Source organism: Embleya sp. L77, assembly GCF_055557415.1.
The window spans coordinates 6,059,072-6,174,414 of sequence record NZ_CM145709.1 but is presented as its reverse complement, the minus strand read 5'-3'; the positions used below and the strand labels follow the sequence as shown (position 1 = coordinate 6,174,414).

69 protein-coding genes and 2 pseudogenes (2 of these 71 running past the window's edge) are annotated in these 115,343 nt (G+C 72.1%); 27 read left to right on the top strand and 44 right to left on the bottom strand.

Annotated elements, in window-relative coordinates; translation table 11 throughout:
• From ACZOOI_RS26210 to ACZOOI_RS26185, 6 genes and pseudogenes are all read right to left on the bottom strand, one after another.
• Positions 1–1,866, bottom strand: the 5' end (the start) of a protein-coding gene (locus tag ACZOOI_RS26210; protein WP_465278144.1) for an SDR family NAD(P)-dependent oxidoreductase. 4,758 nt of this gene lie to the left of the window's left edge; only the first 1,866 of its 6,624 coding nucleotides appear in the window; it begins with the start codon at positions 1,864–1,866; its stop codon lies off the left edge, out of view.
• A gap of 9 nt (positions 1,867–1,875) precedes the next feature.
• Positions 1,876–6,780: pseudogene (locus ACZOOI_RS26205) on the bottom strand (type I polyketide synthase); the annotation flags it as partial.
• Positions 6,781–6,852: 72 nt separating this feature from the next.
• Positions 6,853–9,951 carry a type I polyketide synthase gene (locus ACZOOI_RS26200; protein WP_465278143.1) on the bottom strand — a complete coding sequence of 1,033 codons (3,099 nt, stop codon included), beginning with the start codon at positions 9,949–9,951 and terminating at the stop codon, positions 6,853–6,855.
• Between the two features lie 52 nt (positions 9,952–10,003).
• Positions 10,004–10,741 carry a thioesterase II family protein gene (locus tag ACZOOI_RS26195; RefSeq protein WP_465278142.1) on the bottom strand — a complete coding sequence of 246 codons (738 nt, stop codon included), beginning with the start codon at positions 10,739–10,741 and terminating at the stop codon, positions 10,004–10,006.
• Positions 10,738–11,985: a cytochrome P450 gene (locus tag ACZOOI_RS26190; protein WP_465278141.1), complete on the bottom strand. Its 1,248-nt coding sequence runs from the start codon at positions 11,983–11,985 to the stop codon at positions 10,738–10,740. The genes ACZOOI_RS26195 and ACZOOI_RS26190 overlap by 4 nt, the downstream gene beginning before the upstream one ends.
• Complete coding sequence (locus tag ACZOOI_RS26185) at positions 11,982–12,188, bottom strand: phosphopantetheine-binding protein (RefSeq protein ID WP_465278140.1); 207 nt, start codon at positions 12,186–12,188, stop codon at positions 11,982–11,984. Before ACZOOI_RS26185 ends, ACZOOI_RS26190 begins: the two co-directional genes overlap by 4 nt.
• 871 nt (positions 12,189–13,059) lie before the next feature.
• Here ACZOOI_RS26185 and ACZOOI_RS26180 point away from each other — a divergent pair.
• A complete protein-coding gene (locus ACZOOI_RS26180) occupies positions 13,060–13,896 on the top strand; it encodes a putative nonproteinogenic amino acid hydroxylase (protein ID WP_465278139.1) in 837 nt (278 codons plus the stop codon).
• Positions 13,897–14,172: 276 nt separating this feature from the next.
• Here ACZOOI_RS26180 and ACZOOI_RS26175 read toward each other — a convergent pair whose 3' ends face one another.
• The 10 genes from ACZOOI_RS26175 to ACZOOI_RS26130 all read right to left on the bottom strand — a co-directional run bounded on the left by ACZOOI_RS26175 (position 14,173) and on the right by ACZOOI_RS26130 (position 41,656).
• A complete protein-coding gene (locus ACZOOI_RS26175; RefSeq protein ID WP_465278138.1) occupies positions 14,173–15,099 on the bottom strand; it encodes a phytanoyl-CoA dioxygenase family protein in 927 nt (308 codons plus the stop codon).
• A 906-nt stretch (positions 15,100–16,005) separates the two neighbouring features.
• Positions 16,006–16,740, bottom strand: a complete 735-nt coding sequence (locus ACZOOI_RS26170; protein WP_465278137.1) for a thioesterase II family protein — start codon at positions 16,738–16,740, stop codon at positions 16,006–16,008.
• Between the two features lie 58 nt (positions 16,741–16,798).
• The gene (locus ACZOOI_RS26165; protein WP_465278136.1) at positions 16,799–21,820 is read right to left on the bottom strand and encodes a non-ribosomal peptide synthetase; all 5,022 of its coding nucleotides are present in this window, start codon (positions 21,818–21,820) and stop codon (positions 16,799–16,801) included.
• A 4-nt stretch (positions 21,821–21,824) separates the two neighbouring features.
• The gene (locus ACZOOI_RS26160; protein WP_465278135.1) at positions 21,825–29,609 is read right to left on the bottom strand and encodes an amino acid adenylation domain-containing protein; all 7,785 of its coding nucleotides are present in this window, start codon (positions 29,607–29,609) and stop codon (positions 21,825–21,827) included.
• An 11-nt stretch (positions 29,610–29,620) separates the two neighbouring features.
• Positions 29,621–37,387, bottom strand: coding sequence for an amino acid adenylation domain-containing protein (locus ACZOOI_RS26155; protein WP_465278134.1), 7,767 nt, complete (start codon positions 37,385–37,387; stop codon positions 29,621–29,623).
• A 43-nt stretch (positions 37,388–37,430) separates the two neighbouring features.
• A complete protein-coding gene (locus ACZOOI_RS26150) occupies positions 37,431–38,618 on the bottom strand; it encodes an NAD(P)/FAD-dependent oxidoreductase (RefSeq protein WP_465278133.1) in 1,188 nt (395 codons plus the stop codon).
• Positions 38,619–38,746: 128 nt separating this feature from the next.
• Positions 38,747–38,977, bottom strand: a complete 231-nt coding sequence (locus ACZOOI_RS26145) for a phosphopantetheine-binding protein (protein WP_465278132.1) — start codon at positions 38,975–38,977, stop codon at positions 38,747–38,749.
• A 34-nt stretch (positions 38,978–39,011) separates the two neighbouring features.
• The gene (locus tag ACZOOI_RS26140) at positions 39,012–40,598 is read right to left on the bottom strand and encodes an amino acid adenylation domain-containing protein (RefSeq protein WP_465278131.1); all 1,587 of its coding nucleotides are present in this window, start codon (positions 40,596–40,598) and stop codon (positions 39,012–39,014) included.
• 147 nt (positions 40,599–40,745) lie between these two features.
• On the bottom strand, positions 40,746–41,405 hold the full coding sequence (locus ACZOOI_RS26135) for an FMN-binding negative transcriptional regulator (protein WP_465278130.1): 660 nt from the start codon (positions 41,403–41,405) through the stop codon (positions 40,746–40,748).
• A gap of 35 nt (positions 41,406–41,440) precedes the next feature.
• Complete coding sequence (locus ACZOOI_RS26130) at positions 41,441–41,656, bottom strand: MbtH family protein (protein WP_465278129.1); 216 nt, start codon at positions 41,654–41,656, stop codon at positions 41,441–41,443.
• Between the two features lie 743 nt (positions 41,657–42,399).
• Between ACZOOI_RS26130 and ACZOOI_RS26125 the strand changes: the two genes are divergently transcribed.
• From ACZOOI_RS26125 to ACZOOI_RS26095, 7 genes are all read left to right on the top strand, one after another.
• On the top strand, positions 42,400–43,239 hold the full coding sequence (locus tag ACZOOI_RS26125; RefSeq protein ID WP_465278128.1) for a thiamine pyrophosphate-dependent dehydrogenase E1 component subunit alpha: 840 nt from the start codon (positions 42,400–42,402) through the stop codon (positions 43,237–43,239).
• Entirely contained in the window at positions 43,239–44,219 is a 981-nt protein-coding gene (locus tag ACZOOI_RS26120; RefSeq protein WP_465278127.1) for an alpha-ketoacid dehydrogenase subunit beta, read from the top strand. The genes ACZOOI_RS26125 and ACZOOI_RS26120 overlap by 1 nt, the downstream gene beginning before the upstream one ends.
• Positions 44,216–44,464, top strand: coding sequence for a biotin/lipoyl-containing protein (locus ACZOOI_RS26115; protein ID WP_465278126.1), 249 nt, complete (start codon positions 44,216–44,218; stop codon positions 44,462–44,464). Before ACZOOI_RS26120 ends, ACZOOI_RS26115 begins: the two co-directional genes overlap by 4 nt.
• A 111-nt stretch (positions 44,465–44,575) precedes the next feature.
• Positions 44,576–44,824, top strand: a complete 249-nt coding sequence (locus tag ACZOOI_RS26110; protein ID WP_465278125.1) for a phosphopantetheine-binding protein — start codon at positions 44,576–44,578, stop codon at positions 44,822–44,824.
• Positions 44,821–45,759 (top strand): 3-oxoacyl-[acyl-carrier-protein] synthase III C-terminal domain-containing protein, encoded by a 939-nt coding sequence (locus ACZOOI_RS26105; protein WP_465278124.1) that lies wholly within the window; start codon positions 44,821–44,823, stop codon positions 45,757–45,759. The genes ACZOOI_RS26110 and ACZOOI_RS26105 overlap by 4 nt, the downstream gene beginning before the upstream one ends.
• Positions 45,760–45,857: 98 nt before the next feature.
• Complete coding sequence (locus ACZOOI_RS26100; RefSeq protein ID WP_465278123.1) at positions 45,858–46,991, top strand: zinc-binding alcohol dehydrogenase family protein; 1,134 nt, start codon at positions 45,858–45,860, stop codon at positions 46,989–46,991.
• A gap of 58 nt (positions 46,992–47,049) precedes the next feature.
• Entirely contained in the window at positions 47,050–48,567 is a 1,518-nt protein-coding gene (locus ACZOOI_RS26095) for an FAD-dependent monooxygenase (RefSeq protein ID WP_465278122.1), read from the top strand.
• Between the two features lie 133 nt (positions 48,568–48,700).
• Here ACZOOI_RS26095 and ACZOOI_RS26090 read toward each other — a convergent pair whose 3' ends face one another.
• The 8 genes from ACZOOI_RS26090 to ACZOOI_RS26055 are packed head-to-tail and all read right to left on the bottom strand — an operon-like array spanning position 48,701 to position 58,633.
• Positions 48,701–49,603: an ABC transporter permease gene (locus tag ACZOOI_RS26090; protein WP_465278121.1), complete on the bottom strand. Its 903-nt coding sequence runs from the start codon at positions 49,601–49,603 to the stop codon at positions 48,701–48,703.
• Complete coding sequence (locus ACZOOI_RS26085; protein WP_465278120.1) at positions 49,600–50,625, bottom strand: ATP-binding cassette domain-containing protein; 1,026 nt, start codon at positions 50,623–50,625, stop codon at positions 49,600–49,602. The genes ACZOOI_RS26090 and ACZOOI_RS26085 overlap by 4 nt, the downstream gene beginning before the upstream one ends.
• A 60-nt stretch (positions 50,626–50,685) precedes the next feature.
• Positions 50,686–51,459 carry a thioesterase II family protein gene (locus ACZOOI_RS26080; protein WP_465278119.1) on the bottom strand — a complete coding sequence of 258 codons (774 nt, stop codon included), beginning with the start codon at positions 51,457–51,459 and terminating at the stop codon, positions 50,686–50,688.
• Positions 51,456–53,120, bottom strand: coding sequence for a lyase family protein (locus ACZOOI_RS26075; protein ID WP_465278118.1), 1,665 nt, complete (start codon positions 53,118–53,120; stop codon positions 51,456–51,458). The genes ACZOOI_RS26080 and ACZOOI_RS26075 overlap by 4 nt, the downstream gene beginning before the upstream one ends.
• The gene (locus tag ACZOOI_RS26070) at positions 53,117–54,349 is read right to left on the bottom strand and encodes an ATP-grasp domain-containing protein (RefSeq protein WP_465278117.1); all 1,233 of its coding nucleotides are present in this window, start codon (positions 54,347–54,349) and stop codon (positions 53,117–53,119) included. Before ACZOOI_RS26070 ends, ACZOOI_RS26075 begins: the two co-directional genes overlap by 4 nt.
• The gene (locus ACZOOI_RS26065) at positions 54,346–55,551 is read right to left on the bottom strand and encodes a cysteine synthase family protein (RefSeq protein WP_465278116.1); all 1,206 of its coding nucleotides are present in this window, start codon (positions 55,549–55,551) and stop codon (positions 54,346–54,348) included. The genes ACZOOI_RS26070 and ACZOOI_RS26065 overlap by 4 nt, the downstream gene beginning before the upstream one ends.
• Positions 55,548–56,798, bottom strand: coding sequence for a cytochrome P450 (locus tag ACZOOI_RS26060; protein WP_465278115.1), 1,251 nt, complete (start codon positions 56,796–56,798; stop codon positions 55,548–55,550). The genes ACZOOI_RS26065 and ACZOOI_RS26060 overlap by 4 nt, the downstream gene beginning before the upstream one ends.
• Positions 56,798–58,633, bottom strand: a complete 1,836-nt coding sequence (locus ACZOOI_RS26055) for an amino acid adenylation domain-containing protein (RefSeq protein ID WP_465278114.1) — start codon at positions 58,631–58,633, stop codon at positions 56,798–56,800. The genes ACZOOI_RS26060 and ACZOOI_RS26055 overlap by 1 nt, the downstream gene beginning before the upstream one ends.
• A 311-nt stretch (positions 58,634–58,944) precedes the next feature.
• On the opposite strand from ACZOOI_RS26055, the gene ACZOOI_RS26050 reads away from it, so the two are divergent.
• The 4 genes from ACZOOI_RS26050 (at position 58,945) to ACZOOI_RS26035 (ending at position 63,039) form a co-directional block, all read left to right on the top strand.
• A complete protein-coding gene (locus ACZOOI_RS26050) occupies positions 58,945–59,745 on the top strand; it encodes an SDR family NAD(P)-dependent oxidoreductase (protein WP_465278113.1) in 801 nt (266 codons plus the stop codon).
• A 233-nt stretch (positions 59,746–59,978) separates the two neighbouring features.
• Entirely contained in the window at positions 59,979–60,860 is an 882-nt protein-coding gene (locus ACZOOI_RS26045; RefSeq protein ID WP_465278112.1) for a class I SAM-dependent methyltransferase, read from the top strand.
• 149 nt (positions 60,861–61,009) lie between these two features.
• Entirely contained in the window at positions 61,010–62,263 is a 1,254-nt protein-coding gene (locus ACZOOI_RS26040; protein ID WP_465278111.1) for a pyridoxal phosphate-dependent aminotransferase, read from the top strand.
• Positions 62,260–63,039: a tryptophan 2,3-dioxygenase family protein gene (locus ACZOOI_RS26035; protein ID WP_465278110.1), complete on the top strand. Its 780-nt coding sequence runs from the start codon at positions 62,260–62,262 to the stop codon at positions 63,037–63,039. The genes ACZOOI_RS26040 and ACZOOI_RS26035 overlap by 4 nt, the downstream gene beginning before the upstream one ends.
• On the opposite strand, the gene ACZOOI_RS26030 is transcribed toward ACZOOI_RS26035, so the two are convergent.
• The 3 genes from ACZOOI_RS26030 to ACZOOI_RS26020 all read right to left on the bottom strand — a co-directional run bounded on the left by ACZOOI_RS26030 (position 63,007) and on the right by ACZOOI_RS26020 (position 67,560).
• Positions 63,007–64,224, bottom strand: a complete 1,218-nt coding sequence (locus tag ACZOOI_RS26030) for a cytochrome P450 family protein (RefSeq protein WP_465278109.1) — start codon at positions 64,222–64,224, stop codon at positions 63,007–63,009. The genes ACZOOI_RS26035 and ACZOOI_RS26030 overlap by 33 nt on opposite strands.
• 274 nt (positions 64,225–64,498) lie before the next feature.
• Positions 64,499–66,040, bottom strand: a complete 1,542-nt coding sequence (locus tag ACZOOI_RS26025) for an alpha/beta hydrolase (protein WP_465278108.1) — start codon at positions 66,038–66,040, stop codon at positions 64,499–64,501.
• A gap of 350 nt (positions 66,041–66,390) precedes the next feature.
• Positions 66,391–67,560 (bottom strand): winged helix DNA-binding domain-containing protein, encoded by a 1,170-nt coding sequence (locus ACZOOI_RS26020; RefSeq protein WP_465278107.1) that lies wholly within the window; start codon positions 67,558–67,560, stop codon positions 66,391–66,393.
• A 215-nt stretch (positions 67,561–67,775) separates the two neighbouring features.
• Between ACZOOI_RS26020 and ACZOOI_RS26015 the strand changes: the two genes are divergently transcribed.
• The gene (locus tag ACZOOI_RS26015) at positions 67,776–70,865 is read left to right on the top strand and encodes an amino acid adenylation domain-containing protein (RefSeq protein ID WP_465278106.1); all 3,090 of its coding nucleotides are present in this window, start codon (positions 67,776–67,778) and stop codon (positions 70,863–70,865) included.
• A 100-nt stretch (positions 70,866–70,965) separates the two neighbouring features.
• On the opposite strand, the gene ACZOOI_RS26010 is transcribed toward ACZOOI_RS26015, so the two are convergent.
• From ACZOOI_RS26010 to ACZOOI_RS25985, 6 genes are read right to left on the bottom strand one after another with little or no spacing between them, the layout of a single operon-like run.
• The gene (locus ACZOOI_RS26010) at positions 70,966–71,703 is read right to left on the bottom strand and encodes a class I SAM-dependent DNA methyltransferase (RefSeq protein WP_465278105.1); all 738 of its coding nucleotides are present in this window, start codon (positions 71,701–71,703) and stop codon (positions 70,966–70,968) included.
• Between the two features lie 17 nt (positions 71,704–71,720).
• A complete protein-coding gene (locus tag ACZOOI_RS26005; protein ID WP_465278104.1) occupies positions 71,721–72,923 on the bottom strand; it encodes a thioester reductase domain-containing protein in 1,203 nt (400 codons plus the stop codon).
• The gene (locus ACZOOI_RS26000; protein ID WP_465278103.1) at positions 72,920–73,120 is read right to left on the bottom strand and encodes a hypothetical protein; all 201 of its coding nucleotides are present in this window, start codon (positions 73,118–73,120) and stop codon (positions 72,920–72,922) included. The genes ACZOOI_RS26005 and ACZOOI_RS26000 overlap by 4 nt, the downstream gene beginning before the upstream one ends.
• On the bottom strand, positions 73,117–74,130 hold the full coding sequence (locus ACZOOI_RS25995; protein ID WP_465278102.1) for a GHMP family kinase ATP-binding protein: 1,014 nt from the start codon (positions 74,128–74,130) through the stop codon (positions 73,117–73,119). Before ACZOOI_RS25995 ends, ACZOOI_RS26000 begins: the two co-directional genes overlap by 4 nt.
• Position 74,131: 1 nt before the next feature.
• The gene (locus ACZOOI_RS25990) at positions 74,132–77,512 is read right to left on the bottom strand and encodes a condensation domain-containing protein (RefSeq protein ID WP_465278101.1); all 3,381 of its coding nucleotides are present in this window, start codon (positions 77,510–77,512) and stop codon (positions 74,132–74,134) included.
• Positions 77,509–78,837, bottom strand: a complete 1,329-nt coding sequence (locus tag ACZOOI_RS25985) for a cytochrome P450 (RefSeq protein ID WP_465278100.1) — start codon at positions 78,835–78,837, stop codon at positions 77,509–77,511. Before ACZOOI_RS25985 ends, ACZOOI_RS25990 begins: the two co-directional genes overlap by 4 nt.
• A 155-nt stretch (positions 78,838–78,992) precedes the next feature.
• Between ACZOOI_RS25985 and ACZOOI_RS25980 the strand changes: the two genes are divergently transcribed.
• On the top strand, positions 78,993–79,757 hold the full coding sequence (locus ACZOOI_RS25980; RefSeq protein ID WP_465278099.1) for a thioesterase II family protein: 765 nt from the start codon (positions 78,993–78,995) through the stop codon (positions 79,755–79,757).
• Positions 79,758–80,059: 302 nt separating this feature from the next.
• Here ACZOOI_RS25980 and ACZOOI_RS25975 read toward each other — a convergent pair whose 3' ends face one another.
• The gene (locus tag ACZOOI_RS25975) at positions 80,060–82,753 is read right to left on the bottom strand and encodes an AMP-binding protein (protein WP_465278098.1); all 2,694 of its coding nucleotides are present in this window, start codon (positions 82,751–82,753) and stop codon (positions 80,060–80,062) included.
• The gene (locus tag ACZOOI_RS25970) at positions 82,753–82,959 is read right to left on the bottom strand and encodes an MbtH family protein (RefSeq protein ID WP_465278097.1); all 207 of its coding nucleotides are present in this window, start codon (positions 82,957–82,959) and stop codon (positions 82,753–82,755) included. Before ACZOOI_RS25970 ends, ACZOOI_RS25975 begins: the two co-directional genes overlap by 1 nt.
• Before the next feature lie 385 nt (positions 82,960–83,344).
• Between ACZOOI_RS25970 and ACZOOI_RS25965 the strand changes: the two genes are divergently transcribed.
• The 5 genes from ACZOOI_RS25965 to ACZOOI_RS25945 are packed head-to-tail and all read left to right on the top strand — an operon-like array spanning position 83,345 to position 93,617.
• Positions 83,345–84,400 (top strand): threonine aldolase family protein, encoded by a 1,056-nt coding sequence (locus tag ACZOOI_RS25965; RefSeq protein ID WP_465278096.1) that lies wholly within the window; start codon positions 83,345–83,347, stop codon positions 84,398–84,400.
• Positions 84,397–85,803 carry a condensation domain-containing protein gene (locus ACZOOI_RS25960; RefSeq protein WP_465278095.1) on the top strand — a complete coding sequence of 469 codons (1,407 nt, stop codon included), beginning with the start codon at positions 84,397–84,399 and terminating at the stop codon, positions 85,801–85,803. The genes ACZOOI_RS25965 and ACZOOI_RS25960 overlap by 4 nt, the downstream gene beginning before the upstream one ends.
• Entirely contained in the window at positions 85,800–89,138 is a 3,339-nt protein-coding gene (locus ACZOOI_RS25955; protein ID WP_465278094.1) for a phosphopantetheine-binding protein, read from the top strand. The genes ACZOOI_RS25960 and ACZOOI_RS25955 overlap by 4 nt, the downstream gene beginning before the upstream one ends.
• A gap of 52 nt (positions 89,139–89,190) precedes the next feature.
• Positions 89,191–92,250 carry a non-ribosomal peptide synthetase gene (locus ACZOOI_RS25950; protein WP_465278093.1) on the top strand — a complete coding sequence of 1,020 codons (3,060 nt, stop codon included), beginning with the start codon at positions 89,191–89,193 and terminating at the stop codon, positions 92,248–92,250.
• Positions 92,247–93,617 (top strand): condensation domain-containing protein, encoded by a 1,371-nt coding sequence (locus ACZOOI_RS25945; protein ID WP_465278092.1) that lies wholly within the window; start codon positions 92,247–92,249, stop codon positions 93,615–93,617. The genes ACZOOI_RS25950 and ACZOOI_RS25945 overlap by 4 nt, the downstream gene beginning before the upstream one ends.
• A gap of 110 nt (positions 93,618–93,727) precedes the next feature.
• Here ACZOOI_RS25945 and ACZOOI_RS25940 read toward each other — a convergent pair whose 3' ends face one another.
• On the bottom strand, positions 93,728–94,192 hold the full coding sequence (locus ACZOOI_RS25940; protein ID WP_465278091.1) for a winged helix-turn-helix domain-containing protein: 465 nt from the start codon (positions 94,190–94,192) through the stop codon (positions 93,728–93,730).
• A 1,069-nt stretch (positions 94,193–95,261) separates the two neighbouring features.
• Positions 95,262–96,662 carry a M1 family metallopeptidase gene (locus tag ACZOOI_RS25935; RefSeq protein ID WP_465278090.1) on the bottom strand — a complete coding sequence of 467 codons (1,401 nt, stop codon included), beginning with the start codon at positions 96,660–96,662 and terminating at the stop codon, positions 95,262–95,264.
• 649 nt (positions 96,663–97,311) lie between these two features.
• Here ACZOOI_RS25935 and ACZOOI_RS25930 point away from each other — a divergent pair.
• From ACZOOI_RS25930 to ACZOOI_RS25915, 4 genes are all read left to right on the top strand, one after another.
• Positions 97,312–98,412, top strand: a complete 1,101-nt coding sequence (locus ACZOOI_RS25930) for a saccharopine dehydrogenase family protein (protein WP_465278089.1) — start codon at positions 97,312–97,314, stop codon at positions 98,410–98,412.
• 478 nt (positions 98,413–98,890) lie between these two features.
• Positions 98,891–100,012 carry a glycerophosphodiester phosphodiesterase gene (locus tag ACZOOI_RS25925; protein ID WP_465278088.1) on the top strand — a complete coding sequence of 374 codons (1,122 nt, stop codon included), beginning with the start codon at positions 98,891–98,893 and terminating at the stop codon, positions 100,010–100,012.
• A gap of 238 nt (positions 100,013–100,250) precedes the next feature.
• A complete protein-coding gene (locus tag ACZOOI_RS25920) occupies positions 100,251–100,595 on the top strand; it encodes a hypothetical protein (RefSeq protein WP_465278087.1) in 345 nt (114 codons plus the stop codon).
• Positions 100,592–102,811, top strand: a complete 2,220-nt coding sequence (locus tag ACZOOI_RS25915) for an NADP-dependent isocitrate dehydrogenase (protein ID WP_465278086.1) — start codon at positions 100,592–100,594, stop codon at positions 102,809–102,811. The genes ACZOOI_RS25920 and ACZOOI_RS25915 overlap by 4 nt, the downstream gene beginning before the upstream one ends.
• 382 nt (positions 102,812–103,193) lie before the next feature.
• On the opposite strand, the gene thpR is transcribed toward ACZOOI_RS25915, so the two are convergent.
• A complete protein-coding gene (gene thpR, locus ACZOOI_RS25910) occupies positions 103,194–103,781 on the bottom strand; it encodes an RNA 2',3'-cyclic phosphodiesterase (RefSeq protein ID WP_391581826.1) in 588 nt (195 codons plus the stop codon).
• Between the two features lie 456 nt (positions 103,782–104,237).
• On the opposite strand from thpR, the gene ACZOOI_RS25905 reads away from it, so the two are divergent.
• Complete coding sequence (locus ACZOOI_RS25905) at positions 104,238–105,227, top strand: hypothetical protein (RefSeq protein WP_465278085.1); 990 nt, start codon at positions 104,238–104,240, stop codon at positions 105,225–105,227.
• A gap of 376 nt (positions 105,228–105,603) precedes the next feature.
• Here the strand turns inward: ACZOOI_RS25905 and ACZOOI_RS25900 are convergent, their stop codons facing one another.
• From ACZOOI_RS25900 to snpA, 3 genes are all read right to left on the bottom strand, one after another.
• Positions 105,604–106,059: a hypothetical protein gene (locus ACZOOI_RS25900; protein ID WP_465278084.1), complete on the bottom strand. Its 456-nt coding sequence runs from the start codon at positions 106,057–106,059 to the stop codon at positions 105,604–105,606.
• A 133-nt stretch (positions 106,060–106,192) separates the two neighbouring features.
• Complete coding sequence (locus ACZOOI_RS25895; RefSeq protein ID WP_465278083.1) at positions 106,193–106,612, bottom strand: PIN domain-containing protein; 420 nt, start codon at positions 106,610–106,612, stop codon at positions 106,193–106,195.
• A gap of 1,345 nt (positions 106,613–107,957) precedes the next feature.
• The gene (snpA, locus tag ACZOOI_RS25890; protein WP_465278082.1) at positions 107,958–108,629 is read right to left on the bottom strand and encodes a snapalysin; all 672 of its coding nucleotides are present in this window, start codon (positions 108,627–108,629) and stop codon (positions 107,958–107,960) included.
• A gap of 230 nt (positions 108,630–108,859) precedes the next feature.
• Between snpA and ACZOOI_RS25885 the strand changes: the two genes are divergently transcribed.
• Together ACZOOI_RS25885 and mtnB are read left to right on the top strand one after the other, a co-directional pair.
• A complete protein-coding gene (locus ACZOOI_RS25885; protein ID WP_465278081.1) occupies positions 108,860–109,843 on the top strand; it encodes a LysR family transcriptional regulator in 984 nt (327 codons plus the stop codon).
• Between the two features lie 986 nt (positions 109,844–110,829).
• Positions 110,830–111,477, top strand: coding sequence for a methylthioribulose 1-phosphate dehydratase (mtnB, locus tag ACZOOI_RS25880; protein ID WP_465278080.1), 648 nt, complete (start codon positions 110,830–110,832; stop codon positions 111,475–111,477).
• 343 nt (positions 111,478–111,820) lie between these two features.
• Here the strand turns inward: mtnB and ACZOOI_RS25875 are convergent.
• From ACZOOI_RS25875 to mtnA, 3 genes and pseudogenes are all read right to left on the bottom strand, one after another.
• Positions 111,821–111,918, bottom strand: a pseudogene (locus ACZOOI_RS25875) (IS982 family transposase); the annotation flags it as partial.
• 25 nt (positions 111,919–111,943) lie between these two features.
• A complete protein-coding gene (locus tag ACZOOI_RS25870) occupies positions 111,944–112,156 on the bottom strand; it encodes a hypothetical protein (RefSeq protein WP_465278079.1) in 213 nt (70 codons plus the stop codon).
• 794 nt (positions 112,157–112,950) lie between these two features.
• Complete coding sequence (gene mtnA / locus ACZOOI_RS25865) at positions 112,951–113,946, bottom strand: S-methyl-5-thioribose-1-phosphate isomerase (RefSeq protein ID WP_465278078.1); 996 nt, start codon at positions 113,944–113,946, stop codon at positions 112,951–112,953.
• Between the two features lie 777 nt (positions 113,947–114,723).
• On the opposite strand from mtnA, the gene ACZOOI_RS25860 reads away from it, so the two are divergent.
• A protein-coding gene (locus ACZOOI_RS25860) for a BMP family ABC transporter substrate-binding protein (RefSeq protein ID WP_465278077.1) crosses the window boundary here: on the top strand, positions 114,724–115,343 show its 5' portion. Its footprint extends 454 nt past the window's final position; the window shows 620 of its 1,074 coding nt (coding positions 1–620); its start codon is at positions 114,724–114,726; its stop codon lies beyond the right edge, outside the window.

Here is a 115,343-nt window from a genome sequence, read left to right as displayed (position 1 = left end):
GGGCGCGAGGGCGTAGGGCAGATGCGCGTCGAAGTGTGCGCAGATCTCGTCGAGGGTGCGCGCGAAGACGGGGAAGGTGTCGTACAGCTGCCGTGCCGTGCCGGCCCACTGCGTACCCTGCCCGGGGAACATGTAGGCAACGCCGCCGGGTTCCCCGGCGACGCCGCGTACGACCCCGCCGGACTGCCCGCCCTCGCCCAATGCCGCGAGGCCGCTCACCAACTCGTCCCGGTCGCGCCCGAGCACCACCGCGCGATGCTCGAACCGGGACCTGCTCGACACCAACGACCAGCCGACGTCGACGACATCCGGGCCCGCGTCGTCGGCGGCGAGATCGCGCAGCTTCTCCGCCTGCGCCCGCAGCGCCTGCTCCGACCGCGCCGACACGACCCACGGCACCAACACAGCGGTGCCGCCGGGTACTTGGTCGGTGGCGTCGGGAACGCGACCGGTGTCCTCGGACGCCGTCTGTTCCTCGGGCGCCTCTTCCAGGATCAGGTGCGCGTTGGTGCCGCTGGCTCCGAAGGCGGACACACCCGCCCGCCGGGGCCGTCCCGGGGTGCTCGGCCACGCTCTTGCCTCGGTCAGCAGTTCCACCGCTCCGGCCGACCAGTCCACGTGCGTCGTCGGGCGGTCCACGTGCAGCGTCCCGGGCAGCACCCGGTGGCGCATCGCCATGATCATCTTGATCATCCCGCCGACGCCCGCCGCCGCCTGGGTGTGGCCGATGTTCGACTTCAGCGAGCCCAGCCACAGCGGCCGGTCGGGATCCCGGTCCTGCCCGTAGGTGGCCAACAGCGCCTGCGCCTCGATCGGGTCGCCCAGCGTCGTACCGGTCCCGTGCGCCTCCACCGCGTCCACATCGCTCGCCTGCACCCGGGAGTTCGCCAACGCCGCCCGGATCACCCGCTGTTGGGCCGGACCGTTCGGCGCGGTCAGCCCGTTGGACGCGCCGTCCTGGTTGATCGCCGAGCCCCGGATCACCGCCAGGATCCGCCGCCCGTTGCGCCGCGCGTCGGACAACCGCTCCAGCACCAGCACACCCGCACCCTCGGCGAAGCCGGTGCCGTCCGCCGCGTCGGCGAACGCCTTGCACCGGCCGTCCACCGCCAGTCCCCGCTGCCGCGACATCTCCCGGAACACCTGCGTCGTCGCCACGACGGTGACGCCCCCGGCCAGGGCCAGTGTGCATTCGCCCTGCCGCAGCGACTGCACCGCCTGGTGCACCGCCACCAGCGACGACGAGCACGCGGTGTCGGTCGACACCGCCGGGCCCTCCAGGCCCAGCGCGTACGCCACGCGACCGGACGCCACGCTCAACAGCGAACCGGTCTGCGCGTAGCCCGAGATGATCTCGGGGGTGAAGTAGTGGTTCCCGTACCCGAAGTAGGCCAGGCCGGCGAAGACGCCGGTGTCGCTGCCGCGCAGGGTGTGCGGATCGATGCCGGCGCGTTCCAGGGACTCCCACGAGGTCTCCAGCAGCAGCCGCTGCTGCGGGTCGGCGGCCAGTGCCTCGCGCGGGTTGATCCCGAAGAACTCGGCGTCGAAGTCGCCCGCGTCGTGCAGGAACCCGCCGGAGCGGGTGTAACAGGTGCCCGGCCGATCCGGATCCGGGTCGTACAGGGCCTCCAGGTCCCAGTTGCGGTCGTCCGGGAAGTCCGACATCGCGTCCCGGCCCGCCTGCACCAGGTCCCACAACGCCTCCGGGGTCGTCACCCCGCCCGGGAAACGGCAGGCGACACCCACGACCGCGATCGGCTCGGCAGCGGCCTCCGTCAGCTCTTGCAGGCGCCGACGTGTTTCGATCAGCTCGATCGATGTCCGCTTGAGGTAGTCGAGAACATCGGCGTCGTTGTCGTTGGTCATCGCTCTCCCCTAGCCGAGCTCTTTGTCCAGCAGCGAGAGAAGCTCGCCCGCTGATGCCGAACTGATCCGGTCGACGATGCCGACCGGTGACGCATCGCTCACCATCGAACGGACTCGGCCCTGCAACTCGCCGAGCAGAGTGGAAATGGTGGCCTTGTCCTCGGCCGCGAGTTCGCCGAACGCGTCCTCAAGCCGAGCGCCCAGTCCTTCGATCTCCCTGGTCAGGCGATCGGCCGGAGATTGCCGATCGGCAGCCGAGTCGGGGTTGATGCCGGCGTTCAGGAACTGCGCGAGGGCGCTCGGGCTCGGGTAGTCGAACGCGAGCGTGGCGGGCAGCTTCATGCCGGTCACCGCCGCCAGCTTGTTCCGCAGCTCCAGCGCCGTGAGCGAATCGATGCCCAGGTCCCGGAAGGCCACGGCGGGGCCGACCCGGGCGGTGTCGACGTGACCGAGCACGATCGCGGTCTGCTCCCGAACGGCGTCGAGCAGCACCACTTCCGCGTCGGCCCGAGGCAACGACCGCACCTGCGTGGCGATTTCGGCGTCGGTGACCTCCCGACCGCCCGGGCCGCCGGGACCGGCGGGCGTCCCGAGCAGACCGCGCAGGAGCGGCGAACCCGCCCGACCGGCGTGCAGCGCGCCCGGTGCCGCGAGATCCAGCCGCGCGGGCACCAGCACCGGCTCGTTTCGCGCGATCGCCGCGTCGAAGAGCGCGAGCCCCTCGTGCGCGGACATCGGCTGCACGCCCTGGCGTTGCAGGCGCACGATGTCCACCTCGCCGAGGTCGGCGCCCATCTCGCTGCGTTCCGCCCACAGACCCCAGCACAGCGAGTTCGCGGGCAGCCCCTCGGCCCGACGGGCTTCCGCCAGACCGTTGAGGAACGCGTTGGCCGCCGCGTAGTTGGCCTGCCCCGCGGTCCCGAGCACGCTCGCGATCGAGGAGAACAGCACGAACGCGGACAGGTCCAGGTGCCTGGTCGCCTCGTGCAGGTGCCAGGCGCCGTGCACCTTCGGGGCCAGCACCGAGTCCACCCGGTCCTCGGTGAGCGCCTCGACGACCCCGTCGTCCAGCACGGCCGCGCAGTGGATCACCGCCGTCGGCGGGTAGTCGTCCGGCACCGCGGCGATCAGCTCGGCGACGGACTCGCGGCTGGTGACGTCGCAGGCGACGATCTCGACGTGCGCCCCCGCCGCGGTCAACTCCTCCCGCAGTCCCGCCGCCGCCGGAGCCGCCGGCCCTCGCCGGCCCGCCAGTACCAGCCGACGCACCCCGTGCCGCCGCACGAGGTGCCGGGCCAGCAGCGCCCCCAGGCCGCCGGTACCGCCGGTGATCAGCACCGTCCCGGACCCGAGACCGGGGCCCTCCTGCGCCCGGCCCGGGGAGCCGTGACCGGCGAACGCGTCGCGGACGTGGGCCAGTTGTGGGGTGGTCACGACGCCGGCTCGGATCTTGAGCTGGGGTTCCCCGGTTGCGGCCGCCGCCGGGACGGCCGCCCACGACTCGGGCCGGCCGTCCGTGTCCACGAGCGTGAACCGGCCCGGATTCTCGGTCTGCGCGGTGCGTACGAATCCCCAGATCGCGGCTGCCGCAGGGTCGGTGTGCGGAGCCCCGTCGTCGTGGATCGCCTCCCGCGTCACGACGACCAGGCGCGAGTCGGCGAACCGGTCGTCGGCGAGCCAGTCCTGCGTCCACCGCAACACCCGGTGCAGGTTCCGCGCGACGGTGGCGGTCGGGTCGCCGCCTTCGACTCCCACCCGGTCGATGGCGGCGATGACGACAGGGGGGATCTCCCGCCCGGAGGCGGCGAGTTCGGCGAGGTCGGCGAAGACCGCTTCGTCTCGTCCCAGGGAGGCGGTGACCGCCTCGGAGGGCGTTCCCAGTACCGCGTACCGGCCCGCGGCCGCCCCGGACGCGACCGGCCGGGGGACCCAGTCGATCCGGAACAGCGAGTCGTGGTGGGCGAGGCTCCGTTCGGTGAGCCGTCCGACGTCCCCGGGAGCGCCGGCCTCGTCGGGTGTGTTCAGCCAGTAGCGCTGCCGTTGGAAGGCGTACGTGGGCAACTCGACCCACCGGCCGGGCCGGGCCGGGAACGCCGCCTGCCACGACACCGCGACGCCCGCCACGAACGCCTCGGCCGCCGACCGGTACAACCGCGCCGGCCCGCCGTCGCCGCGGCGCAGCGAACCCACCACGACGCCGCCGGCGCCGGGGGTGGTGTCGAGCATCTCCTGGATGTTCACCGTGAGCAGCGGGTGCGGGCTGACCTCGATGAACGCACCGTGCTCGTGGTCGAGGAGGCGCTTGACCGCGGCTTCGAACCGGACCGGTTCGCGCAGGTTGCGGAACCAGTAGGCCGCGTCCAGCTTTGTGGTGTCGATCGGCCCGCCGGTCACGGTCGAGTAGAACGCCACCGGTGCGGACACGGCTGTGATCGGGCCGAGTTGGTCCCGGAGCGGGCCCTCGAACCGGTCCATCAGCGGCGAGTGCCCGGGAACGCTCGCCGGGATCCAACGGGCGCGAACGCGCCGGGATTCGCAGTGCGCGATCAGCTCCCGGACCGCCTGGGCCTCACCCGAGACGGTCGTCGAGTACGGTCCGTTGACCGCGGCGATCGCGACCCGGGACTCCCACGGCGCCAGCAGCTCCCGCACCCGGTCTTCGGGTGCCACGATCCCGGCCATGCCGCCGTCCGCGGTGGACGTGGCCAGCAGTCGGGAGCGCAGGGCCACGATTCTGGCCGCGTCGGGCAGGGTCAGGGCGCCCGCGGCGCAGGCCGCGGCGATCTCGCCCTGCGAGTGGCCGATCACCGCGTCGGGTGTCACCCCCAGCGAACGCCACACCCGCGCCAGCGACATCATCATCGCGAACAGCACCGGCTGGACGACGTCGATGCGTTCCAGATCCGCCGCTCCCGGTCCCCCGCACACGGTGTCGATCAACGACCAGGACAACCACGGCTCCAGCGCCTGTGCGCACGCACGCATCTGCTCGGCGAAGACCGGGCTCGATTCCCACAACTCGCGCCCCATCCCGACCCATTGCCAGCCCTGGCCCGGGAACACGAACACCGTCCTGCCCACCGGCTTCGCCACGCCGGAGACCACACCGGCGGGGGGCCTGCCCCCTTCGGCCACGGCGGTCAGGCCGGCGAGCAGTCCGTCCCGGTCCGCACCGATCACCACCTGGCGGTGCTCGAACAACGAGCGCGTGGCCACCAGCGAGGGGCCCACCGCCGCGATCGGCAGGTCCGGGTCCGCGGCCACGCGGTCCCGCAGCCGCAGCGCCTGGGCCCGCAGTGCCTGCTCGGACCGCGCCGACAACACCCACGGCACGGCCGCGGGGGCGGCGACGGACGCCCGGCTGCCGGCGGCGGCGCCCGCCGCCGGAACGGGCCTCAACGAACCGCCCATGGCCGGACCGGCCGCAGCCTCCTTCGCCTCGGGTACCGCAAATCCTTCGGGGGCCTGGAGTGCCTCGGGCGCCTCGGGCGCCTCGGATCCTTCGGGTGCCTCGGGTGCCTCGGGTGTCTCCGGCGCCTCCTCGAGGATGAGATGCGCGTTCGTCCCGCTGACCCCGAAGGACGACACACCCGCACGCCGGGGCCGCCCCGGTGCGCCGGCCCACTCCCGGGCCTCGGTCAGCAGTTCCACCGCTCCGGCCGACCAGTCCACGTGCGTCGTCGGGCGGTCCACGTGCAGCGTCCCGGGCAGCACCCGGTGGCGCATCGCCATGATCATCTTGATCATCCCGCCGACGCCCGCCGCCGCCTGGGTGTGGCCGATGTTCGACTTCAGCGAGCCCAGCCACAGCGGCCGGTCGGGGTCCCGGTCCTGCCCGTAGGTGGCCAGCAGCGCCTCGGCCTCGATCGGGTCGCCAAGCTTCGTGCCGGTCCCGTGCGCCTCCACCGCGTCCACGTCGCCGAGGGACAGCCCGGCGTCGGTCAGGGCTGCTCGGATGACCCGCTGCTGCGCCGATCCGTTCGGCGCGGTCAGCCCGTTGGACGCGCCGTCCTGGTTGATCGCCGAGCCCCGGATCACCGCCAGGATCCGCCGCCCGTTGCGCCGCGCGTCGGACAACCGCTCCAGCACCAGCACACCCGCACCCTCGCCCCAGCCGGTGCCGTCGGCCGCCTCCGCGAACGACTTGCACCGCCCGTCGGCCGACAGGCCCCGCTGCCGGGCGACCTCGACGAACAACCCCGGGGTCGGCAGCACCGAAACCCCGCCGGCCAGCGCCATCGTGCACTCCCCGGAGCGCAGGGACCGCACGGCCTGGTGGACGGCGACCAGGGACGACGAGCAGGCGGTGTCCACCGACACCGCCGGGCCCTCCAGGCCCAGCACGTAGGCCACCCGGCCCGAGGCCACGCTGGTGTACGTCCCCGCGATCGCGAAGCCCTCCACCTCGGCGGCCGCCCCGCCGCCCATCCGCGGGCCGTAGTCGACCGCGTAGATCCCGGTGAACACCCCGGTCGCCGAGCCGCGCAACCCGGCCGGGTCGATACCCGCCCTCTCCAGCGCCTCCCACGACGTCTCCAGCATCAACCGCTGCTGGGGGTCCATCGCGAGGGCCTCGCGCGGGCTGATCCCGAAGAACGGCGCGTCGAACTCCGCGAGGTCGGACAGGAATCCGCCCGAGCGCGTATAGGTCTTCCCGTGCGCCTCGGGGTCCGGGTCGTACAGCGCCTCCAGGTCCCACCCGCGATCCGAGGGGAAGTCGCCCATCGCGTCCACACCGCCGGCGACCACGTCCCACAGCCGTTCGGGGGAGGTCGCCCCGCCCGGGAAGCGGCACCCCGCGCCCACGATCGCGATCGGCTCGCGCGCGGACTCCTCCAGCTCGCGCACCCGCTCGCGCAGGGTCTGCGCATCGCCGACGGCGCGTCGCAGGTAGGACCGGAGCTTGTCGACGTCCTCCACCAGGGCCTCCCCCAACAGTTGCCTAGACGAACAGGTGGTGCTTGCGGGTGGTGCCACCGGGTGGTGCTACACGTATCCGCGGTCGATCAGGGCGTACAACTCGTCGTCGCTGCGGCCCTGCGCACTCGTTTCCTGCACCGTTTCCGGAGCCTCGGGCGGCTCCGGCGCGAGCAGGGCGAAGATGTGCCGACCGAGCGTTTGCGGAGTGGGATGGGTGAACGCGACGGTGGCCGAAAGCCGCACGCCGGTCGCCGCGGTGAGCCGGTTGCGCAACCGCACGGCCATCGAGGAGTCGAATCCCAGGTCCTTGAAGGTTTCAGTCGACCTTGCCGCGAGCTCGGCGCCCGTCGGACCGCCGTCGTTCGTGCTCAGCAGCACTGCCGTCTCGGCGCACACGAGATGCAGGACCGCCCGTTCCGAGGCCGGGTCCACCGTCCGGCCGCCCGCGCCCGGTCCGCTCGCGTGCGCGGGGGAATCCGGGTGCGTGCCGCCGGTCTCCTCGGGCGCCGTCAGCCAGTACCGCTGCCGCTGGAACGCGTAGGTCGGCAGGTCGATCCGGCGCGGCCGGTCCGCGGCGAAGACCGCCTCCCAGTCCACCGGCACACCGCGCACATGCAGTTCGGCCAGCGACGCCAGGATCCTGCCCGCACTCCCGTCGTCCTTGTGCAGGGTGCCCACCACCACGGGTGCGGCGGCCAGCGCATCCGCGGTCTCCTCCATCGCCACCTGGAGCACCGGATGCGGCCCGACCTCCACGAACACACCGCCGCGGTCCCGCATCAGGTGCTCGACGACCTCGCCGAAACGCACCGTCGAGCTCAGGTTCTCGTACCAGTACGCGCCGTCGAGCACGTGCGTGTCGAGCGGTCCGCCGGTGACCGTGGAGTGGAACTCCACCTGCGATGTCCTGGGCGACAGGCCCGAAGTGGCGGCGAGCAGACGATCACGGATGCGTTCGACGTGGTGGGAGTGCGACGCGTAGTCCACCTTGACCCGTCGCACCCGGACGCCGTCACCGGCCGCCATCGCGGCGAACCGGTCCAGCGCCTCGTCGTCCCCGGAGATCACCACCGACGTCGGCCCGTTGACCGCCGCCGTGGACAACCGCCCGGGCCACTGCCGCAGCCGGTCGCGAACCCATTCGGGCGACGCGGACACCGCGCTCATCCCGCCCGAGCCGGCCAGGTCGGTCAACGCCCGGCTGCGTACGGCGACAACGCGCGCCGCGTCCTCGAGCGAGAGCGCACCCGACACGTACGCGGCGGCGATCTCGCCCTGCGAGTGACCCACCACGGCGTCGGGGACCACGCCCAGCGACCGCCACACCTCGGCCAACGACACCATCACCGCGAACAACGCCGGCTGGACCACATCCACCCGGTCCAGCGATGCCGCCGACTCCGCGCCGGTGAGCACGTCCACCAGTGACCAGTCCACCCACGGCCGCAACGCCCGCGCACATGCGTCGATTCCGCGTGCGAAGACCTCCGACTCCGCGTACAGCCGGCTCCCCATGCCCACCCACTGCGACCCCTGGCCGGGGAAGACGAAGACGACCGGACCCACCGGCCCCGCGGCCACGCCGCGAACCGCCCGCGCCGCTTCCCCGCCCGCCGCCACCGCGGCCAGGTCGGCCAGCGCCTGCGCACGGCCACCGCTCAGCACCACTGCCCGGTGCTCGAACGACGACCGCGTAGACACCAGGGAGTACGCCACATCGGCCGCCGACAACGACGCGTCCGCGGCCACGAGATCCCGCAGTCGGGCCGCCTGTTGCCGCAGCGCCGGCTCCGACCGCGCGGACAACACCCACGGCCGGACCGCACCCACGTCCGTGGCGGCGGGGCCCGCATCCGCGGCCCGGGATTCGGCCTGCCCCTCGGGGGCCTGTTCCAGGATCACGTGCGCGTTCGTGCCGCCCATCCCGAACGCCGACACCCCGGCCCGCCGCGGCCGACCCGGCTCGCTCGGCCAGGGCCGCGCGGCCGTGAGGACCTCGAAGTCGTCGAGGAAGTCCGGGATGGCGGGGTTGGGTGATCGGAAGTTCAGACTCGGAACCAGCCGGGCGCGGTCCACACACAGCGCCGCCTTCACGAAGCCGACGATTCCCGCGGCCGGTTCCAGGTGCCCGACATTGGTCTTCACCGAGCCGATCACCAGGGGGCGGCTGCGGCCGGTCTCCCGGAACACCTCGCGCAGGCCGGCTATCTCGGCCGGATCGCCGAGTCGGGTACCGGTGCCGTGTGCCTCGACGTAGTCGACACCCTCGAACGGAACGGCCGCGCGTTCGAGAGCGGACAGCACGGTCGCCGCCTGCGCGCCCGGACTGGGGTCCGGCATCCGGGTAGAGGCGCCGGCGCTGCCGACGGCCCAGCCACGCACCACCGCGTAGCTGCGATCGCCGTCGGCGACGGCCCGGTCGAGCCGCTTGAGCAGGACGAACGCCCCGCCCTCTCCCCGGACGAAACCGCCGGCCCGTGCGTCGAAGGTGAAGCAGCGGCCGTCGGGCGACAGGGCGCCCAGGTTCGCCAGGCCGAGCCCCGTCTCCGGATCGGCGATCAGGTGCACGCCACCCACGAGGGACATCTCGACCGCACCGCTGCGGATCCGATCGCACGCCAGCGCCAGGGACACCAGGGAGGATGACTGGCCCGAGTCCGCGCAGAAGCTCATGCCGCGGACGTCGAACAGGCCGGAGATCCGGTTCGCGATCAGCGCACCGCTGGAGCCGAGCGCGGCGTAGTGGTCGTCCCGGTCGCTGCCGGACGACCTGCGCAGCACGTCGTACCCGGAGGGCGCGGCGCCGACCAGGACATCGATCTCGCGGCCCGCGAGCGCGGTCGCCGGGATCCGGGCGTCTTCGACGGCCTCCCAGGCGAGTTCCAACCCCAACCGCTGCACGGGGTCCATGGCGGTCGCCTCCGCCGAACCGGTGTCGAAGAACCGCGCGTCGAACCCGTCGATGGCGTCGAGGAACGAACCCGAGTTCAGGGTGTCGGCGTCCGGGTGGGACGGGTGCCTCGCGTCGGCCGCCCGCTGCTCGGGAAACGTTCCGACGGTCGACTTCCCGTCGAGCAGCAGGCGCCAGAATTCACCCGGGTTGTGCACGCCGGGGAAGCGGCACGACATCCCGATGACGGCGATGTCGGTGGCTGCGCCACTCATGTGAATCCCTTTCGGTTTCCTCGGCGTACGGTTCTGGCGGGCGGTGTTGCCTTCACCGCCAGGAGGTCAGCACCTTGCGCAGCTCGTCCGGCGCGTGCATGAAGTCGTAGTGCCCGCCGTCGACGACCCGGATGTCGACCGAATCCGAGTACCGACGCCACCCGTCCAGCTGGTCGAGGCTCACGTCGGGGTCGTCCCGCCAGTGCAGTACGACGATGGGGCATCGCACCGGGACCGGCTCCGTCCGCCGGTACGCGCGCGCGGCGGCGTGATCCCCGAGCAGCACGGCCAGGCCCATCTCGATCATGTCCGGCCGCGGCTCGATCCCCCGGCTGCGGACGAACGAGGCCACCTCGGCGCGCAGTTCGGACTCGGTCATGGTGAGCATGCGGTCGCGCGAGGCGTCGTGCGGTGCCGGCTGGCCGGACACGAACAGGCAGTCCGGCCCGGGCAGACCGCGCTCGGCGAGCCGGAGCACGGTCTCGAACGCGGGCAGCGCGCCCGCGCAGTGCCCGAAGAACGCGAACGGCCGGTCCAGTCGCGGCGCCAGTGGTTCGACCAGGTCCGCGGCGAGGTTGTCGTAGGTGCTGTAGTGGGGTTCGGCCAGCCGGTTCTCCCGGCCGGGGAACTGCACGGGGCAGACCTCGACGTCGTCGAGCGCGGCCGGCCAGGCGCTGAAGGCCGATGCCCCGGTCCCGGAGTAGGGGAAGCAGAAGATCCGGGCGGGGTGGTCGGTGGACAGGGGCCGGACGAACCAGGGCGACGTGGCGGTACCGGGGCCGGATGTCATGGCGTCTTCCGTTTCCGGGCGACGATGGGGAGGTGGGTCATGCCCGCGATGAAGTACGACCGCAGGTGTTGGGGTTCGCCGTCGAGTTCGATCGATGCGAACCGCTGGAGCAGTTCCTCGAAGAAGATGCGCAGGGTCATCCGGGCCAGCGGTGCCCCGATGCAGTAGTGCGGCCCGAACCCGAACGCGACCTGGCGGTTCTCGCTGCGCGTGAGGTCGAACCGGTGCGGATCGGCGAACTGGGACTCGTCCCGGTTGGCCGATCCGATCCACGCGACCACCGCGCCGCCGGCCGGGACCGTGCCCCCGCCGATCCGGGTCTCGGTCGTGGCGTAGCGCATGAAGTTGCACGCGGCCGAGGTCCAGCGCAGCCCCTCCTCGACCAGGGAGGGGACCAGCGACGGGTCGGCCTGTGCCTTCTCGAATTGCTCGGGTCGCTCGATGAGCGCGAGCACCGTGCCGGAGACGGTGTGCGGCGTCGTCACGTTGGCGCCCAGCAGGATGCTGTAGCCGTCGAGGGCGATCTCCTCGTCGGTCAGTGGCGCGTCTCCCGCGCGAACGCTCATCAGGTGGTCGAGCAGACTCCCGTCCTCGCCACCGGCCGCCCGTCGCTGTTTGACCCAGCCGGTGACGTAGGTGACGAGTTCGTGGTGGGAGATGGCCAGCGTCGCGGCTCGACTGCCGTGTTGGAAGTGCGGGTCCGAGGGAGCGGTCACCATCGCGGTCAGCTGCACGAGTTCGTCCCAGTCCCGCTCCGGGATCCCCAGCAGCGGGCCGGCGACGATCATCGGGAGGCGGTGTGCCTTCTCGGCCAGGTCGAAGGTGTCGCCGTCGAGCGCCGGTTCGAGGAAACGCACGATCGACTGCCGGATCCGGTCCTGCCAGGAGGCCACCGCCCGCGCGGTGAGCCTGGAGCCGATCGCTCTGCGGACCTGGGTGTGTCGTGGCGGGTCGGTGGACGTCATCAGCTTGCCCGCCGCGACGTCGTCCTCGCCGAGGTGGGTGACCACGGTGCCGCGCTCGGAGGTGAACTCCCGGTGGTCGCCGAGGACGCGGCAGACGTCGTCGTAGCGGGTCACCGACCAGAACTCCCGGCCGTCCGGGAGGACTTGATGGTGCAGGGGGGCCTTTGCCCGCATCACGTCCCAGATCCGGTGCGGATCGCCCGAGGTGTAGAGGTCCAGGTCGAACAGGTCGACGCGGTCGAGGTCGATGTCGCGGCCGGCACCCGGCGTCAACCTCACGTCCGTGCCCTCCCCTGCCCGATCAACTCGGCGACCCGCGTCGGGGTCTGCGCCAGGTAGAAATCGCGCACGGACAGCTCGACGCCGTAGTCCCGGGACACCCGGTCGATGATCTTGATCCCGATCAGCGAATTCCCGCCGACCGCGAAGAAGTCGTCGTCGGCCCCGACCCGGCGACCGCCGAGGTATTCCCCCCACAACACCGAGATTTCCTGGACTAGTGACGCCGGCGCATTCGAAGGCGCGGTTTGTCGCCCCGACGCCTCGTCCTGTCCATCTCGCCGGTGCACCTGTGGCGACGATTCCATGGCCAGCCTTTCCTTCCTCCGCCGAACGGGAGTTCCCGCGCGTGCCTCTGCCGACCCTTTCCCGGATCGTCATCGTCATCACGACCGCCGGGGCTCTTTTCCACCGGTCCGCGGGCGGGACGAATCCTTCGAATGCCCGCAACGAGTGTCTCGTGAATCTCTGCGATCGACCGCTCCGGGCACCGTTGGAAAGTATGCCGTCTCGGAAAGGACCGTCCGGGTGTCGGCGATGTTCGCCGGCCGGCTCCGTGCGGTACGAGACGAAGCTAAAGCTCGACTCCGGATAACGGAAGGCGGCCAGAGCGTTCGAGAGGCATACCCGCGTGGTCGCCGGGGGCAGCATATTGTGGCGCCGACCGAAGGCGGCCCGGTTGTCCCGCCGACAGGACAGTAACGAGTTGTTCCGCCCCTGCCCCGATCGGGTGAACGGCGACGGTCGGCCGCCGATGGGGCCGGGATTCCCCCCCGGCGAGGGGTGTGGCGCCGGTCGAGGAGGGCGTCGAGACGCCGCCGACCGCATCCGCCGCGAACACCCGTCGCCTGCCCGAGTGTGGCTCGGAAATACGCAATGCGGTCGACCGCACTCTCCGGCTATTACCCGCAATGTACGCCCCGCCTGCGACACTCCGGACCACGCGAGATCACCCGACCTCGTGCGCGGTCACGCCGTTGCCATCGCATCTGCGAAGAATTATGGTGACGACTGGGAGGAACCGCCCAGCAGCTTCCGGGTGCGTCAAACCATCATGTGTTGAAGGGGATTTCCTTGCTTAAGTCGCAACGGCTTGCGGTGCTGCCCATCGACTCGTACGACCTGGATTCCGAGTTGTCCATCGTGGACGGCCATGAATATGGCGGCGAATACGACGCCTTCACTTTCGGATCGTGGTCGGGCCATGTGCTGGCAAACGGCAGCGGCGCCGATTCCGACACCGCCTTCCGACCCCACGACGGCAGTCTGACGCTCACCGAACTGGGGAGGCAACTGCCGGGCATCATGTCCCTGGTCACCGAGCATTTCCCGCTGGACCGGTTGCAGTGGGTGCGTGTCTTCAGCCTCCGCGACGGAATCATCGCCACCCACGTGGACTTTCTCGAATTCGCCGAGACGGGCACCAGGTTGCAGATTCCGTTGCGCACCGGCGAGGAATCCCTCCATTCCGAGAACGACTCCGTCTATCACATCCGTCGGGGCGAGGTGTGGAAGATCCACTCGACCGACCCTCATGCCGCACGCAGCTCCGCCCAGACTGCCCGGCTCTCCCTGTGCCTCGACTTCTCGGACGTGGACGAGCCGGTTGCGATCCGCAACGACATTCCCGCGACCGAGCCGATCCGCATCATCGAACGGCCCGAGCCGACCGTGGCGGAGATCGAGGAACTCATCGACTCCGGCCGGGACTCGACCCCGGAGACCATGCGGTCGAACTTCCGTCGCTTCGCCGAGTTCCACTTCGAGCGGCGCGCGCATGCCACCGCGGCGTTCGACTGGTTCGTGGAGGCCATGCGGCGTACCGGGGATGCGGAGAGGGTCGCGAAGGCCAGGGCCTTCCGCACGTACTGCATCGAGAAGCGGGGCTACGGGGAGGCCTTCCACTGGTGAGGAGCCGCACCCCGGCCGCCGGATCGCGGGCCCGCGCAGGGTCCTGCGGTCCGGTTTGCCGTTGGCGGGGTGCGTCGGCACCGCGTGTGACTCCGTGCCGCCGTCGGCTGCTTCACCCCGGGACCGGGACGAGCAGGCACCTCCGCGCGATCGGCCGGGCGCCTGTTGTCTTTGTTGTCTTTCCGGCTCCGGGTCGACGACCGGGACCGGTACGCCGTGGGCCGGCCGACGGCCCGCCGCACGTGAGCGGCGCACCATCGGCCGGCGCGGATGCGATCAGCGCTTCGCGGTGCCTTCACGCAGACGTTCGATCATGTGCCGAGTCGTCTCGATCGGGCTCTCCTCGGGAAGGTCCCCCGACGGCGGCGGCAGTGCCTCGTTGAGTGCGGCCACCTTCTCGCTCCACTCGTCCTGCCCGGCGAACGCAATCGTCTCGCCCTCCCGGTAGGCAGGGAACGGACGGTAGTTGTTCAGGCCGGTGTCGTCGGCTCCACGCACGAGCAGCGGGTCGAGGTAGAGCCCGTCGCTGTGGATCCGCGTGGTCGTGGAGATGTAGCCGATGTCGAGCCCGCACCGTCGCTTGGCGGAGGTGTTCGCCTCCGAGCAGTGCAGCAGGTGGGGGTGGTGGATCGAGACGTCGCCCGGCTGGAGTTCGATGTCCACGATCCCGCGCTTGTCCACCCACTCCCGCACCACGGTCTCGTCGGAGGAGGAGAACAGCATGTTGGGCTTGTCCGTGCGGACCGACGGTTTGTGCAGCGGCAGTTCGTGACTGCCGGGGATCATCCGCAGGCAGCCGTTCTCCGTGGTGCTCTCGTCGACGGCCAGCCACACCGTCAACGCCTCCATGGGACTCAGCGTCCAGTACGCGCCGTCCTGGTGCCACAGCACGGGGTGTCCGTTGTGCGGTGGCTTGCAGATGTAGTGGGCGGTGAAGCAGGCCACGTTCGGGCCGAGGAAGAACTCCGCGATGTCCACCAGGCGGGAGTCCGAGACCAGGCGGGCCCAGAAGGCGTCGTTGCGGATCAGCGGGTGATGGAAGTGCTCGGGACGCAGATCCGGGTACTTGCGGGTGAGCCAGTCGACGTGGGCCCGCGCCTCTTCCACGACTTCCGGTGGCACGACGTTGCGGATGATGGAGAAGCCCTGTTCGGCGTATTCCGCCGCGGCCTTCTCCAGAACGCCATCGCCAAGTGTTTTCATGCGTCAGCTCCTACTCAGCTGTCAGGTATTGCTTGCCGTGCGGAACGAGTTCGCGGAGCCGCCGCGGGGTACCGTCGGCCGGCTCCTGGAGTTCGGCCCCGGACACGTAGGGGTGGTCGAACCGGGGTGTCGACGCGGCATCGCCCCTGACGGGCAGCCGCTGTTGGCCGACAGACGACCCGCGGCACGGTCCACCCGTGGTGGACACGGTTCCGATGGCTCGTCTGCGTGTACGGATCGGCGCTCACGCCCAACAGCGATCCGCCGGGCCGGGTCACGCCGGCCAGTCGCAGCAGCACGCCCCGGGCCTTTTCGCGGTTTCCCAGCAATTCAATACTCTGTCCGCCGGGCAGGGGGGTGTCAATCGTCCCAAGGCCGGTTCGAGGCGCTCCGGGAAGCGAATTCCGCGACGTCGATCATTTCGCCACGCGGCACAACGGCGGCCCGGGTTCCCGGCGTTACGCCGAAAGGTCGGGTTGCCCTGCCGCATGTCGAATCACTCTCGATGTTCCATTCGGTCTCCCCCATCGGTCTCTTTTCCGGCCGGCCGGCGCCGATTCGGACATCGACTCGCCCTGTCCCGCTGACGGGACAGGTACGGGTGCACTTCGAAGACCATCTCGGCCGGGAGACCCTCCCTTTCATGAATCGGGTGCGGCAACACGTTTTCCGGTATGGCCGCACGAAGGCTTTATCCACGAGTTCACAGCCGGCCGAGCCGCACGCGCCCGACGCGTGCCCGCCCGCGTTCGTGCCGCCGGGCGAGCAGGACGTCGGCCGAGCCGCGGCGGTGTACGGAGCGGGCCGGCTGCCCCGTTCCGGCGCCGTGGCCGCGCGGGTTCGCCGTAGCGTCGGCGCAACGCCGACGCGGCCCGGGCGAACCGGCGAACCCACACGGTCACGGCATCAGCGATTGCCCGCGGATTCCGCTTCGATCAGGTCCAGCACCTCCCGGGCACGATCGACCAGATACATGTGGTCTCCCGGAAACTCCGCGTGGCTGAATTCACCCGTGGTCGCCTTTTGCCACTCTCGCGCCTGTTCGGCGCTTACCAGGCCGTCGGAGCCGCCCCGAATCGAGCAGATCGGCACCGTCACCGGTTCATCGGTGCTCGGCACGTAGTTCTCGTGCATTTCGCAGTCGGCCTGGAGTACGGGGAGAATCAGTTCCCGCATCTCCGGGTGGTCGAGCGCCTCGTGCCTGAATCCGGCGAACTCCTCGACCCGGGCCAGGAACTCCTCGTCCGGAAGTCCGGTCGCCCGCCTTTCCCGCTGTGTCCACGGCCCCGGCGAACCACTGACCACCAGGCGCTCGACGTGTACATCGCGCTTGCTCAGCAGGTGCACCAGCTCGTAGGCGAGCACCGCGCCCAGGCTGTGCCCGAACAGCACGGTCCGTGTGCCTTCGCCGAGGTCGGCGACGATGTCGTCGATCGAGTTCTTGGCCGCTTCGACCACATTCCGGTACGGCGTCTCCAGAATCCGCCGCTCCCTGCCGGGCAGTTCGACCGTGACCACTCGCCACCGGTCGGCGGACAACTCCCGCCACGGGTGGAAGAACGACGGTCCCGCTCCCGCGAACGGCACGCACAACAGCGCGGGCCGCTCCCGCTCTTGTGCGGACTTGCCGGGTGTTGTCACCCCGACCAACCCCAATCATCCATTCGATGGTTCGTCGAACCGGTTCGGGAGATCGATGTCACGACACGGCCGGCGCGTGCCCGGCCGAGTCGGCGCTGTCCAACTCGGCCAGCTTGCGGACGATGACCTTCATGATCTGGCCTGCGGGCTTGGGCATGTGCAGGTCGTGGTGCGTGGCGTCCACGTCGTAGGACTCGATGGAACCGAGGACGTGCGGGCGCCAGTCCGGCCCGTACGACACCCCTTCCTCCTTGTCCAAAATCGCGTTGAAGTACAGCAGATCGCCGCGGTAGACCGGCGATTGGAAGACGCCCATCGTGCGCAGGTTGTTCGCCCCCACCCGCGACATGTTCTCCAGGAAGGTGTCCAGGTTGTCGGTGTTCATGAACTGGCCGAAGACTTCCTCGACATCGGCCCGGTACATCACCTTCCCCTTGTCGCGCACCTGCCTGAACCCGTTCCCCGGGGCGTCGTTCGCCGGTTGGGAGTCCAGGACGGCCACGAAGGCGATCCGGTGTCCGCGTCGGTCCAGCGCGTCCGCGACGGCGTGCGCGATCGGGCCGCCGAAGGACCAGCCGATCAGGTGGTAGGGCCCTTCCGGCTGGATCTCCAGGATTTGCGCGATGTAGTCCTCGACCATCTCCTCGATCGACCCGGCCACCGGCTCCGTGCCGTTGGAGCCGCGGGACTGCAACGAGTACGCCGGCCGGTCCAGGTAGGGGGCGAAGGTGAAGAACGCCCAGCCGACGCCGCCTCCTCCGTGGAAGAACCACACCGGCGGCTTCCCGGTACCGGGGTCCCGGTTCAACGGCAGTACGACGTCGAACGAGTCGGCCTGGTCGCCGGGAATGCCGCCGACGAGGACGAGCGCGCCCAACTCGGCCACCGTGGGGTACTGGACGATCGTCCTCAGCGGCATGTCGACCCCGAACTCCTTGCGGATGCGGGCACAGAGCCGGGTGGCCAGCAGCGAGTGCCCACCCATCCGGAAGAAGTCGTCGTCGATACCGACGCTGTCCAGGCCGAGCAGGTCGCAGAAGAAGGAGCACAGCTTTTCTTCATGGGAGTTGCGCGGTCCCCCACTGCTCACAGTGGTCGTGTGCTCCGACGGCAGCGCTTGCCGGTCGAGCTTGCCGCCCGCGGTCAACGGAAGCTCCGCGAGCGGCACCACCACGGCCGGGACCATGTAGTCGGGCAACCGCCCGCGCAGGTATTCGGGCAGCTCGGCCAGCAGCGGGCCGATCGCCGTGGCCAGAGCGGGGACGTTCGTGCGCTTGCGCCCGGACCCCGCGCCCGGCACGAACCCGCCGGAGACGGCCCGCGGTTCGGACAGCAACACGGCGTCGAAGCTGTGCACGGCCCGGCCCGACCAGGTGAGGACCGCCTCCCTGCCCTGCCGGCGTGCCCATGCGGCGAGGTCGTGCGGGTCGAGCGGCTTGCGGGCGGGGCCGGCCGTACCTCGTGCGCCGGCGGAGATCGCCGCGCCGGCCTCCGCCGCCAGGCGTGCGTTGGGTATCCCGGTCACGCGTACCGGTCCGCCCTCCGCCCGGTCGACAACGGCGCCCAGGCCGGCCAGGTCGGACACCTCCCGCCCCCACGGCACCGCGGGCACACCGGCCAGGTCGAGCACGTCGGCCGGCTCCTTGTGCAGGACCACCTCGTAGCGGTGTCGGGTCAGCTCGTTGTGCGCCTGCCCCGGCTTCAACCGGATGTCCACTCCACCGGCATGCTCGCGCGCCCACTCGGCGAACCACTCCGGGGCCACCACCAACTCCCGCTCGGCGAGCAGCGCCTGCTCCACCGCCGCCCGCACCTCCTCACGCGAGGCGTTCGGCTGCGCCGTACGTTGCACCGCGGTCAGCAGAAGCCGCAGCGTCGCGGCGTTGCGCACGTCGCCGACGATGATCCGGCCGCCCGGTTCGAGGAGTTCCATCGCCCCGCGCAGCACCCGGTCCAGGTATTCGGCGCTGGGGAAGTACTGCACCACGGAGTTGAGCACCACGGTGTCGAACCCGCCCCGGGGCAGCCCGGACACGTCGTCGGCGGGCTGCACGCTCAGCCGGACCCGGTCACCGAAGCCGGCCTGCTCGGCCTGTGCCCGCACCCGGTCCACCACCGTGGCCGAGATGTCGGTGCCCTGGTACTCCTCGACCTCCCCGACGATCTTCGCCAGGAGCAGGCCGGAACCGACACCGATCTCCAGCACCCGCCGCGGTGCGAACCGCAACACCTGCTCCACCGCCGCGTCCCGCCACTCGCGCATCTGCTCCGGCGGGATCGGTTCACCGTCGTACACCGACTTCCACAGCCGGAAGTCCTCGCCCCATGCCTCGTCGGCGGAGTCGGCGTACCCCGCGTCGGCGGCCCGGCGCCACTCGTCCACCTGCACGTCGGCAGCGGCCGGCACGGCGTCCGGATCGGGCATCACGTACGCCACGAGGCGCTTGTCGCCCTTCTGGTCCTCGCGCACCACGACCGCCGCCTGCGCGACGCCGGGGTGTCCGGTCAGCGCCTGCTCGATCTCCCCCGGCTCGATCCGGAAACCCCGGATCTTCGCCTGGAAGTCGGACCGCCCGATGTACTCGACCTGGCCTTCCTTGTTCCACCGCACCAGGTCTCCGGAGCGGTACATCCGCGCGCCGGGCGGACCGAACGGGCAGGCCACGAACCGGTTCGCGGTCAGCGCGCTCTGCCCGAGGTAGCCCCGCGCCAGCCCGACACCGGCCACGTACAACTCGCCGGCCACGCCGGGCGGAACCGGGCGCAGCGCGGCGTCCAGCACGTAGATCTGCGTGTTCCAGATCGGGGTGCCGATCGGCACCCGGTCCGCGCCCGGCACGTGCTGCCACGAGGTGACCTCGACCGTCGCCTCGGTGGGGCCGTACAGGTTGTGCACGCCGCGGCCGGGCAGGAGTTCGGCGGTCCTGTTGGCGAGCGCGGGCGGAAAGACCTCGGCCGCGATCTCGAGCCAGCGCAGGGTGTCGCACTCCTTCGCCGCGGGCTCGGCGAGGAATGCCGCCAGCAGGGAGGGCACGAAGAAGGCGCTGGTCACCCGCTCGCGCCGGATCAGCTCGGCCAGGTAGGCGGGGTCCCGGGGCCCGTCCGGACGGGTGATCACCACGGCCGCACCGACCTGGAGCGGCGCGAACAGCTCGGGCATCGAGGCATCGAAGCTCGCCGAGGAGCTCAGCAGCCCCCGGTCCTCGGCGGTGACGTCGAAGTGCGCCAGGCCCCACTTCAGCCGGTTCATGATCGAGCGGTGGGACACCTGTACGCCCTTGGGACCACCCGTGGACCCGGAGGTGAAGATCACGTACACGGCGTTGTCCGGCGACAGCGCACGTACCGGGTTCGTGTCCGGGTACCCGGACACGTCCGGAAGCGCCTCGTCGAGCACCAGCAGCGGCTTGGCGGTGTCGAGCATGTGCCGCACCCGGTCCTCGGGCAGTTCGGTGTCCACCGGCACGTAGCTCGCGCCCGCCTTGATCACCGCGTAGATCGCCACCATCAGGTCCACGGAGCGGGGGATGCGCACCGCGACCATCTGTTCGGGGCCCGCTCCCTGTTCGATCAGCCGGTGTGCCAGCCGATTGGCACGCCGGTTGAACTCCCCGTACGTCAGCGTCTCCTGCTCGCCGATCACCGCGACCCGGTTCGGCTCGCGCTCGACCTGGGCCTCGAACTCGTCCGGCAGGGTGCTCGCGACGACCGGATGCGCCGTGTCGTCGATCGCCCGCGCCAACCGCTCCCGCTCCTGCGCGGACAGCACCTCGACGGCACTGACCGGCGACTGCGGATCGGCGACCAGTTGCTCCACGACTCGGGCGAACCGGGCGGCGATGGCCTCGGCCGTGTCCCGGTCGAACAGCTGGGTCGCGTACTGGAGGTCGCCGCGCAGCGCCCCCGAGTCGTCCGTACCGAAGAAGAAGATCAGGTCGGCGAGCGAGGTCTGGGTGAGGTACTGCTCGAATTCCACCTGGAGCCCGGGGAGTTCGAAGTCCTGCTTCTCGAAGTTCTGCCAGGCGAGCATCACCTGGAACAGCGGCTGGTACGCCGTGGTCCGGTCCGGGTTGATCAACTCGACCAGCGTCTCGAACGGCACGTCCTGGTGCTCGTAGGCCGCCAGCGCCTTCTCCCGCACCCGCCCGAGCAGTTCGGCGAACGTCGGGTCACCGGAGAGGTTCACCCGCAGCACCTGGGTGTTCACGAAGAACCCGACCAGGTCGGCCAGCGCCTCGTCGGTCCGGCCGGCGATCGGGCCGCCGATCGCCACGTCCTCCCCGCCGCCCAGCTTGGCCAACAGCACCCCCAGCGCGGCCTGGAGGACCATCGACATGGTCATCCCGCGCTCGTCGGCGAGCTTCTGCAGCCCGGAGGCCACCTCCGGCTCCACCACGAGGTCGACCACGTCGCCCTGCAGATTCCGCTCCGCCGGCCGCGGGCGGTCCAGCGGCAGGTTCAACGGCTGCGGCACCTCGGCCAGCTCGGCGCGCCAGTACTCGGCCTGCGCCGCGGCCAGACTGCCCGGATCCGCCACGTCGCCCAGCAACTCGCGCTGCCACAGCGCGTAGTCCTTGTACTGCACGGGCAGCGGCTCCCATGCCGGGGCCCCACCCTTGAGGCGGGCGGTGTAGGCAGCGGTCAGATCCCGGGCCATCGGCGCACCCGAGGCGCCGTCCGTGGCGATGTGGTGGACGAGCAGGACCAGCACGTGTTCCTCGGGGGCGCAGCGAAACAGCCGGGCCCGCAGCGGGATCTCGGTCGCCAGGTTGAACCGGTGGGCGATGAACTCGTCGATCGCGCCAGAGAGTTCGTCCGGCGTCACCTCGACCACCGGGACCGGCACCGGCGCCTGCTCGGTCGGCAGGATCCGCGGATGGGGCTCGCCGTCGTCGTCCGTCACGTATGTGGTGCGCAGGATCTCGTGCCGGTCGACCACGTCGCGGATCGCCGCGACCAGGGCGGCCTGGTCCAGCGGGCCGGTCAGCCGGAACGCCGGAGAGATGTTGTAGGTCTCCGCCCCACCCTCCAGTTGGTGCGTAAGCCACATACGGCGCTGTGCGAACGAAAGCGGGATCACTCGTTTACTCCTCTACGATCATCTTGCGGAGAGCGGGGCGAAGGGGAACGGCCGATTCCTCCGACCACTCGGCGAGCGCCGACACCGTGGGCAGGTCGAAGAGTTGGCGGATGGGTATCTCCACGCCCATCTCGGCGCGGGCGCGGGTGATCAACCGGGTGGCGAGCAGCGAGTGCCCGCCGAGCGCGAAGAAGCCGTCGTCGATGCCGACCCTCTCCACGCCGAGCACCTCGGCGAACAGCTTGGCCAGCGCCTCCTCGCGCGCGGTGCGGGGCGCCCGGAAGGGTGTGGTGGGGGTGAGGTCGGGGGCGGGCAGGGCCTTGAGGTCGAGCTTGCCGTTGGGCGACAGCGGCAGCCGGTCGAGCGGTACGTAGGCGGCGGGGACCATGTAGTCGGGCAGCCGCTCGGCCAGGTGCTCGCGCAGTTCGTCCGGGTCCGGGGCGCTCGCGCCGGGGGCGGGGACGAGGTAGGCGGCCAGGTAGGGGGTGCTGTCGCCGCTCTGCCGGGTCACGACGGCGGCCTGGGCGATGTGCGGGTGGGCCGTCAGGGCGGCTTCGACCTCGCCGGGTTCGACCCGGTAGCCACGGATCTTGACCTGGGTGTCGATCCGGCCCAGGTGCTGCAGTTCGCCGTCGGGGGTGAGGCGGGCGAGGTCGCCGGTGCGGTACATGCGGGCGCCGGCAGGCCCGTAGGGGTCGGCGACGAAGCGCTCGGCGGTCATGCCGGGCCGGCGGTGGTAGCCGCGGCCGGCGCCGGCGAGATAGAGCTCGCCGGGTGTGTCCGGGGGCAGCAGGTCCAGACCGGGGCCGAGCACGTAGGCACGCACGCCGGGGAAGGGGCGGCCGATGGGCACACCGCCGGCGTACGGCTCGGCGGGGTCCAGGAGGTGGCCGGTGGCGTAGAAGGTCTCGCTGGGGCCGTAGCTGTTGATCACGCGGGCGCTCGGCCAGAGCGTGCGCACCCGCTCCGCCAGGGCCGGGGTCAGCACTTCCCCGGAGATGTTCAGGGCGGTGGGCCGGATCCGGTCGCCGAGTTGGTCGACGAGTTCGGCGAAGGCCGAGGGCACCGAGCAGATGACGTCCACGTCCCAGGTGTCGCGTTCGACCAGCGCCAGCACGTCGCGCACGATCTCGACGCTGCCGCCGGTGGTGAGCGCGGAGAACAGTTCGAAGGTGGCGACGTCGAAGCCGATCGAGGCGGCGAGCAGCACCCGCTGCCCGGAGGTCATGCCGGCGTGCGCGACCAGGGCGTCCACGGCGTTGACGACGGTGGCGTGGGTGACGCTCACGCCCTTGGGCACGCCGGTGGAGCCGGAGGTGTAGATGACGTAGGCGAGGTTTTCCGGGCCGGCCGCCGGCCGTGCCGCGACCTCGCCGTCGGCCGCCCTCGTGACCGTGCTCGTGGCCTGGGCGTCGATGTCGTCGAGGGCGAGGATGGGGATGTCCGTGGTGGGGATGACGTTGCGGGTCTCGGCGTCGACCAGGACCAGGTGCGGCCGGGTGCCGGGGAGGATGTGCGGGAGCCGGCTGCGGGCGAAGGCGGGGTCGACGGGCAGGTAGGCCCCGCCCGCCCTGAGCACGCCCAGGAGGGCCACGGCCGCGTTCGCGGTGCGCGGCAGGACCACGCTCACCACGCTCTCCGGACCCACCCCGCGCCGGACCAGTTCGACCGCGAGCCGCTCGGCGCGGGCGTGCAGTTCGGCGTAGCTGAGCGACTCGCCCTCGGCGACCACGGCGACCGCGTCCGGGGTCCGCGCCACCTGCGCCTCGACGAGTTCGGTGATCGTGCGGGCCGGGGTCCGCGCGGCGGTGTCGGCGAGCCCGGTGAGGAGTCGGTCGCGTTCGGCCGGCTCCAGCGTGTCGATCCGGGCGACCTTCAGTTGGGGGTCGGCCGCGAACTGCCGCAGGACGCGGACGAGGCGGGCCGCGTACGTCTGTACCGTGTCCCGGTCGAAGACGGCCGGCGCGTACTGGATGGTGAGCTGGAGGAGCGGGTCGGCCGCCGCCAGCAGGCACAGGGGGTAGTGGTTGCCCGCGGACGGGCGGAAGTCGGTGAAGGCGATCCCGTCCGCGGCATCGGTGGCGGCGCTGAGCCCTTCCCGGTCGATGGGGTAGGACTCGAAGACGAACAGCGTGTCGAACAGGGGCTGCATGCCGACGGACTGCTGGATCTCCGCAAGCCCGTGGTAGTGGTGCTCCACCAGGGCCGCCTGCCGGCGCTGCAGCCGGGTGAGGACCTCGGCGAGGGTGTCGCCGGGTGCGTACTCGACGCGGACGGGGACGGTGTTGATGAACATCCCGACCATCGATTCGACGTCCGCCACGGCGGGTGGGCGCCCGGAGACGGTGGTGCCGAAGACCACGTCCCGGCGGCCGGTGAGCCGACCGAGCAGCAGCGCCCAGGCGCCCTGCACCAGCGTGTTGGCGGTGATGCCCAACTCGGCGGCCCGGCGGTTGAGTTCGCGCGCATCCTCGATGGCGAGCGGGATGTCCACCTGGCCGCGGACGCCGTCGTCGGCACCGGCGGAGTCGGGAGCGAGCAGGGTCGGCCCCTCGATCCCCTCGAGTTCGCCGGCCCACGCCCGGGCCGCCTCCGCCTGGTCCTGCCGGGTGAGCCAGGCCAGGAAGTCGCCGTAGTCGCGGGTCGCGGGCAGGCCGGTCGGGTCGCCGTCGGAGGCGTAGAGCAGCAACAGGTCCTGCATCAGCAAGGGGGTGGACCAGCCGTCGAAGAGCACGTGGTGGACGGTCAGCACGAATTCGGGCCGTTCGGGGTCGAGGACGGCGAGTGCCAGCCGGAACAGCGGTGGGGCGTCCGCGTCGAAGTGGGCGGCCCGGTCCTGGGCGAGGAACCGCTCGAACGCCTCGGTTCGCTCCGCCTCGCCGACCGCGGTCAGGTCGAGGTGGCGCCACGGCAGGGTCGCCGTCTCCGGTACCACCTGCACGACGGCGCCGTCGGCCCGGTTGACGAACCCCGCGCGCAGGCTGGGGTAGCGCTCCAGCAGGGCCTGCCCGGCCCGGCGCATGCGCTCCGGATCGACCGCGCCGGACAGCTGGAACACCAACTGGATGTGGTACGGGTCGACGGACCCCCCGGCCAGCATCGTCTGGAACAGGATCCCGGCCTGCGCGGGGGTGGCCGGCCACACGTCGGCCAGCCTGCCGAAGCGGGCCTCCCAGGTGTCGATCTCCTCCTGGCTCACCTCGACCAGCGGCGCGTCGCTCGGCGTCAGCCCGCCGGCGTCGGGTGTCGCGGCGTGCCGGGCCAGGGCGGTCAGCGCCTCGACCCACAACCCGGCCAGCTCGTCCACCTCGTCGCGGGAGAGCACACCGGTCGGGAAGCCGAAATAGGCGGTCAGTTCGTCACCGGCCGGGGTGGGGGCGGCCACCGCGTTGATCTCCAGCGCGGACAGCACCGGCATGTCCGGGTCCGGTGCGGCGATCAGGTCCGCGTGTGTGGTGTCCGGGGCCCAGCCCAGGCCGCGCAGTTCCTCGGGGATGTCCGCGCCGGAGGACCGGCCGAGGTAGTTGAACCCGATTCGCGGCTCCCGCTCCCCCGCCAGCACGCCGGCGGTCTCCGCGTTGAGCCGGCGCAGCAGGCCGTAGCCCATGCCGTTGTCCGGCACCGCGCGCAGTTGTTCCTTGATCGCCTTGATCGCCCGCCCGGCGGCCGGTCCGCCGGCGAACGCGTCCGCCACGTCGATGCCGGTCAGGTCCAGCCGCACCGGGAACATCGCGGTGAACCAGCCGACCGTGCCCGACAGGTCCGCGCCGGGCACCAGGTGCTCCTCCCGGCCGTGTCCTTCGAGCCGGACGAGCGTCGAGGACCCGGGCACGCCGCGCGCGTGGCGCCAACGCGCCAGCGCGAGCGCCAGGGCGGCCAGCAGCCCGTCGTCGGCGCCGCCGCGGAAGAGCGCGGGCACCGTGTCCAGCAGGGTCCGGGTCACGTCCGCGGGCACCGTGACGCGCACCGTGTCCACGGTGCCGGCGGTGTCGCGCCTGCCGTCCAACTCGCGTGCGCCCAGCACGGGTTCGTCCTCGCGCAGGATCTTCTGCCACAGGGGCAGTTCCGCCGTCCGCTCCGCGGTCGCCGCCTCGTCCACGAGGGCGTGCGCCCACCGGCGCAGCGAGGTACCCGTCCCGGCCGCCTCCGGGATCCGGCCGTCGCGGACCCGCTGCCAGGCGGACACCAGGTCCGGGACCAGGATCCGCCACGACACCCCGTCCACGACCAGGTGGTGCAGCACGATCAGCAGCCGGCCCGCGTCCGTGCCGGAGGTGAACCACACGAACTGCGCCATCACCCCCGCGTCCGGGTCCAGCCGATCCGCGGCCGCGTGCAACTGCGCCTGCACATCGGCGTCGTCGTAGGGCACTTCGTGCACCAGCGCGCCCGCATCCACGCTGCCGACCGGATCGATCCACAGCCCCGGCCGTGCCCGGTCGAGCCGCGAACGCAGCACGTCGTGCCGATCCAACACCGCCTGCAACGTCGCGACCAGCCCGGCACGGTCGATGTCCTCGGGCAGGGTCAGCATCGCGGACATGCAGAACCGGCCGATGGCGCCCCCGAGCGCGAGCACGTGCGCAGCCGTCGGCGGCAGCGGAGCCCATCCGACGCCGCCACCGGGCAACTCGGCCAGCGTCACCCGCTCCTCGTCCTCGCGTCCCTCGACCAGTTCCGCCAACCGGGCGACCGTGCGCTGCTCGAAGACCTCCCGGGTGGTGACCACCACGCCGCGTGTCCTGGCCCGGGCCACGACCTGGATCGAACGAATGCTGTCCCCGCCCCGGGCGAAGAAGTCGTCGTCGATACCGATGCGTTCGGCGTCGAGCACGTCCGCGTACACCTCGGCCAACACCCGCTCCGCCTCGCTGCGCGGCTCCCGGTGGCCGGCGCCGGCGAACTCCGGCTCGGGCAGCGCGGCCCGATCCAGCTTCCCGGTCGCGGTCGACGGCAGCCGGTCCAGCACCATCAGCACGGCGGGCACCATGTAGTCCGGCAGCCGGCCGGCCACGAACCGGCGCAGATCCGCCGGCGAAACCGCCGCCTCCGGGGTGACGTCGACGTCCGTGGCGCCGGCACCCGTCGGTGCCACGTAGCCGACGAGCCGCTTGTTGCCGGCCCGGTCCTCGCGCACCGTGACCGCCGCTCCGCCGACCGCGGGGTGCCGGGCGAGGACGCTCTCGATCTCGGTCGGATCGATCCGGATGCCGTTGATCTTCGTCTGGTTGTCGGCTCGGCCCACGTATTGCAGTCGACCGTCCTCGTCCCACCGGGCCAGGTCACCGGTGCGGTACATCCGCGCGCCGGCGGGCCCGAAGGGGCATGCCACGAACCGTTCCGCGGTCGCCCCGGCGCCGTGGTGGTAGCCGCGGGCCAGCAGGCCGGTGACGTACAGTTCGCCGACCACGCCGGGCGGCACCGGTGTCAGCTCCGGCCCCAGGACGTGGGTGCGCATGTTGGCCAGTGGTTTCCCGACCGGTATCGCACCGGTCCCGGCCCATGGCCGCGGGAGGGTGAAGGTGGTGGCGTAGAAGCTCTCGGTCTGCCCGTAGGCGTTGACGATCCGGGCTTCGGGAAGGACGCTGTGCACCTTGTCGACCAGGTCCGCCGAGAGTGCTTCGCCGGCCAGGATCACGGTCCGCACCTCGAGGTCGAGGGTGCCCGGGCGGTTGCCGGCGATCTCGTCGAGCAGTGCGGAGAACACCGTCGGCACGGCGCTGATGGTGGTGCCCGACCACCGGTCGCGTTCGGCGAGTTCGAGGACGTCGCGGACGATGTCCACACTCGCGCCGGTGGTGAGGGCGGTGAAGATCTCGAACACCGAGACGTCGAAGTTGACCGAGGTCGCGGCGAGCATCCGGGATCCCGCCTCGACCTGTGCCACCCGAGACAGGTCCCGCACCCCGTTGACCACGGCGGCGTGGGTGATGCCGACGCCCTTGGGGGTCCCGGTCGAGCCCGAGGTGAACATCACGTAGGCCAGGTGGTCCGGCCGCGGACCGGCGCCCGGCACGTCGAGGGCGGGGGCGTCCGGGGCCGGGTCGTCGAGGTGGAGCACCGGCGACGGGCACTGCGGCAGGGTCGCCGCCGTGCTCCGATCGGTCAGTATCAGTGCGGGGTCGGCCGTGGTGAGCAGGAGATCCAGTCGTGCGGCCGGGTGTTCGGGGTCAATCGGCAGGTAGGCGCCGCCGGCTTCGAGTACACCCAGGAGCGCGACCACCAGGTCGGCGGATCGTGGCAGTGCCACGGCCACCAGGACATCCGGTCCGACCCCGCGCGCGCGCAACACCGCGGCCAGCCGGCGGGCCCGCTCGTGCAACTCTCGGTACGTCAGGGTGGTTTGCCCGGACACCACCGCGGTCGCGTCCGGTGTCCGCCGCACCTGGGCGGCGACCAGTTCCGCGATCGTGGCGTCCGGCACCGGTGCCGTCGTCTCGTTGGACCACGCCAGCCGATCCCGCTCGGCAGCGGTGAGCACGTCCACCCCGCCGAGCCGCGTCCCGGGATCGGCGACGACCTGCCGCAGCACCCGCACATAGCGGTCGGCGAGGCTCTCGGCCGTGGTGTGGTCGAAGAGTTCCGTGGCGTACTCCAACCGCCCGTAGGCGTGCCCGGACGCGCCCGGGACGATGTTGAGGAACAGGTCGAACTTCGCGGTACCGGTGCCCGCCGGCAGGGGGGTGACCCGCAGGTCCGGGATCTCGATCTCGGACCAGACGAACTGCCAGGCCAGCATCACCTGGAACAGCGGCGAGTACGAGGTGGAACGCTCCGGGCCGAGCAGCTCCACCAGCCGCTCGAACGGAACGTCCTGGTTGTCGTACGCGGCCAGCGCCCGGTCGCGTACCTGCTCCAGCAGGTCGCCGAACGACGGGTTCCCGGACAGATCGACGCGCAGCACCCAGGTGTTGGCGAAGAGTCCGATCAGGTCGTCGAGTTGCTCGTCTGCGCGCCCCTCGATCGGGCTGCCGATGGTCAGGTCGTTGCCCGCGCCGAGGTGGTGCAGGAGCACCGCGAGCACGGTCTGGGCGACCATCGGCGCCGTGGCACCGTGATCCGCGGCCAGCTTCCCGATGCCGGAGAGCAGTTCCGGTTCCATCTCGAAGTCGACGTGGCCGCCGCGGTGGCCGGGCGCGGTCGGCCGCGGCCGGTCCAGCGGCAACTGCACCGGCTGCGGCACTCCAGCCAATTCGGAGCGCCAGTAGGCGAGTTGCTCCGCGACGATGCTCTCCGGGTCGGTTTCGTCGCCCAGCAACTGCCGCTGCCACAGCGTGTAGTCCTTGTACTGCACCGGAAGCGGCGCCCACTGCGGCGCGCTCCCCTGCCGGCGGGCCGAGTAGGCCGAGATCAGATCCCGCAGGAACGGCGTCACCGACGCCCCGTCCGCGGCGATGTGGTGGAACACGGCCACCAGCACGTGCTCCTGCGGAGCGACCCGGAGCACGGTCACCCGCAGCGGAAACTCGGTGTTCAGGTCGAATCCCTCGCAGACGACCTCGTGCATCGCGGCGTCCACCGCGTCCGCGGCCACGTCGAGCACCCGGAACGCAAGGACCGCCTCCTCGGGCGGCAGGACCCGCTGTTCCGGCGTGCCGTCCGCATGCTCGACGATCAGGGTGCGCAGGCTCTCGTGCCGGGTGCCGACGTCCGTCACCGCCGCGGCCAGCGCCGCCGTGTCCAGTGGCCCGTCCAGGCGCAGCACGAACGGGAAGTTGTAGGTCGCGGACGGACCTTCCAGACGATGCAGGAACCACAGCCGACGCTGGGCAAAGGACAACGGAATCATCGGTGCTTCTCCTAAACGCTCATCTGGCGGAGCTGGGGGCGCTTCGACTTCGGCTCGGACGACTCCTGGATCCGAACCGCCAACTGGGCGACGGTCGGATTGCGGAAGACGGCCGTGACCTTCATGTCGACGCCGAGCTCGTTGCGGATGCGGCCGATCAGCCGAGTGGCCAGCAGCGAGTGCCCACCGTGGTCGAAGAAGCCGACGTCGATACCGACCTCCTCCACACCGAGCAGTTCGGCGAACAGCCGGCACAGCACCTGCTCGGTGTGGTTGCGCGGCCCTCGTCCGGTCGCCGCTTCGGCGCGGTCGGGGGCGGGGAGCGCGGCGCGGTCGAGTTTCCCGCTCGGCGACGTGGGGAACTCGGCGAGCGGCACGACGGCCGAGGGAACCATGTACTCCGGCAGGCGCTGCCGGAGCAGGTCCGTCAGTGCCCGGACGTCCAGCCCGGCCGGGTCCGCCCGCTCGCTCGGCACGACGTACGCGATCAGCCGTTGGTCGCCCACGCGTTCCTCGCGCACCACGGCGACCGCCTGCGCCACGCCGGGATGCTCGGCCAACACGTGCTCGATCTCGCCGAGTTCGATCCGGAATCCGCGGATCTTCACCTGGAAGTCACTGCGCCCGATGTACTCCAACCGACCGTTCCCGTTCCACCGCACCAGGTCGCCGGTGCGGTACATGCGGTTGCCGGGCCCGTCGAACGGGCAGGCCACGAACCGGGCCGCGGTCAGCTCCGGCCGGCCCTGATACCCGCGGGCCAGGCCGTCGCCGGCGATGTACAACTCGCCCTGCACCCCGCGCGGGACCGGACGCAGTCGCGCGTCGAGCACGTACACCCGGGTGTTCCCGATCGGCGTCCCGATCGTCGGGACGCCGGATCCGGGTTCGACCGTCGCGCACGTCGACCAGATCGTCGTCTCGGTCGGGCCGTACACGTTGCACACCTCGGCGGCCTGCCCGGCCAGGGCTTGGGCCAGTTGCGGGGGCAGCGCCTCCCCACCGACCAGGACCCGCAGGCCGCGCGCCGCCTGCGGCTCGTCCATGAGCAACATCTGCCAGAACGCCGGTGTCGCCTGGAGGACGGTGACCTGGTGCCGGCGGATCAGTTCCACCAGCGCCGACGGCTGGGCAACGGTCTCCTTCTCCGCCACCACCACCGTCGCCCCGCAGACCAACGGGAGGTACAGCTCCACCCCCGCGATGTCGAAGGAGACCGTCGTCACGGCGAGCAGCCGGTCGGCCGGCGTCAGCGGAATCCGCCGCCGCGTCGCGGCCAGGAGATTCGCCAGCGCACCGCACGTGACCGCGACCCCCTTCGGCGTTCCGGTCGAACCCGAGGTGTAGATCACGTACGCGGTGTTCTCCGGCCGGACCACCACCTTTGGTGCCGACCCCGGATACCCCGAGCAGTCCGCATCGGCCAGCACCTCCGGATCGAGCACGAGCGCCGGACGGGAATCCCGGAGGATGTGGTCGATCCGCGAACGCGGGTGTGTCGGGTCGATCGGGACGTAACCCGCGCCGGTCTTCAGCACCGCCAGCAGTACGACCACGAGTTCCGCGGTCCGCGGCAGGGACACCGCGACCAGCGACTCCGGCCGCACCCCTCGGTCGATCAGCCAATGCGCCAGCCGGTTGGCCCGCGCGTCCAACTCTTCGTAGGTCCACGACTCTTGCGCACCGATCACGGCTGGGGCCTGCGGCGTCGCCTCCGCGTGTCGGGACACCGCCTCCGGCAGGCCCGGCTCCAGCGTCGGCGCGACCGTGTCGTTCACCTCGTGCAACAACCAGTGCCGCTCCTGCTCGCCGAGCACGTCCACATCGCCCAGACGCGTCCCCGGATCGGCAAGCAGCCGGTCCAGGACCCGGACCAGCCGCGCGGCGATCAGCTCGGCCTCGTCGCGGTCGTAGAGGTTGTTCTGGTAGTCGAGGGACAGCCGCAGATACGGGTCGGAGGAGTTGAGGGTGAGCGGGTAGTGCGAGCCTGCGAACGGCCGGATGCCGTCGATCGTGAACCCCGCCGAGGTGTTCGCGTCGGCGATGCCCTCGCGGTCGATCGGGTAGTTCTCGAACACGACGATCGTGTCGAACAGGGCGGGCAACCCCACGCCGCGCTGGATGTCGGCCAGCCCGTGGTAGTGGTGGTCGAGCAGCGCGGTCTGCCGGTCCTGCAATTCGGTGATGACGGCGCCCAGGCTGTGGTCCGGCCGGCAGGACACCCGGATCGGCAGGGTGTTGATGAACAGGCCGACCATCTCGTCCGAACCGAGCAGGTCCGCCGGGCGTCCGTTGACGGCGGCGCCGAAGACCACGTCCTGCTGCCCGGTCAGCTTCGAGAGCAGGATCGCCCACGCGCCTTGGAGGAGCGTGTTCTGGGTGACCCCCAGTTCGGCGGCGCGCCGGGCGAGTTCACGTCCCTTGTCGATGGACAGCGGCACCTCCACCCGCCCGAGGGCCGAAGCCGCCTCCTGGAGGGGGGCCTTCGGGGCCACCAGGGTCGGCTGGTCCAATCCGGCGAGTTCGGCGGCCCATCGCGCGGCCGACGCCTCCCGGTCCCGGGTGGCCAGCCAGGCCAGGTAGTCGCCGTAGTTCCGGACCGGGGGAAGCTCGCCGGCCCCGGAGTACAGCCGGATCAGATCCGTGATCACCAACGGGGACGACCAGCCGTCGAACAGGGTGTGGTGCGCCGTGATCACGAGCTTCGCCCGCCGCGGACCGCAGGTGAGCAGCGCCAGACGGATCAACGGCGGCCTGGTGAAGTCGAGTTGGTCGGCCCGGTCGGCGGCCAGGAAGGTGTCGAGCGCGGCGTCCTGTTCGGCTTCGTCGCGACCGCTCAGGTCGATGTGCTGCCACGGTATGGCGACGTGTTCCGCCACGACCTGTACCGGATCGCCGCCCGCTCCGGTGACGAACGCCGAGCGCAGGTTCGGATACCGGCCGAGCAGTGCCTGTCCGGCGGCCCGCATGCGCGCCGGGTCCACGTGCCCGGACAGGTGCAGCACGAACTGCATGTGGTAGACGTCGAAGGCGCCGTCGGCGAACGCCGCCTGGAACAGGATCCCGGACTGCGACGGGGACAGCGGCCACACCTCGGCCAGCCGGCCGTAGCGGGCCTCCCAGCCCTCGATCTCGTCCTGGCGCACCGGGACCAGCGGGGCGTCCGAGGGCGTCAGCCCGCCGATCCCGGGCCGGGCGGCGTACGCGGCCATGCCGTGCAGCACCTCGACCCACAGATCGACCAGTTCACGGACCCGCTCGCGGGACAACACCCCGGTGGGGAACATGAAGGCCGCCTGCAACCGCGGGCCGTCGGCGGTGTCCGTGGCGACCGAGTTGACCTCCAGTGCGGACAGCGCGGGCAGGTCCGGGTCGGGCGCCGGGAACAACTCGGCGGACCAGGACGCCGGTCCCCACCCGGCCGCGCGCAGGTGCTCGGGCACGTCCGCGTCGGAGATCCGGCCGAGGTAGTTGAACCCGATCTGCGGCACCGGGAGATCGGCGAGTTGCCCGGCGGTCTCCGGGTTGAGGTGGCGCAGCAGGCCGTACCCCACACCCTTGTCCGGGATCGCCCGCAGCTGCTCCTTGACCAGCTTGATCGCCTTCGCGGCCGCGGAGCCGCCGGCCGACACCTCGGCCCGGTCCACCCCGGTCACCTCGATCCGGGCCGGATACATGGCGGTGAACCACCCGACGGTCCGGGAGAGGTCGGCCCCGGGGACGACGTCCTCCTCCCGGCCGTGCCCCTCCAACCGGACCAGGGTCGAGCGGTCCGTACCGCGCCATGCGTTGATCGCCAGGGCCAGCGCGGCGAGCAGCACGTCGGTCCCGGTGCCCTTGAACGCCGCGGGCAGCTTGGTCAGCACCGCCTCGGTGACCTCGGTGGGCAGCTGCACCCGCACGGTGTCGACCGTGGACATCACATCCACCGTCGGGTCGAACGCCCGCGTGCCCAGCGGCGGGTTCGACGCCTCCAGCATGTCCCGCCAGAACTCCAGTTCCGCTTCCCGCTTCGGGGTGAGCGCCTCGGCCTGCAGCGCCGACGCCCAGCGCCGGGCCGAGGTGCCGACCGCGGGCAGCTCGGGCGTGCGGCCGGACCGGACCTGCTGCCACGCCTGGGCCAGGTCCGACATCAGGATCCGCCAGGAGACGCCGTCCACGACCAGGTGGTGCAGCACCACGAGCAGCCTGCCCGCACCCGACTCCGCGGCGAACCAGACGAAGTCCGCCATGGTCCCGGCCTCCGGGTCGAGTCGCCCGACCGCGTCGTCCAGTTCCGCCTTCGCGGCCTCCAACGAGGACGGCTCGTCCCACCGGCCGTCGCAGGGCACCCGGCGGATCAGGTCCGCCGCCCGTACCGCGCCCTGCGCACGCACGAGCAGCAACGGCTCGTCGCCGGGCACCAGTTGCGCGCGCAGGAGATCGTGCCGGTCGAGCACGGCGTCCAGCGTCGTGGCCAGTTCGCCCGCGTCGATGCCCGCGGGCAGTTCCAGCGCCATCGCCATGGCGAACCGGTTCGTCCCGCCGCCGTGCCCGAACACGTGCCGCGCCACCGGCTGCAACGGCATCGGGCCGACGCCGCCGCCCTCGTCCTCCGCGAGCGCGGGCATCGGGTCCCGGCGGCTGGAAGCCACCTCGGCCAGTCGGGCCGCGGTGCGGCACTCGAAGATCTCCCGCGTGGTGAGCTCCAGGCCCCGGGCCCGGGCCCGCGCCACCACCTGGATCGAGCGCAGGCTGTCCCCGCCCGCCGCGAAGAAGTCGTCGTCGACACCGACCCGCTCCACCCCGAGCACGTCCGCGTACGCCGCGGTGATGATCGCCTCGGCCCCGGTGCGGGGCGCCCGGTACACCTCTCCCACGAACTCCGGTTCGGGCAGCGCCGAACGGTCCAGCTTGCCGGTCGGCCCGAGCGGCATCCTGCCGAGCACCACGAAGGCCGACGGCACCATGTAGTCGGGCAGCCGTGCCGCGACGAACTTGCGCAACTCGGCGGCCGAAGCGCCGGATTGCACGTCCACGTCGCCGATGCCACCGGCGCCGTCGTCACCGACGGCTCCCTCGCCGACGTGCACCACGTACGCGACGAGCCGCCGTCCGCCCGAGGGCACCTCCCGGCCGATCACCACGACCTCGCTGATGCCGGGGTGCTGCGCGAGCGCCGCCTCGACCTCGGCCGTCTCGATCCGGAAGCCGCGCACCTTCACCTGGCCGTCGCCGCGGCCCAGGCACTCCAGCCGACCACGCGCGTTCCAGCGGGCCAGGTCGCCGGTGCGATACATCCGCTCGCCCGCCGGGCCGAACGGGTTCGCCACGTAGCGCTCGGCGGTCATGCCCGGCCGGCCGTGGTAGCCGCGGCCCAGGCAGGTCCCGACCACGTACAGCTCACCGATCACGCCCTGCGGCACCGGGGCGAGTCCCGGCCCCAGCACGTAGGCGCGCATGTTGCCCAGCGGCGTGCCGATCGGTGCGACGTCGCCCTCGGTCCACTCCTCGGACGCGGCCGAGGCGAACGTGGTGGCGTAGAAACTCTCGCTCTGCCCGTAGGAGTTGACGACCTGCACGCCGGGCAGGGCCTCGCGCACCTGCCGCACCAGTCGGGTCGGCAGCACGTCGCCCGCGAACACGACGGTGCGCACGCCGGTGGTCTTCTCCAGGTGGCCGACCAGTTCGCCGAGCACCGAGGGGACCGCGCTGATCACGTGGCCGTCCCAGGTGTCCCGCTCGCCGAGCACCAGCGCGTTGGGCACCACCTCGGCCGTGCCGCCGGTGGACAGGGTGGTCAGCAGTTCGAAGACCGAGACGTCGAAGTTCACCGAGGTGCCGGCCAGCATCCGCCACCCGGGCGGCGCGTCCAGCACGCGCACCAGTTCCCGCACGCCGTTGACCACGTTGCGGTGGGTGATCGCCGCGCCCTTCGGCTTGCCCGTGGAGCCGGAGGTGTACATCACGTACGCCAGGTTGTCCGGACTCAGCGGGGCGATCCGGGCCGCGTTGTCCGGTGCCCCCTCGGGCGAGTCCCACTCGGCGCGCTGGTCCAGGTCGACGGTCGCGATGTCGTTCGGCGGCAGGTCTTGCCACGTCCGGGTGTCGGTGACCGCGAACCGCGGGGCGGCTTCGGAGAGCACGCTCCGCGCTCGTCCGCCCAGATACTGCGGGTCCATCGGCAGGTACGCGGCACCGGACTTGAGGATCCCGAGCAGGCCGACCACCAGGTCCTCGGTGCGCGGCAGCGCCAGCACCACCAGGTCTTCCGGTCCGGCGCCGCGCCGCACCAGTTCCCACGCGACGGCGTTGGCCCGGTCGTCCAGCTCCCGATAGGTCAGCGTGCGGTCGTCGCACACGATCGCCGGGGCGTCCGGCGTCGCGGCCACCCGGTGTTCGAACAGTTCCGGGATCGTCAGCTCGGGCACCGCCGTGGCGGTGTCGTTGAATTGCACGAGCAACCGGTCCCGCTCGGCCGCGTCGAGCACGTCGATGCCGCCGATCCGGCCCTCCGAGTCGGCCACGAGTCGGCTCAGCACCCGGACGAACCGGTGCGCGATGCCCTGGGCCGTGTCCCTGTCGAACAGGTCGGTGACGTACTCCAGCGCGCATTCCGCCCCGCCCGAGGCGTTCGGGATCATGTCGAAGAACAGGTCGAACTTGGCCGTCCCGGTCTCCAGCCGCTCGGCCCGGACATCGAGGCCGGGAAGGGTCAGATCCGGCACCGGCGGTTGCCAGGAGAGCATCACCTGGAAGAACGGGTTGTAGGCGGTGGAGCGGTCCGGGTTCAGCAGTTCCACCAGCCGTTCGAACGGCATGTCCTGGTTGTCGTACGCGGCCAGGGCCCGGTCCCGCACCCGCTGGAGCAGCCGGCGGAAGGTCGGGTTCCCGGAGAGGTCGACGCGCAGCACCCAGGTGTTCACGAAAAACCCGACCAGGTCCCGCAGTTCCTCGTCGGTGCGACCCGCGATCGGTGCGCCGATGGGCACGTCGTCACCGCAGCCCAGGTGGTGCAGGAGCACCGCCAGCGCGGAGTGCATGACCATCGAGACCGTGGTGTCCGCCTGCGCCGCCAGCTTCTCCACGGACCGGAGCAGGTCGGGGTCGATCGAGAACGGGACCCGATCGCCGTTGTGGCTGATCACCTTCGGGCGCGGTCGGTCCACGGGTATCGCCAGCGGCTGGGCCAGGTCGGCCAACGTCTCGCGCCAGTAGGCCAGTTGCCGGGCCGCCAGGCTGTCCGGATCGCCCTCCTCGCCGAGCACGTCCTGCTGCCACAGCGTGTAGTCCGCGTACTGCACCGGCAGCGGCTCCCACGCCGGGGCCCGGCCCGCCCTGCGGGCGGCGTAGGCCGTGGCGAGATCACGGAACAGCGGCCCGAAGGACTCCCCGTCCACGGCGATGTGGTGCGCCACCAGCACCAGGGTGTGCTCGCCCGGTCCGCAGCGCAGCAGCCTGGCGCGCACCGGCACGTCGGCGGCCAGGTCGAAGGTCGCGGTGGCCACCTCGTGGACCGCCGCCGCCCGCTGCGCCTCGGTGACCTCGACGACCGGCAGGTCGAACGGGCTTTTGTCGACGGGCAGTACCTGCTGGTGCGGGACGCCGTCGGCGTCCTCGACGATCACCGTTCGGAGGATCTCGTGCCTGTCGACGACATCGCGGAGCGCCGATTCCAGCGCACCCGCACTCAAGTCACCGGTCAGCCGCAGGGCGAAAGCGCCGTTGTAGGTCGGCGAAGGGCCTTCGAACCGGTCCACGAACCACAGTCGACGCTGCGCGAACGACAACGGGATCATTGTGTCTCCAAATCGGCGGAACCACGAGGGAGCGGGTCGTCGCTCAGCTCAGGTCGAGCAGGGTCAGCAGTTCGTCGTTGTAGAAGTCGTCGATGGAGCACGCCCCCGACAGCGTCGAGAAGTACCGGTCGATCTGCTCCTGGTGTCCGACCAGCTTCTGCAACATCTCGACCCGCCCCTCGGGCTTGAGTTCGGCCACGTTGAGCGCGCCCTGGTAGTGGCTGAGGGCCTCGCCGCTCAGGTTGTTCTCGTAGCGCCTGAGCGCCGCCTTGAGCGCGGCGTCGTCGTGCAGCCGATCCCCGATGTGGTCGGTGAGCGACTGGGCCTGGACGAAGGCTTCGGTGATGCCGCGGGCGGTGATGGAGTCCTTGTGGTTCACCGCGTCACCGATCAGCACCCACCCGGGCCCGTAGGCCTTGCGGAAGAAGTTCTCCTGATGGCCCGTGCCGTACAGCTGCTCCACGCGCCGACCCGCCTGCATGCGCTCGTACAACTCGGGCACCGTTGTGCGGACGGCCTCCAGGTAGGCGGGTTCCACCGCCTTGCGGACCTCGTTGAACTCGTCCTGCGGGAAGTAGGTCATCAGCAACGTGAGGTCGTCGTTGGTGGGGATGACGCCGATCCACCGGCCCGGCCGCTCGTACAGCTCGAAGTGCGCGGGAAGGTCGGCCCAGTAGCTGTAGTAGGTGGTGGTCATCCGCGGGTGCTCGATGACGTTCGGCGCGCCGACCTTGCGGGCCACCAGCGACCGCATGCCGTCCGCGCCGACGACCAGACGCGCCCGGTCGGTCGCCTCGGCGCCGCCGGGGGTCGTGTACTGCACCCCGACCACCCGATCGCCCTCGTACACCAGGTCGTTGACCGCGCAGCCCTCCCGGAACTCCGCGCCGGCCGCCACGGCACCGGCCGCGAGGATCGGGTCGAGCACGTACCGCCGCGGCGCGTACGTCTGCCGCAGGCCGTCGATCGGCAGGGAGAAGCCGTCGACCCGGACGCCGGGGCCCCCGTAGGTCTGCCGGGTGATCGGTGTGCAGCCCGCGGCGCGGAGCTCGTCGAGCAGCCCCCACCGATCGAGCAGCGCCACGCCCTGCATGTGGATGTAGTGCGAGGACAACGTGTCCTGCGGGAAGCGCGCTTTCTCCAGGAGCAGGACGCGATATCCCTGCTGAGCGAACAACATGGCCGCCGGCGAACCCGCGCAACGGGCACCTATGACAATTACGTCGTACATGGCGCCTCTCTTACCAGGTGGTTTTCGAATCCCAACGCGGCCGCAGCCGGAAATGTCTCTGTAATCGGGCATACCGTCGATGCAGCGGACCGAATATCCGCTGCCGAAGATCCGTGAATTACCTGACGCTACCGGCTTGCCGAGCCCAGGGATTCGATGTACGCAGAAATCGACGCCACGGTCGGATTGAGGAACATCTGGTCCACCGGGACCTCGACGCCCAACTCCTCGATGAAGGCACCCTGGATACCGACCATAATCACGGATTGACCGCCCAGGGCGAAGAAGTCGTCGTCGACGGATATGTCGTCGCGCTGGAGTTCCCGGCACCAGATGGTGCGCACCCTTTCGGCAATCATCACAGTCCTCTCGGTTGTCATCAAGGTCCGTCGACTATGCCGAGGTGCCGCTGTCGGCATACCGGTCCCGGTACGCGTCGGCCAGCGCCGCCCGGTCCACCTTCCCGTGCGGACTCAACGGAATCCGGGGGATGTTGACGAAGTCGGCCGGAACCATGTTCCGCGGCAACGTCTCCAGGAGGCGGGCGCGCACGTCGTCCTCGGCGAGGTCGTCCCGCGTCGGGACGATGAACGCGATCAACTCGGCGTCGCCGGAGTCGGTGTACCGGGTCACCACGGCGGCCTGCCGAACCCCGGCCAGCCTGCCGAGCGCACGCTCGACGTCGGTGGGGTCGATGCGCATGCCGCGCACCTTGACCTGTGCGTCCATCCGGCCGACGACGACGAGTTCGCCGGCCTCGTTCACATAGCCGCGGTCGCCCGTGCGGTACAGCCGGCGCGGCTCGCCGTCCACCTCGATCGTGGTGAACCGCTCGGATTCGGGTCCCGTGCCGTTGAGGTAGCCCGCTCCGACGCCGACCCCGGAGATGCAGATCTCGCCGTACTCCCCCGCCCCGACGCCGCACATCCGCTCGTCGAGGAGGTGGAGGTCGGTGTTGTGGGCCGGCCTGCCGACCGGGGCGATGTCGTGTTCGCCGGGCCGGTACCCGGCCAGGTCGTACGACGACGCGACGTCCGTGCACTCGGCGACGCCGTACTGGTGCAGGAGGGTGCACGTGTTCCCGGCGCGCCGCGCCCAGTTCGTGATCCGTTCGGCGTGCAGCGGCTCGCCGCCGAAGAGCACGTAGTCCAGCCGGGTGAGCGCGTCGCCGCCGCGTGCGGTCTCCCAGTCCACCAGCACGTACAGCGTGCTGGAGGCGCAGTGCACCGTGCGTATCTCGTGCCGGCTCAGCATGCGGTAGGCCATCGCGGCGTCGAAGTTCCGGCTGGGCATCAGGTATTGGGTGGCGCCGCAGAACAGCGGCATCATCAGGCTGCGCTGCGAGAGGTCGAACCCGAAGGCGCTCACGACCAGGTTGTTCGACCCGGGGTGCAGGTCGTACTCGAGCATCAGCCAGTTCAGCAGGTTGAACCAGCCCTCGTGCCGCACGGCGGCGGGCTTCGGCGTACCGGTCGACCCGGACGTGAAGACGGCGTAGCACACGTCGTCCCCGGTGACCGGGACGTCGGGAGCGGTCGTCGGAAGAGCGTCGAGGTGATCGGCGACGTGTTCGAGGACGACGACCTCGACGGCCGCCGACTCGACCGCCCCGACCGTCGCCGGGGAGGCCACGATCAGGGCGAGATCGGGGATCTGACCGAGCAGCAGCCGAAGCCTGGCCGCCGGGTAGGACGGGTCGAACGGTACGTAGGCCGCGCCCGCCTTCAGCGTGCCGAGGATGACGACGACGATGTCGATCGAGTAGTCGAGGCAGACGCCGACCTTCGCGCCGGGACCGTGTCCGCGTGCGCCGAGGAAGTGCGCGAACCGATTGGCTCTCGCGTCCAGTTCCGCGTACGTCACCTGCTCTCCGGCGCAGTGCACGGCCACCGCGTCGGGGGTGGCCTTGGCATGCGCCTCGAACCGCCGGTGCACGACGGGCTCCGCGGGCAGGGCAACCCGCTTTCCCTGAAGGATCATCAACTGACTCCCATGTGACGGGTGTCCGGGCGGGCGAGCCGCCGGCGCACCACGGGGGACGGGGTTGTTCCGGCACCTCCGGGCGGTGCGCCGGCGGGGTGTTCGCCCGGGCGGGTGGTGATCGCTCGACCGGCACCCGGGCGGCGGTCACCGTCGTTGCGCTTGGCTCACCCTGCTCATGTACTCCGCGGTCTCGCGCTGCCGGCCGGACCCCTCGCGGGCGAAATGGCTGCACACCCCGTCCCGCGTTTCGCTGCTCTGCTCCTGGCTGAGCTTGAACATCGCCTCGGCCCGGGTGACGGTGAATCGGAACGCGCCCACCGCGGGCAGTATTTTGCGGAAGTAGTCGATCGACTCGGACATGTCCCAGCCGTATCCGAACTCGGATTCCAGGGCCCGCACGGTGGCCCGCACCACGGCCAGCGTCTCCTCGACGGACTCGATCCCCTCGATCACCCCGCGCACCTGTGCGGCCGTGAAGTTCCAGGTCGGCGCCGCGGGGGTGAAGCCGTACAGCGTCGGCGAGACGTAGGCGTGCGGGCCCGCGAAGCTGAGCACCGCCGGCATCGCGGGCCGCAGCGCCTTCCACTGCGGGTTCTCCCGGTTCATGTGGCCCAGCAGCGTCGTCCCGGTCAGGTCCGCGAGCCCGTCGGCGGACACCTGTGGGTCCAAAATGATCGGCAGGTGCGTGCCGTACGGCGCTTCCCCGTCGTCGCCGTTGGTCATGAACAGCGCCAACGGGTTGCGCCGCATCAGCTCGACGATCCACTGCGTATCGGGCTCTCGGTACATGCGAGGTACGAACATCGTGATCCCACTCCTTGGGAGAATCCGAACGGCGTTCAGCCCGCCGCCATGGCCTCCCGCAGGCTCTTCGGGCGCAGGTCGGTCCAGTTCTGCTCGACGTACTCCAGGCACTCGGCCCTGGTCGCCTCGCCCAGCACCACCCGCCAGCCTGCGGGCACCTCGGCGAACACCGGCCACAGGGAGTGCTGTTCCTCGTCATTGACCACGACGTGGAATCGGCCGTCCTCGTCGTCGAAGGGGTTCGTACTCACTGGCACCGTCCTTAATCGTCACGCCGCAACTCGGGATTGAAAACGTCGGAACCGAGCGCCCCCGAACACCGGGGGCAACTCAGGATTGCAATTCGCCGGGGTTCGGGCGACCCCTGAGCGTCACGCGGCAACTCGGGAATGCAAATCTCCGCGGTCGGACACGGGTTCGCCGTTGGGCGTCGTCCCGTCGACGGGACACCCGGCATCCGCAGCCGCCCCGAAGTGCCGACGCCACACCGTAGGACTCGACCGCCGACGCCACAATGGCGGCAGGATCGCCGACCTTCCGGTCATCCGCACGGACCTGTACCGCACCGAGTTCTGTGCCACCATGACCGGGCATCGGCCCGTGGCCGGGCCTGCTCGAATTCGGGTTCGGCCGATCTCCTCCCGCCGAGGCGATCGAGAACGCAGTCGATTTCGGGCCTGCGCGGCCGGATCGCCGAGGCCCGGCGTCTCCCGAGCGCGAAAGCGTCGGAAAAGTCCCACCCCGGCCGAAACACCGTCGCACGGCGGCGATCGCGCTTGTGCCGCAACGAGGACAAAGGAATTCCTGATGGACGCATGAGCCGAAGCCGCCGACGTGTGGCTCGCCTTCGCCGGGAGAGCCCGCGGGGTTTCCGCGCGCACGACGACGACAAGCTCATCGACGAATCTACGACTGGTGATCAATGGTCTCGAAGTCAGAATCCGAGTACGCGACAGATCCAGACGACGACACACGACGGTTGCTGTTGCGCCACATGCTGGTGGCGAGAGGCGTCGACGAGGAGGCCCGTCAGCTCCAGCGGCAGGGCGCGCTCGACCTCTGGCTGTCCTGCCAGGGACAGGAGGCCGCGCAGGTGGGCTCCGCGCTCGCCGTGGGCCCGGCCCCGACCGTCTTTCCCAGTTACCGCGAGCATGCGGTCGCCCTCCTGCGCGGTGTGGCACCGGACGAGTTGGTCGCGCAGTGGGCCGGCCGCACGTTCTGCGGCTGGGACCCGCGCCGGTTGCGGTTCTTCCCCTACACGCTGGTCCTGGCCGCCCAGACGCTGCACGGCGTCGGCTACTCGATCGGGCAGCGGTTGCAGGGCCTGGAGGACTTCGTCGTCGTGTACATCGGCGACGGCGCCAGCAGCGAGGGGGACATGTCGGAGGCGATGAACCTCGCCGCCGTCGAGTCGGCGTCCGTGTTGTTCGTCTGCCAGAACAACGGCTGGGCCATCTCGAAGCCGGCCGACGAGCAGATGCGCGGTTCGCTGGCCGAGCGTGCCCGCGGTTTCGGGATCGAATCCGTGCGGGTCTCGGGCCGGGACCCGGAAACCGTCTTCTCCGCCTGCTCCCGGGCCGCCGCGCGGGTCCGCGAGGAGCGGGCGCCGTATCTCGTCGAGATCCGCGTGGAGCGCATCCACGGCCACTCGACCTCCGACCCCCAGGAGGTGTACCGCAGCCGCGACGACATCGCGCGGGCCAAGGCCGCGGACCCGGTGACCGCCTACGCGGCCCGGCTGAGCGACCTGGGCCTGGTGGACGCCGCGTGGCTCGACGGCGTCGACGCGCACGTGCGGGAGCTGCGCGATCGGTTGATGAAGGAGTACGCGTGATGAGCACCGTGCGGTCCGCCTCCCTGGCGGAGTCGATCAACGCGACCCTCGCCGACCTGCTCGAACAGGATCCGAGACTGCTGCTGCTCGGTGAGGACATCGGACGCCTGGGAGGCGTGTTCCGAGTGACTCGCGGTCTGCGCGAACGCTTCGGCGCGGACCGGGTGCGCGACTCGCTCCTGGCCGAATCCACCATCGTCGGCCAGGCCGTCGGCATGGCGATGAGCGGGCTGGTGCCGGTCTGCGAGATCCAGTTCGACGGGTTCACCTATCCCGCGGTCAATCAGCTGGTGACCCAGGCGGCCCGGATCGGCGATCGGTGGAACGGAGGGGTCAGCCCGAGCCTGGTGGTGCGGATCCCCACCGGCGGCGGGGTCCGCGGCGTCGAGCACCACAGCGAGTCCAACGAGGCGCTCTTCGCCCGCGTCCCGGGGATCTCGGTGGCGTGTCCCTCCACAGGCGAGGACGCCGACCGGATCCTGCGGCACGCGGTGACGCTGGGTTCGCCCGTGGTGGTGTACGAGCCGATCCGCCTGTACTGGCGGCGGAACACGCCCGTCCGGGACCCCGAACCGGCCAGGTCGCCGACCGCGGCCCGGGTCGTGCGGCGTGGCACGGACCTGACGATCGCCACCTTCGGCGCGGTCACCCACGAGGTGCTGGAGGCGGCGCACGCGCTCGCCCCCGATGTCGACGTCGAGGTGGTGGACCTGCGCTGGGTGGCCCCGCTCGACATGGACACGGTCCTGGAGTCCGTTGCCCGCACCGGGCGGCTGCTGATCGTGCACGAGGGGACGAAGGACGTCGGAATCGGCGCGGAGATCGCCGCGTCGGTGGCCGAGCACGGCTTCGAGGCGCTCCGGGGGCCGATCCACCGGCTGGCGCCCGACCGCCGCGCCTATCCCCCGGCGGACTTCGAGAAGGACTACCTGATCGGTGTGCCGGAGATCAAGAACGAGGTATTGGTGATGACGAAGTGAGCGGCTCCCCCGTGGACATGCACGTTCCCGGCTTCGGACACGGCCTCGGCGAGGCCCTGTTGATCGAGTGGGTCGCCGGTGTCGGCGACCGGGTCGAGCGGGGGGACGTCGTCGCGGTCGTGGAGACCGACAAGGCCAGCACGGAGATCGTGGCCGAGCGCGGCGGACGGGTCGAGGCCCACTCCGCGACGGTCGGCGCGATCCTCGCGTCCGGTGACGTGTTGTACCGGTTGACGGCGGACTAGGGCCTGTCCGGCGGGACTTGGTGCCGGGAACCGGTGAACGTCCCCGATGCCGGCACCGGCTTCCGTACGCCCCGGGATCCAGGGATCCCGTCACTTGAACGGAGAGGGAACATGAACGACATCGAGAGCCGTATCGCGGACACCATGCTGGCCAAACTGCGCGAGCGCGACCCCTCGTTGGGCCCCGACGACCTCGCCCGGCCGGTCGCCGACCTCGACCTCGACTCGCTCGACCTGGTCGAACTGCACCAACAGCTGGAGCACGAACTCCGGGTCAAGGGAGACCTGAAGGAGACCGCGGGCTTCGCCTTCCTGGACGACTTCGGCGCGTATTTCGTGAAGCTGGCGAGCCGGGGATGAGCGCGGGCATCGTCGACATCGCCACCGCGAAACCGGGCCGCACGATCGACAACGACCACTTCGCGTCGATCGGTCTCACCGACGAGTGGATCCGGCGCCGCAGCGGCATCGCGGCCCGCTCCTGGCTTCCGGACGAGACCCCGCTCGCGGAGCCGGCGGCGGAGGCCTGCGCGCCGATCGTGACCAGGATGCCCGACCCCTCCTCGATCGGCGCCCTGGTGGTGGTCAGCACCTCGGTGCGGCAGCGCGTCCCGGGTATCGCGCCGAAGGTGGCGCAACTGCTCGGGCTGGAGCCCTCGGTGCTGGCCTTCGACATGAACGCGGCCTGCTGCGGCTTCGTCTACGGGCTGATCACCGGGCTCTCGCTGTGCGAGGCCGGCCAGGCGCGCTCGGTGCTGGTCTGCTCGGTGGAGGCGATGTCCCGGCTGGTGGACCGCACGGATCGGCAGACGGCGTGCATCTTCGCGGACGGCGCCGCGGCCGTGCTGCTGGAGGACCGCGCGGAGTTCGCGGGATTCCGCCGGATCGCCGGCTGCGACGGCGCCCAGGAGGCGCTCATGCGGGAGACCGACGCGGGCGGCATCCATCTCGACGGCATGCAGGTGTACGACCGCGCCGTGCGCCGGATGTCGGAGTCGGCGCAGTACCTCTTCGACCACGGCCCCGCGCCCACCGTCCTGGTCGGCCACCAGGCGAACGGCCGCATTCTGGAACAGGTCCGCACCTTCACCGCCCATCTCGGCGTGCCCTTCGTGAACCGGATCGAGAGCTTCGGGAACACCTCGTCCGCCTCGATCCCGCTGGCGTTCGCCGCGGAGCTGGACGCCGGTTCCCTTCCCGCCGCGGGCCGGCTCGGGGCCGTGGCCTACGGCGCCGGCGAGGCGTGGGGCGGCGTCTCGGTGGGCTATCGGCTGCCCGCCGGCACGGCCCCCTGACCGCACCGGCCACCGGGACCCCGGGCCGTGTCCGGCCTGGTCGATCACAGGAGGTTGTCATCTACTCACCACAGGCCTGGGTCCTGCACTCCGGTGCGGTGACCGGCCCACAGGACGACGGACCCGGCGCGGCGCTGCGACGCGACCGGTTCAGCTTCGGCCCGCTGGAGGAGGGGGAGGCGCTGGTGGAGCCGATCCTGGGCTCCTGGGAGGCCAACGTCGATCACGCGCTGAACCGTTCACCGATCGACGTGTGCAGCAGCCGCGGCGAGGACGCGGTGGTCCTGGGCAACCTGGGCGTGGTGCGCGTGCTCAAGGTGAACGCGGGAAGCCGGCAGGTCCGGGTCCGGGAGGGGGACCTGTGTCTGCTCCTGCCGTTCGGCAGACTCGACCGCTTCGGCTACGCCGAACTCGCCTACGCCTACGACGCCCCGGACACCATCGGCCTGTTGGCCGAGCGGTCGAAGATGGACGTACGGCTGCTGCTGCCGATCCCGGACGGCACGGCGTACTCGCTGCCCCAGTGGGCCACGTACGGGCGGTACTTCACCGCCTGGGACAACTGGCAAAAGGCGTACGGGTGTTGGCGCACGCAGGTGGTCGACGGCGATCCGGCGAACCACCTGGTGTTCGGCTGGGGCGGCGGTGTGGCGTTCGCCGAGCTGATGTTGGCCAAGCGGGCCGGATTCCGGGTGGCGATGACCGCCGGCTCGGACGAACGGGTCGCCTTCCTGCGGGAGAACGGCATCACCCCGGTGGACCGCCGCAGGTTCCCCGAGCTCTCGCTGCCCACCCGGCAACAACGCGCGGACCGGGACCGGCATCGGCGCCGCCGGACCTCGGTCGCCGACTTCCTGGGCGTCGTGCAGGACCTCAGCGACGGTCACGGGGTGGCGATCTTCGTGGACAACATCGGCGAGCCGCTGTACGACGTCACCCTGACCGCCCTGGCCCGCGAGGGGGTCGTCACCACGTGTGGCTGGAAGGCGGGGATGCGCCTGTCGCACCTGCGCGGCGCCGAGTGCATCAGCCGGCACATCCATGTGAACACGCACGTGTGGCGGTTGCAGGACTCACCGGGCATCCGGGACTTCCAGGAGGCCGAGGGCTGGATCGCACCGGCGGGGTCGGACGTGATCTACGACTTCGACCGGGTGCCGGAACTGGCCGACGACTACGCCAACGGCAGGATCGGGTCGTACTTCCCGATGTACCGCGTGAACCCGCTCTGACCGACCCGTACGGGTGAGAAGACGATATCTGCGGCGCAGTGGAACGAGGGGAAGCAACGTGGGGCACACCGGCATGGACACGGACGTGGTGATCGCGGGCGCCGGGCCGACCGGCCTGATGCTCGCCTGCGAGCTGCGGCTGGCGGGCGTCGACGTGGTGGTGGTCGAGCAACTCGCCGAGCGGACGGGCGAGTCGCGGGCCGGCGGGATGCACGCCCGCACGCTGGAGGTGCTCGACCAGCGCGGCGTCCTGGACCGCTTCCTGAAGGTCGGCGAACTCCAGTCGGTGGGCCACTTCTCCGGGCTCTGGCTGGACTTCGACGGGTTCGAGTCCAGGCATCCCCGTCCGCTGATGATCCTGCAGTCCGCCGTCGAACGGCTGTTGGAGGAGTGGGCCGCCGAGCTGGGCGTGCGAGTGCGCTGGTCGTCCGGGGTGCGCGGGGTCCACCAGGACGGGGAGGGCGTGACCGTCGAGCTCGGGACGGCGCAGGCGGCACCCGCCTCGCTGCGCGCCCGCTACCTGGTGGGCTGCGACGGTGGGCGCAGCACGGTGCGCAAGGTATCGGGCATCGCCTTCCCCGGCACGCCGGCGACGATGACGGCGCTGATCGGCGACGTCGAACTCCCCGATCTGCCCGAGGACTACATCTGGGTGCGGCGCCGTCCGGGCGGCGACTTCTCGGTGATCGCCTTCGAGCCGGGCTGGTACCGGGTGATCACCTCCGAGTACGACCACGTGGCGGACCGCGACGAACCCGCGACGTTCGAGCAGCTCCGGGAATCGCTGGTGCGGCTCGCGGGCACCGACTTCGGCATGCACAGCCCCCGGTGGATCTCCCGGTTCGGCGACGCCGCACGGCAGGCCGCCCGGTATCGGGACGGCCGGGTGCTGCTCGCGGGCGACGCGGCGCACATCCACTTCCCGGCCGGCGGGCAGGGGCTGAACCTGGGCGTGCAGGACGCGGTCAACCTGGGGTGGAAGCTCGCCTCGGTGGTGCACGGCCGGGCACCGGAGAGCCTGTTGGACAGCTACCACGCCGAGCGCCACCCCGTCGGGGAGCGCGTTCTGCACAACACCCGGGCACAGGCGGCCCTCGCCCGCCCCGGCGTCCAGACCGACGCGTTGCGCGACGTGTTCGGCTCACTCATCGTGTTCGACGACGTCAACCGGTATCTGTGCGGCATGCTCACCGGACTGGACATCCGGTACCCGATCGACGGCAAGCACCCGCTGGTGGGTCGCCGGGTCCCCGACGCCGACCTCAAGTCGCCCGACGGCGATTGCCACGTCTACGAGTTGCTGCACGCCGCCCGTCCCGTACTGCTCGACCTGCGCGGCAGCGCGGAGGTGGCGGCGGTGGCCCGGGGTTGGGCCGATCGGGTCGACCTCGTCGACGCACGGAGCGAGGACGATCACTGGCCCGTCCCGGCCGGCGGCGAGATTCCCGCTCCCGCCGCGCTCCTCATCCGCCCCGACGGCCATGTCGCCTGGGCGGCGGCGGCCGGCGGCGCGCCCGACACCGCCGCCCTCCGCGGTGCCCTCACCACGTGGTTCGGACCGGCCCGGCAGGGGTGAGCCGCCGCCCGAGCGTCGGGAAGCCCGATCCACGACACCCGCTGCCGAGGGGCCGTTCCTCGGCACCCGCGCCGCCTTCTCGTGCAGGTGCCGCCGGCCGGCCGCCCCGCCCCGACGCCCGGGGCGGCCGTCCTCACTTGTTGCGGTAGCGGGCGACGGCGAGTGGGGCGCAGATCGTGGCGATGCCCACCGTCCAGGCCAGGGACTGCCAGCCGGCCGAGCCCGCGTCGGTGCCGCCCAGCCAGGCCCGCAGGGTGTCCACCACCACCGTCACCGGGCTGTGCTCGGCGTAGGGCCGGAGCCATCCCGGCATCGAGGAGACGGGAACGAAGACCGAGCTGACGAACGTGAAGGGGAACAGCCATGCGGTGCCCCCGGCCTGGGCGGCCTCGGGGCCGCTGACGGCCATGCCGATCAGCGCGGCGAGCCAGGAGAACGCGTAGCCGAAGGCGAACAGCAGCACGAACGCGCCCGCCATCGGCAGCGGATCACCGTCGAAGCGGAATCCGACCAGGAGCCCGACCACGACCATCACCACGACGGCCACGAGGGTGCGGGCCAGTTCGGAGAACGTGCGGCCGGCCAGGACGGCCGATCGGCTCACCGGCATCGACCGGAACCGGTCCATGATGCCCTTGCTCATGTCGTCGGCGACTCCGACGGCGGTGCCCGCGACCGAGCCGAACAGCACCATCTGCACGAAGATGCCCGGCAGCAGGAACTGCCCGTAGTCCCCGCCCGGCACGTCGATCGCACCACCGAGCACGTAGCGGAACAGCAGGATGAACATCACCGGTTGGATGAGCGCGTACATCATCAGGTCCGGCGTGCGTCGCAGGTGCTTGAGGTTGCGCAGCGCCATCTCCCCGGCGTCGGAGAACCACCAGCCGATCCCGCCGCCGGGGTCGCGCTCGCTCGCGCCGGATCCCGCCGGGGCCACCGCGGACGCCTTCGTCGCCTCCGCGGTGCCCGCGGCCTTCCCGGGCTTCGCGGATTTCTCGGTCTTCGCGGTCTTTTCTGTCGAAATGCCGCTCATCGTTGATCCGTCCTTCCGGCCGTCACCGCGGTGACGTGTTCGGCTTCCGGGGGTGCCGGCGTCGGGTCGGCGTCGGAGGCCGGGCTCCGGCGGCGCTCGGTCAGCGCGAGGAAGGCGTCCTCCAGGGTCGGGCGGCGCACCGCGGTGTCCACGACGATCACCTGCGCCGCGTGCAACTCGCGCATCAGCTCGGGCATCAGCAGCGCCCCGCCGGCCACCGCCACGGTGATCCGCCCCTCGCCGTCGTGGTTGCACGGGCTGTCCCGGACGACCCCCCGGATCGCCTGCTCGGCCCGCTCGTACTGGCCGGCGTCGTCCAACCGGATCTCCAGCCGCTCGCCGCCCACCCGGTCCTTCAGTTCCTCCGGGGTGCCCCGGTCGATCACCGTGCCGTGGTCCACGACCACGACCGCGTCGGCGAGGCGATCCGCCTCCTCCAGGTACTGCGTGGTCAGCAGCACGGTGGTGCCGGCGGCGGAGAGGTCGGCGACCACCTTCCAGATCGCCGTCCTGCTCCTGGGATCGAGGCCCGTGGTCGGCTCGTCCAGGAAGATCACCTCGGGGCGGGCGATCAGGCCGGCCGCGAGGTCGAGCCGGCGGCGCATGCCGCCCGAGTAGGTGCGGACCAGGCGCCCGGCGGCGTCGGCGAGGCCGAATTCCGCGAGCAGTTCGTCGGCCCGCTCGCGGGATTCGGCCCGGCCGCGCCGAGCGAGCCGGGCGAGCATGCGCAGGTTCTCGAAGCCGGTCAGCTTCTCGTCGACCGCCGCGTACTGGCCGGTGAGACCGATCAGGGGCCGTACCCGTTCGGGCTCGCGCAACACGTCGATGCCGCACACCCGCACCGATCCGGAGTCGGGGCGCAGCAGTGTGGCGAGGATCCGCACGACGGTCGTCTTGCCGGCTCCGTTGGGCCCCAACAGACCCAGGACCGAGCCCTGTTCGACGGTGAGGTCGAGGCCGTCCAGGGCCCGCACGTCGCCGTATCTCTTGTGCAGCGCCTCGACGGCGATTGCGTCCGACATGGCTCCACGGTCCTTTCCAGAGCATCGGCGCCGTCGGCGGCGTCGACGGATGCGGGCGGGTCAGGGGGAACCGGCGGCGGCCGCGGTCGCGCCGGCCAGGTCGGCGACCAGCGTGGCCAGCAGGGCGCGGCGGGCGCTGTGCAGGAAGAAGTGGTCGCCGGGCAGTACGTGCAGCGCGAAGCGGGCAGCGGTCTGCTCGCCCCAGCCGGCCGCGGTGTCCGGGTCGGCCTCCGGATCGGCGTCGCCCACGAAGGCGCTGATCGGGTACGCCAGCGGGGGCTGCGGCGTGTAGTCGTAGTCGTCGACCATGGTGAAATCCGAGCGCAGCACCGGGACGACCAGTTCGCGCAGTTCGGGATCGGCGAGCACTTCGGCCGGGAGTCCGCCCATGCCGTCCACGCGGGCGATGAACTCGTCGTCGGGCAGGTCGGAATCGCGGATCGCCGCGGGTGGGTGCTGCGGCGCCGGGCACCCGGACGCGAACAGCCGAAGCGGGTCGGGGCAGCCCAGGGCGCGCAACCGGCGGCACAGCTCGAACGCGAGTCGGCCGCCGATGCTGTGGCCGAAGACCGCGTACGGCCGATCGATGCTCGCGGCGACCTCGGCGGCCATCGCGTCGATGTCGATGAACGGGTGCTCGCGCAGCCGGTTCTCCCGTCCCGGGTACTGGATCGGGGCGACCTCGTAGGACCCGAGCGCGGCGAGCGCCCCGGGCCAGTCGCGGAAGGCGGATGCGCCCGCGCCGGCGTACGGCAGGCAGTACAGCCGAACCTCGGCGTCGGGACGCGGTTGGGGCAACGTCACCCACGGGCCCCGGCGTTGCTTGGTCGTCACGTGGTCCTCCCATCCGCAGCGGCCCGGGCGGTCGATGCGTCGGCGGGATCGCACCCGCCGGCCCGGTCGGTATGTCCCCCGTCGGCCGCCCGGCGGTCGCCGCTCCCGGCGGAGCCCCCTTCGCCGCCGGCGCGCCGCACCGCGGCCACCGCGGCGTCCAGGCCGGGTTCGTAGCCGTTCCAGCGCTGCCGCAACACGCGCAGCAGGCCGAGTTGCTCGGCCAACCGGCGCCGGGTCGTGCGCAGACAGTGGTCGAGGGCTCGCGGCCCCGGTCCGCCGCCGTATTCGGCGGTCTCCGCGACGGTGCGTGCCGAGGCCGTCAGGTCGGTCCGGCCGGCCGCCTCGGGCAGTCGGGCCAGCACGTCGGCCAGCGGCTCCCCGCCGTCGGCCAGCGATTCGCGCACCGCGCCCGCGACCGCGGCGTGCGCGGCCCGGAAACCGAGGCCGGTGTCGAGCGCGAGCCGATTCGCGGCCTCGGTCGCCGCCGTGCAGCCCGCCTCGGCGCACGCCGTCATCCGCTCGGCGTCCGGCTGCGCGGCCGCCACCACCAGGCGCAACAGCTCGGCGGCCTGGGCGAGTTGCCGCACCGCGTCCTCGATCGGACGCATGCCCTCGGTGTGTACCGCGATGGCGTTGCTGAACGGTGTCTTGTGCATCGCGGTCGCGGCCGTGACGAAGGCGCCCAGGGGGGCCGCCGCCTTGCCCGCGACGTGTTCCAGGACGAAGACGTTGCGCTTTTGCGGCATCATCGAGCTGCCGCTGGTCAGGGTGTCGGGCACGGTCAACAGTCCGCTGTCCGGGCCGGTCCACATCGAAAAGTCGGTGGCCACCCGGCCGAGCAGCACCCCCAGCACGGCGGCAGCGGCCGTCAGCCGCAACCCGGCGTCCCGCGAGGCGACCGCCTCGACCGAATTGGCGCGCGCCCCGGCGAAGCCGAGCAGCGCGGCGGTGCGGCCCGCGTCGATGGGCACGGTGGTGCCGCCCACCCCGCCCGCGCCCAGCGGACTGCGGTCGAGGTCCTCGGCCACCCGGGCCAGCGCCTCGATGTCGGCCGCCAACGCCACCGCGACGCCGCCGAGGTAGTGGCCGTAGGTGATCGGCACGGCGGGTTGGTGGTGCGTGAACGCGGGCATCACGGTGCGGGCGTGCCGGCGGGCGGTGCGGGTGAGCGTGCCGAGCAGGCGCAGCGCCTCCCACAGCAGGTCCAGGTACGGTCCGCGCAGTTTGAGTTGCTGGAGCGTGGCGGTGAGGTCGTTGCGGGAGCGGCCCAATTGCAGTTGGCCGCCGACGTCGGGCCCCAGCCGTTCGGTCAGGAACAGTTCGTACATCAGGTACCAGCCGCGCGGGGCCGGGCGGCCGCGCAGCGACGCGAAGTTCTCGGCGCGCAGCGCGTCCACGGCGCCGAGCAGCCGGGCGGCGGCGGCCACCGGCAGGATGCCGCGCTCGGCGAGCATCACCACGTGGGCTCGGTCGATCTGCGTGGTCAGCGCGAGATCGCCGGCGAACGCCGCGTCCACGCCCGGCTGTTGGGTCAGCGCCCGGACCCGCGGGTGCAGCGGGACGCGCCCACCGGTGTGCACCCGGTCGCCGCCGGCCGCCTTCAGGGGAGCCGCCTGCTCGGCCGTCGGCGCCGATTCGGCCCGCACCCGTTCCCCGGTCACCGCGGGCTCCCGTTCGCCGTCGTGCGCACGGTGAGGGTGCGCAGCGCCCGGTCCGCCGCGGCCGCGGCGGTCGCGGTGTCGGCTGCGGTGGTCAGGACCGCCCCGATCCGGTCGCGGAAGTCGCCGTGTCGCGTCATCGGGGTGCCCACCGCCACGCCGACCTCGACCCGTCGCACACCGGGCAGCCGAGCCGCTTCCGCGGTCCCGTCGACGCCGGCCAGGACGCCGCGCGCGGGTGCGAGGAGGAAGCGTACGGCCGCCGCGCCCGCGACTCCCGCCGGGCGCGGCGGCACCGGGCGGCCCAGGGCCGCGGCCAGGAGGCCGTCGATCAGGTCCACGCCCCGGGCCGCAAGCACGAGTTCGGGGATGTGGCCGCCCGCCAGGCGCGGGTTGACCTCGATCACGACCGGTCCGGTCGGGCCCACCCGCAGTTCGACGTGGGCCGGGCAGCCGGCCAGCCCCAGGGCGGTGACGGCCGCCACGGCGCCGGCTCGCAGTGCGGCGAGCAGGTCGGGGTCGGCGGCGGCCGGGAAGTCGTGTCCGGTCTCCACGAAGCGCGGCAGCGCGCCCAGGTGCTTGCCGGTGACGCCCACGACCCGGCCGCCGATCAACTCGACGGAGAACTCCGGGCCGGGCACGTATTCCTGGAGCAGCACCCCGGTCGGCACGGCGAGTCCGCGCTCGTTGACCGCCTCGGCCAGGAGCGGGCCCGCGTGCCGGCGTGCCTCGTCCGCGTCGGCGCACAGGCGTACGCCCACGCTGCCGCTTCCGGTGACCGGCTTGACCAGGAAGGGTCCCGTGCCCAGCCGGTGCCGGGCCGCCTCGACGTGCGCGAGGTCGGTGACGGTGACGCTCCTCGGTACGGCCACCCCGGCCGCGGTCAGGGCGCTGCGCTGCCTGCCCTTGTCCCGGCACATCGCGACGGCGTGCGGGTCGGGTCCGGGCAGGCCGAGTCGTCGGGCGAGGCCGGCGGCCGGCTCGATGTAGTGGTCGGAGGTGCTCGTCACGCCCACCACCGGGCCGCGCAGCCGCCGCACGGCGGCCAGCAGCGCATCCCCGGAGCCGGTGTCGGTGACCACGACGGGGACGCCGTCCGCACGGACGTAGTCGTAGCGGTCCGGGCGGGCGCACAGCAGCACCGGCCGCAGGCCCTCGCGACGGGCCGCCCGCACCAGGGCCCGTCCGTTGCCGGTGGTGTTGCTCTCCACCAGGACCAGGGTCGCGGTCATCGGACGCGCGTCCGCTCGTCCGCGGGCCGGGGGGCGGAATCGGGGCCGGGTCGGACCGAGTCCGGGCCGCGACGCGCGGCGCCGGGTGCGGGGCGGCGGTTCCACACCATGTGGTCCCAGTGGCCGCGCACCTGGGCGGGGTCGGTGACGGGGTGCGGTTCGGCTGGCAACACGGGCAGATGGAGCCCGTGTTCGCGCAGCCAGTTCGGGTCGCCCGAGGTGGACTGGTAGCGGTGGCCCTCGTCCGCGAACAGCGCCAGCACGGTGCGGTCGGGGTGGCGTCGGGCCTCCCACCGGGCCACCAGGTAGGCCGCGCCGCTGGTCGGGCCCATGAACAGGGCGTGTTCGCGGTGCAGCCGGTCGGTGGCCCCGAACGCCTCGGCGGCGCCCAGCCAGTGCACGTCGTCGAAGGTGTCGTGGGCGACGTTGGCCGGCATCAGGCTGTTGCCGAGTCCGCGCAGTGTCCTGGGGCCGTCGGGCAGCCCGAACAGCACGCTGTGGTGGGTGTCCACGGCCACCGCGCGAGTCTGTGGCCGGTGCCGGCGCAGCTCGTACGCGGTGCCGCACATCGAGCCGCCGGAGCCGACGCAACCCACCAGGGTGTCCACGCGGCCGATCCGCCGCCGGACCAGATCGGCGACACCCGCGTAGGCCGCCGGGTTGAGCGGGTTGTCGTATTGGGAGGGCACGAACGCGGGTTCGCACTCCTTGCGGATCGCGTCGAGCCGGTCCAGGCGGGCGCGTTGGTGGCCACCGACGGCCGCCGGTTCCGTGACGATCTCCACGCGGGCGCCCAGGGATTCGAGCCTGGCCTGCAGCGGTGCGTCCAGGACCGGGTCGCTGACCAGGATCAGCGGGTATCCGCGCAGTGCGGTCACCATGGCCAGGCCGAGTCCGAAGGTGCCCGAACTGGTCTCCACCACGGTCATGCCCGGGCGCAGTTCGCCGCGGCGGGCGGCGGTGTCCAGGATGTAGCGGGCCGGGAGCAGCTTCATCACGGTGAAGCAGGCCGCGTAGAGGTTGTGTTCGAGCCTGACCAGGCGGGGCATCTCGAGGGCGGCCACCGCGTCGCCGACGACCTCCGTCCGGCGCGGCGCGGCGTGCCCGTTCGCCGGTGGCCCGGCCGCTGCCTGCTCGTGCGCCGTCCGACCGTTCGCCGACCGCCCGTTCGTCGCCTGTGCGCCCATCGCTCGCTCGTTCACCGGCTGCTCCGGCGGCGGTGGAATCGCATCGGCATGGACGTGATCCCGTTGATCCAGTTGGACCGCAAGTGCGTGATCGGTCCCGCCGGTTCGACACCTTCCAGGGCGCTGCCGAGTTCGTCGAAGAGCATGCCGAGCGCCATCCGGCTCGACGGTGCGCCGATGCAGTAGTGCGGTCCGCCGCCGAAGGCCAGGTGCGGGTTGGGAGATCGGGTCGGGTCGAAGGTGTAGGGGTCGGGGAACACGCTTTCGTCCCGGTTCGCCGAAGCCACCCACGCGCATACCCAATCGCCCTTGCGCAGCGTGGTTCCGGCCACCTCGGTGTCCTCCCGGACCCGCCGCACCAGGTGGTTCGTGGGCGTCGTCCAGCGCGCCCCCTCCTCCACCAGCAGCGTGGTGCTGTTCGGGTCGGCCAGTGCGTCGTCCCACAGGTGCGGGCGTTCGGCCAACGCGAGCAGGGTGTGCGAAGCCACGTGCGGCGTGGTCGAGTTGGCGCCGAGCAGGAAGCTGTAGCAGTTCAGCGCCACCCGCAGGTCGTCCAGCGGGGCGCCCTCGCTCTCCAGTGTGATCAGCGCGCTGATCAAATCCTCGCCCGGGTGGGCCCGTTTCGCGTCGATGATCTCGGTGAAGCAGGCGAAGAGTTCGTGGTGGGCGCGGCGCAGCGTCTGGTGGGTGCTCTCGCCGCTGACGTATTCGGGATCGTCGGGGGCGATGCTCGCGGTGGTGTAGTGGGCGATGGTCTCCCAGTACCGGTCGGGGATGCCCATCAGTTCGCCGATCACCACCATCGGCAGCAGTCGCATCAGCTTCGCGAAGTCGTGTTCGCCGCCGTCCAGGCAGGGTTGTGCCAGGGTGCGGACCCGCTCGCGGATCCCGGCGGCGCGTTTGCGCACGACCGAGTGCCCGAGGGTGCGCATGGTGGGCCGGCGGATGTCGCCGTGCCGCGGCGGGTCCATCAGCGTGATGGTCCGGCCGCCGGCGCTGTCCCCGACGCCGACGGAGGCCAGGATCGTGCCGTCCTCGGAGCCGAAGACCCGGTGGTCCTTGACGATGCGGTCGCATTCGGCATACCGGGGGAAGCCCCAGAAGACGTCCCCCGTGGCGGGGGCGGTGTGTCGGGTGACCGCCGTGTCCGCTCGCATCGCCCGCCACCGGGCGTGTTGGCACTCCTCGTAGACGCCGGGGTCGGTGACGTCGACGTCGTCGTAGCGTACGTGCGGGCCCGCCGGCGGTGCGGTGATCTCCATCAGCTTGCGCCGTTTCGCTCGCCGCCGGTCGCCTCGGCCAGTTCCGCAATCGTCTGGTGCCGGAAGAACGCTCCGGCCGAGCAGTGGATCCCCAGCAGGCGCAGCCGCTCGATGGTGTCCACGCTGAGGATGGAGTCGCCGCCGAGTTCATAGAAGTTGTCGTCGACGCCGACCCGGTCCAGCCCGAGCACCTCGGCCCAGACGTCGGCCATCAGCGACTGGGCCTCGCTCTGCGGTGCCCGGTATTCGGGCAGTTCGCCCAGTCGGTCGCGGCTGGACCACGGGGCGGTCAAGGCGCCGCGGTCCGGCTTGCCGTTGGGGTCGTGCGGCATCTCGTCCAGGACCAGACACGTGCCGGGCACCATGTGCGCGGGCAGCCGCTCGCGCAGCCAGGTGCGCATCGTGGAGGCCGTCACCCGGGCGTCGCCGGCCGGGACCGCATAGCCGACCAGCCGCTTGCTGTCCGCCTCGGTGCCGAACACGACGACCACGGCCTCGGCCACCTCGGGGCGGGCGTTGAGCACGGCCTCGATCTCGCCCGGTTCGATCCGGAAGCCGCGGATCTTGACCTGGCGGTCGGTGCGGCCGTGGAACTCGAACGCACCGTCCGCGCGGCGCCGGGCCAGGTCGCCGGTGCGATACATCCGGCTCGCCGGGTCGGTCGCGAAGGGGTCGGGCAGGAAACGTTCGGCGGTCAGCGCGGAACGCCGCAGATAGCCCCGGGCGACTCCGGCCCCGCCGAGATACAGCTCGCCGCTCTCGCCGGGCGCGACCTCGCGCAGGTCCTCGTCCAGGACGTACATCGTGCGGCCGCCCAACGGCGTGCCGATCGGCACCCGATCGCAGGTCGTGTCGTCCGGGTCGATCGTGTGCAGCGACGCGAACGTGGTGGTCTCCGTGGGGCCGTAGGCTGCCAGGACCCGAAGCCCGGGAACGCCGGCGGCCGTTCGGACGTGCTGCGGGGACAACACGTCGCCCCCGGTGATCAGCGTGCCCACCGGTTCCAGCGCGTGCGGCGCGTGGTCGGCCAGGACGTGGAACAGGCCGGTGGTCAGGAACAGCCAGTCCGGGCGCCGCTTGGCGAGTTCGGCGGACAGGTCCTCGACCGCGACGGGGCCGCCTCGCAGGATCTCCACCCGGCCGCCGCGGCACAGTGCGGCCCAGATCTCGAACGTCGAGGCGTCGAAGGCCATCGGGGCGTACTGGGCCACCGACTGGCCGGGCTGCACCGCGATGCGTTCGTCGTCCAGGACGAGCGAGACCACGGCGGCGTGTTCGACCACGACGCCCTTGGGCGTGCCGGTGGAGCCCGAGGTGTAGATCACGTACGCGGCCTGGTCGGGACGTACTCGGCCGGCCGCGAGATCCGCGAGCGGATCCTCGCCGGCGGGGTCGGCGCCGGCCTCGGCGTCCGCGAACAACACCGGAACACCGTCGTCCACGAAGTCGGGGATGCCGCCGCGCTCGGCGACCACGGCGGCCACCCGGCAGTCCCGGACCATGAACCGCTGTCGCTCCAGGGGGAAGTCCGGATCGATCGGTACATAGGCGGCGCCCGCGGCCAGCACGCCCAGGAAGGCCACGATCGCCGTGGGCGAGCGCGGCACGGTCACCGCGACCCGATCCTCGTGCCCCACCCCGGCGGCACGCAGACGGGTCGTCAGGTCGCGGGCGCGAGCCAGGAGTTCGCCGTAGCTGAGGGTGTCGCCCTCGATCGAGACGACCGCCGTCGCGTGGGGGTCGCGCAACGCCTGATCCTCGACCAGTTCGTGCAGTACGACCGACTCGCGCTCGATCGTACGCGTTTCGCACGCCGTCGTATTCGTCGTCGTCATCGCCTTCCGCTCCGCTCCGCCTCGCCGAACAGCCAAAGGAATGGCTTTTCGACAATCACCCCGTTGCCCTCCCCGGTCAATGACCACGAAGGAATTCGGAAGGTAGTCGGGAAGTGATCGGGAGGTGGTCGAGACATGATCGGAAGGCGGTCGGGACGGTCGGGGAGAAGCTTCCGCGCGGCGGGAAACATCCGGGAAAGAATCATGGCGCCACGGCATTTCACCGGTAAACATGACGGCACTGTGTACAGGTGGAGTGGATACGCCTCCAAAGACCTCCAACGACACCCATGACACCTACGACACCGTGGATGGACACTGTGGATTCGGCCGCGTGGGAAATCTCGAAGGCGCTCGCGGGCAAGGCGGTTCTCGTCACGGGTGCCGGCTCCGGCATCGGCGCCGCGGTCGCCGTGCGGGCCGCGTGTACCGGGGCGTCGGTCGCCCTCGTGGGCCGGCGCGTCGAGGCACTGGAGGCGACCGCGGCACTGGTCCGGCAGGCCGGTGGCGAGCGGGCCCGGGTGGCCGTACTGCCCTGGGACGTGCGCGCCGACGGCGGCGCGGATGCCCTCGTCGGCGCCGCGATCGAGCGGCTGGGCCGGATCGACGGTCTGGTCAACAACGCCGGCGTGGCCCGGTTCGCGCCGTTGGAGAGTGCCGCGAGTGAGGATCTGGACGCCATGCTCGACACCCATGTGCGCGGCCCGGTCGCCCTGATCCGGGCCTGCCTGCCCGCGCTGCGCGCGCACCGCGGCAGCGTGGTCAACGTCTCCTCGGTGGGTGGTGCACTGGCCATGCCGGGGCGCTCCCTGTACGGCGCGAGCAAGGCCGCGCTCAACAGCCTGACCCGTTCGCTGGCCCGGGAGCTGGCACCCGAGGTACGGGTGAACGCGGTGCTGCCCGGACCGGTGGAGACCCCGATGTACGACGACCTCGGCCTGGACGGACCCGCGACCACGGCCCTGCGCGCGGGTCTGCTGGCCGGCACACCCATGGGGCGTTTCGGTACTCCGGACGAGGTCGCGCACTGGGTGTGCGCGCTCCTGGACGCCGAGAGATCCGCCTGGGTCACCGGCGTCCTGCTGCCGGTCGACGGCGGTCGTACCGCGTAGGCCCGGGCCGGCCCGCGCAGCTCGACCGACGCCCGGCACGCGGCGCGCGCTACCGCGCGCTCCGCACCCGAACACCCGAACACCCGAACACCCGAACCTTCGACACCGGCACAGACACCGGGACACCCGAACACCCGGACCTTCGACACCGGCACGGACAGCGAGACACCCGGACACCCGAGAGCCATCCGCACCACGGACCGCACCTCATCGACAGCGCAGGAGGACCGACCGTGACCACCACCGAAGACACCACGACCGTCTACGGACGACCCGAGTTCGCCGACATCGACATCGGCGACACGATGCGCCACGGTCACCCCGACATCACCGACGGCGACCACATGATCGTGGACCTGGTCGCCCGGCGCGCCCGGACCCTGGGCCGCCCGCTGACGGTGATGGACGTCGGCTCCGGTTCCGGCGTGGTCTCCGCGATGCTGGCCCACCACCTTCCGGGACACCGCGTGATCGCCAACGAGATCGAGCCTCGGTTGATCGCCCAGGCCCGCGCGCGGCTCGAGGACATCCCCGACGGCGAGGTCTTCGACCGGCCGTTCCAGGAGTGGCGCGAGCCGCTGGACGTGGTCATCTCCTGGGGCTCGCACCACCATCTGCCGAACACCTACCTCGACCATGTGCGCAGCCTGCTCGTGGACGACGGCGTGCTGATCATCGGCGACGAGTTCTGCCCGGAGTACTGCGACGACACCGACGCGGCCCGGGTGACCACCGCCGAGGTGATCCATCTGGCCGACGGCCTGGTGCTGACCACGCAGCGCGAGGTGGACGCCTACCGCACCCAGGGCGTCGTCCCGCAGTGGTCGCGCGACCTCGAAGCCAAACGCCGCCGCGCGCTGTGGCACTGGTACAAGTTCGTCATCGACTACGCGATGGCCAAGGACAACTGGACCGTGGTGCTGGCCGAGTTGCAGATCACCCGCGACGACCTGACCACCTCCTTCGACGAGGAGCACAAGCTCTCGCCGCTGATCGTGCGCCGCGACCTCGAACTCAACGGATTCCGGCCGCTGTCGACGAACGTCATCGGCAACCGGCCGGCGGACCTGCAGAGCTTCTACCTCTACGAGTTCGCGCCCCGGCCGAGGTCCTGACCCGATCCCGAGCGCGCCCCGGGGCCCGAGCCGGCCGCGAGCCGCTCCGGTCCCGAGCCCGCTCCCGTCGGCGCGACCCGTGGGGGCGTGTCCGGCGACCTCGTCCGCATCGCCGTAGCCACAGCCGTACCGGCGGAAAGAGAGCCATCATGTCGACCTTCGAGATGAGCGCCGCGCATCCGGCCGTCTCCCGCGCGGCGTCCATCCCGCCGTCGTGTCTGCACGACGTGTTCCGGTCCGCCCAGGCGTGGGAGCTGGTCCACCGTCGGGCGCCGATCCGACTGCACGTGGGCGAACCGGCGTTCGGGCCGCCGATCGAGGCGATCGAGGCCCTGAGCGCGGCGGCCCGCGAGGGGCGCGCCGCGTACACCTCGGCCGAGGGCATGATCGAGCTGCGCGAGGCGCTGGCCGCCAAGCTGGCGAGCGAGAACGGCCACGACACCGGCCCCGACCGGGTGTTCGTCGCACCGGGTTCGTGTCAGGGGCTCGCGGCGTTGATGCAGTCGATGGCCGAGCCCGGCGCCGAGATCCTGCTGCCGGAGATCCACTGGCCCATCCACCTCCAGCAGGCCCTGCTGGCCGGGCTGCGACCGAGGTTCTACCCCCTGGACCGCGACTTCCGCCCCGATCCGGACTCGCTGGCCGACGCCGGCAGCGAGCGGACCCGGCTGATCCTGGTGAACACTCCGGCCAACCCCGCCGGCGTGGTGCTCGACGAGCCCTTCCTGCGCGACGTGTTGCACATCGCCCGGCGGCGAGGCTGGCGGATCATCAGCGACGAGGCCTACGAACACTTCGTGTTCGAGGGCGAGCACGTGTCCATGGCCTCGCTGGAGCGTGATGTGCCGGAGCCGGAACGGCTGGTGCACTCGGCGTTCAGCTTCTCCAAGAGTTACGCGATGACCGGCTACCGACTCGGCTACATCGCCGTCCCGAACGCCCAGGCGGCGAGCGCGCTGCGCGTGGTCCAGGAGGCCAGCATCGTGGCACCGCCGACTCCCGTGCAGTACGCCGCCCTTGCCGCGCTGGGCGTGCCGCAGGCGGCGGCGCGCAACCGCGAGACGGTGCGCGTGAACCGGGATCGGGCGCTGCCGGGCCTGGTGGCGGCGGGCCTGCTCGGACGGGTGCCGCCGGGCGGGTGGTACGCGCTGCTCGACGTGGCCTCGGTGGGCCTGGACGCCGAGGTGTTCGCGGCCGAACTGCTCGCCGAGCACGGTACCGCGGTCGCGCCCGGCCGGGGCTTCGCACTGCGGCCCACAGTCGACGCGCAGTGCCGGGTGACCGACATCGGGTACTCGCCCCGGTCGCACGGGCTGTTGCGGATCGCCTTCTGCGGCGACGGCGACCTGCTGGCGGCGGGCGTCGAACGAGTGCTGGCCGCGGCGTGCGGCGGCCGGGCGTGAACGGCTCCGCGGCCCGCACGTCGGCCGCGCACGAGAGTGCCGCCGACGGCGCCGAGCCGACCTACGACGGGTACCTGCGCCTGGCGACGGTGCTGACCGCGCAGGCCCCGACCACGGCGGAGAGCGACCGGTCCACGTACGCCGCCGAGCACTTCTTCATCGTGACCCATCAGAGTTGCGAGTTGTGGCTCAAGCAGGCGCTCCTGGACCTGGGCCTGGCCACCGACGCGCTCCGCTCCCGACCACGCGACCTGGAACTGTGCCTGGAGCAGGTCCGCCGCACGACGCACGTACTGGCCATGATCGCCGAACACTTCACCGTCCTGGAGCGGCTGACCGTTTCCTCCTTCGCCCGTTTCCGTGGCGCGCTGGGCCGGGCCAGCGGGGCCCAGTCCGGGCAGTTTCGCGCGCTCTACCGTGCGTTGGGCCTGTACGGCGCGGACAGCGAGCTGTTCCGCGGTTTCCTGACCGCCCTGGCCGAGCGGGATCTGACCGTGGCCGAGGTCTACCGGCGAGCGCCGCATTCGGGTCTGCCGTATCTGCTGGCCGAGGGCCTGGTCGATCTGGCCCAGGCGGTGCGGCGCTGCCAGTTGGCGCACGTCGAGGTCGTGGTGCGGCAGATCGGTGCCCGACCGGGCACGGGTCGCACCACCGGCGCCGACTTCCTGGCCCGGCGCCTGGCGGCGCCCTTTCCCGAACTGTGGGAGGCCCGTGCCGCGTTGCACACCCCCGGCCCGGTCGACTCAGTCGGCGTCGGGGTCCGCTACGACCGGTAGCTCCACCAGGCCGCGAAAGAACGGCGCGGGCCGCCAGCGCAGTTCGCTCGCGGGTACGGCCAACCGCATGCGGGGGAACCGGTCGAGGATGGCGCCCAGCGCCAGGCGTGCCTCCATCGTGGCCAGCGGCGCGCCGATACAGCGGTGGATGCCGTGGCCGAAGCCCAGATGCGAACGTTCGGTCCGGTCGATGCGGAAGGTGTCGGGATCCGGGAAACGCTCCGGGTCCCGATTCGCCGCGTGCCACAGCGCCGCGGTGACCGCCCCGGCCGGCACCACGCCGCCGGGCAGTTCGACCTCGCGCCGGGTCACCATGAACGCGATCCCGGCCGGCCCGTCGTAGCGCAGGATCTCGTCGATCGCCGCCGGCAACAGCGCGGGCTCGGCCGTCAGTCGGGCGCGCTCACCCGGGTGGGTCAGCAGGAGCTTGATGCCGGTCGCGATCAGGTTCACCGTGGTCTCGTGGCCGGCCACCAACAACATGAAGGCCATGCCGACCAGTTCGGCCTCGGACAGCCGCTCGCCGCCGTCCCGCGCCTCGACCAGGGCGCTGAGCAGGTCGGCGCCCGGCCGGGCCCGCTTGCGGCGGATCAGGTCGAGGAAGTACGCCAGCAGGTCCTCCTGGGCCTGCCGCAGCAGCCGCTGCGAGTCCGGACGGGCGCTGGAGACCATGCCGTCCGTCCAGGCGCGGAAGTCGTCGCGCTCGGTCGCCGGCACCCCGAGCAATTCGCAGATGATGGTGATCGGCAGCGGATGGGCCACGGCCGTGATCAGGTCGAACGGCTGCGTGCGCGGGGCCGCGTCGAGCAGTCCCCCGACGATGGTCTCGACCCGATCGGCCAGCAGGTTGACCCGGCGCGTGCTGAACGCGCTCTGCACGAGCCTGCGCACCCTGGTGTGGTCGGGCGGGTCGAGGGTGAGCAGGTTGCGGTTCATCGCGCTGTCCGGATCACCGGTGAGCGCGGTCGCCTCCGGCGGGGCCAGGTGCAGGTCGCGGCTGAACCCGGGGTCGGTCAGCGCGGCGCGCACGTCCTCGTACCGGGTCAGCAGCCACATGTCGAAGCCCTGCGGCGTCGCGATGCGGTGCACCGGCGTGGTTCGCCGCAGATGCGCGTAGGTGGGGTAGGGGTCGGCCAGGAAGGCCGGGCTGAACAGCGGTGGTACCGGGGGTGATTTCTGCTTCATCGGCTACCCGCTCCGGTGTCTGCTCGGGGTGTCGTGGCGGTGGGGTGTCAGGGCGTCGTGGCGTGGGGGTGTCAGGGCGTCGTAGGTGTCGGGATATCGAGTCGTCGGGGTCGCGGGCTGTTTCGGTCCGCGAGGTCGATGGGGTCCACGGGGGCGTCGGGCTGGGTCCACGGGCGGAGTCCACCGGCAGGGTTCACGGGCGGAGTCCACCGGCGGGGTTCACGGGTCGGCGGGTCCGGGGGGCTCCCGGACCCGCGGACCCGCCGACCCGCGCTCAGGAGGCCGCGCCGGCGGGCGGCGCAGGCGGCGTGGACGGACCGGGCAACGTGCAGCTCGCGCCCCGGCCGGGCAGCCGCCCGGACACGAGGTAGGCCGTGATCGCGCCGTCGACGCACGCGCTGCCCCGACCGAACGCGGTGTGCCCGTCGCCCTTGACGCTCAACAGCCGGGCCCGGCCCATGGTTTCGGTCACGTCGCGGGCCCAGGCGAGCGGCGCGAGCGGGTCGCCCTCGACGCCGATCACCAGCGCCCGATCACGGCCGGTGTAGCGCCACGGGCCCTCGAATCGGTGGTCGGCCCGGACCGGCCACAGCGCGCACTTGAGTTCGCCGTAGCCGTACAGCCGGCCGAAGTGCGCCGATGCCGCGGCCGCCGCCGTGAAGTGCCGGTCGTGGGCCCGGAGATCGGTGGGGATGTCCCGGTCCAGGCAGGAGTTCGCGAGCTGTTGGGCGGTCACGTCGTCCGGGCCGGTGGGCGGTTCGGTCGTGGGCACGTCCTGGGCGGCCGTCGCGGACAGGTAGCCGGCGAAACGCGGCCAGTCGGCGGAGTTGATCAGTCCCCCGATGACCTGGGTGAGCAGCAGGCCGCCGGTGAGGATGTCGTGCCGCCCCGGATACGCGAGTCGGTTGCGCTCCAGCTTGGCCACCAGGGCGTCGAAGGCGGCCGCCGGGTCACCCGCGCCGAACGAGCACAGCGCGGGCGTGGCCCGGCACCAGTCGAGGAAGCGGCTCAGCGCGAACTCGCTCGCGACGAGCTGCTCCCGGTCGAAGCGCAGCGGATTCGACACGTACCCGCGGCCGTCGATCGTCCCGTCCAACACCATCGAGCCGACCCGGTGCGGGTAGCGCGCCGCGTAGATCTGTCCGAGCACCGTTCCGTACGACTGGCCCAGGTAGTTGAGCCGATCGTCGCCCACGGCCCGGCGCAGCAGGTCCAGGTCGGCGGCCGAGTCGGCGGTGCTCATCGTGCGCAGCAGGGTCGGGTCGGTGTTGCGCCCGCACGCGGTGGTCAACGCCTTGGCCTCGGCGAGCTTGGCCGGGCGGTCGGCGAGCGTGGGGTAGGCGGGCAGCGGTTCCTCGATCTCCCGCTCCTGCTCGTAGGTCATGCAGTGCGCGCTCGGCGAACTGTTCGACTGGCCGCGCTGATCGAAGCCGACCACGTCGAACCGGTCCGCGAGGGCCGCGAAGGGGGCCGTGCGGGTGCGCAGCAGGGCCACGCCGTTGCCGCCCTGGAGCCCTCCGTTGACGAAGAGCGTGCCGATCCGGTGCGCCCGGTCCCGGGCCGGGATGCGGATCAGCGCCAGGTCGGCGGTCCGCGTGTCGGCGGTCGCCCCCGGTCGCATCGGCACGGTGGCGGTCGCGCACTCGAAGCCGCCGCCGCACCCGGTCCAGGTCAGCTTCGGCACCTTGGGCCCGGGGGCCGCGACGGCCGAGGACGGGACGGCGAGCGTGGTCGCCACGGCGGCCAGGACGGTGATCGTGGACACGAGCCACGAGCGGCGGCGGGACGTGGTCGGTGGTCGCGACTGCGCCTGCACGGTGGTCTCCTCGCGATCGGGCGCGCCTCGCCCGACGGGTGGGCGCGCGGTACGTCGGACGCCACCACATGCTCGAACATCACCCGCCCGACCGCGCGAGATCTTTGCCGGATCTGTCGCGATCGGCGCGCGGGTGCCGAGGGGCCGGGCGGGCGGGGCCGGTGGGCCGGGCCGGGCGCGTCGGGCGCTCGGGTGCCGACCGGGCCGGCCGGGCGGGCGAGCCGGGCGCGCGGTTACCGACGGCCCGGGCGGGCCGGCCGCCAGGCCGGGCGCGTGAGGCGCGCGACGCCGGGTGTCGGCCGAGCCCGCCGCCCGCCGCGCCCGATCGGCGCGACTGCCCGGCCGCCGGCTCAGTCCGCGAACTCCGTCTCGGCCTTGGCGCAGCCCCGGAACGGCGCGATGTCGGCGGCGAGCTTCTCGATGCCCTCGCGGTCCGCCTTGCGCAGGGTGCGTACCGCCTCCACGGTCAGCCGCAGTGTCCGGCCCTTCTTCTGCGCGCGCCACAGCGCCGCGAGTTCGCCGTCGCGCAGCACCACGCCGGGGTTGCCGGTGTGCTTCCACACCTGCTTGTGCAGCTTGCGGTCGGGGACGGCGGTGGCCCGGTCGCGCAGGTGCAGCCACGGGTCGTACGCCGGCAGTACGCGCAGCCCGCGCACCTCGGGCGACGTGGTGAGCGCCTCGTGGTCGTCGCGGTGGATCCAGGTCGTGCGCCCGTCGTAGCGCACCTCGCGCAGTTCGTCCGCCGCCGCCTGCCACGCCTTGGCCGCGACGGTCTGCGAGGTGCCCGCCCACTCCGCGAGGTGCTCGGGCGTGGAGGGCCCGTACGCGCGCAGGTAGCGGCGGACGAACTCCTTGCGGGCGGCCGGGGCCGACCGGTGCGGCGGCTTCTTGCCCAGCCACTGGTCGGTGCGTACGAACGACGCCTCGCGGCCCGCGCGCGGCGCGATCACGAACACGCCGGTGAGCGAGACGGCCCGGGCCAGGATGGCGGTGAAGCTGCTGAAGGTGTCCGGCTCGAACCATCCGGAGAACTCGTCGGGCATCCGCTTCCCCAGCGCCACACCCAGCTCGCGCTTGGTCAACACCTGTCCGTCCAGGGCATCTTCGATCGCCGCCCGGGTCAGCTCCACGACCTCGACCGCCGAGCGCCGAGTCCCGTCGAGCATCGGGACGAAGCCCTGGACGGCCACCCGCCAGGATTCCTCGTCCTCCGGCAACATCGGCCGGGTGAACACCGGCAGGTCGCGGGTGGGGAACAGATAGGGCGACTGGCGCACCGTCCATGCCTGCAACAGCGACTTGTCCTCGGCCAGCGCCCGGTCCACCTCGGCCGCGGTCAGTCCCGGGGACCGGGCCAGCAGGGCGAGCGGCCCGTTGCCGGGCGGGGTGTTCTGTGCCCCGGCGGCGGCCGCCGCGGCCCACAGGTCGGGCGCCGGATCCGCGTCGGTCAGATGGTGGCATGCCGCGCGGAACGCGAGCACCTGTTCCCGGTCCACCTGTTCGCTGTCGACTCGGCTCACGCGTGCACCTCTTCGTTCGATCGCTTTCTCGGACGCGTCGGTCGGAATGCATGACGATGCTACGCGGATATTCGTCGGCGCCCGGAATTTCGACGGATTCCGTACAGAGACGCGACAGAATTTTTGCGCCCTTCACCGATCCGGGGTAATCGTGCAGGTAATGCGATTGCCCCGGCAAATGAGGCGTGTGCCGAGTCGCCTCGGAACGGATGACGATGCCTGTTCCCGATCGCGAGAGCGAAACGAGTGGCGCCCGCGCCGAGTCGGCGATCGTGTCCCTTCCGGATTCGGTCGCCGCGGTCGCGCGCCGGTCGCCGGACCTGACGGCCGTCTTCGACGCGGGCGGCGAAACCTCGTTCGCCGCGCTGGACGCGGCTGCGGACCGCTGGGCGGCGGTGGTGGCCGATCGGGTCTCGCCGGGCGGTTGGGTGGCGGTGTGCGGACGGCGCGGAGCGGCCCTGGTGGCCGCCGCGTTGGGCTGCCTGCGGGCAGGCAGGGTGTACGTGCCGCTGGATCCCGCCCACCCCGACGAGCGGATCGCGCTGACCCTGTCGGATGCGCGCCCCGAACTCGTCCTGGTGGACCGGCATGCGCCCGCGACGGTCGCCGACGCGGCCCCGGCGCTGCACCTGGATGCGGAGCCGCCGGGCGGAAGGGCCCGGCCGGTGCGCCTGTTCCGTTCGGATCCGGCATACGTGATCTACACGTCGGGCTCGACCGGCACGCCCAAGGGCGTGTTGGCCACGCACGGCGGACTGGCCACCCTGGTCCGGGCGTTGCGGGCACGCGGGCCGGCCATCGCCGAGGGCGACGTGGTGTTGTCGGTGGCCTCGATCGCGTTCGACATGTCCATCACGGACGTGTTCGTTCCGTTGGCGGCGGGCGCGTCCGTCGTGCTGCCGCCCGACGATCGCACCCGCGACCCCGATGTGCTGCTCGACCTGATCGACCGGCACCGGGTCACCACGGTCCTGGCCACGCCGTCGTTGTGGCGGATGCTGGTGCTCGCGGGCTTGGGTACGGCCGGCCGGCATCGGGTGCGCGCGTTCGGCGGCGGCGAGAAGCTGACCGAGCGGTTGGCCCGCGAACTCCTGGAGCGCACCGAGTCGTTGCACAACGGCTACGGCCCGACCGAGACCACGGTCTACGCCACGTTCGCGCCGATCTCGGATCCGACCCGACTGCCGCTGGGGGACGCCATCCCGGGCACCCGGCTCTACGTCCTGGACCCGGACGGCGAGCTGCTTCCGCCGGGGCCACGCGGCGAGTTGTACGTGGGCGGGCTCCAGGTGTCCTGCGGCTACCACCGGCGACCGGCGTTGACCGCCGAGAAGTTCGTGCCGGACCCGTTCTCCGGGGTGCCCGGCGCACGCATGTATCGCACCGGCGACGTGGTCCGGCTGTCCGCCGACGGCGATCTGCACTTCCTCGGGCGCACCGACGACCAGGTCAAGATCCGCGGTCATCGGGTCGAACCCGGCGAGGTGGTGGCCGTGTTGGAGAAGCTGCCCGCGGTCCGCCAGGCGGCGGTGCTGGTGCACGCGGACGCGCTCGCCGCCTATCTGGTGCCCGAGCCGGGACACACACCGAGCGTTGCCGACGTGCGCGCGCACGCCCGTCGATTCCTGCCGGAGCCGATGGTGCCCGATCGGATGTCGTTCCTGCCCGCACTGCCGATGACGGACAACGGCAAGGTCGATCACGCGGCGCTGCTCGCCTGGCAGGAACCCGGCGTCGACGGCCCGGACGGGGACGGGGACGAACGGGCCGCCGGCATCGACGAGGGCGGGGCGCCGGAGGGTCCGACCGAGACGGCCGTGGCCAAGGTCTGGGGCGAGGTATTGGGCCTGCCCGAGGTCGATGCCCGGACCAGCTTCTTCGACCTGGGCGGCCACTCCCTGCTCGCCATGGAGGTGGTCTCCCGGCTGCGTACCGAGTACGAACTCGAACTTCCGGTATGGGAGTTGTTCGCCGAACCGACGGTGCGCGCGTGGGCGGCGGTGGTCGATCGTGCGGCGGCTTCGCCGACGGCGGCCGGCGAGGTCGCGGACCGCAGGGTCGCGCTGTCGCCCGAACAGCGTGCGCTGTGCCACGCCGAACGGCTGGTGCCCGGGATCACCTCTCCCGGTCTGACGGTTCGGGCGAGGCTGACCGGCGCGGTGGACACCGGTCGGGTGGCCGAGGCGCTGACGGCGGTGGTGCGACGTCAGGAGTGTCTGCGCACCCGCTTCGAACCGGTCGCCGAGTACGGCAGCCAACTGATCTCGCCGCACGTGGAGTTCGATCTCTTCGAGGAGGATCTGCGGGACACCGCGGCAGCCGGCGCGGCGGCCGGGCCGGACGAGGCGATGGACGCCCCGTTCGACCTGGCCGAGGGCCCGCTGTTGCGGGCGGCGCTGCGGCAGTTCGAGGACGAGCGGTTCGAGTTGGAGATCCGCGTGCACGACGCGGTGGCCGACGCCGCGTCGCTCGCGGTGATCGTGTCGCAGTTCGCGGACGCCTACGCGGGCGCCGTCGCGGTCGAACCCGTCGCGGTGCCGTTCGCCGCACTCGCCCAGACTCGTCGGGAGGCTTCCTCCGGGGTGGCCCTGGCGGATGCCGTCACCGCGTTCCGCTCCTCGCTGGCCGACACCGTGCCGGTTCCCGAGGGCGGGTACGACACCGGCCTGGTGCCCGTTCGGCTCGACGCGGCGGCGGTGCAGGCGGCATCCGACCTGGCCCTGGCGCGTGGCGTCCCGATGGAGCACGCGCTGACCGGGGCGCTGCTGCGGGTGCTGCCCCGGGAGTGGGGATCCTCGGTCGTGGTCGGCCGGGTCGAGCCCGGTCGTTCGGCGGATACGCGTGATCTGGTCGCCCCACTGGCGACCCTGACGTTGTCGGCGATGGATCGGGACCAGGACGCCGAACCGGCCGCATCGCCCTTGCCGGCAGGCGCGCCCCGACGGGCGGCGGACGCCTCGGCGATCTCCGCCCAGGCCCTCCTGGACGCGGGCGTGCGCAGCGGGGCTCCGGAACTGCGCCGCGCGCTGCCCTGGTTGGCCCTGACCCTGCGCAAGGCGTTGCCGGCGCCGCGCGAACTCGCCCCCGGCGTATGGCTGGAGCCGGTGGCGCCGGAGCCGGGGAGCGCACCGACCCCTGGTGCTCAGCGCACCGCCCTGCCGGTGTCGGTGGATCTGTGGGCGGACGGCGACGACGTGGTGGGCCTGCTGCAACACCGCGTCGACCTGCTCGACGCGGACGCGGCGGGCGAACTCGTGGAGCGCTTCGTCGCAGCCGTCGCGCACAAGGAGCCGACCACCAGCTGACCGCACCCCGGCAAAAACCGACGCCGCGGTCCCGCCCGACCCGGGCGGGACCACGGCGTCGCGTGCGGGCCGGTCAGGCCGCGGCGTCGCGGCCGGCCGGTCAGGCAGCCTTGCGGAAGACCGACACGTGCCGAGTGCTCTTGGCCGTGAACGGCTCGCCCGCCCAGCCGCCGTGCCGCTCGACCAGTTCGAGCCCGGCCAGTTGTGCCATCAGGTCCAACTCGCTGGGCCACACGTACCGGATCTGGCTGGGGTAGAGGCGGATGCCGCTCTCGCTCACGATCACCACCTGGGTCCGGATCCGCTGGCGCAGCGTGTCGTGCATCGTGGCCTCCAGAAAGACCCGGTCGCGCTCGACGCTGCCGGTGGCCAGCCGCTGGCCGTCGGCGTCGGTGCGCCGGGGGTCGGGCACGTACATCTCGGTCACCAGCGTGCCGTCCGGCTCCAGGTGCTCGGCCACGTTGCGCAGGCAGCGGACCTGGTCGCGCTGGTCGAGCAGGCACAGGAAGGTGTTGAAGACGATGTAGATCAGCGAGAACGTGCGATCCACCGCGACGTCGGCCATATCCCCGAGAATGACCGGGAACGCGTCGCCGCCGGGACGCAGTTTGAGCTTGTCGATCATCTTGTCGGCACCCTCGATGCCGATCACCTCCAGGCCCTTGGCGGCCAGCGGCAGGGCGACCCGCCCGGTGCCGACGCCCAGTTCCAGGACCGCGCCGCCACCCGCGTACCGGGCCAGGAACTCCACGGTGGCGGGGGTGTCGGGCAGCGGGCCCGTCCATTCGTCGTATACCTCGGCGACGGCGTTGTACGCGCTGGCGCTCGATGGGGCCATGGTCCTCTCCTCGACGCTCATCGTGATCCGGCGATCCGGTCCGGCGCGGGCAACTCCGCGCGGGAGAGCCCGACTTCGAAATATCTGCGGGCGAGCTGCTCGTCCAGGACCGGGCAGCGCACGTCGAATTGGGCCAACTCGGCGTCGGTGCGGTCCGAGGCCACCTCCGGGATCACCGCGGCGGAGCCGGCCGAGGCGTCGGGCAGGGTCGCGGCGATCTGCCGCAGCTCGTCCCGGTTCGAGGTCACCGACGCGTCCAGGACCCGCTGCCGCCAGAGCGCGAAGTCGACGGGTCGCAACCGGTAGCCGAAGCGGCGCAGCCAGGAGAACAGCGTGGTGTAGCGGGTGTGTTCGGGTGCGATCAGGTGGTAGGCGGGCGGGGCCGATCCCCCGCCCGCCCGGGTCAGCCGCACCACGGCGTGCGCCGCGTAGTCGACGGGTGCCCACTGGAGCGGGGAGCCCGCGAGCGGGGCGGCTCCCATCACCGCGCAGGTGCGCAGGAACAGCCATGCGTAGTCGTTGGGGTTGGACACTCCGGTGCGGGTGTGCCCGGCGAGCGTGCCGGAGCGGAACACCAGGGCGTCCACGCCGCGTTCGCGGGCCTGGGCGACCAGCCGTTCGGCCGCCCACTTGCTCAGTCCGTAGCCACCCAGCACCCCGGCCGGCCCGAGTTCGGTGAAGTCGGCGACCGTGCCGGGGCCTTCCGCGCCCTCGGGGCGGCTCCCGTAGAGCACCGAGACCGTGGACACGTGCGCGAGCCGTTTGGGTCGGCCCTCGCACACCAGGCGCAGCACCTCCACGGTGCCCGCGACGTTGGGGCCGCGCAGCGCCTCGTAGGGGTAGCTGACGTTCACGCCCGCGCCGCAGTGGTAGATCGTGTCGACCTCCGCGTGCACGAGCCGCCGGTCGTCCTCGCTCAGGCCGCATCCCGGTCGCGCCAGGTCGCCGGCGAGGGCGATCACCCGGTCCGGGCATGCGCTGCTCCACAGGTCGAACCCGCGCAGCGCGGCCTCGATGCGTTCCTGCGCGGTTCCGTCCTTGGGGCGCACCAGGCAGTACACCCGCTGCTCGGTGTGCTCCAGCAGTTCGGCGACCACGGCGGCGCCGAGGAATCCGGATGCGCCGGTCACCAGGGCGGCGCCGGGTTCGCCGGATGCCACGGGCGTGTTGTGCGGCACCACGTCGGCGGGCAGCAGCGCGTCCTGCTCGGCGGTGCTCATCGCCAGCTCCACAGCGGCGAGGGCCCGTCGTCCCAGCCGTCGCCTTCGGCGGCCCCGGCGGGCCGGTCACCCGCGGGTTCGACGGCGCGGGTCTCGTCGGATGCCGGCCGGTCGGCGCGCGCCGGCGGTGCCGGTTGCTCCGGGGCCAGAATCCGCAGGTCGTCCTGCGTCAGCAGGATCGGGATCGATGTCCTCACCACCGCTCCTCACGGTTGTCCGCGTCGCGCGGCCCGACCGGTTCCCCGGCCGCCACGGAATCGGTACGAAACGACCACACACGCTCCACCCCGGCGGCTCGCAGTCGCCGGCGGGCGTCGGCCAGTCGTGCGTCGAGCCCGTCGGCCGCCGGGTCGAACAGGACGGCCACCACCCGGCCGCTGTGCGCGACCTGCACGCCGATGCCCTCGCCGGCCCGGCAGATCCGCTCGGCGAGCGGCAGTGCGGCCTGGGGCAGGAAGCGCTGGTTGAGCCGGGCACTGGCGGTGGCCGTGCGGGCCAGCAGCGTGCAGTCCGCCTCGGCCACCGCTCGGCGCACCATCACCCGCAGGTGCCGCAGGTGCTCGATCTCGCTCGGCCGGTACTCGCGTGGGGGCTGGGCGATCGTGTCCACGTCCGGGCCGCCCACGTCGAAGCCGAGCACGTGCAGGGCCGGCAGCGGGCCGCCGAGATCCTCCAGGACGTAGCCCTCCCGGTTGGCGTACAACACCGCGCGGGGTCCGAACATCACGCCGTCCGAGGCGCCTTCGGCGCGCACCGCGAGGGCGGCCACGTCCGCCTCGGTCGGCGCCCTGCCGTGTGCCCGGGCCACCGCCCGGATCGCGCCGACCACGTCCGCGGTGGACGAGCCCATGCCGCGTTCGACCGGAATCGAGCTGTGCACACTCAGCCGCCCGCCCTCGCGCACCCCCAGCCAGCGCAGCGTCTCCCGGGCCGCACCCGCGGCCTTGGTCTTCCACGCCGGGCTGACGGTGACACCGAAGGTGCGGGCCGGCACGAAGGTGGCGTGCGCGTGCAGCACGGGCAGCGGCAGCGAGACGACGGCGTGTACCAGTGCCCCGTCGTCGCGTTCGAAGACGCCCTGAAGGATCTCGCCGTGATGGGCCATGGCGCTGCCCCGGGCCGGACCGGGCCGGGCGGGTGCCCCGACCACGGTGAGTCGGCCCGCGCGGCACCGGTCGAAGGCGTCGGGATCGACGGCGGACGCCATGTCAGGCGAGTCCCGTGTGGCGCGCCGGCAGCGCGCCGTCCGGATGCTCGATCAGCTCGATCAGCGCCGCTTCGCAGGCGGCCGCGAAACGCTCGACCGAGGCGCGCTCCCACAGCGCGGTGCGGTACTTGACGTCGAAGAGCAGCCCGTCCTCGACGATCAGTGTGGACACCTCCAGATCGGTGCCGGTCTGCGCGTTCGCCACGATGCGTCCCTGGTGGGTCCGGCAGCCGGTCAGCACGAAGCCGGACTCGGCCTGGAACACGTTGAGCGTCACGTACGATCCGCGCCCGCTGAGCACCAGCGGGTCCGCCCCCGCGGCGCGCAGCGCGTCACCGGCCGGGCAGGACTGGTTGGCGTACGCGCCGGCCACCGTCTCCCGGGTCGCGGCCAGGTGTTCGCGCCAGGTCTTGCGGGTGTCGAGGTCGTCGAAGCGCAGCACGAGCAGATTGACGAACGCCCCCATCACGTCCGCCGCGTCCAGGTCGAGGCGGTTCTCGCACGGCGTCAGCAGTTGCACGTCGTCCTGCCCGGACCACTGCCGCAACACGGCGGACAGGGCGGCGGCCACCACCACGAACGGGGTCATCCGCTCCCGGTGGGCGAAGGCGTACACCGCGTCGCGCACGGCGGGCGACACCAGGCGATAGACGACGTCCCCGTCGAAGGACGGCCCTTCGGGGCGGGGGAAGTCGGTGGGCAGGGTCAGCTCGCGCAGGCCCGCCAGGCGACGCCGCCAGTAGCGCCGGTGCTCCTGCGCGGCGGTGGTCGTCGCCCGCCGACGCTCGGCGGCGACGATGTGGCTGAAGGTGGTGGTGCGCGGCGCGGGCAGTTCGCCCTCGCCGGTGGTGCGCCACCGATAGCAGGCGGCGATCTGCGGGAACAGCACTTTGGTGACCGCCCAGTAGTCCATCACCAGGTGGTGGCAGCTCAACAGCAGGTCGCGGGTGCCGGTGTCCAGGCGGACCACGGTCAGCCGGATCAGCGGCAGTTCGGACACGTCGAAGCCTCGGCGGGCCCGTTCCGCGGCCACCTCCGCGGCGGCCTGCTCGCGCTCCGCGGCGGGCGTACGGCGCAGGTCCACCACCTCGATCCTGAACGGGTGTTCGTCGTGCACCCGGCGGCTCGGCGCGGCGTCGCCCTCGGCCAGGTGGTAGGTGGTGCGCAGGATCTCCTCACGTTCCACGGCGCGGGCGAACGCCCATTCCAGTGCCCCTTCGTCCAACGGGCCCTCCACCCGCAGCGACAACGTGAGGGTGTTGACGGCGCTGCCGGGGGCGAACTGCTCCATCAACCAGAACGGTTCCTCGGCGGCACCCAACGCGGTGGTGCGCTCGCTCGGCACGGGCGGGCCGTCGGGCGCGGACCCGACGGACCCGACGGGCTCCTCGGGCCCCTCGGGCTCGTCGGCGAGTGCGCCGATCTCGTCGTCGGTGAGATGCGCCAGCTCGGCGAGCGCGTCGGCCACCGCCGGGTGTCGTGCGGCGATCGCCGCGGCGAATTCGTGCAGTTCGGGGTTCTCGAAGACGAACAGCAGCGGGACGTGCACCCCGAACTCGTCGGAGAGGGCCTGGGCCAGGCGGGAGGCGATCATCGAGTGGCCGCCGACCGCGAAGAAGTCGTCCGCGCCGGTGATCGAGTCGTCCTCCAGGAGTTCACGGCACAGCTCGACGACGCGCCGCTCCACGGCCGGGGCACGTCGCCGGCCGACCCGGGCGGCGTCGGGCCGCTGCTGCCGCGCCGGTTCGTCGTCTCGGAGCGGGCCGGCGATCCGCCACAGCAGCCGGCCGTCCTCGACCCGGCGAACGCGCAGCGAGCCGCCGCTCGGTGGGTCGGGCACCGGGCTCCCGTCGACGTACAGCACGCCCTCCAGGCCGTAGGGCGCGAGTGCCCCGGTGGGCTCCCTGACCTCGGCGAGCCCGGGTACGGCCGACACCTCGCCCCGGTCGCCGCCCGGCCAGGACGGATCAAGATCCAAGAGCACCGGCCCGGAAGGGGTGGGCAGGGTATGCCGGGCCTCGTCCTCCACCGGGAGCCCCGACGGCGCGACGGCGCCCGCGGGCGGCCCCAGTTCCAGGGTGTCCAGGGTCGCGTCGGGGTCGGCCATCGCCGATTCCACGACCGTCGCGAAGTGGTCGACGAGCCGCTCGACGGTCGCCGCCGCGAAGATCGCGGTGTCGTACTCGACGGTGGCCACGACGTCGTCACCGTGCCATTCGAGATTGAACAGCAGGTCGAATCGGCAACGCCCGCGCGGCACGTGCACCACGCTCATGGTCAGGTCCGGGAAGGTGTCCGGACGAAAGTACAGCGGTGGCGCGTTGAAGACGACCTGGACGAGCGGCGAGTGGCCGGGGTCCCGGCCGGCCAGGCTCTCCCGCACGACCTGCCGGAAGGGAATGAACTGCCGGTCGTACGCGGTGAGTGTGGCGTCGCGCGCGGCGGTCAGCAGGTCGGCGAACGGCAGATCGCCCGGTGCCCGCATGCGCACCGGGATCATGCAGGACATCGGGCCGACCACGTCGGGGTACTGCTCCGGTCGTCCGTCCCCGCAGATGCCCAGGACCATGTCCTCGGCGCGGGTGTGCCGGTGCAGCACGGTCGTGAACGCCGCGAAGAGCGTGTGGAACGGGGTGACCCGATGGCCCGCGGCGAACCGGCGCAGCCGGGGCACCAGGCCCGCCGGGAAACGATGGACGGCCAGTGCGCCGCGATTGCGCTTGGTCGCCGGCCGCGGGGTGTCCTCCGGCATCCGCAACACATGCGGCGCGTCGCCCAGTTCGGCCACCCAGGCGGCCCGCTCCGGGTCGAGGGCGCCGCTGTCCAGGAGTTCGCCGTGCCACCGGGTGAAATCGCGGTAGTCGGCGGTCACCGGGGGCAGTTCCGCCCGTCGGCCGGCCAGGTGTGCGGTGTAGGCCACGGCGAGTTCGTCGAGCAGGTGCGCGGCGGCGCCCGCGTCCATCACCTCGTGGTGGAAGGCGAGCACGAGCAGGTGCCGGTGCGGGCCGAGCCGGGCCAGGCCGAATCGCACCGGCGGGGTCACCGCCGAACTGTACGGCTCCTCCACCAACGTCCGGGCCCAGTCCGGCGCGTCCTCGGGGCGATCGGTGAAGTCGACCGGCGGATCCAGCCGCACCGACCACGGAGCCACCACGGACTGGCGCAGCCGGCCCTTGTCCACGGGCAGGATCGTGCGCAGCGCCGTGTGCCGCTCGACGAGCAGGTCGAATCCGGCTTCGAGGGCGGCCACCGACAGCGGCCCGACCAGTTCGAAGGCCAGATGTTCGTTGTACACGGCCGCGTCGCGGTCCATCTCGTCGACGAGCCACATCTGTTCCTGGACCGGCGTCGCGGGCAGTTCCTCGGTCGGGGCGGCCGTCATGACCGGGTCACCTCCTTCGCCCGGGACACCGCATCCGCCCCGGTGCGCGGGTGGGCGGTGATCGGCAGCCGGGTGAGTCCGTTGATGAAGTTCGAACGCAGATGGACCGGATCCCCAGCGAGCTCGAACCGGTCGAATCGGGTGACCAGTTCCTCCAGCAGGACGGTGAGCGCCACCCGGGCTGCGGGACCGCCGACGCAGTAGTGCGGGCCGATGCCGAACGCGATGTGCGGGTTGGGCTTGCGGTCGATCAGGAACGAGAACGGATCGGTGAACACCCGGTCGTCGCGGTTCGCGGAGGCCACCCAGGCCACCACGAGTTCCCCCGCGCCGATCCTGGTGCCGGCGATCTCGACCTCGGTGAGGGTGCGGCGCATCAGGTGGTTGGTCGGCGTGGACCAGCGCAGCGACTCCTGTACGGCCGCCGCCGCCAGTTCCGGGTTCTCCTGGACGCGGCGCCAGACCTCGGGCCGCTCCAGCAGCGCAAGCAGCATGTGCGTGGCGGTGTGCGGCGTCGTGGTGGTGGCGCCCATGACGAAGCTGTAGCAGTTGAGCAGGACCAGGCTGTCGTCGATGGGCGCGCCGTCGATCTCCACTCGCGTGAGCCGCGAAACCAGGTCCTCCCGGGGTTCGCGGCGGCGGTCGGCGATCAGTTCGCTGAACATGGCGAACAGGTCGTGGTGCGCCTCGCGCAGCGTCTCGGCGGTCTGACCCTTGGCGAACTCCGGGTCGTCGGGGGCGACTCCCGCCATGGTCCAGCGCGGGATGTCGGCCCAATACCGGCGCGGGATGCCCAGGATCTCGCCGACGGCCGCCATCGGCAGGTCGAACATCGTCCGGGCGAAGTCGTGGTCGCCGCCCGCCGTCAGCGGTTCGATGATCCGCAACACGTGCGCGCGGATGTTCTCCGTGCGCTGGGCGAGGATGTTCGTCGTCATGGTGTGGAACGCGGGCGTGCGGATCGCCGTGTGCCGCGGACGGTCCATCAGGTTGATGGTCCGTCCGCCGGCGCTGTCCCCGCCGGTGACGTCGAGGATCGTGCCGTGCTCGGAGCTGTACCGGCGGGCGTCCTTGAGCACGCGCACGACGTCGTCGTAGCGCGTGACGGACCAGAACCGGGCGCCGTCGGGGGTGTGCTGGGCCCATACGGGCGCCACCTCGCGCAGCGTCGCCAGGGCGACGTGTTGCGGGTGGGTCTGGAATCGGCGTGGATCGTAGAGATCGATCGAGTCGAGGGGCACTCGCTCGTCGGTCCCGGGGCCGGTCATGAGCATCGCGGAGTTCTCCCGTCCTGCGTCCAGGCGCACTCGGTGCGGCGCACGCACAGTCCGGAACGTATATCGGCCCGCACGCCTCGGCAATGATTCTTTCTCGGCCGCGAAAGGAATCGGCCGGACACGTTCGCGAACTTCTTTCCGAAGTCTTTCGATAAACCGTCGACGCCTTTTCGGCCGGTCCTTCGACGACTACCGTGTCCGGGGTGAATACACCTGTGCAGACCGGGAAATGGTTGCTTCGAAAGCCGCCGGAAGACAGCGGATCACTGTTGTTCTGCTTCCCGTACGCGGGGGTCGGTGCCTCCTCGTACCGGCAGTGGCCGCAGACGCTGCCCGACGGCACCGCCGTGTGCGCGCTCCAGCCGCCCGGCCGGGAGAATCGCTTTCGCGAGAACGCGCCCACCGACCACGCCGGCTTCGCCGCGGACCTCGTCGCGCAGCTCGCGCCGCTGCTCGACCGGCCGTTCGCCTTCATCGGGCACTGCGGCGCGGTGCCGTTCGCGCTGGAGACGATCCTGACCCTGGAGGACCGGGGACTGCCGCTGCCCGAGCGGCTGTTCGCGTCCAGCTGGGGTGCCCCGCACAAGGGCCTGTACGGCGAGCTGAACTTCGTCGACCTGGACACCGCCGACCTGGCGGCGGAGGTACGGCAGCGGTATCGGCAGACCGGCCAGGGCGAACCGCCGGAGGAGATGGCCGAACTCGGCGCCCGGGTCCTGCGCGAGGACCTGGTGCTGCAACGCCCCTACCGCTACGACGTGACCCGCAGGCTGCCCTGTCCGGTGACGGTGATCTCCTGGTCCGAGGACGACGTGGTGCCGCCGGAGACGGTGGCGCCGGGGTGGGCGGAGTGCGCGGACGTGCGCGTGGTGGCGCTGGTGGGCAGGCACCTGGATTTCCTGCGCTGCCCCAAGGTTCTCGTGGACGTCGTGACGGAGGATCTCGCCCGCGCCGGGGCACCCGACTGACGGCACATCAGGCCCGGACGGGCGAGGGGCGGTGAGCGGCCGGAAGCACCGGTCGGACACCGCCCCTCGTCTCGTCGTGTCGCGTTTCGTGTCTCGGCTCGTCGTGCCGACCGGTCGCCGCTCGTCTCGGCGCCGTGGTCCCGTCGCCGGTCGCCGGGCGCCCGAGCCGGGTCACGCTGCCGGCCATCCGGCGTCGGGCGCCGGGCGCTCAAGCCGGGTCACGGCATCCGACGTCCGACATCGGCCGTCTGGCACCGGACATCAGGCGTCGGGCATCCGGCATCACGCGTCGGGCGAGCCGCTCAGGCCGAGTGGGCCAGTTCGCGGGCCAGTTCGGCCGGCGTCGGGTTGAGCATCAGCGCCCGGACCTTGAGAGGCACGCCGAGCCGCTCGGCGATCAGCCGTACCGCGCGCCCGGCGCTCAGCGACTCGCCGCCGAGCAGGAAGAAGTCGTCGTGCACGCCCAGGTGTTCGCGACCCAGGATCTCCTCCCACACCCGCACCAGGGCCTCCTCCACCGGCGTGCGCCGCTCGCCGGCGGCGGGACCCGGGCCGGCCGCGGGCGCCCAGTCGGGCATCGGCAGCGCGTTGCGGTCGATCTTGTCGCCCGAGTTGAGCGGCAGGGCGTCCAACCGCACGAACAGCTGCGGCACCATGTGGTCCGGCAACACCCGGGCGAGTTCGCGGCGCAGGGCGTGGGTGTCCAGGCCGTCCGATGCCACCACGTAGGCGACGAGGCGCCGGACACCCCGGGGGTCCTCCGGTGCCGCGACCGCCGCCGCGCGTACGCCCTCGGCGGCCAGCAGTGCCTGTTCGACCTCGCCCACCTCGACCCGCATGCCCGCGATCTTGAGCTGGTGATCGGCTCGGCCCCGGTGTTCGAGGACGCCGTCCGCGCGGAAGCGGACCAGGTCGCCGGTGAGGTAGAGCCGACCACCCGGCACGTCGCCGAACGGGTCCGGCACGAAGCGCTCGGCCGTCTGCCGCGCGGTCAGGTATCCGCGCGCCTGCTCGGGCCCGGAGACCGCCAGTTCACCGACCACGCCGGGCGGGACGAGCCGCAGTTCGCGATCGAGGACGTACAGCCGGGCGCCTGGCCACGGGCGCCCGATCGGCGGCGGCAGGGTGCGGTCGCGTGCGGTCGCGGTATGCGAGGTGATCGGTCGTTCCCGCGGGATCAGCGGCGAGGTGACGATGTTGACCTCGTTGGCGCCGTACCAATTGCCCACCTCGAACGGCAGTTCCGCGGGCGCCCAGCGGCGCACCCGATCGCTCCCGGTCAACAGGGTGCGCAGCGGGGTGCGGGCGGGCCAGGGGATGCCGAGGAGCGCCTCCGCGAGCGGGGCCACCACGAACACCTGGGTGATCTCCCGGGACAGCAGCCAGTCGCGCAGGTGTTCCGGCGTGGACAGGTCCTCGTCCGCCGCGATCTGCAAGGACGCGCCGGCGACCAGGTGGGCCCACACCACGACGGTCACCGACACGTTGGTCTGCGGCGGGAAGGTCCAGCCGCCGCGCTCCCTCGCCGTCACCCCGTGCGCCCGGATCTGCGCCAGGGCCGCGTGCGCCACGCCGCGGTGGGTGACGACGACCAGTTTGGGTGTGCCGGTGGACCCGGAAGTCTGTACCAGGAAGGCCGGATCGGCCGATGTCGGCTCCGGCAGCGGCCGTCCGGGGGCAGCCGGGCCGGGGACGTGGCCGGTCGGCGCGAGCACCAGGACGTGCTTCGCCTGTGGGGGCAGGGTGCGTTCGAACCGGCGCGTGGTCACCACGAGTCGCGCCTCGGCCTGCTCGACGAAGCGGCCGAGGTAGGCGTCGGGCGCCTTGGGGTCGAGCATCAGCGCGGCGGCGCCCGCACGGTGCACGGCGAGCATCGCCACGACCAGCTCGGGGCAGCGGGGCATGCACAGGCCGACCACCGTGCCCGGTCCGCTTCCCGCCGCCAGGAGCCGGTGGGCCAGGGCGTCCGCGCGCGCGTCGAGTTCGCCGTACGTCAACGTCTCGTCCCGGTACCCGAGGGCGACCGCGTCCGGCGTGGCCGCCGCCCGCTCGGCGAGCAACCGCCCGAGCGGGCGCAGCGCGTCGGGAATGTCCGGCGTGGCCCCCCAGGTGCGCAGCAGCGCATGGTCCTGGGGCCCGAGCGGGTCCAGGTCCGCGACGGGGGTGTGCGGATGGCGGGAGATGCCGTCGAGCAGGCGCAGTACGTGCCGACCGAATCGTGCGGCGGTGGCGGCGTCGATCAGGTCCGCGTCGTGGGTGATCTCCAGGTGTGCGGCGTCGCGCTCGGCGTCCCGGACCAGGGTGAGCGTCAGTTCGGCGGCGCCCGCCCGCGCGGGCCCGAACCGGCCCGGCTCCGCGTCGCCGCCCGCCCGCGCGGGCCCGGACCCGCCGACGTCGGCATCGCCCGGCACGGCGGCTTCGCGTCCACCGCCGTCTGCGTCGCGCGCCCCGCCGGGCCCGGGTCGGCCGGAGTCCGCGCCGGGCGCTCGGGAGGACCCGGAGCGATCGGCATACTCCCCCCGGATCCGAAAGCCCGCGGAGTAGCGTGCCGGCCGGTCGGATCCGGTGACCTCGGCGGCCTCCCGCAACCACCGGTCCGCCTCGGCGACCGCCTCCGCGCCGGTGGCACGCGGATCACCGGTCACCCGGATCACCCGGGCGACGGGGCCGGTGGTCCGGCCGGTGCCGACATGGGCCGGATCGGCCGCGGCGGCCGGCGGCCCCGGGTCGTCCGGTTGCGCCGCCGAGTCCGTGGTGATCACGAGCGCACGTGCGCCGGTGTACCGCTGGAGGACGGCGACGTAGGCGGCGAGCACGGCGGCCGGCGTCGGCCGCCGGTCCGGCAGATCGTCGGGGGCGGCGACCAGGTGCGTCCGGGTGTGCAGCACCGGGCCGTTGCCCCTGGCCGCCTCCATGGGCAGGTCGAGCAGGGTCGTCGGCGCGTCGTCCCCGCTCCGGTCCCGGTCGGGCGGCGGGTCGGCGGGGCTCTCGCCCATCAGTCCACGGCCAGGCGCTCGCGGACGCTGCGCGGTCGCATGTCGGTCCAGACGCGTTCGATGTGATCGAGGCACTCCTGCCTGCTGCCGCGGGTGCCCTCCGCATGCCACCCGTCCGGCAACGCACGATCGGCGAACCAGATGGAATATTGGTCCTCGTCGTTCACCACGACGTTGTAGACGCGGTCGTCCGCCTGCTCCTCCATCGAACTCTCCCATTGTCGTCGGGCGGGTGTCCTCGGGTGGTTGTCGCCCGAAGGGCAGTCGTCGGGTGGGCCGTCGTCGGGTCCGGCGTATCGGGCCGGCCGGTGCGTATCGACTCGGGCGTATCGCCTCCGGCGTATCGACTCCGGCGTGAATTCCACCGCGCCCAGAATTACCCATCGGGTCCGGATCCCGGAAGGGCACGGGAAACACTCCGGAAAGGGCCGACGGGTTCCTGAAAGATAATCGACGGAACGTCGGATTCCGGCGCACGATGCCGGTTCGGGGCGACGCGTGCCCTCGTCCGGCGACGCGTGCCCTCGTGTCCGTCGTGCGATGACGCGCGCGACGGTGTCGACCGCCCCGGGCAACCCGAGGAGGCTTCCGGTGAGCGATTCCGCACTCGTGGATCTGCGCTCGGACACGGTGACCCAGCCGACCGCGCGGATGCGCGAGGCCATGGCCACGGCCCGGGTCGGCGACGACTTCTACGGCGAGGACCCGACCGTACGTGCCCTGGAGGAGCGGGCCGCACGGCTGGTCGGCACCGAGGACGCGCTGTTCGTGATCGGCGGCACGATGGCCAATCTGGCCGCGGTGATGGCGCTGGTCCCGCCCGGCCACGAGGTGCTCGCGGAGGCCGACTCCGACCTGGTCCGCTGGGAGTCGCACTCCACCTCCGGCCTCGCCGGCGTGCAACTCACCCCGATCCGCGGGCACTCGGGCATGTTCGGCGCAGAGCACATCGCCGATGCGCTCGCCCGCGACGACTGGCGGGCCCCGCGCACCGGCCTGGTCTCGGTGGAGAACACGCACAGCGCGAGCGGTGGTTCGGTATGGGACCTGGATCGCCTGGGCGAGGTCTCGGCGGCCTGCCGCGCGGCCGGAGTCCCGCTGCACTGCGACGGCGCCCGGCTGTTCAACGCATGCCTGGCGGGCGGATATCCGCCCACCGCCGTCGGAGCTCTGTGCGACACGTTGACGTTCTCCCTGTACAAGGGCCTGGGTGCGCCGATGGGTTCGTTGTTGTGCTGCACGGCCGAGGTGCGGGTGCGCGCGGCCGACGTGCGCAGGCGCCTGGGCGCGACGCTGCGGCAGGTCGGCGTCGTGGCCGCGGCCGGCTCGATCGCGCTGGACGGGATCGACGAACTCGCCGCCGATCACCGGCGTGCGGCCGAACTCGCCCGCGGCCTGCGCGAGGTACTGCCCGAGTGGGCGGCGCCGGACCCGCCGCCCACCAACATCGTCACGATGCCGATCGGCGGCCCGGCCGCGCCGTTCGTGGCGGCGCTGGCCGAACACGGCGTCCTGGTCACCGAAGTGGTCCCGGGCGTGGTCAGGTTCGTCACCCACCGGGACGTCTCGGACGCGGACGTGGCGCGGGCCGTGCACGCCGCCGCGCGGGCCGCGGGGGCCCTGATCGCATCGGCGGTGCCCGCATGAGCGCCGCCGACCCGGCCCACCCCCGCCCCCCGGTCGTCCCCGTCCCGGAGCGTCCCGCGCCGCTGTCGACCGCGCAGGCCCGGCTGTGGTTCGTGCACACCAGCAGGCCGCCGACCGCCGAGTACAACCTCCAGGTCGCGCTGTTGCTGCGCGGGAAGCCCGACGTCGACGCGCTCGTCGGCGCGATCCACCGCCTCGTGCGCCGCCACGAACCACTGCGCACCGTGGTCGAACCACGGCCGGCCGGGCCGCCGGTACAGCGCGTCCTGGACGAGGGCCCGCCCACCGTGGACCATCGACCGGCCGCGCCCGGCGCCGACGCCATGGAGCGCGCCGTCGCGACGGCGACCGAGGAGCTGCGGCACGTCTTCGACCTGGAACGCGAACCCCCGCTGCGGGTCCGGCTGGCCGGCTTGGACGATCCGGACGGCGCCGTCGTGCTGGTCCTGACCCTGCATCACCTCGCCTTCGACGGTTGGTCCACCGCGATCCTGCTGCGCGAACTCGCCGAGGACCTGCGCCGGGGCGGCGTACCGGAACTGCCCGCCCCCGAGGTCTCCTACAGCGACTACGCCTGGTGGGAGCGGCAGACGCTGGACCGCGAACGCGAATCGCTGCTGCGGCATTGGCGCAGCGCGCTGGCGGGCGTGGCGGAGTTGGAACTGCCCACCGACCGGCCGGGACACGGGGTCGGCGGGGCGATGGGCACGGTGCAACACGAGGTTTCCCCCGCGACCGTAAGGCGCCTGCGCGCGGTGGCCGCACAAGCGGGCGCGAGTTCGTTCGCGGTCGCGCTGGCCGCGTGGTTCGCGGTGCTCGGCCGCTACGGCGGTCAGCGGGACTTCGTGGTGGGCACCCCCGTCAGCGGGCGCACGGACCTGGCCCTGGAGCCGCTGATCGGGTGCTTCGTCAACACGCTGTGCCTGCGTTCGGCGCTGCGCCCGGACGAGCCCTTCGTCGATCTGGTGCGCCGTACCCATCTGACCCTCGCCGACGCGCTGGCCCACCAGGCGTTGCCCTTCGAGGAGTTGGTCCGCGCGCTGCGCCCGGATCGACGCAACGATCGCAATCCGCTCTTCCGCGCCTTCTGCTCCTCGGTGGATGCCCCGCCTTCCCTTGAACTCGACGGTATGGACTGCGAGTTCGTGGCACCCGAGTACGAGCTGAGTCGGTTCGACCTGAATGCCACGTTCCTGCTCGGCGGACCCCGGCCGATGGTGCGCCTCGACTACAGCAAGGCGCTGTTCGACGACGCCACCGGCGCGGATCTGGCCGCCCGACTGGGCGTGTTCCTCGACTGGGCGGTGAGCCGGCCCGATCGCGCCGTGCGCGACGTGGCCTGGATGACCCCGGGCGAGCGGCGGCGGATCCTGGACAGCTTGAAGGGGGAAGACCTCGAATGACCGAGCCGGGAAGGTTGTCGGTGCAGGCCCGCCGTCGGGCCCTGCGGTCCGTGCTGCGCCGGATCGACCACGAGGCGCGAGATCGGGAGTTCACCGAGCCGCGTCCCGAGGGCGCCGAGGTGCCGCTCACGCTGGACCAGGAGTGGCTGTACACGGCCGCGTCGGCCGTGCCGGACCTGGCCCGGATGGCGGTCGCGGCCCGCCTGGAGACCGGGCACCGGCTCGACCGGGAACGGCTGCGCGCCGCGGTCGAATCCGTCGCGGCGGCAACACCCGCGCTGGGCCTGTTGGTCGGCGAACGCGGCGGCGCCCTCGTGCAGACGCCGGGTCGAGGTGCCCGGGTGGATTGGCACGACTCGCCGGACGAGCCCGCGTGGACCGAGCCGTTCGACCCTCGGCACGGTCCGCTGTGCCGCGCGGCGATCACCGACGGCGAGGCGAACCGGGCGGGCGATCCGTACACCGTGTTGTCGCTGGCCGTCGCCCGGCACGCCTTCGACCGGACCTCCGTGGGGCTGCTCCTGGCCGCCGTCGCACGTGCCTACGAGGACGACACGACGCCGCCGGTGGGCGGATTCGACGTGGCGGACCACGCGTACTGGCATCGTCGTCGGTTCAGCCCCGAGCGCCTGGCCGACCTGCTGCCCAGGGCTGCCGACCGCCTGGGACCGGCGCGGCCCTCACTGCTGCCCTACGACCGGCCGCCCGCCGCCGGGCCGCCGTCCGCGGCGGGTGCCGCACTGCGCCGCCCGGCACCCGCACCCGTCGACCCGCCGGTCGCGCTGGTGGCCGCGGTGGGGGCGGCCCTGCGCCGGTTCGGCGCCTCGTCGCCACTGCGGTTGGGCCTGGACGATCCCGGTCGGCACACCCCGCAGACCGCGGACCTGGTCGGTCGGCTCGGCACGGCCGGCGTACTGGCGTTGCGGATCGACGGCGGCTTGGACGCGGCCTCGCTCACGGACCGCGCCCGGGAGGCGGTCGCGGCATCCGTGTCGGATCCGTTGCCGATCGCCGCGCTGGCCGACCTGCAACCACCCACGTGGGGGGCGGAACCGCTGCTCCCGGTGGGCCTGGAGGCGGTGTCCCTGCCGGTGCCGCGAGTGGCCGGCGGCCCCGCCCGGATCCGGCTGCTGCCCTCGCCCGTGCCGATGTACGACCTCGAACTGGTGCTGACCGGTGATCCGAGCGGAGCGGCCGAACTGCTCGCCGAATACGATCCCGACCTCTTCGACCGGTCCACGATCGACGCGCTCACGGCCCTCGTGGCGCACTTCCTGGACCCGGCGGCGAGTGCCGAGCGGGAGCAGGCAGCGGGGACCGGGACGAATCCGGCAACGGGCGGCGGGTCCGCCTCGGCCTCGCACGTCGCGTCCTCGCCGCGCGCAGGTGCCGTACCCCCGTCGCCGCCCCGCGCGGGGGCCTCACCCGCGTCGCCACCGCACGCGCACGCCACACCGCCCCACCCGGACGCCGCGCCCGCGACCCCCCGGGATGGCGACTTCGGGAGTGTCGACGCCTTCGCCGGCTGGGCCGCTCGGTCCCCGGACGACGTGGTGATCAGCGCCCCACGCGGCACGATGACGGCAGCGCGGGCCGCGACGGCCGTGCGCACGATTCGGGAGGCGCTGGCCGAGGCCGGCGTACGGGTCGGGGACGCGGTGGTCCTGCACGCCGACGACTCCGCCGCCGGCGCCGTCGCGCTGCCCGCCGCGCTCGGCTTCGGGGCGGACGTTCTGGTGCGCTGCGCCGCGGACCCGCCGGCCTGGTCGGAGCGGGTGGCGAACGCGGCCCACGCCCGGTTCGAGTTGTTCCCGGACGGCACGATCACCCCGATCCCGACCGCCGATGATCAGCCGCGCACGGCATCGACCCGCCCGCCCGGCGACACCCCGGGCGCACTGCTGGTCGGCCTGCGGGCGTACCCGTTGCCACGCGTGTTGCGGCTCCCCTCCCCCGCGCTGCTGCGTGCCGCGGCCCGACACGCCGACGCCTCGGGGCTGTCCGCCTCGGACGTGTTCGCGCCCGACTTCGAGTGGGGCGGCGAGGAAGCGGCGATCTGTGTCCTGGCCGCGGCCTGCTCCGGCGCCGCGCTGCTGCTGCCCACCGGTGGTACGGCCGACACGCGCTTCGACGCGCTGGCCGAGGCCGGCGCCACGGTGGCCGAACTGCCGTACACGTTCGCTGAGTCCGTCCCGGTGCACCTGTTGGACCTGCGCGCCTCGTATCGGCGGCTCACCGAGCCCGCCGCGCCGGGCGAGCAGGATGCCGGCGCACCACGCGGCCGTTGGTGGGCCGCGGCGGCCCCGGACGCCGTGCTGACCGGCCCGGACCCGCACGGCTCGATCTGCCCGGCGCCCCACCACGTGCTCAACGACGACCTGATGACCGTGCCCGTCGGCGGCACCGGGACGTTGTGGGCGCGGGTGGACACCGGCGCGGGCTACCTCGGCGAACCGGCCGCCTGCGCGGCGGACTTCAGGCCGGATCCGGCCGGCACCGGCGGTCGGGTGGTGAACACCGGCGCGCTGGTCCGGGTCGGCGCCGACGGCACACTGCGCCTGGTCCGACTGCCCGAGGACCGGGTGTGCGCGCGTGGCCGCTCGATCCTGGTCGAGGACCTCGCGGCAGCCCTCACCCGGCGAGCCGGCCGGCCGGCCGCGGCGGGTGTGCAACCGCTCGACTGGGGCCGGGCCGAGCGTCCGTACGCGGCGATCCGCGCGCCCTCCGGGCCGGAGCCGGCACCGGAGGGCCTGGCCGACCTGCTCCGCCGGGACCTGCCGGCCGTCGCCGTGCCCGAACGTGTACTCGTGGTCGAGGCCGACGACTCCGGCGACTCCGATGACGCCCACGACGCCGCAGCGGCGATGCCCGCCGGCGCCGATCTCGACCGCGCCGCCCGGGCCGCCGCCGAACGCAACGCCCGGTTCGACTCCCGTCCGTACACACCGCCCGAGACCGACACGGAACGCGCCCTGGTGCGGGACGTACTCGTCCCGGTCCTGGGTGTGCCCCGGGTGGGCCGCGACGACAACTTCTTCGGACTCGGCGGCACCTCCCTCCAGTTGATCCAGGTGCTGGCCCGGGTGCACGCGACCCACGGTGTGGACGTCGCGCCCGCCGACGTGTTCGCGGCTCCCACGCTGCGCCGGCTCGCCGAGTCGATCGACCGCGTCCGTACCGTCGAGTCCCGGGATCTGCACACCATCGACGAACTGCTCACCACCGTGGAGAACACCCCCGACGACGCCTCGGAGCCCGTGACGCAACTCCCGCCGGAGCACCCACCGGACGGCATCGCGAAGGCGGATCCGAACGACCCGAATCGACTCTCGTGAGGTCACCGTGGCAGTGGACACCCCCGCAGACGGCCGCCCCGTTCCCGATCGCGTGCCCCTTTCCCCCGCCCGGCAGGACGTGCTCGTCGCCACGGCCCTGGACGACTCGGCGCGCGGACCCGCCCGCCGGGCCCACCTGACCCTGCCCGACGCGTCGGCGGACGACGTGCACAAAGCCTGGCTCGAACTGATGTCCCTGCGACCCGGGTTGGCCATCGGCGTCGATTGGTCGCAGGCACAGCCCGCGCTCGTGCACACCGGCATCGCGCCGCCGTTCCTACGGGCCGACGATCCGGCGGCGGACGAACGCACCGCCGACGAGGAGACCCGAAGCGGAATCCCGACGGAGCAGGCCGCTGCGCTCGGCCGCCTCGTCTGGTCGGACGCGACCCGCGAGGCCGTACTGACCTACCACCCGCTGCTGGTCGACGAGTTGGGCGCGCACCTGCTCCTGAGCGACCTGGCGGCCCTGGTCCGCGGCGAACGACCGGTGGATCGCCCGGACGACCTCGCGCTCCGTCCGGACCCCGCGGAGCAGGCCGAGGCGACCGACTTCTGGCGGCGCTCGCTCGCCGATGTCGACGGCGTCACACCGCTGTTCCCCGATCCTCCCGCCCGGTCCGGCCGCGAGCCCGGCACGGTGCGGGTCGCGCTGTCCGCTCCCGTGACCGCCGCGGTCCGCGAGTTGGCCACGTCCGCGCACTCGTGCAAGCTGCGTGTGGTCGCCGCCGCATGGGCGTCCGTGGTGGCCAGGTTCCGCGGCGAACCGCTCGCCGTGATCGGGCTGTCGGTGGACACCCGGCCCGCCGCCCTGCGCGCGTGCCTGAGCCCCTTCGAACGCACCCTGCCCACGCCCGTGCGGCTGGACGACACCCCCGCGGCGGCCTGGATCGCCGAACTGTCGGAGTGGATGGAACAAGCCCGCGCCCACGGGCAACTCCCGGGCGCGGTGTTGCACGAACTCTCCGGTGCGGAACGCGGCCCGGCGCTGTACGACTCGGTGGTCGACGCGCGCGACGACGGGTCCGTGCCGGCGCCGGAACCGGCCGGGCCCGCGCTCGTCGTCGGCGTCGAGGACGACGGTGCGACGCTGACCCTGGTGGCCCGATACGCACCGGAGGTCACCGACGCCGAGCAGGTGGGGCGGCTGCTGCGCGCTACCGCGGCCGTGCTCGCCGGGGCCGCCGCCGCGCCCGACACCCCGATGAGCCGGCTCCCCCTGGTCGACGCGACCGAGTGGGCGGCGCTGAACGCGCACAACGACACGGCGGTGGAGCATCCGCGCGACACGTGCCTGCACCGGCACGTCGAGAACCAGGTGGACCGCACACCGGACCGCCCCGCCCTGGTCCACGAGGGCGAATCGATGAGCTACGCCGAGCTGGACCGCGCCGCGAACCGACTGGCGCACCACCTGATCGACCTCGGCGTGCGACCCGACACCATCGTGGGACTATGCGCGGAGCCGGGATTCGAGCTGAACATCGCCATCCTGGCGATCCTCAAGGCGGGCGGCGCCTACGCCCCGCTGGACCCCTCGTTCCCGCCGGACCGGCTGGCCTACCTGGCCGAGGACCTGGACTGCCCGGTGGTGCTCGTACAGAGGCACCTCGTCGGGTTGTTGCCGCGGGCGCGCAACCCGGTGGTCCTGGACGAGCCGCGGGCGTGGGCGCATCATCCGAGCGATCGACCGCACACCGCGGTGGCTCCGGACAACCTCGCCTACGTGATGTACACCTCCGGCTCCACCGGTCGTCCCAAGGGCGTACTGGTCCAGCACGGCGGTGCGGTCAACTTCGTGTGGTGGATCAGTCGACTCTACGAACTCGAGTCGAACGAGGCCGCGTTGCAGTGGACCGCGTACAGCTTCGACGCCGCCGTGTGGGAACTGTTCTGGCCGCTGTTCGTCGGGGCGCGAGCCGCACTCGCCCCGCCGAGGCTGCACTTGGACCTGAACCGCTTCACCGAGTTGATCCGCACCGAACGCGTCGCCACCCTGCACTTCGTGCCGGCGATGCTGCAGACGTTCCTCACCGCCGAGGACGCCGCCGCGTGCACGTCGCTGCGTTTCGTCTTCGCCAGCGGCGAGCCGATCCCGCCCACGCTCGCCGAGCGGTTCCACGCGACGCTGGACGCGGACCTGATCAACCTGTACGGCGTCACGGAGGTCTCCATCGACACCACCTTCCATGTGGTGCCCCGGGAAAGCGGGTTGCCGTTCGTGCGGTCCGGGCGGCCGATGGACAACGAGACGACGTACGTCCTGGACCGGCACCTGGCGCCGGTGCCGTTCGGCGCACGCGGGGAGGTGTACATCGGCGGCGCGAGCGTCACGCGCGGCTACCACGGGCGTCCGGGCCTGACCGCGGACCGGTTCGTGCCCGACCCGTTCGCGGGCGGTGGGGCCAGGCTGTACCGCACCGGGGATGTGGCGACGCTGCTGCCGGACGGCAACCTGCACTTCCTGGGCCGTAGCGACCATCAGGTGAAGGTGCGCGGCATCCGGATCGAACTGCACGAAGTGGAGGCGGAGATCGCCGCACACCCCGGGGTCCGCGAATGCCTGGTCGTGCCGTGGGGCGACGGCAGCGAACGCAGCCTCGCCGGTTACATCGTGCCGCGTGCGGACGACCTGGACGTGGCCGAGTTGCGTGCCTTCCTTTCCGCGCGGATGCCCGGCTACATGGTGCCGACCTCGATCTCGCTGCTCTCCGCGTTCCCGCTCGGACACACCGGCAAGATCGACCGCAAGGCGTTGCCCGCGCCCCGGCGCAGCATCGACGAGCGGTTGACCGCCGGCGTGGCGCCGCGCACCGACACCGAGCGCGGCGTCGCGCAGATCTGGCAGGAGGTGTTGCGCGTACCGAGCGTCGGCGTGCTCGACGACTTCTTCGCCGTGGGCGGCAACTCGCTGCTCGCCACCCGGGTGATCGCCGCCGTGCGCAGCAGGTTCGGGGTCCGTCTGCCGCTGCGCACCTGGCTGGAGTCCAGCGCCGTCGCGGACCTGGCCGCCGCCATCGACCGGTATCGCGAGGGCGAGGAGAGCGTCGCCGCGCTGGTCGCCGAGGTCGCGGACCTGGCCGAGGACGAGGTGCCGGAGCCGGGCCGGTGAGCGCGGACACCGGCGCGGATCTGCGCGCGCGCATGGCGGCGCTGTCGCCGGCCAAGCGCGAACTGCTGACCGCGCGCCTGGCCGAACGCGGGCTCCTGCACCACCTGGACGGCGGCCCCGAGCGGGTCGAGGCGGAGCCGGATCCGGTCACCGCGAAGCAGGAGTCGTTGTGGCGGGCCCATCGGGACGGCGACGACGGCGCCTTTCATCACGTCGGCCTGGTGTGCGGCTTCGCGCCGGAACGCGACCCCGAGGACGTGGCCCGGGCCGTACGTCGGGCGATCGAGTCGCACGAGGCGCTGCGCGGCTCCTACGTCCCGGACGGGCTCGGCGGTGTGCGGGTGCGCATCCACGAGGCCGACGACGTACCGGTGGAGCGGGTCGTCGCGGCGTCGCCGGATCCGGCGCACGCCTTCCGCGCGGCCGGGCAACTGGCCGTGGCGGACGGGCGATCGCCGTTTCGGCTGGATCGACCGCCGGTGCGTTTGCGGGTGCTGGACGCGCGGCCGGCGGCGGTGTTGCTGACGGTGGTGGCACACGACATCGCGTGTGATCGGTACGGGCTGCGCACGGTGTTGTTGCCAAAGTTGTGCGGGGTGCCGGTGCCCGGCCGGTTGCGGCCGCGCGACGTGGCCCACTGGCAACGACGCAGTCTGGTCTCGGGGGTGATCCGCGAGCAACTCGACCGAAGTACCGCCCGCTTGGCCGGGACGGCGCCGCTCGACCTGCCCGACTCCGGGGACCGGGAGGGCGCGCAGATCCCGGTGCGGATCGACGGTGCGTCGGGCCGCGGGCTGGACCACCTGGCGCGATCGACCGGATCGAGCCTGTTCGCCGTGCTGTTGGCGGCCTGGGGCTCGGTGGTGGCCGAGTGGCACGACCGCCCGGAGGTCCTGGTGGGGTGTTGCACCTCGGGTCGCCAGCGACCGGAACTGGGCGGTGTGCTCGCCGATTTGGCCAATACGCTCGTGGTCCGGGTGCCGGGTGGGCCGCAGGCGGGAGGCGCCGCGTCGATCCACCGGACCCGGGACGAGCTGACCGCGGCGCTGGGCGACGGCGACGCGCCCTTCGAGCGCGTCTTCGCCGCCCTGACCGGCGCCGAGGCGGTCCTGGACCAGGACATCCGGGTGCGGCTGACCCTGGACGAGGAGGACGGGACGGCGTCCCTGCCCGGCTGCCTCGGCGTAGAGGACGTGGACTTCGGCTTTGCGAAGACCTCTTTGAGCCTGGAGTTGGCCATCCGGCCGAATCGGGGGCCGGCGGGCGTCGTGGCCTATCGACCGGCGGACGTGCCCCGCGCGGCCGCGGCGGAGTTGACCGGGATGTTGCACGCGCGACTGGCTGCGCTGTCCCGGCTCACCGGTTGAGCCGCCGAGCGGGTGCACGTCCTGATGCGCGTCGAGCGGGAGCACGTCCCGATCCGCGGTGTACGGACGGGTGGGTCTTCGGTGCCCGATGCGCGGTGCGGGGTCGGGCGTCAGTGCCCGCCGGCGCTCGACCAGACGAGGTCGCCTTCCCGCGGGTCGTGGATGTCGAGGAGATATCCGCGACCCCAGGCGGTACGGATGGACAGGTGCAGGGAGCCGATGCGTCGACGCAGCCGCAGGATGCGCAGGTCCAGCGCGTTGCGCCGCTGGGCACAGTCGCCCGGCCACACCCGGCGGACCAGGCTTTCCCGGGACACGACCTCCTGGAACGACTCCACCAGGACCCGCATCAGATCCGCCTCGGCCGGTGACAACGACAGTCGGCGTCCGCCGAACCGCAGCACACCCTCACGATCGACGCACGGTAGAGCGCCCGCCTGAGCCCTGGCCGCGAGGGCGGCACGGCGGGCTCCGAAGTCCTCCCGGCTGATCGGCGGCCTGACCCAGTCCTCCAGGACGTTCAGCCCCGTGGGCACCGACACCCCATGGCCCTCCAGGACCAGCAGGCAGGGCATCCCCCTCGATCTGCACACTGCGCGCTTTTCCGCCTCGGATGGCCATCGTAAAACCTTGACTTCCACATGATCACCATTTCGGAATGCTCATGGAAATTACAGGCTCACGCACGGTGAAGTCGGCCCGGCACGTCATTCGCCCACGACTGTCGGCGAACCTTCGTGTATCGATGCACCCGAACTCGGGCACATGTGTATATCGGGCCGGGATTCGTAATCCACGAATACGCCCACCCGCCGTGCGCCGTCCCTCGCCACGCAAACCCGGTATTTGTTGTTTGTCTGCGATGCCGTGTCGCTCCGCGCCCATGCCCGGCGATGCGCCGCATCCACCGGGCGGCGACCCCATCCCCGTGACAGGCGGGCAAGACGCACCCGCAACAGGGTCCCCACACGGCCGACTCGCAGACTTACCGGCCCGATTCGACGCCGAGACCAACCGTTTTTCCTCGGCTCCGAGACACGAACGCAAACCGGATCCACCGCCGCGCCGTTCACGTCGTACCGTCGACGCCGCGATACCCGTCGACTGTGACACAATCTGTCCCGCTGCCATGATGCTAAACACATTTCGTTCGACGCAACCCTCACCGAGCGCCCGTGGCGGCATTTCCCGAGTGGAATAGCACGGCCGATCACACCGTGTCCGCCGACGCCTCACCGAGCGAAATCCCCGGGTCGACAAACAAGCGGTGGGGGCATCGGGTCGAGCCCTCGTCGCCCCGCAAACACGGACCCGCGTCGGTCCGGCCGGGGACGGCTCGCCGAACCAGCGGAGCAGGGGCCGGTGATCTCGGCGGGCGTGCCGGGAAGTCGAATCCGGCGAGCTTGCGCACCGTGCCGCGTCCGCCGTCGCAACCGGCCAGCCGGGCCGGCGCGGATCGAGGCGCCGCCGCCCGTGTGCACCGTGACCCCGTGCTCCTCGGCACTGAAGCCGGTGAGTTCGCTACCTCGGCGCACTTCGACGCCGAGCCGCATCGCCCGTTCCCCGAGCAGGCGTTCCAGCGCCGCCTGCGGCACGGGGCCCCGCCGACCTCACCGCATGTGGTGAGGTCGGCGAGGGGTTGGGTTACGGGGTTGCCGGCTTGCCCTGGCCGTAGAGCCAGGTGGCGAAGAGGGCGTCGAGGTTCTTGCCGGAGATTCGCTTGCTGAGGGCGATGAACTGGGCGCTGTCGCCGTGGCCGTAGCGGTGCTCGCCGGCCCAGGTCCTGAGGATGGTGAAGAAGTCACGGTCGCCGACGGTCTGGCGGAGCTTCTCCAGGACCATGGCGCCGCGCTCGTAGGGCGGCTTGGCGAAGAGGTGGCCGCCGTCGCCGGGGTCGCCGGCGGGGAAGGCCCACAGCGAGTCGGTGGCCGGCAGGGCGTAGTCGGCGGCGAACTGCTGGGCCGTGCTGAGGCCGCCGTGCTCGGCGGTCCAGAGCCACTCGGCGTACGTGGCGAAGCCCTCGTTCAGCCAGATGTCCTGCCACTTGGTCGGCGAGACCGAGTCGCCGAACCACTGGTGCGCCGTTTCGTGGACCAGCGTTTCGATGCTCGGGGCCCGGTCGTAGATCGGCCGGGTCTGCGTCTCCAGCGCGTAGCCGACGTCGGGTGCGTCGTGGACGATGGAGCCGGCCGCCTCGAACGGGTAGCGGCCGAACAGCCCGCTCTCCCACTCGATCACGGCGGGCAGTTGGTCCAGAACGGGCTTGGCCTCCGCGGCCTGGCTCGGCACCACGGCGTTGTAGACGGGCAGGCCGTTCCTGGTCACGTACTGCTCGACCTGGAACTTGCCGATGCTCGCGGTGGCCAGGTAGGCGGCCATCGGCTTGGCCTCGGACCACGAGAAGGTGGTCTTGCCGGCCCGGCTGCGCTGGTCGCACAGTCGACCGTTGGACACCGCGGTCCAGCCGTCGGGAACGGTCACCTTGACGTCGTAGGTGGACTTGTCGCTCGGGTGGCTGTTGCTCGGGAACCAGGTCATCGCACCCTGCGGTTCATTGGCCACGAAGACCGAGCCGTCCGGCTGGATGATCCACCCGTCGGGCGAACCGTCGGGGTCGGTCACATGCTCCGGCACACCCGAGTAGGTGACCACGACGTGGAACCTGCGCCCCTTGTCCAGCGCGTGCGCCGGCGTGACCGTGAGTTCGGCGCCGTCGCGACGGAACGCGGCCCGTCTGCCGTCGATCCGCACGCTCTCCACGGTCAGTCCGGACAGGTCGAGGTTGAACGAACTGAGCTTGCGCGTCGTCGTGACGGCGAGGTCGGCGGTGCCTTCGAGCCGTCTGGTCTCGGGGGTGTAGTCGAGGTCGAGACCGTAGTGGGCAACGTGGTACCCGCCGTTGCCGGACAGCGGGAAGTACGGGTCGCCCGCGCCGGGGGCACCGGGCGTCGCGGCACCTCCCGAGGTGGCGGCGCCGATCAGCAGGGCGGCGAGCGCGGGGGTCGCGACGAGGGCGAGGACGGGGCGAGCGAACTTCGAAGCCAAGGCGTGGGCCTCCTGTGTCGTGGCTGCATTCCGAGGTGGCGGCGGATCCGCCGGCGCACACGATCAACGCGTCGCCGGGTCCGCGCACCGAACCCACGCACTCGGCCACTGACACGGCCGCCACGCGACACGACACACGAATCCGACCCGGCGAGGGGTCGGACAGAGGAAGAACGGACGAACGACGGCGAAGAGACGAGGAATCGGAGGGACGGAGGGACGAAGGGCGAACGGCACAGCGGCGTGTCGGTAACGGGGCACGGACGAAGCGATACAAAGCACGCGAACCCCGACCCGCACGCCGGCAATCACTCTACGGTCGAACTCCTGGACGATGAACCAGCTCCAGGCAATCATCCGGGTGACAGTCGCCCCCGACGCGGCCTCGAACTCGAAGAGCCCGAATCCACCGGGGCACACCGGCGCAGCGCAGCCGTGTTCGCGCCCGTGGCCGTGTTCGCGTCCGCCCCCGTGTCCGCGTCCGTGTCCGTGTTCGCGCGCGAGTACGTGTTCGGGTCCGTGTCCGAAACTGTACGGACCATGTCGTTTCAGACGCTGGTGTGGGTCGTGTTGCCAACGGATCATGAACACGTACTCACTTCCGCTCGGCCGCACCGTCGACCGGGTCCCGGTTCCAGAGAGAGAAACGATGACCGACAACAGCGCCTCGAACCCGCTCGCCGCCGCCGAGACTTCGCCCGCGTCCTCGGCTCGCCCGGTCGCCGTCTATGGGGCCTACGGGCACACGGCGCGCTTCGTGGTCGCGGAGTTGCACCGCAGAGGCCGCCCCGTGGTGCTCGTCGGCCGGGACGGCGGAAAGCTCGACGCCTTCGGTGCCGACTACCCGGACGCGCCGCGGTGGGTCGCCGCCGCCGACGACCCCGAGGCGCTGGACCGTGCGTTCGCCGGCGTCGCGGCGGTCGTGAACTGCGCGGGGCCGTTCCTGGAGACCACGCTCCCGGTGGCCGATGCGGCGATCCGCGCGGGTGCGCACTACCTGGACGTGGCCGCCGAACAGGCCGCCACGGTGGCGCTGTTCGACACCCGGTCCGAGCCGGCCGCGGAGCAGGGGCTCGTGCTCGCGCCGTCAATGGCCTTCTACGGCGGGCTGGGCGACCTGCTGGCCACCGTCGCCATGGGCGATTGGCCGAACGCGGACGAGATCACCCTCGCCTTCGCGCTGGACAGTTGGCTGCCGACCGCGGGCACCCGGCTCACCGGTGAGACCAACGCGGGACAGCACATGGTGTTCACCAAGGGCCGGTTGAGCCCGTTCTCCTACTCGACCGAGGTCTCCGACCGGGAGTTCCCGGCGCCGTTCGGGAAGCAGCAGGTCAACGAATTCTCCTCGGCCGACCAGGTCACCATCCCGCGGCACCTGGACACCCCGGAGGTGCGCGCGGTGATGAACCTCGCGCCGCTGACGGACATCCGCAACCCGGCCACCCCGCCGCCCTCGGCCGCCGACGAGCACGGCCGGTCGGCGCAGACCTACCTGGTCGAGGCGATCGTCCGGCGCGGCGACCGGGAGCGGCGTGCGGTGGTCGCCGGGCGCGACATCTACGCGGTGACCGCGCCGATCGTGGTGGAGGCCGTCGAGCGCATCCTCGCCGGGGCGCACACCGCGACCGGCACGGTCGCGGCCGGCCAGGCCTTCGCCGCCGAGAGCTTCCTGCGCGCGCTCACCCCGGAGCACCTGACCCGCTTCGAGATCTTCACCGAACTCCCGACGGCGGCCTCCGCCCGCTGATCGGATCACGAACCGGACCGCGCGCACACCTCCGGAACCAATCACGAACCGGGCCCCGCGCGGCCGCAAACCGGCCCGCAGCGGGCGATCGGGCCCACCAGGGCCCCGCCGCGCCGAACGTGGCCGGACAAGGCCGGACGGGGACCGAACGGGGGTCGGCCCCCGTCCGGCCAAACCACACGCAACACAGCGACACGGCGACACAGCGACACGGCAACGCGGCACCACAACGACGCAGCACCGCCAACCCGCCGACGCGTCACCGCCACATCACGGCACCGCCGCCGCCTCACCCCGCCTCACCCCGCCCCGCCTCCGACGCAACACCCCCCAACACGACGCACCCCCGGCCGTTTTCCGGAGGTTCATCCATGGGCCACGGGTTCGTCCTGGCGGGCATCGTGCGATCCGGGTTGACTCGGCGTGCCCGCACGATGCGTGCTTCCGCGCGGTTTCGCCGCGTCCGGACGAACAGGAGATGGCGTTGCGACGTATCCTTCCCGCGCTCGGCGTGGCCGGCGTGCTGCTGGCGACCCTGGTCGCGGTACCCGCCGCCGCGGCCCAGGACGACACGTCCCGCGCCTCGTCGCGGCCCTCGGCCCACCCGATCGTGATCGGCCACCGGGGCGCCAGCGGATACCGGCCCGAACACACCCTGGAGAGTTACCGCCTGGCGATCCGGATGGGCGCCGACTACATCGAGCCCGACCTGGTCTCGACCAGGGACGGCGTGCTGGTCGCCCGGCACGAGAACGAGATCTCCGGCACCACGGACATCGCCGCACACCCGGAGTTCGCCGCACGCAAGACCACCAAGACCATCGACGGGGCCCCGGTCACCGGTTGGTTCACCGAGGACCTCACCCTCGCCGAGCTCAAGACGCTGCGGGCCAAGGAGCGGCTGCCCCAGGTGCGGCCCACCAACACCGCGTTCGACGGCAGGTTCGAGGTGCCCACCCTCCAGGAGGTGCTGGACCTGGCCCGGACCGAGGGCCGGCGGCTGAACCGCACGATAGGCGTGTACCCGGAGACCAAGCACCCGACCTACTTCCAGTCGATCGGGCTGCCGCTGGAGGAGCCCTTGGTGCAGACGCTCAAGCACAACCGGCTCTCCGGCCGCAAGGACAAGGTGTTCATCCAGTCCTTCGAGACCACGAACCTGCGCAAGCTGAACCGGATGATCGACGTCAGGCTCGTGCAGCTGCTCGACGCGACCGGCCGACCGTACGACCTCGCGGTGGCGAACGACCCGCGCACGTACCAGGATCTGGTCAAGCCGGAGAACCTGAAGTGGATCGGCACCTACGCGGACGGCATCGGCACCAACAAGAACCTGATCGTCCCGCGTGACGCCACAGGCAGGTTGCTCGCCCCCACCTCGGTGATCCGGGACGCGCATCGCGCCGGACTGGTCGTGCACGCCTGGACGTTCCGCGCGGAGAACCAGTTCCTCCCGCTGGACTTCCGACTCGGCGCCGACCCGAACGCCCGCGGCGACATCACGTCCGAGTACGAACTCTTCTACGGCCTCGGCCTGGACGGCGTCTTCGCCGACCAGCCCGACACCGCCGTCGCCGCCCGCGCCGGCCTGCCGGCGTAGGTTCGGCCGCCACCGACCATCCGCCCGTCGCTCGGTCGGTCCGCCGTACCGCCCGCCTCGAAGGGCCCCGCCTCGCCCACGCGACCCGGGGCCCTTCCGTGTGCGCGCCGAACTCCGTTACCCCGCACGGTATTTCAGTCCGCCGCCGAACCCGTGCGCAGGCCCCGCATCATCACCTCGAACAGCCGGTCGGTCTGACCCGCGTCCCCCGGCGCCTGCCCTGGTCCTGGGCGGCGTTATGGTCGCCGTCGGCATCCTGAGGCTGACCCGCATCGACGACACCGCCGGCTACGCGGGCGCGGTGCTCGGGCCGATGATCCTGTTCGGCATCGGTTCGGACCTGAGCTTCATGCCGCGGACCCGGCAACACAGCGCCCCGCCACGCCACCCGACTCCGGTCCGGATCGCCCCGGCGCGGCACCGCCGGGGTGACCCGCCGTCCGCACGCGAACGGCGTGGCGCGGCGGCCCCGGAGCAGGTCGGCTCGCCGAGTGCCCGTCCCGGGGACGCGACGCGCAGGGATCCGCCGCAAGATATCTTGATGTCGAGCAATGTTGCGGACATGGAGCGGAGCATCCTGTGACTGACCCGACCATCATCTATACGCACACCGACGAGGCCCCGGCCCTGGCGACGTATTCGTTCCTGCCCGTGGTCCAGGCGTACGCGGCGACGGCCGGGGTCAAGGTGGAGACCCGTGACATCTCCCTGGCCGGGCGGATCATCGCGCACTTCCCGGAGCACCTGAAGGCGGACCAGCGCATCGAGGACGCGCTCGCCGAGCTCGGCGAGCTGACCAAGACGCCCGAGGCCAACATCATCAAGCTGCCGAACATCTCGGCCTCGATCCCGCAGCTCAAGGCGGCCATCGCCGAGCTCCAGGAGCAGGGCTACGCGCTGCCGGACTACCCGGACGACCCGAAGACCGACGAGGACAAGGACATCCGGGCCCGCTACGGCAAGACGCTGGGCAGCGCGGTCAACCCGGTCCTGCGCGAGGGCAACTCGGACCGCCGCGCCCCCGCGTCGGTCAAGAACTACGTCCGGGCCCACCCGCACCGCATGGGTGCCTGGACCCCCGACTCGAAGACCAACGTCGCGCACATGACCGCCGACGACTTCCGCTCGACCGAGAAGTCCGCGGTGATCGCCGAGCCGGGTTCGCTGCGCATCGAGCTGGTGGGCGACGACGGCAGCACCACCGTGCTGCGCGAGTCGGTACCCGTGCTCGCGGGCGAGGTCGTGGACGCCTCGGTGATGCGCGCGGCGCCGCTGCGCGAGTTCCTCGCCGCGCAGGTGGCCCGGGCCAAGGCCGAGGGCGTGCTGCTGTCGCTGCACCTGAAGGCCACCATGATGAAGGTCTCCGACCCGATCATCTTCGGCCACGCGGTCCGCGCCTTCTTCCCGCAGACGTTCGCAGAGCACGGCGAGGCGCTCGCGGCGGCGGGCCTGAGCCCCAACGACGGTCTCGGCGGGATCCTCAAGGGCCTGGAGTCGCTGCCCGAGGGCGCCAAGATCAAGGAGTCCTTCGACGCCGAGCTGGCCGCCGGGCCGGCCCTGGCGATGGTCGACTCCGACCGGGGCATCACCAACCTGCACGTGCCCAGCGACGTCATCGTGGACGCCTCGATGCCGGCCATGATCCGTACCTCCGGCCACATGTGGGGCCCGGACGGCAATGAGGCCGACACCCTGGCCGTGCTGCCGGACAGCAGCTACGCCGGCGTCTACCAGGTCGTCATCGACGACTGCCGGGCCAACGGCGCGTACGACCCGGCCACGATGGGCTCCGTGCCCAACGTCGGTCTGATGGCGCAGAAGGCCGAGGAGTACGGCAGCCACGACAAGACCTTCGAGATCGCGACCACCGGCACCGTGCGGGTCGTCGACGGCGCGGGCACCGTGGTCCTGGAGCAGGTCGTCGGCGCGGGTGACATCTTCCGGATGTGCCAGACCAAGGACCTGCCGATCAGGGACTGGGTCAAGCTGGCCGTCTCGCGCGCCCGCGCGACCGGCAGCCCGGCGGTGTTCTGGCTGGACGAGGGCCGCGCGCACGACGCGAACCTGATCGCGAAGGTCAAGCAGTACCTGCCCGAGCACGACACCGAGGGCCTGACCATCGAGATCATGTCGCCGGTCGAGGCGACCGCGTTCTCGCTCAAGCGCATCCGTCGCGGCGAGGACACCATCTCGGTCACCGGCAACGTGCTGCGCGACTACCTCACCGACCTGTTCCCGATCCTGGAGCTGGGCACGAGCGCGAAGATGCTCTCGGTCGTCCCGCTGATGGACGGCGGCGGCCTGTTCGAGACCGGCGCCGGCGGCTCGGCGCCCAAGCACGTGCAGCAGCTGGTCAAGGAGAACTACCTGCGCTGGGACAGCCTGGGCGAGTTCCTCGCCCTCGCGGTCAGCTTCGAGCACCTCGCGCAGTCCGTGGGCAACGCCCGCGCCCAGGTGCTGGCCGACACGCTCGACCGCGCCACCGGCACCTTCCTGGACAACGACAAGTCGCCCAGCCGTCGGCTCGGTGGCATCGACAACCGGGGCAGCCACTTCTACCTGGCGCTGTACTGGGCCCAGGAGTTGGCAGCGCAGACCAAGGACGCCGCGCTCGCCGAGGCGTTCGCGGGTCTGGCCCGGACGTTGTCCGAGCAGGAGGAGACGATCGTCGCCGAACTGATCGCGGTACAGGGCTCGCCTGCCGACATCGGCGGCTACTACCGTCCCGACCCGGCCAAGGCGTCGGCCGTGATGCGCCCGTCGGCCACCTTCAACGAGGCGCTGGCCTCGCTGGGCTGACCCCTTCGAACCGCCCCGGCCGACAGCACATCCGGCCGGGGCGGTTCGGTGTTTTGCGGCCGGTGTGATGACCGGGCAAACCGGGCGAACCGGTGCGACGGGTGGGACCGGTGCGACTTCGGCGCGGCGGGCCCGGTGCTCGGCCGACCGTGATCGGCCGAGTGTGATCGGCCGAGTGTGATCGGCCGAGCACGGTCGGCCCGGCGGATGACGGCGTCGAAGCCGTGGCCCCGGGTGCCGAAGGTCGAACGATCGGGCCGACCGGATCGGCGGGGTCGCGGGGAGCCTGAGGATCGGCGCGGTCGCCGGGATCCTGAGGATCGGCGGCCGACCTGGCCGGTCCGTGACCGAGCCGGCCGGTCCGCGGCCGATCGGCAGCCGGTCAACGGCCGGTCAGCGGCCAGGAGTCGACGTCGCGGTAGTGGATCGGGCCCGGGCCGCGGCCGAAGTTGCTGCCGACCAGGTGCAGTCGCCGGGCCGACCAGCGGCGGCCGACGAAACCGGCCAGTTCGCGGGCGGCGGCCGCGATGCCGTCGGGGTTGTCCCGGCGGGCCCGGGCCAGCGTCAGGTGTGCCCGCAGCGGTCGGTCCGCCAACGCGACGCCGCCCGCCCGGATCACGCCGCGAACCGCGTCGGCCAGGGTGTGCAGCGCGTCCCGTTCGCCGTACACGCCACTCCACAACACCCGCTCGTCGAACTGCCCCGCGCCGCGCAGTTCCAGGCCGACCGGCCGGGTCACGGCGGCGACCTCGGCCAGTGGTGCGCGCAGTGTTTCGACCACGTCGACCGGTACCTCGCCGAGGAAGGCCAGCGTGATGTGCCAGTCCTCGATCCGGTTCCAGCGCAGCCGGGGGTGCGCGGCATGGACCGGCCGCAGCGCCCGGGCCAGTTCGTCCTTGGCGTCGTCCGGCGGGGCCAGCGCCACGAACAGTCGTACGGTCCGGGGCGGGGTCGGGGCGTCGTCGTTCACAGGTGATTTCGTACCGCATCACCGCCGCCCGGTGCGCGCCGGCCCACCGGGGCCAGGACGTCGGTCGGACCCGGGCCGCCGCACCAGCCCCCCGACGGGTCGGCCCGCCACCCCCGATCACCGCTCTCGCGCGGCGGCCCGACCCGTCGGCCGACCCCACTGTGCGGGTTCGACGCGATCGTCGCCGAGCCGATTCGGCTGTCCCGGACGGCGCTCGCCTGTCCCGGCAGGTCACGGCGTCGGCCGGCAGGTGTCCCGATCCGTTCGGGACAGGGGGTTCAGACCAATCACCGACCCACGGGTTCACTCCGGCCGGGTGCCAACATGCCTGCGGACGACGGGATTTCCGTCCGGTTTGCTCCTTTTCTGGGACTCCCCGACTCGGCGAACTGCCGGCACGATGGGTGCCGCATTCGCTACCGCGCGTACTCTTCCACGTGAACGAACGGGGTCTCTGTGACACGGCGTGACGACACGGCTCCCCGGCCGGACAGCGCAACCACCGCCGCGGAGTACGTGGCCGCGTTACGTGAGTTACGCGAGTGGTCGGCGCTGACATACCGTCAACTGGCGGCCAAGGCCGAGGCGTCCGGGCACGTGCTGCCCGCCAGCACGGTCGCCGCCGCACTCGGTCGCGGCACCCTCCCCCGGGCCGATCTGGTCGAGGCTTTGGTGTTCGCCTGCGGTCTGGACGCGGACGCCGCCGCCCACTGGCTGACGGTCCGCGAGGACCTCGCGGCGGGCCGGGTGAGCGAACAGCCCGCGACGCCCCCGCCCGCCGAGGTGCCGGACGCCGCACCACCCCTGCCAATCCGGCGCCGCCGCCGGCGGCTGATTCCGATCGCCATCGGCGTGGCCGGCCTCCTGATCGCGATCGGCGTGATCGGCGCCGTCCGATACGGCACCGGCGACGGAGACGGGAACGGGGACGGTAACGCAAGTGCCGCCTTCCCCAAACGGCTCAGCAACGGCTTCTACCTGATCAAGCCCACCCACATCGCCGACGGGTCGTTGTGCCTGGGCGAGGGCAGGGAACGCAACGGCCGTACCGACCGCCCGATCGCCGTCCAGCGCCCGTGCGACGGCGTGGTCCCGGACACCTACCTGGTCGCCGTGGCGCCGGACGTCTACCTGATCAAGTGGCGCAACCCGGTGGACGGCGTCGGCTGCCTGCGGGTGGACGACGCGATCACGGCGCCCGGCGCACTGCTCGGCCCCGAGGATTGCGCCGGCTCCGCCCACGAGCGTTTCCTGATCGAACCGGTCGACCCGGGCGTCTTCCGGCTCCGCCCGGTCCACAGCGGCCTGTGCATCGGCATCCTCGGCGGCCCCCACGAAACCACGGTCAAGGCCGAGGCGGCCCAGGCCCTCTGCTCGGGCACCGCCGACCAACGCTTCCGACTGGAGCCCGTGAAGGGCAAGGAGCCCCTGCCCCCCGGCCAGTGAAATCCGCAATCCGTACACCGACGTCCCCGGCGGACCCACCAGAGGACCGGGGCCGGGGCCGGGGCCGGGGCGGGGCGAGGCCGGGCCGGGCCGGGCCGGGGCGAGGCGAGGCCGGGCCGGGCCGGGCCGAGGCCGGGGCAGCACAGGCCGTCAGCAACAGCTCGACCCCGTGGGGCGGCGACATCATCCGGGTCTCCGGCGCGCTCATCCGGGTCTCCCGCGCGCTCTGCGCCAGGATCATCCGGCGCAGCGGCGCCGCCCCCCTGCGCGGGCGCGAACGTACCGCGCGTCTATCTACTCCTTCGCCACCGTTCCGCTCGACCAACACCGGCCGGCGTGTCCGACCGGCCCGCCGATCCCTGACGGCGCCGCGGGCTCAGCCCCGGAGGTTCGGGTGGTCGATGCCCTCGAACGGCTTGATCCGGACCACCGGTTCCTGGCCGCCGCGTCGCGGGACGGTCTGTACGGTGCCCCAGGGGCGGTCCGGGAGGGTCACGGTGAACGAGTAGCTGTTCGCGCAGCCGGTGCAGTCGTACCGGTCCTGCCAGACCTCGACGTCGGTGTCGCTGCCGGGGATTCGGGCGGCGTGCCGGTAGGTCGCGTGGCAACGGGTGCAGCGCTCGCCGGGAGCGCAGGTGCCGCCGCACGGGCAGGGCAGGTCGAAGCTCTCGGCGGGCTCCCAGTAGCGGGTGGCCAGCGCTGCGGCGGTCCGGGTGTCGGGGGCCTTGGACCCGCGCGGGACGGTCATCCGGCGGGCGGCGACGACGTACGACTCGCCGGAGGCGGCCATCCGGCCTCGGATCACGCCCTTGCGGACTCGGTTGGTGGTCATGCTTCCTCCGGCGATTGCCCACGGGGCGGGGTGTCGAGTACGGCCGGCGGCGCGGACGGGACCTCGGGGTGTCGGCCCCGCGTGGGCGGGCCGCCGTACCTCACGATATCCGCCATCCGGGGGTGGACCCGAATCAGCCCGGCCGCACCGCCCGCGGACCGGTCACCTCGGCGCCGAACGCGCGCACCCGGTCACGCAGGCCGCGGTCGGCGGTCACCACGAGACAGCGACGCGCGGGCGCACTCGCGTGCTCGGCCGCGACCAACTCGACCATCCGGTCGTCGCCACTGCCCGAGGCGCGTACGACCCGCACACCCGGCACCTCGGCAACCCCGCCGGCCGCACCCTCGACCACCAGCACGACATCCAACGGCCCACTCCGCGCCCACTCCGGCACACTCGCCCCGCCCGGCAGCCCACCCGAAGCCATCCCCACCAACCCGTCCCGCAACCGCTCGGTGGCCCCCCGACGATCCTTCCACCACCCATCGGGCACCGACCCGACCACATTCGCCGCATCCACCACCACAAGCGGCACCAATTCCCCAACCATCCCCCCATCCTCCCGCCCCACCAACACAAACCCCCACGGGACAGACCGACACCCAAGACCAAGCAACACACGAGCCCCACCCAACGACCACCCCAACACCAAACGCACCGCCACAACCCGGTGCCTTGGCCAGGCCGGCCACGGCACGGGGCGGGCGCGAGGGACAGGCGCGAGGCGGAGCGCGGGGCGGGGCGGAGCGCGGCCGGGCCGGCGAGGGGCGGAGCGAGGCAGAGCGGGCGCGGGACGGAGCACGAGGCGGAGCGGGCGCAGAGCGGGCGCGGGGCGGGGCGGAGCCGGCGAGAGGCGGAGCGGACGCGGGACGGGGCACGAGGCGGAGCCAGCGCGGAGCGAGCGCGGAGCGGAGCGCGGGGCGGGTGGGACGCAGCAGCAGACGCGTGCGGATGCGAGATCAGCGACGAACGAAGTGTGGCGACGGGCTCGGGGCACGCGAGCACAGGGACAACACGGCAGCGCATGGCAACGCCATGGTGTACCGGTGTCGCATCGGCACGTCTCGGCTTGGCGGCCCGGAAGCCCGGTCGGCGACCCACGAAGTACACAAGCCGCGATGCCCGTGAGCATCGGACACACCCTCGACTCGTGCCATGCCGCCCGACCAGCAAATCACCCAGCCCGCCCAAACCCTCCAGCCCGCCCGGCACTTGAGGACAACGCACCCGCCGCCCCCGCGAACCCACCGGTGCCGCACGACCGACCGGCCCGCCCAAACCCTCCAGCCGCCCGGCACTTGAGGACAACGTACCGACCGGCCCGGCGGCCCCACCGGTGCCGCACGACCAACCCCGGGCGGGCGCCCCCAGCCCGTCCGGCGCTTGAGGACAACCCACCAACCGGCCGGCAACTCCCCCGGGTCTGCACGACCAACCCGAGCCGCCCAACCCCCCAGCCCGTCCGGCGCTTGAGGACAACGCACCGACCGGCCCGGCGAAACCACCGGCGCCACGCCAGCAACCCGGGGGCTGCCCAACCCCGAGCCCGTCCGGCGCTTGAGGACAACGTACCGACCGGCCAGGCGGCCCCACCGGTGCCGAACGACCAACCCCGGGCGCCCAACCCCCCAGCCCGTCCGGCGCTTGAGGACCCACCAAGCGACCCCACGAACCCACCGGGTCCGCACGACCAACTCAGCCCGTCCGGCGCTTGAGGACAAAGCCGACGCCGGGCCTCGACGCGCCCGACGGCCCGCCCGATGACCCCCGCGGCCCAGCCATGGAACGGCACCCGGCCACCGCGGGGGGCGATGGCCGGGTGCCGGATCAGGTGACGGAACGACGCACAGGGGAGCCCGGATCATCCGGGTGCGCGCCGCCCGTTCGGATTCGGATCAGGAGGCTGCGGAAGCGGCAAGCGCCGCGAGGCCGTTGCGCCACAGCTGGTTGACCCGCGCGCGTTCGGTCGCGTTCGGGTTCGGGTTGGTGCAGGACGGGCCGGGGCCGCCGCCGGACATCAGTTCGCTGCACGGACCCGAGTAGTGGTCCGGCAGACCGAGCACGTGTCCGGTCTCGTGGGCGGTGACCCGGGTCGAGTTGTACTGCTGGTTCTGCCGGTAGTCGAGGAAGATGTAGCCACTGCCGTGGCCGTTCGTGCTCGCGTACGAACCGCGCGAGTCGTTGCCCTCGTAGTACCGGAAGTCCGGGTTGCTGCCTTCCTGGAGGCGAACGTTGGTGACCGAGCTGTTCCAGATCTGCGCGGAACGGGCGATCTGGGTGCGGAAGGTGGGTGCGCTGGCCGCGCTGTAGGTGACGGTGACCACCGCCGCCGAGTTGCCCGTCGCGGCACGCTTGCCCGCCACCGACTTCAGCACGGCGTCGAAGAACGCCTGGTTCTGTGCCTGGTCTTCCTGGCCGGAGTACTGCGCGGAGGCGCGGAGGGGGGCCGCCACTCCGTCGTCGCCGGCCGCCGCCGAGGGCGCGGCGACCAGCCCGGCCGCGAGGCCGAGGCCGAGTATTGCGGTGATCACGGTCTTACGGGGATTCCGGGGACGCACTGGGGACATGGGGGGCTCCTTGGGGTGCCGAAGACCTGTTCGGTGCGCAACGAGTCTCACGGGAGCCCGGTCCGGCCCGGATGATGACAATCGGCGATAGCGCCGTCGTATCACCGCTCGTTCCCGGACCGTCACCGCACATTCACGCATCGTGTTACGGAAGATTCACGCCCCGCCCCCGGATCCCGCGCCCGCCGGTGTCTGGTACGACCGCGATAGTGCGTCCTATCCTCCGCATCATGGAGCTAGAGGTGAGGCACCTCCGCGCACTGTGTGCCATCGGCGACACCGGCAGCCTGCACGCTGCGGCCCGGTTGCTCGGCATGACCCAGCCGTCCTTGACCGCGCAGCTCAGAAGAATCGAAAACGCCCTGGGCGCGCCCCTGTTCGTCCGCGACCGGAACGGCAGCCGACCCACTCCCCTCGGCCTCACGATGCTGCATCGGGCCCGACCCATCATGGCCGAGATGAGTGCGCTGGTCATCGACACCCAGGCCGAGGCGATCCGAACCGCCGGGCCACACCTGCGCATCGGCGGGACCGCGAACCGGGTGATCGCCGACTGGCTGCGCCGACTACGGCTGCGACTGCCCACCACCGACACGTACTTGCGGGTGGACGTGTCGGCGAGCACGCTGCTCGGGATGGTCGCCGCCGGCCAGCTCGACGTCGCGTTCGTGCACGAGGTCGAGGGCTTCCCGCTGCGTGTGCCGGAGGGAGTCCGGCGTCGCGTACTCGTCGAACGGGAGCCGCAGTTCATCGCGATGTCGCCGGATCATCCCACCGCAGCCGAATCCGAGATCAAGCTCGCCGACCTGGCCGACGACCAGTGGATGGTCGACCCGAGCGTGGACGGCGAGTGGGAGGGGCTGCGCGAGGTGTTGTCCGACGCCGGCATCAACCCCCGGATCCTGCACGGTGATTACCTCACCGCCGCGTCCCTGGTCGCGATCGGCGAGGTGGTCACGCCGTGCCAACCCACCTCGCGCCCGCGACCGGACATGGCGGTTCGGCCGCTGGCCGGCGATCCGCTCGCGGTCCGGTTGTTCCTGGCCTTTCGCACCGACAACGGTCCCGCCCCGGCCCTGATCGACACCGTCTACCACGAGTTGGAGGCCGCCTACCGCGAGGCAGCCTGGCTCGCGGTGGCCTACCGCCAGCGGCTGCTCCGCGAAGACAGCCCGATCCTGCGATACGACAGCCAAACCCGCAGCCGACCGTGAACCACGGGCCCACCCGCCCCTCGCGCTGACCCACCGCCGACTACCGCCGCGCGAGACCAGTCCAATCCAACGACACGACAGCCCAACCCGCAGCCGACCGTGAACCATGCGGCAGCCGGGCCCGCCGACCCGCCCCTCGCGCTGGCCGACCGCCGGTGACCGCCGCGCGAGACCAGTCCAATCCAACGACACGACAGCCCAACCCGCAGCCGACCGTGAACCATGCGGCAGCCGGGCCCGCCGACCCACCCCTCGCGCTGGCCGACCGCCGGCGACTGCCGCGCGAGACCAGTCCAATCCAACGACACGACAGCCAAACCCGCAGCCGACCGTGAACCATGCGGCAGCCGGGCCCGCCGACCCACCCCTCGCGCTGGCCGACCGCCGGCGACTGCCGCGCGAGACCAGTCCAATCCAACGACACGACAGCCCAACCCGCAGCCGACCGTGAACCATGCGGCAGCCGGGCCCGCCGACCCACCCCTCGCGCTGGCCGACCGCCGGCGACTGCCGCGCGAGACCAGTCCAATCCAACGACACGACAGCCCAACCCGCAGCCGACCGTGAACCATGCGGCAGCCGGGCCCGCCGACCCACCCCTCGCGCTGGCCGACCGCCGGCGACTGCCGCGCGAGACCAGTCCAATCCAACGACACGACAGCCCAACCCGCAGCCGACCGTGAACCATGCGGCAGCCGGGCCCGCCGACCCACCCCTCGCGCTGGCCGACCGCCGGCGACTGCCGCGCGAGGACAGTCCGATCCAGCGACACGACAGCCAAACCCGCAGGCGACCTTCGTGAACCACGCGGCCGCCGGGCCCGCCCGACCCGCCCGGCCCCGCGCCAGCTCCGACGCGGGCGGTCGGACCGGTACCGATCCGGCTTCGTCAAGGCGTGGGTGAAATGATGGCCCGATCCGCCGGTTCGACCACACTGTGAGCCGGATCGACCGGACTGTGAACAGTGTTGAACAGTGAGGACCCCCATGACGACCCCCGACGCCGGAAACCCCGCCCCGGTCCCGGCCTCCGTGCGCGCCGCCGCCGGAGCCACCCTCGCGCGCGAGGCCGCGCGCTTCGCCGGACTCGGCTGGATGCGCGGCACCTCCGGAAACCTGTCCGTGGTGCTCTCCCGGGAGCCGCTGCGGCTCGCGGTCACCGCCTCGGGGCTGGACAAGGGCGAGTTGGCGGCGGACGACCTGGTCGTGGTGGACGCATCCGGCGAGCCGGTCCCCGAGGAGGCCGGCACGCCGCCGCGCCGGCCGTCCGCCGAGGCCGGCCTGCACGCGCGGGTGGTGGCGCTGACCGGCGCCGGCGCGGTCTTCCACGTACACACCGTCTCGGCGGTGCGCGCGGGTCGGCGCTGGCCGGCCGGGATCGAATTGCGCGACCTGGAGATGCTCAAGGGCATCGGCCGCTCCGCGCACGACGAAACGGTCACCATCCCGGTGATCGCCAACAGCCAGGACATGACCGAACTCGGCGACCGACTCGAGGCCGCGCTGGTCCCCGGGGTACCGGCCGTCGTGGTCGCCTCGCACGGGATGTACGTGTGGGGCGAGGACCCGATCCGAGCCCGCCACCACGTCGAGGTCGTCGAATGGCTCCTCGAATACCGCATCGCCGAAGGCTGAGCCCAACCGCAATCAAGCCCGGCCCCGCGGCCGAGTACAGGGGGCACACCGGGGACACGGCGAGGCCGCATCCCCGGTCCCGCGGCCCGGGGCGAAGGCCCCCACGCACATAAGAGCAGTGCTCTCACATCGGAGCACTGCTCACCTGACGCAGGTGAACACTGCTCACCCGAACCCACCAGAGCACCGCTCTCACGCGAGAGCAGCGCCCTCCAAGACAAAGCGCGTCAGAGCAGTGCTCTCGCGCCAGAGCGCTGCTCTCGCCGGCGCGCCGGAGCCCTGCTCTCGCGGACCTACTAGACGAGTTATTCCGATGTGGTCAGTGGTCGTAGGCCGATCAAAGAACGCGGACGGCGACGTCCTCGAAGGTCCGGCTGGGCCGTGCTGCTCCAAGTCGAGCCGGCCTTTTAGCGTGTCGTTCACCGACTCGATCAGGCCGCGGTCGTTCACCGTCGCAGCCGGCCCTTCATGGGGGATCGGCGGGGACCGGCTCTCGTGCGCTCACCAGCTCGGCGACGCAGATGCGCATGTGATCAGAGAGCGTGGTGGGGCTGTTGGTGCCTTCGGACCAGACCGACCGCGTCTGCTCCACGAGCCAGCTTGTCGGGGACGTGCGGAACGCGAGACGGCCGTACTTCTCGCGGTCATCAGCCCCGCCCGGCACATAGGTCCGGCTCATCTCCTCAGCCCAGGCGAGGGCTGCTTCCCTCCGAAGCCCACCGGAGCACTGCTCTCGCGGACACATCGGAGCACCGCCCACCCGAGCCCACCAGAGCACCGCTCTCGCAAGCGAGGACAGCAGAGCACTGCTCTCGCACCGGAGCGCCGCTCGCCCCGACACGCCAGGAGCACCGCCCTCCCAAGCAAGCGCGCCAGAGCACTGCTCTCGCACCAGAGCAGCGCTCTCCCAGCAAGCGCGCGAGAGCACTGCTCTCGCACCAGAGTGCCGCTCTCCCAGGCAAGAGCGTCAGAGCAGTGCTCTCGCATCAAGGCAGCGCTCTCTCACCGGAGCAGCGCCCTCGCGGGCACACCGGCCCGGAGCACTGCACTCGCGGATCTACCAGGCCGCCACTCTCCCAAGCGAGCGCGCCAGAGCAGTGCTCTCGACTGGAGCCGCGCTCTCCCTGACCCGCAAGAGCACTGCTCTTGCACCGGAGCGCCGCTCTCTCCCCCGGCACCAGCCCGCGTACTACCCACCCCGGCCACCAGAGCACCACTCTCCCAAACGAGCGCACGAGAGCAGCGCTCTCGTACCGGAGCACTGCTCTCTCAACCGGCGTACCAGAGCACCGCTCTCACACCAGAGCACCGCTCCCGCATCGGAGAACCGCCCGCACCAGAGAACCGCGGGCACCAGAGCACCGCTCCCGCACCGGAGAACCGCTCACTCCAGAGCACCGCTCTCGCACCGGAGCATTGCTCCCGCGCCAGAGCACCGCTCGCACCAGAGCACCGCTCTCCCCATCGCCCGAATCAGTACTCCCGCACACCCGTCTCGTTGACGATCGCGCTGATCAGCCGAGCCGGAGTGACGTCGAAGGCCGGGTTGAAGGCGCGTGACTCGGCCGGGGCGACCCGGACGCCGGCCACCTCCAGCACCTCCGACTCCGGCCGCTCCTCGATGGTGATCTCGTCGCCGTGCGCCGTCGCATCGTCGAACGTGGTCAGCGGCGCCGCGACCACGAACGGGATGCCCGCGTCGGCGCAGGCCAGCGCGACGCCGACCGAGCCGATCTTGTTCGCGGTGTCACCGTTGGCGGCGATCCGGTCCGCGCCGATCACCGCGACGTCCACCAGCCCGCGCAGGATCGTGCTCGCCGCGGCGCCGTCCGGCTGGACCAGGTGCGCGATGCCCTCCTGGGCCAACTCCCAGGCGGTCAGCCGCGATCCCTGGAGCAGCGGGCGCGTCTCGTCCACGTAGACGACCTCCAGCACGCCGCGCGCGTGCAGTTCGCGGACGATGCCGAGCGCGGTCCCCCAGCCGGCGGTGGCCAGCGAGCCGGTGTTGCAGTGGGTCAGCACGCGCAGCGGGCGGCGCTCGACCCGGGACAGGATCCAGTCCGCGCCGTGCCGGCCGATCGCGTGGTTGGCCTCGACGTCCTCGCGGACCACCGCCTCGGCCTCGGCGAGCACCGCCTCCACGCCCTTGGCGGCGAACGGCAACACCCGGTCCACGCCGCCGGCCAGGTTGACCGCGGTGGGTCGGGCGTCCCGGATCCGGGCGATCTCCCCCGCCAGCCGGCCCGCGTCCCAGCCCTCGCGTGCGCCCTGGCGCATGGCCACCGCGACACCGAACGCGCCGGCCGCCCCCAGGGCCGGTGCGCCGCGCACCGCAAGTCGGCGGATCGCGTCGATCAGCGCGTCCACGTCGGTGATGTCGAGGTACACGACCCGCTGCGGCAGCGCGGTCTGGTCGAGCAGGCGCAGGCCGGTGCCGTGCCAGGCGAGCGAGCGTATCTCGGAGGCCATCGGGGGTCCTTTCCGGGCGGATGAGCGAGCGCCGGGCGGGCGCGGCGGACGCGGTGGCCGCGAACGTGTGCGAAGTCACCGACCCGGCGGCGGACCGCGGGTGGGAGCGAGCGCACGCGGTGGCGCACTACGGATGCTACGTCGCACCCAAACGCGCTCCCGACCCGCGCCCGGCATCCGGGACGGGTGCGTATCGTCGCGGTAACCCATTGTTCACATCGTGGACAATGAGTCCACATTGTGAACAAGCGCGAGAAGTGCCTGGTGAGGGTGCTAACCTCCCCCGAAACCAGTCGGATGTGATCATCACATCAAGTCTCGGACTGGTGCGACCGGAAAGGAGCCGGCTGTGGCCGAAACGTGGCGTTGCGACGCCGTACGTATCGAGTGCCGCGGCCGCTCCATGGCGTGTGACCGTCCGCCGCTTCCGCTCGACAGGCGCGACCTCCGCGGCGTCTGTATCGGCCGCGGCCTCCGTAGCCGCCGCACCGGCCGCTGTTGCCGGCGCCCCTGCTGATCGTTCGAGCCTGATCGCCCGCACTCGACCGCACTCGACCGCATCCGATCGATCGCGCCGACCACCGATCACGGCACGCGAACGCACCGCAGCCCCCACAGCAACCGCAGCAAGCGCAGCCAGCACAGTCACTAGCAGCACAGCCCGCGGAACCGAACGCGCCATCGGGCGCCGAGACCGACGGGACCGCGAGGTTCCGCCCCCCGAACCGCCGACTCCGGGCCGCCCCGCCGGGATCGACTCTCCTCCCAAGGACGCTCATGTACCGCATCACCTCCCGTCACCGCCTGGCCGTGGCCGCCGTCGTCGTCGGCACCGCGCTCGCCGCCACGGCGTGCAACGCCTCCGCCGACAAGGACAAGACGCCGGCCGCCGGCGGCACGGGCGGCGGGGACTCCGCCAAGAACGTCGTGCTGGTGACGCCCGAACCGATCGGCGTCAACGACTTCCTCAAGCTCGCCGCCACCGGCGCGCAGAACGCGGCCAAGAAGGCCGGCGGCAGCGCGACCGTGCTGGAGAGCAAGGACACCAGCGCGATCCAGCAGAACGTCGAGGCCGCGGTCCGCCAGAAGCCCGCCGTCGTGGTGGCCGTCGGCTTCGAGTTCGCCGACGTACTCGCCCAGCAGGCCGAGGCCAACCCGAAGCAGCAGTTCCTGTTCGTCGACTCGTGCACGAGCAAGCCGTACCCGAACATCACCTGCGCGACCTTCCGCGAGCACGAGGGCACCTTCCTCGCTGGCGCCGAGGCGGGCCTGCTGACCAAGAGCGGCAAGGTCGGCGCGGTGGTCGCGCTGGACAGCCCGCAGATCCGCCGCTTCTCCGACCCGTTCGGCGCGGGTGCCAAGCAGACCAACCCGGCGAGCGCCTTCACCCAGCTGTT

Excerpts from the sequence above, each read along its gene's own strand:
- ACZOOI_RS26200 (WP_465278143.1), bottom strand. The coding sequence starts at position 9,951 with ATGAGTGGCGCAGCCACCGACATCGCCGTCATCGGGATGTCGTGCCGC.
- ACZOOI_RS26195 (WP_465278142.1), bottom strand. The coding sequence starts at position 10,741 with ATGACATCCGGCCCCGGTACCGCCACGTCGCCCTGGTTCGTCCGGCCC.
- ACZOOI_RS26175 (WP_465278138.1), bottom strand. The coding sequence starts at position 15,099 with ATGAAAACACTTGGCGATGGCGTTCTGGAGAAGGCCGCGGCGGAATAC.
- ACZOOI_RS26160 (WP_465278135.1), bottom strand. The coding sequence starts at position 29,609 with ATGATTCCGTTGTCCTTTGCCCAGCGTCGGCTGTGGTTCCTGCATCGT.
- ACZOOI_RS26155 (WP_465278134.1), bottom strand. The coding sequence starts at position 37,387 with ATGATCCCGTTGTCGTTCGCGCAGCGTCGACTGTGGTTCGTGGACCGG.
- ACZOOI_RS26150 (WP_465278133.1), bottom strand. The coding sequence starts at position 38,618 with ATGTACGACGTAATTGTCATAGGTGCCCGTTGCGCGGGTTCGCCGGCG.
- ACZOOI_RS26145 (WP_465278132.1), bottom strand. The coding sequence starts at position 38,977 with ATGATTGCCGAAAGGGTGCGCACCATCTGGTGCCGGGAACTCCAGCGC.
- ACZOOI_RS26140 (WP_465278131.1), bottom strand. The coding sequence starts at position 40,598 with ATGATCCTTCAGGGAAAGCGGGTTGCCCTGCCCGCGGAGCCCGTCGTG.
- ACZOOI_RS26135 (WP_465278130.1), bottom strand. The coding sequence starts at position 41,405 with ATGTTCGTACCTCGCATGTACCGAGAGCCCGATACGCAGTGGATCGTC.
- ACZOOI_RS26125 (WP_465278128.1), top strand. The coding sequence starts at position 42,400 with ATGCTGGTGGCGAGAGGCGTCGACGAGGAGGCCCGTCAGCTCCAGCGG.
- ACZOOI_RS26120 (WP_465278127.1), top strand. The coding sequence starts at position 43,239 with ATGAGCACCGTGCGGTCCGCCTCCCTGGCGGAGTCGATCAACGCGACC.
- ACZOOI_RS26110 (WP_465278125.1), top strand. The coding sequence starts at position 44,576 with ATGAACGACATCGAGAGCCGTATCGCGGACACCATGCTGGCCAAACTG.
- ACZOOI_RS26105 (WP_465278124.1), top strand. The coding sequence starts at position 44,821 with ATGAGCGCGGGCATCGTCGACATCGCCACCGCGAAACCGGGCCGCACG.
- ACZOOI_RS26090 (WP_465278121.1), bottom strand. The coding sequence starts at position 49,603 with ATGAGCGGCATTTCGACAGAAAAGACCGCGAAGACCGAGAAATCCGCG.
- ACZOOI_RS26085 (WP_465278120.1), bottom strand. The coding sequence starts at position 50,625 with ATGTCGGACGCAATCGCCGTCGAGGCGCTGCACAAGAGATACGGCGAC.
- ACZOOI_RS26070 (WP_465278117.1), bottom strand. The coding sequence starts at position 54,349 with ATGACCGCGACCCTGGTCCTGGTGGAGAGCAACACCACCGGCAACGGA.
- ACZOOI_RS26060 (WP_465278115.1), bottom strand. The coding sequence starts at position 56,798 with ATGGAGATCACCGCACCGCCGGCGGGCCCGCACGTACGCTACGACGAC.
- ACZOOI_RS26055 (WP_465278114.1), bottom strand. The coding sequence starts at position 58,633 with ATGACGACGACGAATACGACGGCGTGCGAAACGCGTACGATCGAGCGC.
- ACZOOI_RS26050 (WP_465278113.1), top strand. The coding sequence starts at position 58,945 with ATGGACACTGTGGATTCGGCCGCGTGGGAAATCTCGAAGGCGCTCGCG.
- ACZOOI_RS26040 (WP_465278111.1), top strand. The coding sequence starts at position 61,010 with ATGTCGACCTTCGAGATGAGCGCCGCGCATCCGGCCGTCTCCCGCGCG.
- ACZOOI_RS26030 (WP_465278109.1), bottom strand. The coding sequence starts at position 64,224 with ATGAAGCAGAAATCACCCCCGGTACCACCGCTGTTCAGCCCGGCCTTC.
- ACZOOI_RS26015 (WP_465278106.1), top strand. The coding sequence starts at position 67,776 with ATGCCTGTTCCCGATCGCGAGAGCGAAACGAGTGGCGCCCGCGCCGAG.
- ACZOOI_RS26010 (WP_465278105.1), bottom strand. The coding sequence starts at position 71,703 with ATGGCCCCATCGAGCGCCAGCGCGTACAACGCCGTCGCCGAGGTATAC.
- ACZOOI_RS26005 (WP_465278104.1), bottom strand. The coding sequence starts at position 72,923 with ATGAGCACCGCCGAGCAGGACGCGCTGCTGCCCGCCGACGTGGTGCCG.
- ACZOOI_RS25995 (WP_465278102.1), bottom strand. The coding sequence starts at position 74,130 with ATGGCGTCCGCCGTCGATCCCGACGCCTTCGACCGGTGCCGCGCGGGC.
- ACZOOI_RS25990 (WP_465278101.1), bottom strand. The coding sequence starts at position 77,512 with ATGACGGCCGCCCCGACCGAGGAACTGCCCGCGACGCCGGTCCAGGAA.
- ACZOOI_RS25975 (WP_465278098.1), bottom strand. The coding sequence starts at position 82,753 with ATGGGCGAGAGCCCCGCCGACCCGCCGCCCGACCGGGACCGGAGCGGG.
- ACZOOI_RS25970 (WP_465278097.1), bottom strand. The coding sequence starts at position 82,959 with ATGGAGGAGCAGGCGGACGACCGCGTCTACAACGTCGTGGTGAACGAC.
- ACZOOI_RS25960 (WP_465278095.1), top strand. The coding sequence starts at position 84,397 with ATGAGCGCCGCCGACCCGGCCCACCCCCGCCCCCCGGTCGTCCCCGTC.
- ACZOOI_RS25955 (WP_465278094.1), top strand. The coding sequence starts at position 85,800 with ATGACCGAGCCGGGAAGGTTGTCGGTGCAGGCCCGCCGTCGGGCCCTG.
- ACZOOI_RS25940 (WP_465278091.1), bottom strand. The coding sequence starts at position 94,192 with ATGCCCTGCCTGCTGGTCCTGGAGGGCCATGGGGTGTCGGTGCCCACG.
- ACZOOI_RS25930 (WP_465278089.1), top strand. The coding sequence starts at position 97,312 with ATGACCGACAACAGCGCCTCGAACCCGCTCGCCGCCGCCGAGACTTCG.
- ACZOOI_RS25925 (WP_465278088.1), top strand. The coding sequence starts at position 98,891 with ATGGCGTTGCGACGTATCCTTCCCGCGCTCGGCGTGGCCGGCGTGCTG.
- ACZOOI_RS25920 (WP_465278087.1), top strand. The coding sequence starts at position 100,251 with ATGGTCGCCGTCGGCATCCTGAGGCTGACCCGCATCGACGACACCGCC.
- ACZOOI_RS25900 (WP_465278084.1), bottom strand. The coding sequence starts at position 106,059 with ATGACCACCAACCGAGTCCGCAAGGGCGTGATCCGAGGCCGGATGGCC.
- ACZOOI_RS25895 (WP_465278083.1), bottom strand. The coding sequence starts at position 106,612 with ATGGTTGGGGAATTGGTGCCGCTTGTGGTGGTGGATGCGGCGAATGTG.
- snpA (WP_465278082.1), bottom strand. The coding sequence starts at position 108,629 with ATGTCCCCAGTGCGTCCCCGGAATCCCCGTAAGACCGTGATCACCGCA.
- ACZOOI_RS25885 (WP_465278081.1), top strand. The coding sequence starts at position 108,860 with ATGGAGCTAGAGGTGAGGCACCTCCGCGCACTGTGTGCCATCGGCGAC.
- mtnB (WP_465278080.1), top strand. The coding sequence starts at position 110,830 with ATGACGACCCCCGACGCCGGAAACCCCGCCCCGGTCCCGGCCTCCGTG.
- ACZOOI_RS25870 (WP_465278079.1), bottom strand. The coding sequence starts at position 112,156 with ATGAGCCGGACCTATGTGCCGGGCGGGGCTGATGACCGCGAGAAGTAC.
- mtnA (WP_465278078.1), bottom strand. The coding sequence starts at position 113,946 with ATGGCCTCCGAGATACGCTCGCTCGCCTGGCACGGCACCGGCCTGCGC.